The organism is Butyricicoccus pullicaecorum DSM 23266 (genome assembly GCF_900167005.1).
GTDB lineage: Bacteria > Bacillota > Clostridia > Oscillospirales > Butyricicoccaceae > Butyricicoccus > Butyricicoccus pullicaecorum.
In genome coordinates this window covers 572,241-687,583 of the sequence record NZ_FUXW01000001.1, presented here as the reverse complement: position 1 = coordinate 687,583, position 115,343 = coordinate 572,241, and the positions used below count along the sequence as shown (strand labels likewise).

The 115,343-nt window shown below is 54.1% G+C and carries 106 protein-coding genes, 1 tRNA gene and 1 pseudogene (2 of these 108 cut by a window edge); 36 read left to right on the top strand and 72 right to left on the bottom strand.

The genetic code is table 11. The features are described from left to right. From B5D52_RS03450 to B5D52_RS03440, 3 genes are all read left to right on the top strand, one after another. Positions 1 to 265, top strand: partial view of a winged helix-turn-helix domain-containing protein gene (locus tag B5D52_RS03450; RefSeq protein ID WP_016147330.1) — the 3' portion only. Its footprint begins 233 nt before the window's first position; the window shows 265 of its 498 coding nt (coding positions 234-498); the start codon falls outside the window, past its left edge; the stop codon is at positions 263 to 265. Between the two features lie 268 nt (positions 266 to 533). After that, positions 534 to 3,302, top strand: a complete 2,769-nt coding sequence (gene mgtA, locus B5D52_RS03445) for a magnesium-translocating P-type ATPase (protein ID WP_016147331.1) — start codon at positions 534 to 536, stop codon at positions 3,300 to 3,302. 18 nt (positions 3,303 to 3,320) lie between these two features. Continuing rightward, positions 3,321 to 3,467: a hypothetical protein gene (locus tag B5D52_RS03440; protein ID WP_016147332.1), complete on the top strand. Its 147-nt coding sequence runs from the start codon at positions 3,321 to 3,323 to the stop codon at positions 3,465 to 3,467. A 44-nt stretch (positions 3,468 to 3,511) separates the two neighbouring features. On the opposite strand, the gene B5D52_RS03435 is transcribed toward B5D52_RS03440, so the two are convergent. From B5D52_RS03435 to B5D52_RS03355, 17 genes are all read right to left on the bottom strand, one after another. Beyond that, positions 3,512 to 4,456 (bottom strand): ROK family glucokinase, encoded by a 945-nt coding sequence (locus tag B5D52_RS03435; protein ID WP_016147333.1) that lies wholly within the window; start codon positions 4,454 to 4,456, stop codon positions 3,512 to 3,514. Positions 4,457 to 4,563: 107 nt separating this feature from the next. Beyond that, positions 4,564 to 5,634 carry a Gfo/Idh/MocA family protein gene (locus B5D52_RS03430; protein WP_016147334.1) on the bottom strand — a complete coding sequence of 357 codons (1,071 nt, stop codon included), beginning with the start codon at positions 5,632 to 5,634 and terminating at the stop codon, positions 4,564 to 4,566. A gap of 18 nt (positions 5,635 to 5,652) precedes the next feature. Continuing rightward, complete coding sequence (locus B5D52_RS03425; RefSeq protein WP_016147335.1) at positions 5,653 to 6,573, bottom strand: sugar phosphate isomerase/epimerase family protein; 921 nt, start codon at positions 6,571 to 6,573, stop codon at positions 5,653 to 5,655. Positions 6,574 to 6,592: 19 nt separating this feature from the next. Further along, positions 6,593 to 7,555: a flavodoxin family protein gene (locus B5D52_RS03420; RefSeq protein WP_016147336.1), complete on the bottom strand. Its 963-nt coding sequence runs from the start codon at positions 7,553 to 7,555 to the stop codon at positions 6,593 to 6,595. An 18-nt stretch (positions 7,556 to 7,573) separates the two neighbouring features. Further along, positions 7,574 to 7,966: a C-glycoside deglycosidase beta subunit domain-containing protein gene (locus tag B5D52_RS03415; RefSeq protein WP_016147337.1), complete on the bottom strand. Its 393-nt coding sequence runs from the start codon at positions 7,964 to 7,966 to the stop codon at positions 7,574 to 7,576. A 14-nt stretch (positions 7,967 to 7,980) separates the two neighbouring features. Further along, positions 7,981 to 8,988, bottom strand: a complete 1,008-nt coding sequence (locus B5D52_RS03410; protein ID WP_016147338.1) for a sugar phosphate isomerase/epimerase family protein — start codon at positions 8,986 to 8,988, stop codon at positions 7,981 to 7,983. A 71-nt stretch (positions 8,989 to 9,059) separates the two neighbouring features. After that, positions 9,060 to 10,175: a Gfo/Idh/MocA family protein gene (locus B5D52_RS03405; RefSeq protein ID WP_016147339.1), complete on the bottom strand. Its 1,116-nt coding sequence runs from the start codon at positions 10,173 to 10,175 to the stop codon at positions 9,060 to 9,062. A 14-nt stretch (positions 10,176 to 10,189) separates the two neighbouring features. After that, positions 10,190 to 11,563, bottom strand: a complete 1,374-nt coding sequence (locus tag B5D52_RS03400; protein WP_040332515.1) for an MFS transporter — start codon at positions 11,561 to 11,563, stop codon at positions 10,190 to 10,192. A 246-nt stretch (positions 11,564 to 11,809) separates the two neighbouring features. Then, a complete protein-coding gene (locus B5D52_RS03395) occupies positions 11,810 to 14,203 on the bottom strand; it encodes a GH39 family glycosyl hydrolase (RefSeq protein ID WP_016147341.1) in 2,394 nt (797 codons plus the stop codon). 158 nt (positions 14,204 to 14,361) lie between these two features. After that, positions 14,362 to 14,763, bottom strand: a complete 402-nt coding sequence (gene atpC, locus B5D52_RS03390) for an ATP synthase F1 subunit epsilon (RefSeq protein WP_016147342.1) — start codon at positions 14,761 to 14,763, stop codon at positions 14,362 to 14,364. Then, complete coding sequence (gene atpD / locus B5D52_RS03385) at positions 14,763 to 16,160, bottom strand: F0F1 ATP synthase subunit beta (RefSeq protein WP_016147343.1); 1,398 nt, start codon at positions 16,158 to 16,160, stop codon at positions 14,763 to 14,765. Before atpD ends, atpC begins: the two co-directional genes overlap by 1 nt. Positions 16,161 to 16,192: 32 nt before the next feature. Continuing rightward, entirely contained in the window at positions 16,193 to 17,155 is a 963-nt protein-coding gene (gene atpG, locus B5D52_RS03380; RefSeq protein ID WP_016147344.1) for an ATP synthase F1 subunit gamma, read from the bottom strand. Continuing rightward, positions 17,143 to 18,660 carry a F0F1 ATP synthase subunit alpha gene (gene atpA / locus B5D52_RS03375; RefSeq protein ID WP_016147345.1) on the bottom strand — a complete coding sequence of 506 codons (1,518 nt, stop codon included), beginning with the start codon at positions 18,658 to 18,660 and terminating at the stop codon, positions 17,143 to 17,145. Before atpA ends, atpG begins: the two co-directional genes overlap by 13 nt. Further along, entirely contained in the window at positions 18,657 to 19,181 is a 525-nt protein-coding gene (gene atpH / locus B5D52_RS03370) for an ATP synthase F1 subunit delta (protein ID WP_016147346.1), read from the bottom strand. The genes atpA and atpH overlap by 4 nt, the downstream gene beginning before the upstream one ends. After that, complete coding sequence (gene atpF / locus B5D52_RS03365) at positions 19,178 to 19,666, bottom strand: F0F1 ATP synthase subunit B (RefSeq protein WP_016147347.1); 489 nt, start codon at positions 19,664 to 19,666, stop codon at positions 19,178 to 19,180. Before atpF ends, atpH begins: the two co-directional genes overlap by 4 nt. Positions 19,667 to 19,682: 16 nt before the next feature. Beyond that, a complete protein-coding gene (gene atpE, locus B5D52_RS03360) occupies positions 19,683 to 19,898 on the bottom strand; it encodes an ATP synthase F0 subunit C (RefSeq protein ID WP_016147348.1) in 216 nt (71 codons plus the stop codon). A gap of 51 nt (positions 19,899 to 19,949) precedes the next feature. Beyond that, positions 19,950 to 20,636, bottom strand: coding sequence for a F0F1 ATP synthase subunit A (locus B5D52_RS03355; RefSeq protein WP_016147349.1), 687 nt, complete (start codon positions 20,634 to 20,636; stop codon positions 19,950 to 19,952). A 202-nt stretch (positions 20,637 to 20,838) separates the two neighbouring features. Here B5D52_RS03355 and B5D52_RS03350 point away from each other — a divergent pair, with 202 nt between their 5' ends. Continuing rightward, the gene (locus B5D52_RS03350; protein ID WP_016147350.1) at positions 20,839 to 22,467 is read left to right on the top strand and encodes an ATP-binding protein; all 1,629 of its coding nucleotides are present in this window, start codon (positions 20,839 to 20,841) and stop codon (positions 22,465 to 22,467) included. Next, a complete protein-coding gene (locus tag B5D52_RS03345; protein WP_016147351.1) occupies positions 22,452 to 23,126 on the top strand; it encodes a response regulator in 675 nt (224 codons plus the stop codon). The genes B5D52_RS03350 and B5D52_RS03345 overlap by 16 nt, the downstream gene beginning before the upstream one ends. Positions 23,127 to 23,255: 129 nt before the next feature. Here B5D52_RS03345 and B5D52_RS03340 read toward each other — a convergent pair whose 3' ends face one another. Further along, positions 23,256 to 24,188 (bottom strand): LysR family transcriptional regulator, encoded by a 933-nt coding sequence (locus B5D52_RS03340; protein WP_016147352.1) that lies wholly within the window; start codon positions 24,186 to 24,188, stop codon positions 23,256 to 23,258. An 86-nt stretch (positions 24,189 to 24,274) separates the two neighbouring features. Between B5D52_RS03340 and B5D52_RS03335 the strand changes: the two genes are divergently transcribed. Both B5D52_RS03335 and B5D52_RS03330 read left to right on the top strand, forming a co-directional pair. Next, positions 24,275 to 24,820 carry a chromate transporter gene (locus tag B5D52_RS03335; protein WP_016147353.1) on the top strand — a complete coding sequence of 182 codons (546 nt, stop codon included), beginning with the start codon at positions 24,275 to 24,277 and terminating at the stop codon, positions 24,818 to 24,820. Continuing rightward, entirely contained in the window at positions 24,817 to 25,371 is a 555-nt protein-coding gene (locus B5D52_RS03330; RefSeq protein WP_016147354.1) for a chromate transporter, read from the top strand. The genes B5D52_RS03335 and B5D52_RS03330 overlap by 4 nt, the downstream gene beginning before the upstream one ends. Before the next feature lie 135 nt (positions 25,372 to 25,506). Here B5D52_RS03330 and B5D52_RS03325 read toward each other — a convergent pair whose 3' ends face one another. The 3 genes from B5D52_RS03325 to B5D52_RS03315 form a co-directional block, all read right to left on the bottom strand. Further along, positions 25,507 to 28,770, bottom strand: coding sequence for an AAA family ATPase (locus tag B5D52_RS03325; protein ID WP_016147355.1), 3,264 nt, complete (start codon positions 28,768 to 28,770; stop codon positions 25,507 to 25,509). Next, positions 28,767 to 29,888, bottom strand: a complete 1,122-nt coding sequence (locus B5D52_RS03320; RefSeq protein ID WP_016147356.1) for an exonuclease SbcCD subunit D — start codon at positions 29,886 to 29,888, stop codon at positions 28,767 to 28,769. Before B5D52_RS03320 ends, B5D52_RS03325 begins: the two co-directional genes overlap by 4 nt. A 153-nt stretch (positions 29,889 to 30,041) precedes the next feature. Beyond that, entirely contained in the window at positions 30,042 to 31,034 is a 993-nt protein-coding gene (locus B5D52_RS03315) for a LacI family DNA-binding transcriptional regulator (protein ID WP_078689114.1), read from the bottom strand. Positions 31,035 to 31,427: 393 nt separating this feature from the next. Here B5D52_RS03315 and rbsD point away from each other — a divergent pair, with 393 nt between their 5' ends. From rbsD to B5D52_RS03290, 5 genes are read left to right on the top strand one after another with little or no spacing between them, the layout of a single operon-like run. Further along, entirely contained in the window at positions 31,428 to 31,835 is a 408-nt protein-coding gene (gene rbsD / locus B5D52_RS03310) for a D-ribose pyranase (protein ID WP_016147358.1), read from the top strand. A gap of 26 nt (positions 31,836 to 31,861) precedes the next feature. Continuing rightward, a complete protein-coding gene (locus B5D52_RS03305; RefSeq protein ID WP_413814336.1) occupies positions 31,862 to 33,337 on the top strand; it encodes a sugar ABC transporter ATP-binding protein in 1,476 nt (491 codons plus the stop codon). Further along, positions 33,334 to 34,317, top strand: a complete 984-nt coding sequence (locus B5D52_RS03300) for an ABC transporter permease (protein ID WP_016147360.1) — start codon at positions 33,334 to 33,336, stop codon at positions 34,315 to 34,317. The genes B5D52_RS03305 and B5D52_RS03300 overlap by 4 nt, the downstream gene beginning before the upstream one ends. A 16-nt stretch (positions 34,318 to 34,333) precedes the next feature. Beyond that, positions 34,334 to 35,257: a substrate-binding domain-containing protein gene (locus B5D52_RS03295; RefSeq protein ID WP_016147361.1), complete on the top strand. Its 924-nt coding sequence runs from the start codon at positions 34,334 to 34,336 to the stop codon at positions 35,255 to 35,257. A gap of 10 nt (positions 35,258 to 35,267) precedes the next feature. Next, positions 35,268 to 36,155: a ribokinase gene (locus tag B5D52_RS03290; RefSeq protein ID WP_016147362.1), complete on the top strand. Its 888-nt coding sequence runs from the start codon at positions 35,268 to 35,270 to the stop codon at positions 36,153 to 36,155. A gap of 86 nt (positions 36,156 to 36,241) precedes the next feature. On the opposite strand, the gene B5D52_RS03285 is transcribed toward B5D52_RS03290, so the two are convergent. The 3 genes from B5D52_RS03285 to B5D52_RS03270 all read right to left on the bottom strand — a co-directional run bounded on the left by B5D52_RS03285 (position 36,242) and on the right by B5D52_RS03270 (position 42,849). Beyond that, positions 36,242 to 39,595 (bottom strand): hemoblobin-interacting domain-containing protein, encoded by a 3,354-nt coding sequence (locus tag B5D52_RS03285; RefSeq protein ID WP_016147363.1) that lies wholly within the window; start codon positions 39,593 to 39,595, stop codon positions 36,242 to 36,244. Between the two features lie 15 nt (positions 39,596 to 39,610). Continuing rightward, entirely contained in the window at positions 39,611 to 41,311 is a 1,701-nt protein-coding gene (locus tag B5D52_RS03280; protein WP_016147364.1) for an S-layer homology domain-containing protein, read from the bottom strand. Between the two features lie 479 nt (positions 41,312 to 41,790). After that, on the bottom strand, positions 41,791 to 42,849 hold the full coding sequence (locus tag B5D52_RS03270) for a LacI family DNA-binding transcriptional regulator (RefSeq protein WP_016147365.1): 1,059 nt from the start codon (positions 42,847 to 42,849) through the stop codon (positions 41,791 to 41,793). A 381-nt stretch (positions 42,850 to 43,230) separates the two neighbouring features. Here B5D52_RS03270 and B5D52_RS03265 point away from each other — a divergent pair, with 381 nt between their 5' ends. After that, on the top strand, positions 43,231 to 44,256 hold the full coding sequence (locus B5D52_RS03265) for a galactose ABC transporter substrate-binding protein (protein WP_016147366.1): 1,026 nt from the start codon (positions 43,231 to 43,233) through the stop codon (positions 44,254 to 44,256). Positions 44,257 to 44,276: 20 nt separating this feature from the next. On the opposite strand, the gene B5D52_RS16310 is transcribed toward B5D52_RS03265, so the two are convergent. After that, on the bottom strand, positions 44,277 to 44,423 hold the full coding sequence (locus tag B5D52_RS16310) for a hypothetical protein (protein ID WP_155827637.1): 147 nt from the start codon (positions 44,421 to 44,423) through the stop codon (positions 44,277 to 44,279). Between the two features lie 17 nt (positions 44,424 to 44,440). Here B5D52_RS16310 and B5D52_RS03260 point away from each other — a divergent pair, with 17 nt between their 5' ends. Together B5D52_RS03260 and B5D52_RS03255 are read left to right on the top strand one after the other, a co-directional pair. Beyond that, positions 44,441 to 45,949, top strand: a complete 1,509-nt coding sequence (locus tag B5D52_RS03260; RefSeq protein WP_016147367.1) for a sugar ABC transporter ATP-binding protein — start codon at positions 44,441 to 44,443, stop codon at positions 45,947 to 45,949. 18 nt (positions 45,950 to 45,967) lie between these two features. Continuing rightward, positions 45,968 to 46,978 (top strand): ABC transporter permease subunit, encoded by a 1,011-nt coding sequence (locus tag B5D52_RS03255; protein WP_016147368.1) that lies wholly within the window; start codon positions 45,968 to 45,970, stop codon positions 46,976 to 46,978. 508 nt (positions 46,979 to 47,486) lie between these two features. Here the strand turns inward: B5D52_RS03255 and B5D52_RS03250 are convergent. The 26 genes and pseudogenes from B5D52_RS03250 to B5D52_RS03125 form a co-directional block, all read right to left on the bottom strand. Further along, positions 47,487 to 48,530 carry an aldose epimerase family protein gene (locus B5D52_RS03250; protein ID WP_016147369.1) on the bottom strand — a complete coding sequence of 348 codons (1,044 nt, stop codon included), beginning with the start codon at positions 48,528 to 48,530 and terminating at the stop codon, positions 47,487 to 47,489. Then, positions 48,527 to 50,023, bottom strand: a complete 1,497-nt coding sequence (gene galT, locus B5D52_RS03245) for a UDP-glucose--hexose-1-phosphate uridylyltransferase (protein WP_016147370.1) — start codon at positions 50,021 to 50,023, stop codon at positions 48,527 to 48,529. The genes B5D52_RS03250 and galT overlap by 4 nt, the downstream gene beginning before the upstream one ends. 17 nt (positions 50,024 to 50,040) lie before the next feature. After that, positions 50,041 to 51,030 (bottom strand): UDP-glucose 4-epimerase GalE, encoded by a 990-nt coding sequence (galE, locus tag B5D52_RS03240; protein ID WP_016147371.1) that lies wholly within the window; start codon positions 51,028 to 51,030, stop codon positions 50,041 to 50,043. 54 nt (positions 51,031 to 51,084) lie between these two features. After that, positions 51,085 to 52,371 (bottom strand): galactokinase, encoded by a 1,287-nt coding sequence (locus B5D52_RS03235; protein WP_078689112.1) that lies wholly within the window; start codon positions 52,369 to 52,371, stop codon positions 51,085 to 51,087. Between the two features lie 259 nt (positions 52,372 to 52,630). Beyond that, positions 52,631 to 53,068, bottom strand: coding sequence for a cupin domain-containing protein (locus tag B5D52_RS03230; protein ID WP_016147373.1), 438 nt, complete (start codon positions 53,066 to 53,068; stop codon positions 52,631 to 52,633). Between the two features lie 19 nt (positions 53,069 to 53,087). After that, positions 53,088 to 54,278 (bottom strand): ethanolamine utilization protein EutH, encoded by a 1,191-nt coding sequence (locus B5D52_RS03225; RefSeq protein ID WP_016147374.1) that lies wholly within the window; start codon positions 54,276 to 54,278, stop codon positions 53,088 to 53,090. A 38-nt stretch (positions 54,279 to 54,316) separates the two neighbouring features. Then, the gene (locus B5D52_RS03220) at positions 54,317 to 54,856 is read right to left on the bottom strand and encodes a BMC domain-containing protein (RefSeq protein WP_016147375.1); all 540 of its coding nucleotides are present in this window, start codon (positions 54,854 to 54,856) and stop codon (positions 54,317 to 54,319) included. A gap of 3 nt (positions 54,857 to 54,859) precedes the next feature. Further along, positions 54,860 to 56,218, bottom strand: a complete 1,359-nt coding sequence (locus B5D52_RS03215) for a 4Fe-4S dicluster domain-containing protein (RefSeq protein ID WP_016147376.1) — start codon at positions 56,216 to 56,218, stop codon at positions 54,860 to 54,862. 15 nt (positions 56,219 to 56,233) lie between these two features. After that, positions 56,234 to 56,518, bottom strand: coding sequence for a EutN/CcmL family microcompartment protein (locus B5D52_RS03210; RefSeq protein ID WP_016147377.1), 285 nt, complete (start codon positions 56,516 to 56,518; stop codon positions 56,234 to 56,236). An 18-nt stretch (positions 56,519 to 56,536) separates the two neighbouring features. Further along, positions 56,537 to 57,283 carry a hypothetical protein gene (locus B5D52_RS03205; protein WP_016147378.1) on the bottom strand — a complete coding sequence of 249 codons (747 nt, stop codon included), beginning with the start codon at positions 57,281 to 57,283 and terminating at the stop codon, positions 56,537 to 56,539. Positions 57,284 to 57,316: 33 nt separating this feature from the next. Further along, positions 57,317 to 58,138 carry an ethanolamine utilization protein EutJ gene (eutJ, locus tag B5D52_RS03200; RefSeq protein WP_016147379.1) on the bottom strand — a complete coding sequence of 274 codons (822 nt, stop codon included), beginning with the start codon at positions 58,136 to 58,138 and terminating at the stop codon, positions 57,317 to 57,319. 30 nt (positions 58,139 to 58,168) lie between these two features. Continuing rightward, entirely contained in the window at positions 58,169 to 58,780 is a 612-nt protein-coding gene (locus tag B5D52_RS03195; RefSeq protein ID WP_016147380.1) for a phosphate propanoyltransferase, read from the bottom strand. A gap of 12 nt (positions 58,781 to 58,792) precedes the next feature. Further along, entirely contained in the window at positions 58,793 to 59,578 is a 786-nt protein-coding gene (locus B5D52_RS03190) for a hypothetical protein (protein ID WP_016147381.1), read from the bottom strand. A 39-nt stretch (positions 59,579 to 59,617) separates the two neighbouring features. Next, a complete protein-coding gene (locus B5D52_RS03185; protein ID WP_016147382.1) occupies positions 59,618 to 59,905 on the bottom strand; it encodes a BMC domain-containing protein in 288 nt (95 codons plus the stop codon). 22 nt (positions 59,906 to 59,927) lie between these two features. Further along, positions 59,928 to 60,209, bottom strand: a complete 282-nt coding sequence (locus B5D52_RS03180; protein WP_016147383.1) for a BMC domain-containing protein — start codon at positions 60,207 to 60,209, stop codon at positions 59,928 to 59,930. Positions 60,210 to 60,241: 32 nt separating this feature from the next. Further along, positions 60,242 to 61,732, bottom strand: coding sequence for an acetaldehyde dehydrogenase (acetylating) (locus B5D52_RS03175; RefSeq protein WP_016147384.1), 1,491 nt, complete (start codon positions 61,730 to 61,732; stop codon positions 60,242 to 60,244). Positions 61,733 to 62,059: 327 nt separating this feature from the next. Then, positions 62,060 to 62,338, bottom strand: a pseudogene (locus B5D52_RS16815) (BMC domain-containing protein); the annotation flags it as partial. Positions 62,339 to 62,372: 34 nt separating this feature from the next. Beyond that, positions 62,373 to 63,026, bottom strand: coding sequence for an ethanolamine utilization microcompartment protein EutL (eutL, locus tag B5D52_RS03165; protein WP_016147386.1), 654 nt, complete (start codon positions 63,024 to 63,026; stop codon positions 62,373 to 62,375). Positions 63,027 to 63,042: 16 nt separating this feature from the next. Next, on the bottom strand, positions 63,043 to 63,942 hold the full coding sequence (gene eutC, locus B5D52_RS03160; protein WP_016147387.1) for an ethanolamine ammonia-lyase subunit EutC: 900 nt from the start codon (positions 63,940 to 63,942) through the stop codon (positions 63,043 to 63,045). An 18-nt stretch (positions 63,943 to 63,960) separates the two neighbouring features. After that, positions 63,961 to 65,331, bottom strand: a complete 1,371-nt coding sequence (locus tag B5D52_RS03155; protein WP_016147388.1) for an ethanolamine ammonia-lyase subunit EutB — start codon at positions 65,329 to 65,331, stop codon at positions 63,961 to 63,963. Between the two features lie 24 nt (positions 65,332 to 65,355). Next, entirely contained in the window at positions 65,356 to 66,786 is a 1,431-nt protein-coding gene (eutA, locus tag B5D52_RS03150) for an ethanolamine ammonia-lyase reactivating factor EutA (RefSeq protein ID WP_016147389.1), read from the bottom strand. 97 nt (positions 66,787 to 66,883) lie between these two features. Beyond that, on the bottom strand, positions 66,884 to 68,305 hold the full coding sequence (locus B5D52_RS03145; protein ID WP_016147390.1) for a sensor histidine kinase: 1,422 nt from the start codon (positions 68,303 to 68,305) through the stop codon (positions 66,884 to 66,886). Between the two features lie 2 nt (positions 68,306 to 68,307). Beyond that, a complete protein-coding gene (locus B5D52_RS03140) occupies positions 68,308 to 68,889 on the bottom strand; it encodes an ANTAR domain-containing response regulator (protein WP_016147391.1) in 582 nt (193 codons plus the stop codon). Between the two features lie 17 nt (positions 68,890 to 68,906). Beyond that, positions 68,907 to 69,368 (bottom strand): EutP/PduV family microcompartment system protein, encoded by a 462-nt coding sequence (locus B5D52_RS03135; RefSeq protein ID WP_016147392.1) that lies wholly within the window; start codon positions 69,366 to 69,368, stop codon positions 68,907 to 68,909. Positions 69,369 to 69,375: 7 nt separating this feature from the next. Continuing rightward, positions 69,376 to 69,726: an ethanolamine utilization microcompartment protein EutS gene (gene eutS / locus B5D52_RS03130; protein WP_016147393.1), complete on the bottom strand. Its 351-nt coding sequence runs from the start codon at positions 69,724 to 69,726 to the stop codon at positions 69,376 to 69,378. 28 nt (positions 69,727 to 69,754) lie between these two features. Then, positions 69,755 to 70,906, bottom strand: a complete 1,152-nt coding sequence (locus B5D52_RS03125) for a 1-propanol dehydrogenase PduQ (protein ID WP_016147394.1) — start codon at positions 70,904 to 70,906, stop codon at positions 69,755 to 69,757. Between B5D52_RS03125 and B5D52_RS16205 the strand changes: the two genes are divergently transcribed. The 7 genes from B5D52_RS16205 (at position 70,883) to B5D52_RS03095 (ending at position 78,228) form a co-directional block, all read left to right on the top strand. Beyond that, entirely contained in the window at positions 70,883 to 71,230 is a 348-nt protein-coding gene (locus tag B5D52_RS16205; protein ID WP_178139584.1) for a hypothetical protein, read from the top strand. The genes B5D52_RS03125 and B5D52_RS16205 overlap by 24 nt on opposite strands. Before the next feature lie 4 nt (positions 71,231 to 71,234). After that, complete coding sequence (locus B5D52_RS03120) at positions 71,235 to 72,476, top strand: GNAT family N-acetyltransferase (protein ID WP_016147395.1); 1,242 nt, start codon at positions 71,235 to 71,237, stop codon at positions 72,474 to 72,476. A 547-nt stretch (positions 72,477 to 73,023) separates the two neighbouring features. Next, the gene (locus B5D52_RS03115; RefSeq protein WP_016147396.1) at positions 73,024 to 74,595 is read left to right on the top strand and encodes an alpha-glucoside-specific PTS transporter subunit IIBC; all 1,572 of its coding nucleotides are present in this window, start codon (positions 73,024 to 73,026) and stop codon (positions 74,593 to 74,595) included. Positions 74,596 to 74,618: 23 nt separating this feature from the next. After that, positions 74,619 to 75,119 carry a hypothetical protein gene (locus B5D52_RS03110; RefSeq protein ID WP_016147397.1) on the top strand — a complete coding sequence of 167 codons (501 nt, stop codon included), beginning with the start codon at positions 74,619 to 74,621 and terminating at the stop codon, positions 75,117 to 75,119. 54 nt (positions 75,120 to 75,173) lie between these two features. After that, entirely contained in the window at positions 75,174 to 76,508 is a 1,335-nt protein-coding gene (locus tag B5D52_RS03105; RefSeq protein WP_016147398.1) for a 6-phospho-alpha-glucosidase, read from the top strand. A gap of 192 nt (positions 76,509 to 76,700) precedes the next feature. Next, the gene (locus tag B5D52_RS03100; RefSeq protein ID WP_016147399.1) at positions 76,701 to 77,510 is read left to right on the top strand and encodes a MurR/RpiR family transcriptional regulator; all 810 of its coding nucleotides are present in this window, start codon (positions 76,701 to 76,703) and stop codon (positions 77,508 to 77,510) included. Further along, complete coding sequence (locus B5D52_RS03095) at positions 77,461 to 78,228, top strand: MurR/RpiR family transcriptional regulator (protein WP_016147400.1); 768 nt, start codon at positions 77,461 to 77,463, stop codon at positions 78,226 to 78,228. Before B5D52_RS03100 ends, B5D52_RS03095 begins: the two co-directional genes overlap by 50 nt. 47 nt (positions 78,229 to 78,275) lie before the next feature. Here the strand turns inward: B5D52_RS03095 and B5D52_RS03090 are convergent, their stop codons facing one another. The 4 genes from B5D52_RS03090 to B5D52_RS03075 form a co-directional block, all read right to left on the bottom strand. Next, entirely contained in the window at positions 78,276 to 79,112 is an 837-nt protein-coding gene (locus B5D52_RS03090) for an aldo/keto reductase (protein WP_016147401.1), read from the bottom strand. 13 nt (positions 79,113 to 79,125) lie between these two features. Further along, the gene (locus B5D52_RS03085) at positions 79,126 to 79,506 is read right to left on the bottom strand and encodes a VOC family protein (protein ID WP_016147402.1); all 381 of its coding nucleotides are present in this window, start codon (positions 79,504 to 79,506) and stop codon (positions 79,126 to 79,128) included. Positions 79,507 to 79,527: 21 nt separating this feature from the next. Beyond that, a complete protein-coding gene (locus B5D52_RS03080) occupies positions 79,528 to 80,511 on the bottom strand; it encodes an aldo/keto reductase (protein ID WP_016147403.1) in 984 nt (327 codons plus the stop codon). Positions 80,512 to 80,592: 81 nt separating this feature from the next. Then, the gene (locus B5D52_RS03075) at positions 80,593 to 81,609 is read right to left on the bottom strand and encodes a LacI family DNA-binding transcriptional regulator (RefSeq protein WP_016147404.1); all 1,017 of its coding nucleotides are present in this window, start codon (positions 81,607 to 81,609) and stop codon (positions 80,593 to 80,595) included. A 481-nt stretch (positions 81,610 to 82,090) separates the two neighbouring features. On the opposite strand from B5D52_RS03075, the gene chbG reads away from it, so the two are divergent. From chbG to B5D52_RS03060, 3 genes are read left to right on the top strand one after another with little or no spacing between them, the layout of a single operon-like run. Continuing rightward, positions 82,091 to 82,900: a chitin disaccharide deacetylase gene (chbG, locus tag B5D52_RS03070; protein ID WP_016147406.1), complete on the top strand. Its 810-nt coding sequence runs from the start codon at positions 82,091 to 82,093 to the stop codon at positions 82,898 to 82,900. Then, positions 82,897 to 84,315 (top strand): PTS transporter subunit EIIC, encoded by a 1,419-nt coding sequence (locus tag B5D52_RS03065; RefSeq protein ID WP_016147407.1) that lies wholly within the window; start codon positions 82,897 to 82,899, stop codon positions 84,313 to 84,315. The genes chbG and B5D52_RS03065 overlap by 4 nt, the downstream gene beginning before the upstream one ends. 31 nt (positions 84,316 to 84,346) lie before the next feature. Continuing rightward, positions 84,347 to 85,672, top strand: a complete 1,326-nt coding sequence (locus tag B5D52_RS03060; protein ID WP_016147408.1) for a family 4 glycosyl hydrolase — start codon at positions 84,347 to 84,349, stop codon at positions 85,670 to 85,672. Positions 85,673 to 85,732: 60 nt separating this feature from the next. Here the strand turns inward: B5D52_RS03060 and B5D52_RS03055 are convergent, their stop codons facing one another. Next, positions 85,733 to 86,464 (bottom strand): MurR/RpiR family transcriptional regulator, encoded by a 732-nt coding sequence (locus B5D52_RS03055; RefSeq protein WP_016147409.1) that lies wholly within the window; start codon positions 86,462 to 86,464, stop codon positions 85,733 to 85,735. Between the two features lie 242 nt (positions 86,465 to 86,706). On the opposite strand from B5D52_RS03055, the gene B5D52_RS03050 reads away from it, so the two are divergent. From B5D52_RS03050 to B5D52_RS03030, 5 genes are all read left to right on the top strand, one after another. After that, a complete protein-coding gene (locus B5D52_RS03050; protein WP_242825622.1) occupies positions 86,707 to 86,997 on the top strand; it encodes an alpha-helical endospore appendage domain-containing protein in 291 nt (96 codons plus the stop codon). Between the two features lie 126 nt (positions 86,998 to 87,123). Next, the gene (locus B5D52_RS03045; protein WP_016147411.1) at positions 87,124 to 88,317 is read left to right on the top strand and encodes a choice-of-anchor A family protein; all 1,194 of its coding nucleotides are present in this window, start codon (positions 87,124 to 87,126) and stop codon (positions 88,315 to 88,317) included. Positions 88,318 to 88,378: 61 nt separating this feature from the next. Continuing rightward, positions 88,379 to 89,665: a glycosyltransferase gene (locus tag B5D52_RS03040; RefSeq protein WP_016147412.1), complete on the top strand. Its 1,287-nt coding sequence runs from the start codon at positions 88,379 to 88,381 to the stop codon at positions 89,663 to 89,665. A gap of 205 nt (positions 89,666 to 89,870) precedes the next feature. Next, positions 89,871 to 91,040: a PucR family transcriptional regulator gene (locus B5D52_RS03035; RefSeq protein WP_016147413.1), complete on the top strand. Its 1,170-nt coding sequence runs from the start codon at positions 89,871 to 89,873 to the stop codon at positions 91,038 to 91,040. A gap of 92 nt (positions 91,041 to 91,132) precedes the next feature. After that, entirely contained in the window at positions 91,133 to 92,392 is a 1,260-nt protein-coding gene (locus B5D52_RS03030) for a cytosine permease (protein WP_016147414.1), read from the top strand. A 36-nt stretch (positions 92,393 to 92,428) separates the two neighbouring features. Here the strand turns inward: B5D52_RS03030 and B5D52_RS03025 are convergent, their stop codons facing one another. Then, positions 92,429 to 93,466 (bottom strand): aminopeptidase, encoded by a 1,038-nt coding sequence (locus B5D52_RS03025; RefSeq protein WP_016147415.1) that lies wholly within the window; start codon positions 93,464 to 93,466, stop codon positions 92,429 to 92,431. A 123-nt stretch (positions 93,467 to 93,589) separates the two neighbouring features. Here B5D52_RS03025 and B5D52_RS03020 point away from each other — a divergent pair, with 123 nt between their 5' ends. Then, complete coding sequence (locus B5D52_RS03020; protein WP_016147416.1) at positions 93,590 to 94,963, top strand: Sapep family Mn(2+)-dependent dipeptidase; 1,374 nt, start codon at positions 93,590 to 93,592, stop codon at positions 94,961 to 94,963. A gap of 319 nt (positions 94,964 to 95,282) precedes the next feature. On the opposite strand, the gene B5D52_RS03015 is transcribed toward B5D52_RS03020, so the two are convergent. From B5D52_RS03015 to B5D52_RS02970, 9 genes are all read right to left on the bottom strand, one after another. Beyond that, entirely contained in the window at positions 95,283 to 95,954 is a 672-nt protein-coding gene (locus B5D52_RS03015) for a PHP domain-containing protein (RefSeq protein WP_016147417.1), read from the bottom strand. A gap of 24 nt (positions 95,955 to 95,978) precedes the next feature. Further along, entirely contained in the window at positions 95,979 to 96,734 is a 756-nt protein-coding gene (locus B5D52_RS03010; protein ID WP_016147418.1) for an HAD family hydrolase, read from the bottom strand. 17 nt (positions 96,735 to 96,751) lie between these two features. Then, positions 96,752 to 97,708: an endonuclease/exonuclease/phosphatase family protein gene (locus B5D52_RS16035; protein ID WP_178139591.1), complete on the bottom strand. Its 957-nt coding sequence runs from the start codon at positions 97,706 to 97,708 to the stop codon at positions 96,752 to 96,754. 88 nt (positions 97,709 to 97,796) lie between these two features. Beyond that, positions 97,797 to 98,798 (bottom strand): LacI family DNA-binding transcriptional regulator, encoded by a 1,002-nt coding sequence (locus B5D52_RS02995; protein WP_016147420.1) that lies wholly within the window; start codon positions 98,796 to 98,798, stop codon positions 97,797 to 97,799. 13 nt (positions 98,799 to 98,811) lie between these two features. Then, positions 98,812 to 99,249 (bottom strand): hypothetical protein, encoded by a 438-nt coding sequence (locus B5D52_RS02990; RefSeq protein ID WP_016147421.1) that lies wholly within the window; start codon positions 99,247 to 99,249, stop codon positions 98,812 to 98,814. Between the two features lie 49 nt (positions 99,250 to 99,298). After that, on the bottom strand, positions 99,299 to 100,492 hold the full coding sequence (locus tag B5D52_RS02985; protein ID WP_016147422.1) for an ABC transporter substrate-binding protein: 1,194 nt from the start codon (positions 100,490 to 100,492) through the stop codon (positions 99,299 to 99,301). Positions 100,493 to 100,546: 54 nt separating this feature from the next. Further along, the gene (locus B5D52_RS02980; RefSeq protein ID WP_016147423.1) at positions 100,547 to 101,668 is read right to left on the bottom strand and encodes an ABC transporter ATP-binding protein; all 1,122 of its coding nucleotides are present in this window, start codon (positions 101,666 to 101,668) and stop codon (positions 100,547 to 100,549) included. Between the two features lie 56 nt (positions 101,669 to 101,724). Continuing rightward, positions 101,725 to 103,563, bottom strand: coding sequence for an ABC transporter permease (locus B5D52_RS02975; RefSeq protein WP_016147424.1), 1,839 nt, complete (start codon positions 103,561 to 103,563; stop codon positions 101,725 to 101,727). A 33-nt stretch (positions 103,564 to 103,596) separates the two neighbouring features. Beyond that, the gene (locus B5D52_RS02970; protein WP_016147425.1) at positions 103,597 to 104,355 is read right to left on the bottom strand and encodes an HAD family hydrolase; all 759 of its coding nucleotides are present in this window, start codon (positions 104,353 to 104,355) and stop codon (positions 103,597 to 103,599) included. A gap of 246 nt (positions 104,356 to 104,601) precedes the next feature. Here B5D52_RS02970 and B5D52_RS02965 point away from each other — a divergent pair, with 246 nt between their 5' ends. From B5D52_RS02965 to B5D52_RS02950, 4 genes are all read left to right on the top strand, one after another. Further along, the gene (locus B5D52_RS02965) at positions 104,602 to 105,480 is read left to right on the top strand and encodes a PfkB family carbohydrate kinase (protein WP_016147426.1); all 879 of its coding nucleotides are present in this window, start codon (positions 104,602 to 104,604) and stop codon (positions 105,478 to 105,480) included. 96 nt (positions 105,481 to 105,576) lie between these two features. Further along, positions 105,577 to 106,614, top strand: a complete 1,038-nt coding sequence (locus B5D52_RS02960; RefSeq protein ID WP_016147427.1) for a LacI family DNA-binding transcriptional regulator — start codon at positions 105,577 to 105,579, stop codon at positions 106,612 to 106,614. 532 nt (positions 106,615 to 107,146) lie between these two features. Further along, the gene (locus B5D52_RS02955; protein WP_040332518.1) at positions 107,147 to 108,175 is read left to right on the top strand and encodes an inorganic phosphate transporter; all 1,029 of its coding nucleotides are present in this window, start codon (positions 107,147 to 107,149) and stop codon (positions 108,173 to 108,175) included. 16 nt (positions 108,176 to 108,191) lie between these two features. Continuing rightward, complete coding sequence (locus B5D52_RS02950) at positions 108,192 to 108,791, top strand: DUF47 domain-containing protein (protein ID WP_016147430.1); 600 nt, start codon at positions 108,192 to 108,194, stop codon at positions 108,789 to 108,791. A 104-nt stretch (positions 108,792 to 108,895) separates the two neighbouring features. Here the strand turns inward: B5D52_RS02950 and B5D52_RS02945 are convergent, their stop codons facing one another. The 4 genes from B5D52_RS02945 to B5D52_RS02930 form a co-directional block, all read right to left on the bottom strand. Further along, positions 108,896 to 109,849, bottom strand: coding sequence for an alpha/beta hydrolase (locus B5D52_RS02945; protein WP_016147431.1), 954 nt, complete (start codon positions 109,847 to 109,849; stop codon positions 108,896 to 108,898). Between the two features lie 105 nt (positions 109,850 to 109,954). Beyond that, on the bottom strand, positions 109,955 to 110,422 hold the full coding sequence (locus B5D52_RS02940; RefSeq protein ID WP_242825624.1) for a TspO/MBR family protein: 468 nt from the start codon (positions 110,420 to 110,422) through the stop codon (positions 109,955 to 109,957). Positions 110,423 to 110,434: 12 nt separating this feature from the next. Next, on the bottom strand, positions 110,435 to 111,049 hold the full coding sequence (locus tag B5D52_RS02935; RefSeq protein ID WP_016147433.1) for an HdeD family acid-resistance protein: 615 nt from the start codon (positions 111,047 to 111,049) through the stop codon (positions 110,435 to 110,437). Positions 111,050 to 111,253: 204 nt separating this feature from the next. Next, positions 111,254 to 111,904 (bottom strand): Crp/Fnr family transcriptional regulator, encoded by a 651-nt coding sequence (locus tag B5D52_RS02930; protein WP_207637495.1) that lies wholly within the window; start codon positions 111,902 to 111,904, stop codon positions 111,254 to 111,256. A 268-nt stretch (positions 111,905 to 112,172) separates the two neighbouring features. Here B5D52_RS02930 and B5D52_RS02925 point away from each other — a divergent pair, with 268 nt between their 5' ends. Further along, positions 112,173 to 114,791, top strand: a complete 2,619-nt coding sequence (locus tag B5D52_RS02925; RefSeq protein WP_016147435.1) for an S-layer homology domain-containing protein — start codon at positions 112,173 to 112,175, stop codon at positions 114,789 to 114,791. 179 nt (positions 114,792 to 114,970) lie between these two features. On the opposite strand, the gene B5D52_RS02920 is transcribed toward B5D52_RS02925, so the two are convergent. Beyond that, a tRNA-Ser gene (locus tag B5D52_RS02920) sits at positions 114,971 to 115,061 on the bottom strand. Between the two features lie 127 nt (positions 115,062 to 115,188). Further along, positions 115,189 to 115,343 carry the 3' end of a hypothetical protein gene (locus B5D52_RS02915; RefSeq protein ID WP_016147436.1) on the bottom strand. 454 nt of this gene lie beyond the right edge of the window, so the window shows 155 of its 609 coding nt (coding positions 455-609); the start codon falls outside the window, past its right edge; it ends in the stop codon at positions 115,189 to 115,191.

Below are 115,343 nucleotides of genomic sequence, written 5' to 3'. Positions count from 1 at the left end.
GCGCAGCGTCACCCGGGACGGTGTGGACATTCCGCTCACGCCCAAGGAGTTCGACATTCTGTGCTTTCTCGCCCGCAACCGCGGCGAGGTCTTCACCAAGGAGCAGATTTACCAAGCGGTCTGGTCAGGCGATTATCTGCTCGATGACAGCAATATCATGGCGTTTATCCGCAAACTGCGCAAAAAGATCGAGCCCAACCCCGACGCGCCCGAGTACATTCTGACCATCTGGGGCATTGGATACAAGTTTAACGACACATTCTAACACACCGGCTGCTGCCTTCGGGCGGCAGCTTTTTTATTTCTTGCCCAATCGCAAGAATTTCGCAAGGTTTTGGTCATGGGAACTGCGCCGACCCTCCGGTATACTAAACTTACACTGCACAATATGCGAAAAAACAGGAGGTGAAACAGATGGATTCTGACGGGAATCCCCATCGGCAAGCAACCAAAGCCGCAGACAGTCCGCAGAATTGGTCTGTCTCATCCCGCTCGTTACTTGCCTCATTCACAAAAAACAGGAGGTAAGTCCCATGTTTAACCTGCACACCCGCCGGAAGGATTCCGGCACCCCTGCATGTACGCTCCAGCGCGACGCGTATAACCACTGCATCCGGGATGCAGCTGCCAAGCCGGTCAAGGATGTCTTAGACCAGACCGGCACCATGCTGTGCGGTCTGGACGAACAGACCGTCACCGCGCACCGCGCACAGTTCAGCACAAACAAGGTCACCCACCAGAAAAAACAGTCGCTTGCACAGCGCGTGGCCGGTGCCTTCATCAACCCCTTCACCGCAATTCTCTTCTTCCTCGCGCTGGTCTCGGCGGTCACCGACATGCTGTTTCCTGCGCTCTCGCTGTTCGGCAGCACGCCCGAGGACTTCGACTGCCTGACCGTCGTGATCATCCTCACCATGGTCTTTATTTCCGGTGTCCTGCGCTTTGTACAGGAATCGCGCAGCGGCAACGCGGCTGCAAAGCTGCTGTCCATGATCACCACTACCTGCACGGTCGACCGCAAGGGGCATCCCATGCAGGAAATCGGTCTGGACGAGGTCGTGGTCGGTGATATCGTCCACCTGTCAGCTGGCGACATGATCCCGGCTGACCTGCGCATCATCGAGGCAAAAGACCTCTTTATCAGCCAGTCCGGTCTGACCGGCGAGAGCGAACCGGTGGAAAAGACACCGGCTTGCAGCCCGGACACCGACTGCGCCATCACCGAATATCCCAACATCGCTTTTATGGGCAGCAACGTCATTTCGGGCAGCGCATGCGGTATCGTGCTAGCCGTCGGTGACAACACCCTGTTTGGCTCGATGGCCTCAGCAGTCGCCGAGGAAGCGGTCGAGACCAGCTTCACCAAGGGCGTCAACGCGGTTTCCTGGGTGCTCATCCGCTTTATGATGGTCATGGTTCCTCTGGTCTTTCTCATCAACGGTCTGACCAAGGGCGACTGGCTGGGCGCATTCCTGTTCGGCATTTCCATTGCAGTCGGTCTGACCCCGGAAATGCTGCCCATGATCGTAACCACCTGTCTGGCCAAGGGCGCGGTCTCCATGAGCCGACAGAAAACCATCGTCAAAAACCTCAATTCCATCCAGAATTTCGGTGCAATTGACATTCTGTGCACCGATAAGACCGGCACGCTGACCCAGGATCAGGTCGTTCTGGAGTATCACATGGACGTAAACGGTCGAGATGATCTGCGCGTCCTGCGTCACGCCTACCTCAACAGCTACTTCCAGACCGGATACAAAAACCTCATGGATGTTGCCATCATTCGCAAGACCGAGGAATCCGAAGCCGAAGATCCCCGTCTGGTCGATCTGTCCGAGCACTATGTTAAGGTCGACGAGATTCCCTTCGACTTTGCCCGCCGCCGTCTAACCACGGTCGTGGCCGACAAGAGCGGCAAGACCCAGATGGTCACCAAGGGTGCAGTCGAGGAAATGCTGTCCATCTGCTCGTTTGTCGAGTACGACGGTCAGGTGCAGCCGCTCGGCCATGCGCTGCGACAGAAAATTCTTCGTACAGTTGATGAGCTCAACGCTAAGGGTTTCCGCGTGCTGGCCATCGCACAAAAGAGCAATCCGTCCCCGGTCGGCGCGTTCGGCGTCAAGGACGAGTGCGACATGGTGCTGCTTGGCTATCTGGCCTTCCTCGACCCGCCCAAGGAGACCACTGCCGGTGCCATTCAGGCGCTGCGCGAGTACGGCGTGACCACCAAGATTCTGACCGGCGACAACGACAAGGTCACCCGTACCATCTGCGCGCAGGTCGGTCTGAAAGTGCGCAATATGCTGCTCGGTCCCGAAATCGAATCCATGTCCGACGAGGCGCTGGCACGCGTTGCCGAGACGACTGACGTATTCGCCAAGCTGACCCCCGAGCAGAAAGCCCGCGTCGTGCGCGTACTGCGCGAAAGCGGCCACACGGTTGGCTTTATGGGCGACGGCATCAACGACGCAGCGGCCATGAAGGCGGCAGATATCGGCATCTCGGTCGATACTGCGGTGGACATCGCCAAGGAGAGTGCAGACATCATCCTGCTGGAAAAAGACCTTATGGTGCTGGAAAAGGGCATCATTGAAGGCCGAAAGACCTATGCCAACATGATTAAGTACATCAAGATGACCGCATCTTCCAACTTCGGCAACATGTTTTCGGTTCTGGCTGCCTCGGCACTGCTGCCCTTTCTGCCCATGATGAGCATTCATCTGATTCTGCTCAACCTGATCTACGACCTGTCGTGCACAGCGATTCCGTGGGATCACGTGGACGAGGAATATCTCAAGGTACCGCGTAAGTGGGATGCCTCCTCGGTCGGCAGCTTCATGCTGTGGATTGGGCCGACCAGCTCTATCTTTGACTTTACCACTTACATTTTCATGTACTTTGTGTTCTGCCCGCTGTTTGTGTCGCACGGTGTACTGTACAACGATCTTGCAAACCACTTCTCGGGCGCAGAGCTGACCCAAATGCAGATCGCTTACGCCGCGCTGTTCCAGGCTGGTTGGTTTGTCGAGTCCATGTGGAGCCAGACCCTTGTTATCCACATGATCCGCACCCCAAAAATCCCGTTCATCCAGAGCCGCGCGTCGGCACCGCTGACGCTGCTGACCTGCACCGGCATTCTGGTACTGACCGCCATCCCGTTTACGCCGCTCGGCACCATGCTGGGCTTGGCTGCCCTGCCCCTGAGTTATTTTGCCTACCTCATCCCCTGCATTCTGCTCTATATGGTGCTGGCAACCAGCTTGAAAAAGGCCTATGTCCGCCGTTTCGGCGAACTTCTGTAAGAAATGGAGGGTTTTTCCATGAATTTAAATGCACTCTGGCTGCATCTGTTCGGCAGCACGGACTTTCTGGGCATCAATTTTGGATTCTGGGCTGCCATGTCCATTGTCCTGTTCATCGCCATCCTGATGAATGTGGTATTCTGGACGATTGCACTCAAAAAATAAACACAAAAAGCACCGAACGTCGTTTGTTCGGTGCTTTTTCCATCTTATTCCAGCAGCATGCGCACGCCGCCATAGATTCCGGCATTATTGCCCAGCTTTGCTTCTTTAAACTCGGTCTCACGCGAAGCGTGGAAGGCTTTCTGCTTAAAGTTGCGACGGACAGATTCCATGAGAATCTCACCCGCACGCGCCATACCGCCGCCGATGACGAAGGCTTCCGGATTGACCACACATGCGATCATGGCAAGTCCCTTGCCGAGATATGCGCACGCACGCTCGGTCAGCTCCAGTGCGACCTTGTCGTCCTGCTTTGCCGCGTCAAACACGTCCTTGGCCTCGATGTTCTGCACAGAACGTAGGCTGGTCTCGGCCTCCGGGTGTTCGTCTAAGTAGCGCTGGACGCTGCGTGCAACCGCAGTCGCCGAGCTGTACTGCTCGAGACAACCCTGATTGCCGCAGGTGCAAGTCTCGGGCTGGTCGTCCTCGACCGGCAGATGACCGATCTCACCGGCTGCGCCGTTGATACCGGGCAGGATGTGTCCATCGATGATGATGCCGCCGCCAACACCGGTGCCCAAGGTGACCATGACGATGTTCTGGTAGCCTGCGCCGCCGCCCTGCCACATCTCGCCCAGCGCGGCGACATTGGCATCATTTCCGGCTTTGACGCGCAGTCCGGTGAGCACGCTCAGGCGGTGCTCAACATTGAACACGTCCCAGCCCAGATTGACGCACTTAAACACCGTACCGTCCGAGCCAACCGGACCGGGTACGCCCAGTCCGATGCCCTCCACGTCCAGGGTAGAAATCTTCTTTTCTTTCAGTTTATCGTCCACAGCCTGTGCGATATCGTTTAAGATAAATTTTCCGTCGGCCTCGGTGCGGGTCGGAATCTCCCACATCTCGAGCAGCTTGCCGTTGGTCTCAAACAGACCCATTTTAATCGTCGTTCCACCGATATCCACGCCGAATGCGTATGTTTTACTCATCTTTTTCTCTCTTTCCCTCGAAACAGGGAAAAGGGCGCAAGCGCCCTTTTTCTGCCGAGCATATTGTTTCACTTCCCGGAAAAAACGCCCGCTCGGTGTCCCTTTTCTTATTCGAATGCGACCGACTGGCCGGTGCGTGCGGACTCTCTGACCGCTTCCATCAGTGCGAGCACGCGGCGGGTCTCCTCGACCTTGACCAGAAATTCCTCCTCACCGCGATAGGCCTTCTTGTAGTTTTCGAAGTAGTCCTCGTGGCAGGTGGGCACCGTGGGCAGGGGCTCGGTCACGATGGTGCCCTCAGCCGGAGGGCCGAACGAACGGGTGGGGCCTGCTGCGGTCATGGTGCGCTGACCGGATACGTTTTGCAGCAGATGGGTGGTGCGCACGATCTTGCCCTCTGGCTCAAAGCCGTCGACATAGGCGCTGCCCTGATTGCCGCCGATCATCCAATGACGCTCGAACCACTTGTCGTGCATCTTATCGGTCAGATAATAGGTACCCAGCTCGACTTCGGCCATGATGCCATTGTCAAACCGCATCAGGATCTTGAAATAGTCATCGACTTCGAAGTTAATGACGTTGCGCAGGTCAGCGTAAACGCTCTGGATCTTGGCACCCGGCATCATCCACAGAATCTGGTCGAGCAGATGCACACCCCAGTCGTACAGCATGCCGCCGCCCTCTTTTTTGTAGACGTGCCAGTCGTGCATGTTGCCATTGAAACCGTACAGACCGCTCTTGATCGAGTAGACCTTGCCCAGACTGCCCTGATCGAATACCGCCTTCATGGTGCGGAAATCGGGGTCAAGGCGGCGCTGGTGGTGAACGGTGAACTTCACGCCGCATTCTTTGGTGACTGCAAGCATGCCGTCCAGCTCCTCGGTGGTCATGGCAACCGGCTTTTCACAGATGATATCCTTGCCGGCCTTGGCGGCCTGTACCACCAGATCATAATGCTGGTTGTTGTTGGCTGCAATCAGCACAACGTCAACTTCCGGGTCATGCATCAGCTCATCGTTGGACGCATAGCGCTTGATGCCCTCCTGCACGTCTTCCAGCTGCTTGGGATCAATGTCCGAGATACCAACCACGCGGATTCCGTCCATCTTGGTCAGCATTTTTTCATGCTCGTGGCCCATAAAGCCGTGGCCTACGATACCGATTCTGATATCATCCATAAAAAGCACCTATTCCCTTCAAATTACGTAATTTCTCAAATATTTTGTGCTCAGCAGCACCGACTTCTTAACATCCTCCACCGAGCCTTCGAACGCCTTGTCCTCGATCTCGATACAGGTGTAACCCTGATAGCCGATATCGGTCAGGGCAGATACATACTTGCCCCAGTTGACGTCACCCAGACCGGGCAGCTTAGGCGACATGAAGTCGAGCGGATAGCCCATGATGCCAACCTGCTGGAGGCGGTCGGGATAGACCTTGATGTCCTTGTAGTGGACGTGGAAAATCTTGTCCTTAAACTCGTAGAGCGGCTGGATGTAATCGATCATCTGCCAGACAAAGTGCGACGGGTCGTAGTTGAGTCCCAGGTTTGCGCTGGGCAGAATCTCGAAGACCTTGCGCCAGATGGCAGGCGTTGTCATGAGGTTCTGACCGCCCGGCCACTGGTCTGCACCGAACAGCATCGGGCAGTTTTCAATCGCGATCTTCACGCCCTTGGCCTCGGCCAGTGCGATGATCGGTGGCCAAACTTCACGGACGAGCTCCAGATTTTCCTCGACCGTCTTGGTCTGATCGCGACCAATGAAGGTCGTGACCATGTTGACACCCAGTTTAGCCGATGCACAGATCAGCTTTTTGAGGTGTTCGACGGCTGCGGTGCGCTTGTCGAGATCGGCGTCCATGGTGTTCGGATAGTATGCCAGAGAGGAGATCTCGATGCCCTTCTGTGCTGCGTAATCGAGCAGATGCTGTGCGTAGGCATCGTCTTCCAGCACGCGGTCGGCATCAATGTGGCTCACGCCTGCATAGCGGCGCTCTGCCTTGCCTGCCGGCCAGCAGGCAACCTCGACACATTCCAGACCGGCCTGTGCGACCAGATCGATCATCTCTTCATAGCCCATCGTGTCCGCGATGGCGCTTACAAGTCCCAGTTTCATCTGTCCTGTGCTCCTTTCTTTACCAATCCTGCTCGGCATAGCCCTGGTATGCCTTCTTGCGCTCTGCCAGATCAGGAATCTGACCGGGGCCGACTGCCTGGGTCTTGATCTCGGTGGAGTGCTCGAGCTTGCCGTCCCAGTGCAGACGCGAACGCTTCTGCTGTGCCTCGCTGAAGTTTACCTTGAGCTTGCCGTCCTGCATGGAAGCCTCACCCGAAATACCGCAGACCGGGCATTCGATGTGTGCGCCGTCCTCGGAGACGGTCAGCATGTTGCAGTGGCAGACCGGGCACACGCCCTGCTCTTCACCGCGCCAGCGGGTGCGCTCTTCCTCGGTCTCGGCCGCAAGCGCCTCGGCGATGTTCTTGCCCATGGTGCGCATGCGCTCCATCTGGGTGTCGTTGCCCAGTACGTGTTCGCATGCCATCGCGCCGTGATATTCATGCATGTCCACAACGTCGATGCCCATGGACATGGTGAACTCATACATGGTTGGCAGCATGAATGCCAGCCAGTTTTTGGTCATCGCACCGCCAACCGAGATCAGCGCACCAACGCGCTTTTTGAAGCTGCGCGGGTCGGGCAGCTGGTCGGGAGACTTGCCTGCCGCCAGACCTTCCTCGTAAGTTGCCTTGCGGAAAGTGATGTCGTGCGAGGGACCGATTCGGTCACAGACCACCTTGAACTTGCCGGTGGGGCTCAGGACGTAGGTCGGAGAGCCGACGATGACGGCATCGCACTCCATCAGTGCTTCGTCCAGAATGTGGAAGTCGTCCTTAACCGGACAGCCGCCCTTACCGCGGCCGGTGGTCATGCCGACCACGCACGAAATGCAGCCGGTGCACGGCTTGATGTCCAAATCGTCACCGCGCAGGAACTTGACCTGACAGCCTGCCTTCTCGCACTCCATCAGTGCGGTCTTTACCATGACATCGGTGTTACCCATCTTACGGCCAAACGAAATGCCGAGTACTTTTTTCATATCCTTCCAGTTCTCCTCTTATGCAATCACAACGTCGCGTTCTTTGATACCCTCGAGCGGTACCGGGATGTATGCCGTACGGGTGGCAACTGTCAGCTTGACCTTATGCGTGCCCTTGGACAGTCCGCCCTCCTGCAAAACACGGATGTAAAGCGGCTCGCCGTACTCCCACTTGTAGGTCGTGACGGTCTCGGCCTCTTTGAGCGTAAACCAGTCATGCTGATCGACCGAAATGCGGATATCCTCGGCCGGAGCCTCTACGCCGTCGACTGCGACCTTGATGTACTCGATCATGGACATCGGGATACCGCGGTAGTAGGTGATGTTGGTCTGCAGCTCATAGCCCACGACTGCGCCCTGTTCGGTTACGTTGACGCAGGTATTTGCCTTAAATACGTTATTATCAAACATCTTTGTCTTCCTCCTTAGCCCTGAATCTCATCCAGACATTTGTGGATGTACGACAGCTGTGCTGCAACCTGCTCCTTCTCTGCCATCGGATGGCCGGGAAGCGTAAATCGGTTGCCTTCGTACTCGGTTGCGACGTAGCCGTCGTAATCGTGGTCGTGCAGGTACTGGAGCAGACCCTTGTAGTCCATGGAGTACTCGCCGTTCTCGGTCATCTCGAACAGCTTGAAGTGGAAGTGCTTGATGTACGGCATGTACTCGTCGAGTACCGAGAAATCCAGGTTTTCGTAGCCATCACACAGCGGGACAAACATGCGGTCGTGCTCGGACTGGATGGCTTTTTCGAGCTCTGCCGGGTATTGGAAGTTGTTCTCACGCAGCACGCGGTGCAGGTCGGTGCCCTTCTCAAACAGGGTGTCGATGTAGTCAAATACCTGCTCGCTCGTACCGTTCAGGGTCTCATACGCACGGACAACACGCGGGAACTTGCGGCAGAAAATACCGGTATCGATGACCAGACCGACATAGGGAGAATTGACGCGCTTCATCTCCTCGATGAATGCACGGGTCTCCGGGATATCGAACGCCATCGCTGCATGGACTTCCAGGGCGATGGTGACATCATACTCCTTACAGTACGGCAGCAGGGGCTCGATGACCCAGTAAGGTACCATGGAAACCAGACGAATCAGGTGAATGCCCAGACGGTGCGCCTGCTTGATCTCCTTGACCAGCAGATCAACGCATTCCTTGTGGGTCAGCAGTCGGTTCTTGTACAGGTTCATGTTGAGGAACACGTCTGCGATCACCGGCTTGAGGCCGGTCTCGGCCAGCATAGCGTTCCATTCCTGCACGGTCTCCTCGGAAACGTCCGGTGCACCCTTGAGCATCTGATCGGGCAGAATCTCAACGCCTTCCGCACCCTTTTCCTTAACATACTGCATGATCTCACGCAGATTCATGCGGTGGTTCAAATATTCATCCTGCAAGCTGTACAGGCTGACGCAGGTCTTGATCTTAGACATGTATATTCCTCCTCATAAATCCGGCCGGGGACCGACTGCCATTGCAGCGGGCCCCTGCCTCGTTGTAATCCTTAACCGAGCTTGATTTCCTTGCCTGCTGCTGCCGACTTGTAAATCGTATCCAGAATCTGGGTGACGACGAATGCCTGCTCGGGCTTTACCAGCGGCTCCTTGTCTTCGATGATGGCTTCCAGCCACTGCTTGCACTCCTTGACCTCAGGAGAACCGCCGCTGTTGCCCTCGAAGAATGCGATAGCACCGGTATCCGAGATGTGCTCTTCGGTCAGTACGCCGCCGGTGGTCTCGTTGAACACCAGATCGTATCCCTGCTGGCTCATGCCGCCGATCATCTCAGCGCCTGCCTTGGTACCGCACAGGGTAGTTGCTGCCTCGCGGGAGTCCTTGACGTTCAGTGCCCAGGAGGACTCAAGGAAAATGGTTGCGCCGTTCTCCATCTTGATGTAGCCGAATGCGGAGTCCTCAACCTCGTAGGTTTCCGGGTCCCAGGGGCCAAACATGTTGCCCTCGGTTGCTTCGGGCAGGTGACCCAGCTTCTCAAAGACCGAACCGGTGACGGTCGCCGGCTTGTAGTTGTCCATGCACCACAGGGTGATGTCCAGTGCGTGGGTACCGATGTCGATCAGCGGACCGCCGCCCTGCTTGGACTTGTCCGGGAATACGCCCCAGGTCGGAACGGCACGGCGGCGAACTGCATGTGCCTTGGCAAAGTAGATGTCACCCAGCTTGCCCTCCTCGCAGGCACGCTTGAGCATCTGCGCATCGGTGCGGAAACGGTTCTGGTAGCCGATGGTGAACTTCTTGCCCGACTTCTTCCAGGCTGCCATCATCTTCTCAGCATCCTCGGTGGTTGCTGCCATGGGCTTTTCGCACATAACATGCTTGCCGGCCTCAAATGCTGCAACCGTGATCGGGCAGTGCGCAACGTTCGGAGTGCAGACATGAACAACATCGATGCTCTCGTCCTTGAGCAGCTCGTTGTAATCGCTGTATACCTTGGCATCCGGGGTGCCGTACTCCTTGGCTGCCTTTTCCGCACGCTCGAGCTGGATGTCGCAGAACGCGACCATCTCGCACTTGTCTGCCTGCGACTTGAGTGCCGGGAAATGCTTCTGATTTGCAATACCGCCGCAGCCGATGACTGCTACCTGCAATTTACCGTTCTTCATAATAAAAGTCCTCCTTAAACCGTTTCCTGGGTTTGATTATTTTTTGCCTTTAACTTTTCACGAATTTCATCCGCATCCTTGTCGCTCATGTCCCACAGCAGGCAGGCTGCCGCGCCCAGAATGAACAGGATTGCCGGAATCAGATTGACCACGATGTTGATGCCGTTCATCGCTTCTGCGGTCTGCTCGGCGTTTGCGACATAACCGAATGCTGCCAGCAGCAGGACGCCGATCGAACCGCCGATTGCATTGCCGACCTTGGTCGCCAGACCATAGGTTGCATACGCGGTACCGTCGGTGCGGATACCGGTCTTGAGCTCCATGTAGTCGACCGAGTCAGCGACCATGGACAGGGTCATGGGGAAGCCGACGTTGAACAGACCGAAGATCCAGCAGCCGACCAGAACCATGGTGATGTTATCGAAGGGTGCGAAATAGATGACCAGCAGACCGACCGCCTGAATGAGCATGGAACCCATGAGTACGGCACGCTTACCGAAACACTTTGCAAAGAACGGAACAAAGAACGAACCGATGATACCGCCGAGGGATGGGATGGTCATAATGAGCGCGATCATGGTGAACGAGCCCAGGCAGTAGATGACGTAGTAGCTGGTGACCGCGATTCTGCCCATGAAAGCGGTCATCTGAAGCAGCATGATGAGGGTAATGATCATCAGGTACTTGTTGCGTACCAGATTGTTGACCGTATCCTTGAACGAGAAGGCCTGTGTGCCGTGCATGGGCTGCACCTTCTCCTTGGCCGTTGCGAATACGATCAGGAACAGCGGGATGGAAATGATTGCGTAGATCAGCGCGGTCATCATGTAGCCTTGGCCGTTTGCGACCTCCGCGCCCTCACCGGAAAATCTCAGTGCCAGACCGGCGGACAATGCGTTGACGATGACCATGCCGAGGTTCATACCGATGTTGCGCGAGGTGTTGATCTTGTTGCGCTGGTTGGCATCCTCGGTCATAACACCAGACAGTGCTGCATAGGGGATGTTTACCAGAGTGTACAGCATACCGGCGATGATGTAAGTAACTGCCGCCCAGATTGCACCCGCAGCGCTGCCGCCGCCGAACGGATTGGTAAAGGTCAGCACGGCGAAGATCGCCAGGAACGGACAGCCAAACGCGATATAAGGACGGAAACGTCCGAACTTGCTGCGGGTACGCTCTGCGATGGCACCCATCATCGGGTCATTGATCGCGTCCCAAATACGTGCGCCCATCATGATAACCGATACAATCGCGGGTGCCAAACCAACGATATCCGTGTAGTAGATCGTCAGATAGCTGCCCACGAATGTCCACACGAACTGAGACGCCAGATCACCGAAGCCGTAGCAGATCACCGCCAGCTTAGAGGCCATTTTTTTCTCCATCTCTGAACTTCCTTTCAAATGCTTTCTTTCTCTTCGAGCATCCAGTATCGAGATCTCCTTTGGATGTATTCAGTATATCGTCTTTGTGCACAACTCACTTCCTTCTCATTTCCATTTCTTTGCCTTATTTTTACAAATCCAGCAAAACAAAAAGAAGCGTGCAACAAATGGCATTCATTTGTTGCACGCTCCCTGAGAAGGTAAATATTCTGTTTTGTCCCTGCTGCCGCTCTAATCGGGCAAAAATCAGTCAAAATCGCGGTAAATATGAATCAGCATGACCTCATGCGGCTGCAAAACCGTCTCGAATGATAACGTATGTCCCTGTGCCTGCATGCGCTCCATCGACATGCGCGGGAAACAAGCCTGCCGGATATATTGCACATCGGGCGCATCTAACGTCAGTGCATACTGGAATTTGCTCCACTCGGTCAAAATCATGCCCTCTTTGGGACTGACCAGACGCTTTTTGATCACGCAACGATCAAACGGCAGGTCTTGCAGCTGGAATTTGAAGGTCAGCGGGTCGCTGTCCTGGAATAGAGTAGGAATCACCGCCGGGTCGTCGATGTCCTCCCGGCTGACAAAGTAGCTGCAATCGTACCACTTGAAGTTATAGCAAAGAATGTAGTAGTCCTGTTGCTCACGGCGGGTCATCAGATAGCCCTTGCCCTTGTCAATCAGGCTGTCGCCCATGCTGCTCAAAAACTTGAGTGCGTAGTATACCGGCTTGTGAATGAGGTCTTTGGTCAAAAGTCCGCTGCCGCCGTTTGCAATGCGGCTGCCCGTGTCGTAGTAGTTGCTGACCCAGTCGGATGCCATCCACAGCCCCAGCATGTCCACCTCGCCCCACAACTGTTCGATCTTTTCCGTGAGATAGGCCGCACGGAAACAGCTGTCATTGAGATAATCGCGGTTGGACAGCGAGTTATTCCACTCGGAAATATAAATTTTGCAGTCAAGGCCGCTCTGCGCGACCATTTCGCGAAAATATGCGATCTGCTCGCGCTCATTGTCGACGTTGGTGACGCGCCGGCGCATGATGTTGCCATCTTCGATTGCCGTTTCATAGGGAAAGAGAAAGGCAGAGGCGAAATCTGGAATGCAACCATTTTCCTGTACGCGCTGCAAGAAATCCCGGGTATCCGCATCGCGCCAACCGATAATCGCGCCTGGTCCGCCGACCTGAATGTTCTGCGATACCGCCTTGAGCTGCCGGTACAGGTAGCAGAACGCAGTCACGTTATCATACGCATCATCCTGATAACAGTTACTCTCGGGAATGTGGACAGTGTCATAGGCCAGCTCAAAAATCCATTCACTCACAACATCTACACCGTAGCGCTTGACGACATGCTGAATGAAATTAGCGACCATCGCCTCCCATGCGGCACGGGACATAAACTGCACGCTCTCGCTCTCAAAAAAGACCGCCTTGCCCTCTGCCTTGGCTGCCGCGTTGGGACGTACACCCATATCCAAAAATGGAATCAGATGGTGCTCGACCAGAAAATCCAGCACAATGTCCAGTCGATCATATTGATATCCGCCCATGTGCTTGCCATCGGTGATCATCATGGGCACCGAGAAGACATTCCACATACGCACGTACCGAAATCCCAAATGTTCGGCCAGATACAATACATGCTGCTGCATGTTGGACAGCAAAAGCGTATTGCACGACCCGGCATTCATGGTCAAGTTCCACACCTTGCTGTACGACTCTCCCCTGCCGACATCCGCCTGCACCTGCACGACCGCTGCCGCGGGACGCTGGGTATTTTCCAGAATTTCAAATTCCAGTTGGTCTTTGAGCTGCTCTTTGAGGGCGGTTTCCTCTGTATTCTGCTCTTTGAGGCTCTCTTTGCTCTGCTTGCGGTAGTCGGACGGCGTCATCCCGTACATCTCGCGAAAGACACGGTTAAACGCCGACAGGTTAGAAAAACCGCTGTCTACTGCGATCTGCGTCACATTTTTGTCGGTCAATCCAAGCTCCTGCGCGGCGTAGTCCAACCGCACCTGATTGACATAATCGGCAAAATAGATACCGGTCTTCTTGCGAAAGAAGCGCGACAGCGTGGACGTCGAGACAAACATCTCGTCGGCCAGCGCCGACAGGCTGATATTGCTCTGGAAATTGGCACCGACATAGCGCAGAATTTTGTGCAGCCGCAAATCTTCCTGCGAATCATGCAGTCTGGTGCCCTGTAAATAGTATTCGACCAGCTCGTCGAGCAGACGATACAGCAAGCTCTGCTCGATGCAGTTTGTCTTGTGCTTGCGGCTGACCGCGTGATAGACCAGCTGCTGAAAAATAGCCTGCAATTTGAGGTAGGAGCGCTTATGTTCGGCGGCACTGTTGCAGGCAAACACGCTCTCTTCTCCGCCCAACATGGTCGACAGCAGCTGCCAGGAATAATTGACCACGCACACGATCGCCTTTTCCTGCACGCGGATGGCATGCTGTGTGCCCGCATTGATGAGCACCACATCATGCTTTTTCAACAGGTCGTTTCTACCCTGCATTTCCAGCCGAATCTGTCCCTCAATGACAAAGATGAACTCCAATTCCGGGTGAAAATGCCAATTTTCCTCGGCTGCCGTCTTGATTTTGTACTGCATTCCCTCTAAGTAATTCATAGCTTCTCTCTCTTTGCCGCAATCTGTACTTATTGTTATCTTATCACACATGCTGCGCTCAGCTCAACCGCATTTTTTCGTGTGTGTGCTGCTAGATCGGTCTGTACGGCAAAAAAAACGGAGCACAAATTCTGTGCTCCGTCTGAGAAAACAAGTCTTTACTTGACGCGGGTTTTGAGTCGTGCCATAGCGCGTGCCAGTGCGGCTTTGGAGCGGTAATACTCCTGCAAGCTCTGCTTCTGGCGCAAACGCTCCTCGGCGCGTTCCTTGGCGCGGCGTGCGCGTGCCTCGTCGATCTCCTCGGGATGCTCAGCCGTCGCAGCCAGCAAAATGACATACTCGGGCATGATCTCGGCAAAGCCCTGTCCGACCGCCGCACGGTGCCAAACACCATCGATCTGGTACTGCAATTCACCCGGTTCGACCGCGATGACGACCGGTTCATGTCCGGCCTGCACGCCGTACGAGCCGTCAATGCTGGGCAGGACGATGGCCTCGGCCAGTCCGACAAAGAACTGACGTTCCGGGGTCAGGATCTCCAGTTCAAACTGTGCTGCCATCAGACCGCCCCCTGTGCGCGTGCCTTTTCGATGATCTCGTCAATGGTACCGACCATGGAGAACGCAGTCTCGGGATACTTATCCAGCTCACCGCCCAGAATGGCCTCAAAGCTGCGGATGGTCTCGGACAGCGGCACATAACGGCCTTCCAGACCGGTGAACGGCTCGGCGACAAAGAAGGGCTGAGAGAAGAACTGCTGGATGCGGCGGGCACGCTCGACCGTCTTCTTGTCGTCCTCGGACAGCTCTTCCATACCCAGAATGGCAATGATGTCCTGCAATTCCTTGTAGCGCTGGAGCAATTCCTGCGTACCGCGTGCTACCTGATAATGCCGCTTGCCGACTACATCGGGTTCCAGAATACGCGAGGTCGATTCCAGCGGATCAACCGCCGGATAAATGCCCTGCTCGACGATCTTACGGGACAGAACGGTGGTTGCGTCCAGATGGGTGAAGGTGGTTGCCGGTGCCGGGTCGGTCAGGTCGTCCGCCGGGACGTAAACCGCCTGTACCGAGGTGATTGCACCCGACTGGGTGGAGGTGATACGCTCCTGCAGGGCACCGACCTCGTTTGCCAAGGTAGGCTGATAGCCAACCGCCGACGGCATGCGTCCCATCAGTGCCGAAACCTCGGAACCTGCCTGTACATAGCGGAAAATATTGTCGACAAACAGCAGTACATCCTGCTTCTGGCGGTCGCGGAAGTACTCAGCCATGGTCAGGCCGGTCAGCGCGACGCGCATACGTGCTCCGGGCGGCTCGTTCATCTGACCGAAGACCAGTGCAGTCTTGTTCAGAACGCCCGACTCCTTCATCTCACGCCACAGGTCGTTGCCCTCACGGGTACGCTCACCAACGCCGGTGAAAATGGAGTAGCCGCCGTGCTCGGTGGCGATGTTGCGGATGAGCTCCTGAATCAGTACGGTCTTGCCGACACCTGCACCGCCGAACAGGCCAATCTTACCGCCGCGGGCATAGGGTGCCAGCAGGTCGATGACCTTAATACCGGTCTCCAAAATCTGTACAACCGGGCTTTGCTCGGTAAACGGCGGCGGATCGCGATGAATCGACCAGGTTTCCGCACTCTTGACCGCTTCTCCGTTGTCAATCGCGTCGCCCAGCACGTTGAACATACGGCCGAGCACTTCCTCACCGACCGGAACTTCGATCGGCTTGCCGGTCGCGATGACTTCCACACCGCGGCCCAGACCCTCACTGGGCGAGAGCATGATGCAGCGCACGGTGTCGCCGCCGACATGCTGCGCGACCTCCATGACCTGACGGCTGCCGTCCAGCGTCACGGTCAGCGCTTCATTGATTTCCGGGAGCTTGCCGTCATCGAACATGACGTCAACGATTGGGCCAAGCACCTGGACGATGATGCCTTTATGTTGCATAAGGGGATTCCCTCACTTTCTGAAATGAACGATCACGGCAGGACATTGCCTGCGGCGTCAAAATGAATCACGCGCACACAGTTTTCGTGCTTTTTCGGCACCGGTGTCTGCTTTTTCTGCTGCGAACCACCTACGATCTCGGTGATTTCCTGGGTAATGGCCGACTGGCGCACCCGGTTATAGACCAGCGAAAGTGCGCGCAGCATTTCGCGGGCATTCTTGGTCGAGGAGTCCATCGCGGTCATGCGGGCGTTCTGCTCGCTGCAAAAGGACTCGACCAGCGCACCGAACAGGATGCCCTTTGCATAGCCAGGTACCAGCTGACTCAGGACGCTCTTTGCCGACGGGACGTATTCGACCGTCTGGTGATACAGCTCAGGTGTGCGCGGCTTCCACGGGAACGCATCCACGTCGAGCGGCAGCAGCTTGCGCACGGTGGGTTCCAGTCGCACCGAGGATACCATCTCGGTGTAAATGATATATACTTCGTCCAGCTCCCCGCGGGTAAACTGTCCGAGCAAAAATTCACTCATCTCCATGGCACGGTGAGTCGTGGGGTCCTGTACGGTGTACAGAAAGCTCTCGTCATCCTGTTCGATCACGCCGTGCGTGATAAAATAATTGCGTCCAAACTGTCCGACCGGGAACACAATCGCGCCCGGTGTCTGCGCGACCAGCTGCTCGGTGAGTTTAATAATGTTATGGTTATAGGCACCGGCCAGACCCTTATCACCCGTGATGACGACATAGCCGACCTTGCGCTCGGCACCCTTCTTGTGCGGACGCTTGTCGAAGAAGCAGTGCTCGATCTCGGGCGAGTGGTGCAGGATATCCGAAATGGTCTCGGTAATCTTCTGGAAATAGGGCTGCACGTCAGACAGCATCTGTCTGGCGCGGCGCAGCTTGGAAGACGAGATCAAATACATCGCGTTTGTGATTTTGAGCGTCTGTTCTACGCTCTTCATGCGCGTGCGGATCTCTTTTATTGTTGCCATTGCGCGCTCACCTGTTCCTTATATGCCGCAAGCTCGGTGCGGATGACCTCGGCTGCCGCGCCCGACAGCGCACCGGTCTGGGCAATCTCGTCCATCACCTCGGGCTTTGCCGCCGCAAACGCATCGGTGAACTCTTCGGTGAAGGTGCGCACGCGGTCAAGCGGAACGTCGGACAGCAGGCCGCCGGTTGCGATATAGAGAATAACAACCATGCGGTTGACCGGCTTGGGCTGGTACAGCGGCTGCTTTAAAATCTCCATCAGGCGTTTACCGTGATCGAGCGCCTGCTGGGTCGCAGCATCCAGGTCCGAGCTGAACTGGGTGAAGACTTCCAGTTCGCGGAAGCGCGCCAGATCGATACGCAGCGTACCTGCGGTCTTTTTGATGGCCTTGGTCTGTGCGGCACCGCCGACACGGGAAACCGACAGGCCGACATTGACTGCCGGACGCATACCCGAGAAGAACAGGTCGCTTTCCAGATAAATCTGGCCGTCGGTGATGGAAATGACGTTGGTCGGAATATAAGCCGAAACGTCGCCTGCCTGGGTCTCAATGATGGGCAGCGCGGTCATGGAACCACCGCCGTACTCCTTGGTCAGACGGCAGGAACGCTCGAGCAGACGGGAGTGCAGATAGAAAACGTCGCCCGGATATGCCTCACGGCCGGGAGAACGATGCAGCAGCAGCGACAGAGTACGGTAAGCAACCGCGTGCTTGGACAGGTCATCGTACACGATCAGTACGTCCTTGCCCTGACTCATAAAATATTCACCCATCGCGGTGCCCGCGTACGGTGCAATGTACTGAAGCGGTGCCGGGTCACTCGCCGGAGAGGATACGATGATGGTATAATCCATCGCACCGTGCTGTGCCAGCGTGCCGCGCAGCTTGGCGATGGTGGATGCCTTCTGACCGATGGCGACGTAGATGCAGATGACGTCCTGTCCCTTCTGGTTCAAGATGGTGTCCACGGCAATCGCGGTCTTACCGGTCTGGCGGTCACCGATGATCAGCTCACGCTGACCGCGGCCAATCGGCACCATGGCATCGATTGCCAGAATACCGGTCTGAAGCGGTACATTGACCGGCTCACGCGAGATGACGCCCGAGGCTTCGTGCTCGATCGGGCGGGTCTCGGTGGTCTCGATGGGGCCCAGACCGTCAATCGGCGTACCCAGTGCATCGACCGTGCGGCCGATCAGAGCATCACCGACACCGACATCTGCTGCACGGCCGGTGCGGCGAACGACCGAACCTTCGTGCAGGCCGGTCTCGGCGCCGAGCAGGACGATACCCACGCAGTCGCGCTCCAGATTGAGCACGATGCCGCGTGCACCGGTGTCAAACTCGACCAGCTCGCCATATACCGCCTTGTCCAGGCCGTAAACCGTGGCGATACCGTCACCGATTTCCAGCACAACACCGGTCTCGCTGCGCTGGGTTCTTGTATCATAAGACTCGATTTCTTCTTGCAGAATCGAGATAATCTCTTCGGAAGAATTCAATTTCTTTCACCTCTTTGAATGCGTTGCGCCATGCCTGCAATCTGGCCGCGCACACTCTTATCATAGGTCACGCCGTCGATCTCGATGACAAAACCGCCGATGAGGTCGGGGTCAAGCACGACGTGCATCTCCACGCCGCGCAGTTTGTGCTGACGGCACAGCGTGCGGGCGATGGCAGACAGGCGCTGGTCATCGGGAACGCGCACACAGCGCAGTGTGCACACGCTCTCACCCCGCTCGTGCAGCAGAATGTCGTGGTAGGCATCGGCAATCTCGGGCAGCATGGAAAAACGCTTCTTATCGACCAGCAATTTATAGAAATTTCGCAGCATGGGCTGCTCTTTGAGTTCGGGTAAGCGGTCTAAGACCGCATGTTTTTCGCGCAGTCCGATCGACGGGTCGATCATCACCTGCCATAGTTCGCTCTGGGCAGGTATGGCGCGAGCGGATGTGAGAAACACATCCGCTCGGCAGTCGGTGCGGCGAAGCGCGGCGGCGTAGCGATACGCGGTCTCACTCATGACGCATCCTCCATTTCCGACAGGAAGTCATCGACCAGCGCGAACTCGTTGTCCGCGTCCATGCGCTGCTGCGCGACCTTGGAAGCCGCCAAAAGCGACAGACGAGCGATCTCGCGGCGGGTCTGTGCCAGCATGGCACGGCGGTCGGCCTCAATCTGACGCGCGGCCTGCTGCTGCATGCGCTGAATCTCCTCCTGCGCCTGCGCAAGTTTCTGCTCATAGGCTGCCTCGGCGCGGCGCTTGGCATCGGCCACAATGCGGCCTGCCTCGGCTCTCGCCTCACCGATCTGACGCTCATGGTCGGCAAGCAGTACGTCTGCCGCCTGCTTCTGCGCCTTGGCATCGTCCAAATCGGCGTTGATGGCTGCGGCACGCTGGTCAAGCATGGCGGTCACCGGACCGAACAGGAATTTTTTCATCAGCAAAAACAGAATCAGCAGGTCAACGACCGTCCAGATCACATTTGCATTGATATTCAGAAGCACGGTCAGCCGCCTCCAATCAGCTCATGAAGATGAGCAGAATGGCGATCAGGAAGCCGTAAATTGCGGTTGCCTCGGCCAGTGCACAGCCAAGAATCAGGTTCTTGCTGATCTGACCTGCTGCCTCAGGCTGGCGTGCGATTGCCTCCGAAGACTTTGCGGTTGCCAGACCGATACCTACGCCGGCACCCAGACCGGTCAGAACGGCGATGCCTGCTCCAATTGCGATACCCATGATAAAGTTCCTCCTTAGAAATGATGTGTTTACTTACGTTTTTGGATGTGCTCACTCGATGGACTCGGCCAGGAAAAGCGTCGTCAGGAACACGAATACAACTGCCTGAATCATGCCGTCGAATACGTCAAAGTACAGGCTGAACGGGATGGGCAATACCACAGGAATGACCATCTTAATCAGCTCCATAATGACGAAACCGGCGAAGATGTTGCCAAACAGTCGCATACACAGCGACAGCGGTCGAATTCCGATCTCTAAGATATTGAGCGGTGCGACAATCGCGACCGGCTCGGCAAACTTTTTCAGTCCGCCTCCCAGACCGTGCACGCGGAAGCTCGCGCCGTAGATCAGAACCACGCTCATCAGCGCAAGACCGGCTGTCACGTTGAGGTCTTTGGTCGGCGGGGTGACTCCGAACAGACCGGACAGGTTGGCACAGGCCAGATACAGACCGACCGAACCGAGGTACGGTGCGAACGTGCGCCAGTGATGCCCCAGCGAGTCCTTGCAGAAATCGTTGATAAATCCGACCAGCCATTCGGCAATCATCTGCCGCTTGCCGGTTGGCCTGAGCTGCATGCCGCGTGTCAGAAAGATGGCAAGCGCGGTCAGCAGAATGATGATGCCCCAGCTCACTGCCACCGACTGCGGAATCGCGATCCCGCCAAAAATCGGGATCTCAAACGCCGTCTTGTTTTGCAGCTGCGCGACAAGCTCTGCCTTGATATCCTCCAAAAATCCTCACTCCTTCCCTGCTTGTTTTTGAACGTCGCCTATTGTAGACCCCATATTCTGGAAACACAACCTTAAAAAAGTAAAAAAAATAAAAGGGGTCGTTTTGTCGAAAAAGTAAAAATCCAGAGAAGGGAATTGATAACATTGCACAAAGAGTCTATAATGGATGCATCATTGCACGGAGTAGAGGGGGAATGTTCCGATGAAGCCCAATCGCCCGCCGACGCTGCGCCGTCGGGCTATGGTATACAGCATTTTAGGCATCGCGCTGACGCTGGTCATCGCACTGGGCAGCACGCTGGTTTTGACCTTGCAGCGCGAACAGCGCACGCTCGATCAGCGCCTTTTGACCAATGCACAGATCGTCGCAAATATGGACCACACCCGCCGGTGTCTGCTTGGACAGGATACCCCTGAGGTGCTTTCGGCCTTTCTGCAGCGCACGGCCAACGATCTGGCACGGCTGGATGTCATTGCGGTCATCGATCCAAACGGCATCGTGTGCGTGTCCGGCACAGCGGAAAACAGTGTGCCCGAGGATACCCTCACCCATCTGGAGGACGGCGACCGCGTCATCTTAGCCGACGGCAAGGCGCCCGCCGGTATGGAGCGCTGTGCCTACGCTGCCGTCTATGACGTGACCGGTAAACACGTCATCGGCATGGTCGCTGCCGGTGTCTACCTGAGCGAAATTCACAGTCAGGTGTTCATTACGCTCGGTCAGTACCTCATTGTCGCCATCATTGCGCTTGCGGTCGGCATTTACCTCTCGCTGCGCTTCACTCAACACCTCAAAGGCGAGCTGCTCGGTTTTGAACCCAGCGACCTGACCGACCTGTTCTGTCAGCGCATGGACATTCTGGAAGCACTTGAAGAGGGCGTGCTGGCTGTCGACACCAATGGACATATTATCTATATCAATGCCGCGGCGCAGGAAATGCTCCACCTGCAAGGACAAACCTGGCAGGATCGTCCACTTGACGAGCTGTACAACGACACCGGACTGCTCGACGTCATCCGCACCGGCGAGGGCGCGTACAGCGTCAGCGTCGATGTTGGCCGACAGGTACATATTTTGTCCGACCGCATCCCGCTGCGCCGCGGAAACGTCATCGAGGGCGCGGTCGCCATCTTCCGCAACCGCACCGAGGTCACCCGTCTGGCCGAAGATCTGACCGGTGTACGCCACATCGTCGAGGCCATGCGCGCCCACATGCACGACTTTATGAACAAACTGCACGTCATCTTGGGTCTGCTCGAACTGGGCGAAGCCGATAAGGCCGAGGAATATGTGCTGCACATCACCCAGTCCCGTTCTCAGTCCATCGGCTTTATCGCCGAGCGCATTGCCGACCCATCGGTCGCCGCCCTGCTCATCGGCAAGATGAGCCACGCATCCGAGCTCGGCATCCAGCTCAAACTCGACCCGGCCACCAAGGTGCACGCGCTCTGCTCCTACCTAAGTGCCGACCTGTACATCACCATCCTCGGCAACCTGATCGACAACGCATTCGATGCCTTCCGCGACGCGCCGACTTCGCTGTCCCGTGAAGTCACGGTCAGCATCCGTGAGGAAGATCTCGGACTGATTTTGAGCGTAGACGACACCGGCCCGGGCATGAATCCCGAGGTACTGTCCCACATCTTCGAGCGCGGATACTCGACCAAGGGCAAGGAGCGCGGCACCGGCCTGTATCTGGTGCGTGAGGCCATCGAGTCGTGCGGCGGCACCATCCGCGTCGAGTCGGTGCCCATGGTCGGCACGACCTTCGTCGTCACCATCCCCAACCACACCCCGACACTGGAGGAACACACATGTACCAAGTTGTGATCGTTGAAGATGACCCCATGATTTCCATGCTCAACACGCGCTTCACCGAAAAAGACGGTCGATTTCATGTCATTCGTACCTTTGAAGCGGGCAATGCGGCCTGGGAGTATCTGCGCATTCATGCGGTCGATCTGGTCATTTTAGATGTCTACATGCCCCAGATGAGCGGTCTGGAGCTGCTGCACCGCATGCGCGCTGCCGGTGTCAGCGCAGAGGTTATTATGATTACCGCCGCGAACGACTCCGAGACTGTCGAATCGCTGCTGCGGCTGGGTGTTGCCGATTTTCTGGTCAAACCCTTCTCCTATGAGCGCTTCCGGCAGGCGCTTGACAACTTCTGCCGCCGGAAAGAAGCACTGCGCGGCGGCTCGGTCAATCAGCAAAACCTAGATCGTCTGTTTGTCGATGCTGCTGACCCGATTGCAGCACCCAATCTGCCCGCGCCCAAGGGCATGCAGGCAAAAACGCTCGAGCACATTCTGGAATTCCTGTCACACACCGACGAGCAGTACACCTGCGAGCAGATTTCCGAGCACGTCGGCCTGTCTACCGTCACCGTGCGCCGGTACGTCAATTACCTCGTCGAAATCGGTCGGGTGCAGTCGGAAATCAATTACGGCACAGGCGGCCGTCCCAGCATTGTCTATCGCCGGATGTAACGCAAAGCATCCCGGACGCCAATCCCTCTGAGCATGCTCAGGGGGATTTTTGATACCCAAAAATCCCCCCTGCTGTGTCACGCCATGATATAAATACATGGACATGGTATTGAATTTTTTTATGACAGACTAAGTATTAAGTATTGGACTTTCCGCTTCGATCTCTCTACAATAGAAATCGGCCATTGGCTGTGGATAGACCGTTTTTGTCGCACGAATGAGCTGTTTGAGCGCTGTACTGAGCGGATTATACTGATTCCAGATCAGATAAATGTACACGTCATCAAACTCCTGCACCGGAATGGCGCGATATGCGGCGCACTCCGGCAGCGTGCCGTGAAACACCAGCGTCCCTGCTGTCCCGTTTTGCACCAACTGACTGACGATGGCAATTTGGTTGGTGTGTAGCATGATATTGGGTGTTAATTTATTCTGCGCACAGGTTTTGAGTGTGTTTGTGGTCAAAAAAGATTCCTCTGTGGGCATGACCAGCGGTATAGAACACACCTCGCGCAGCGAAATCTGTTCCCGCTCGGCAAACGGGTGATCGGCTGCCACGTACAGGCAAATTCTGGTTCGCGCGAGCAGATAACCGCCAAATGCTGCCGAAACCGGCGTGTTGGTCGAGATCAGCGCCGCGTCCAGCTCTCCATCCAGTATCTTCTGCTGATTGGTCAGGCTGCCGATCTCTACAACGTCAATTTTAATCTGCGGTGACTGTCTGTGCAGCATGTGCATGATAGACGGGAAAAACAGCGTCGCACTGGCCGGCGGCAGACCGATACGGATAATCTGGTTGGATTGTCCCAGAAATTTCATGCGGCTGACAAAATAATCGCTCTGCTGTAACAGAAGATTGGCTTCTTCCAGGAATTTTCTGCCTTCCTCGGTCAGAACCAGTCCCTTATTCTGCCGCAGAAACAGGGTCAAACCGAATTCCTGTTCCAGCTCATGAATAACATGCGTCAAACCCGGCTGCGAAATATGCAGTTCTTCGGCAGCGCGAGTCAGGTTGTTATGCTTGCACACGACCTGAAAATACTTGAGTTGGGATAGTTTCACAGCGGTCAGCCTTCTTTCTGCATCGATTACTTTCTATTATAGCAGACCACAGGCTGTATGCACATAAAAAATAAGGAGGACACAAGATGAAAGATTTATGGAAGCTGTACCGGGTGTTTTTCAGCATCGGGATTTGTACCTTTGGCGGCGGCTACGCCATGCTGTCGCTGCTCCAGCGCGTGATCGTGGAGAAATACCACTGGGCGAGCGAAGAGGAACTGATGGATTATTACGCCATCGGTCAGTGCACCCCCGGTATCATCGCGCTCAACACCTCGACCTTTATCGGCTACAAATACAAAAAATTACCCGGCGCCATCGTAGCGACACTCGGATTTCTCAGTCCCTCGCTCATCATTATCGTGCTCATCGCGGCATTTCTGCAAAATTATGCCTCGTTTCCTCTGGTCAAGCATGCATTTGCCGGGGTTCGGATTTGCGTCTGCGCACTCATTCTCGATGCCGTGCTCAAGCTGGGTAAAAAATCCATCACCGACAAAATCGGCATTGCCATCTTCCTCATTATCGGTGCGCTGGCCGTTTTCACTAACGTGTCCACCATCGCGCTGGTCGTTGTGTCCGGCATTGCAGGTTATGTCATCTACTATGTAAGGGGGCGTAAGCAGGCATGATTTTATTGCAGCTCATGTTCGAATTCTGTAAAACCGGACTGTTTGCCGTGGGCGGCGGTCTGGCGACCCTGCCCTTTCTGTACGAAATGGCCGAAAAAACCGGCTGGTTCACCAATCAGGATATTCTGAACCTGATCGCGATTTCGGAGTCCACTCCGGGTGCAATCGGTATCAATATGTCCACTTATGTCGGTTTTCTGACCTCGGGTGTCCCCGGTGCAATCTGTGCGACGCTCGCGCTGGCCGCGCCCTCGGTCGTCATTATCGTGCTCATCGCCAAGTGCATGGAGCAGTTTAAAAACTCCCCCATCGTCTCGGCCATCTTCCACGGCTTGCGCCCGGCTTCCACCGGTCTGATCGTCGCTGCCGGTCTGAGCGTTGCACAGATGGCATTTTTAAAGAGCGACGCAGGTACAAACATCCTGTCCGCCATCAATCTCCCTGCCATCGGGCTGGCCGTCGTTCTCTTCGTCCTGCTCCGCAAATTCAAACTGCATCCTATCGCCTACATCGGAGCCGCTGCCGTGATTGGCTGCATTTTCCAGCTGTAAGCAAAAAACACACACAAACAAAAACCACCCGATTGGGTGGTTTTTTTGTCCAGAATTGCTCACTGTGTCCGCTTTCGAAGAAGCGAATAAGTAACGAACTGCAACACTTATTCCCTATTCTCTATTACTTCTTCCTTATTCCTCGGTGCGGATAGATACCCGACTGCCGCCGCCCATCTTGTCCTTGGTCACGACCACCTGACGGGTGATTCTGGCTTTCAGTTCGGGTACATGGGAGATAATACCGACCAGGCGCTGCCCGTCCTCGCTCAGATCTTGCAGCGCGGCAAGTGCCTGCTGCAAAGCGTCCTCACTGAGCGTGCCAAAGCCCTCGTCAACAAACATGGTGTCCAGCTTGATGCCGCCCGCCGACTCCTGAATCTCGTCTGAAAGACCGAGTGCAAGCGACAGCGAGGCCATGAATGCCTCGCCGCCCGACAGAGATGCGACATCTCGGCTGGTGCCGTTGTAGTGATCGATGACATTCATGTCCAAACCGCTCTGACTGCGCAGGTTGCCTGCTTCCTGTCTACGCACCAGCTCATACTGTCCATCAGACATCACTCGGAATCGAATATTGGCGCGCTCGACTACCCGGTCAAAGTAAGTCACCTGTGCGTAGGTTTCCAGCATGATCTTTTCCTTGCCGGTCACCTCGCCGTTGGCGGTATTGGCCAGACTGCGCACCATTTTGAGCTTTTCCTCGAGTGCAGACTGATCCTGTCCGATCTGCCGCAGCTGGGCGAGGTTATCCTGATTGACCGCCAATGCCGCGGCAAGTTCCTCATTTTCCGTCTGCAACCGCACCTTTCCCTGCTCGATTTTCTCGTATTCCGCTGTGATTTTTTCGCGGACAATTTCCGGCGCGGACGCAATCTGCCCGGACAACGTCTGAATCTGTCCATCGGTCTTGCTGATTTCCTGCTGCTTTTGTGTCAGTCGGTCCTGTGCCTCAGCCAGCGCGCGCTCGATGGTCTGCTTCTCCTGTTCCATCTGCGCAATCGCACGCTCTGCCGTCTGCGAATCGGGATAGCGCAATCCCTGACGCAGCGCGGCAAGCTGGGCCTGTCGCTCAGCAAGCGCCGTTGTTCTGGATGCCTGCTCGACCTTGCCTGCGCCGATCTCCTGCTCCAACGTGCGGCATGCCTGCTCACGCTGCGGAATCTCAGTCTCAAGCTGCTGTTTTCGCTCGCACTCTACGTGTTTTCTCTTCATGACCTGTCGGCACTGTTCCGCACGCTGATTGACCAGCGCAGTCTGTTCGGTCAGCCGCTCGGACAGCGCTTCCATTGGGCAGCCGTCCAGCAATTTTTCTGCCAGTTCGCGCACACCCTCCTGCGCAGTGTGCAGGCGCTCATTGCCCGACGTGACCTCGTCTCTTCTGTCTTGCAGCTGCTTTTGCAGCGCTTGCTGCCGGGTCTCCTGCGCCTGAATCTGCTCAGTCAATGCATCTCGGCGCTTTGCCGCCTCTTCTGCCTGCCGTACGGCCTGTTTGGCCTCTAAAAGCTCGGTTTCAAGCGTATTTTGTGCCGCGGTCAGGCACTCTTCCAGTGCATCGAATGATTTTCCGTCCAGCAATTCCTGTGACAGAGCTTGCAGCTCCTCCTTGGCACGGTCGACCGTCGCCCGCACAGCGGACGCTGCCGCACTGGCCTCCCGCTCGGCAGTGAGTGCACATTCCGCCTGCTGTTTGGCCTGCTCGAGTTCCTGCTCACTCGGCACTTCATCCGCTAAACTTGCAAGATGTGGGTGCGTGGTCGCACCACACACCGGACACGGCATTCCCTCCGCCAAGTCTTTGGCGAGCAATCCCGCCTGTCCGCTCAAAAATGCACGATTCAGTGCGTCAAACGCATGCTGTTTTTGCTCATAAGTGTCCCGTTTGCATACAAAATTCTGCTGTGCGATGTGCAGTTTGTCCAGCAAAGCGATATAATCCTGGTGTTTGCGGCCAATCTGGTCGAGTTCAGCTTGTCTGCGCTGCAAGTGCTCCAGTGCACCCTGCCCTCTGACCAGCCGTTCCCCGGCATCCTGCACTTCGGCCAGCGCAGTGCGGTCACGCATTAGGCGCTCAGTCAACGCATCCCACGCCTGCTGTGCCTGCGCAAGCTGCTGCTCTGCCTGCTCAGTCTGTTTTTCAAGCGCTTGGCATCCGTTCCACTTTTCCTGCAAGGTGCGCAGGCTGTCCAGCCGCTGGGCAATCTGCTCACGCTCGTGCTCGAGCTGCTGCCACTCGGTCTGCACATTTTTGAGCGCATCTACCTGTTTTTTGAGTGTTTCCAATGTCTGACTGTCGGTTTCCAGCGTCTTTTGCTTGCCTTCCAGCGTCTTTTGATCGGCTTGCAGCGCCTTCTGCTCTCGCGCAAGCTGTTCTGCGCGTGCGTCGATCTCCGCGTAGCGCGGCAGCTGTTCCTGCTCCAACGCAATCTGCTTGCCGAGCGCCTCAGCCTTGGGCATCTCGCCCTGTGCCTGTCGAACGCGTTCACCCAAAGCTTCCAGCTGCTGTGCCCCCTGCATTTTCTGCTCTTTTAGGTGCGCAAGTTCACGATTCCACTGCGCAATCTGCTCGGCTTTTTCGATGAGCGCTTCCAGCTCGCGCAGGCGCTTATCCAAAATGTCCATCTGTTCCTTGCGCCCCTGCTGCTTGTCTGAATCGGACTGGATGATCTGTCCCAGCAGCTCTATGGTCTGGCTCAGACTGCGCTGCTCTGCCCGGACGGCCTCCCACTCGAGCGCCATCGGGTGATCTTCCGCACAGCGCACACTGCGCACGCACTGTTTGACCGCATTTTCTACGTTCCGATACTGGTCTGCCAGCTCTTTTGCGCGCTTGGACAGTAAGCCTTGCAGCTGCTGGTAACGCTCGGTTTGGAAGATATAGCGAAAAATCTCCCGGCGCTTGTCGGTCTTGGCTTGCAGCAATTCGCGGAAATCGCCCTGCGCAATCATAGCAATCTGTGTGAATTGCTCGTAATCCAGTCCCAAAATCGCCTGAATCTCATCGTTTACCTGCTTAATGCGCGTCAGTACCCGACCATCCGGCATGGTCAACTCAACACCGGCATTCTCCTGCGTCATTTTATCCCCACGCAGTGCGCGGCGCTCGTAAGTCGGGTTGCGGCGAATGGTGTACTGCTGGTCGCGGTAGCAAAATACCAATTCCACATAGGTCGGCGTCTTGGGGTCGGCGTACTTGGAACGCAGCATGGTTGCATTGCGGTTGCGTCCGCTGGTCTCGCCGTACAGTGCAAAGGTGATCGCATCAAACAGCGTGGTCTTGCCCGCGCCGGTGTCGCCGGTAATCAGGTACAGACCGTTTTGCCCCAGCTTGTCCAGCTCCAATTCCGATTTTCCCGCATATGGCCCAAATGCCGACATGGTCAGCTTGATCGGTCTCATTGCTCTCCCTCCCAAATCTCCGCGATGAGCTCACGCATGTACGCGCGCTGCTCGTCGTTCATGGACTGTCCGTTCTGCGCCTCATACAGTTCCTCAAACAGGTCGATCGGCTGCGCCAGCGGCGCGCGTGCGCCCAACACCGAAGTCTGACTGCGCGTGCGCGTGTTGTCGTAGGCCATGTGCATGAGGTTGGGATACAGGGCACGCAGGCGGTTCATCGCATTTGGGACATCCTGTTCATCGGTCAGAATGATCTCGCAGTAGTCCTCGCATACCTCCTGCCGTGCCATCAGATCTTCAAACGTTCCACAGAACTGGCAGACATCCCGTTTGGGCTGCAAGGGAATGAGCTGTACGTTCACCGTACCCTTTTCGCCCAAGTCAACCAGCGTGACGCTCTTGTTCTGGTTGCGCTCGGAAATGGAATATTTGAGCGGTGAACCGGCATAGCGGATGCCATCGCCGCCCGCGCGCTGTGCACCGTGCAGATGGCCGAGGGCGACATAGTCAAAGGGAGAAAATACGCTCGCATCCACCGCGTCCAGTCCACCGATGGCCAACTCTTCCGAGCCGCTCAGCGCCGCACCGGTGACAAACTGGTGAACAACCGCCACGTTTCTGCGGTTTGTGTCCAGTTTCAAACTGTCTACCACCGTGCGCATGGCATCGGTATAATCCTCGATCTTGGCATCCGGGAAAAAGGGACGCACATGCACCGGTTTGAGGAATGGGATCAGGTAAAATGCGACCTCTCCCGCCGCGTCATTCAGCACGATGGGCTGTACCTCACCCTGATAGACCGGCGAGACGTGAATGCCGCTGGCCTCCATCAGCTGATTGCCAAATGCGACGCGCTCGGCGGAATCGTGGTTGCCGCTGATGAGAAAGACGTCCAGCTTGCGTTTGGACAGCTGCACCAGAAAGTGATCGAACAGGCTGACTGCTTCCTCAGGCGGAATGGTACGGTCGTACACATCCCCGGCGATCACAACCGCCTGCGGCGTATAGGTATCGATGATGGTCAAAATCTGTGACAGGATATATTTCTGATCGTCCAGCATGGAAAATCCATTCACCCGCTTGCCCAGATGCAGGTCGGCCAGATGCAAAAGACGCATAAAAATCCCTTCTTTCCAGGAAAATTTCCAGCAGAGTGCAGAAAAATTGCGCTCCGCGATTTGTTTCTATCCCTATCATAGCAAATCGCCCGGTCTCCTGTAAAGTCACAGGCGGGTATAAAAAACAGGACAGCATGCTGTCCTGTTTTCATGTCACAAAAGTTTTTTCATACAAGTGGTCTCGCGCTCGATGAGGTGAACCGGGAACACAAACTGCTTGCCCCGCTTTTCCAGTCCTTCTGGGTCGCAGATAATCGAGATGGCCTTGCGCCCCATCTCCTCAATCGGCTGATGAATGGTGGTCAGCTCGGGGGAAATCAGCGAAGACAGATGCACGTCATCAAAACCGATGAGCTGAATCTGCTCGGGCACCGAAATATTGCGCTTGTGCAAAATCTTGTAAATCGAGATCGCAACGATGTCGTTGCAGGCAATGATGCCGTCTACATCGGGATAGGAGCTCAGCAGCTCCTCGGTGACTGCCATTCCGGCGTGAAAATCGTAGTCGCACTCGATGGAATGCTGCTCGATGCCGTTGTCCTCGCAAAAATCGACATATCCCTGATAACGTGCCTGCGCGGTGAACAGCTGCTGCGGTCCCTTGATGCACACGATCTTGCGGCAGCCGCATTTGTGCAGGTGCTCGGCAGCCATCATGCCGCCCTGATAATAATTGCAGTAGATATAGGCGTTGACATCCTTCGTCCGAAACAGGGAGTCCAGGATAACGACCGGAATCTCACACTGGGACAGCTCGTGCTGCAATTCGCTGTTGTTGGACGCGATGATGATGCCGTCCGCGTTGGCCGAAATCAACATCTGAATCGCCGAGCGCTCCCGGTCGAGATCGTGCTCGACATTGCACAACAGGATGCGAAATCCCAGCTCTTTCGCCGCCCGGTCGATCACGTCGGCCATCTGGGTAAAATACGGGTTCTGAATACTCGGGATGATGAATCCGATGGTCTTGCTGGACTTTTTAAACAGCGTGCGCGCCACCTCATTGGGCACAAAATCGGTCTCACTGATCGCCCGCAGTACCTTTTCTCTTTTTTCCTCTGTCACGTTTGCCGTCCCGTTCATCACACGGGACACGGTTGCAGGCGATACGCCCGCAAGCTTAGCCACGTCACGAATGCTGGCCATATCACACCTCGCCATGAAATAACTCTTACACTAGCATTATAGCATCGGAATACAGGCACAACAAGGACAACTTTCTGTACATTTTCACGCAAAAGACCGTTCTCCGCGAAGGCTCTGCCCGGCTCATGCTCCCTCCCGCCTCTCCTGCGCAAAACATCTGGTTTATTGACAGTATCGCTTGGTTTTTTGTTAATTTTTTAACCTTTTTTGTCCGAAATCTCCTTGTCTAAAATTGCCAATAACCACCTTGCCAATCTGGCGGAAACGTAGAAATGTAAATCAACCTGTTGACTTTTTATCGGGTCAAGCGTATGATGAACTCACTTGAAACGGGTTTCAAAGAAACTTTTACGGCGTATTTAAATCTCACAGGGAAAAGGAGAGATCACAAACATGAAAAGAAACGGCATTCTCAACAGCGATGTTTCCCGTGTTCTGTCGTACATGGGTCACACCGACCAAATCGCGATCGGCGACTGCGGCCTGCCCATTCCCGACAGCACCGAGCGCATCGACCTCGCACTCGCATTCGGAGAACCGCCCTTCCTCCGCGTGCTCGAGCTTGTCTTACAGGACATGAAGGTGGAAAAGATCATCCTCGCCGAGGAAATCACCGACCAGAACCCCGACATGCTCGCAAAAATCCAGGCTCTTTTCAAGGGACAGAAGGTTGACGTTGAGTTTGTGCCCCACACTGCGTTCAAGGCAAAGACCGCGGACTGCAAGGCTGTCATCCGCACCGGCGAGACCACGCCCTACGCCAACATCATTTTACAGTCGGGCTGCATTTTTGCCGATTGAAAGAGAGGGATACCATGCATATCGAAATGAAGGGGATCAACAAGGCATTCACCTCCAATCAGGTGCTGAAAAACGCCGGTTTCTTCCTCAAAGATGGCGAAGTTCACGCCCTGATGGGCGAAAACGGTGCAGGTAAATCCACCCTGATGAAGATCCTGACCGGTGTTTACCAATATGACAGCGGCACCATTCTGGTCGACGGCAAGGAGGTTCGCTACAAGAACCCGCAGGAAGCTGAAAAGGCTGGTATCGTGTTCATCTATCAGGAACTCAACGTCCTGTTCGATCTGACGGTTGAGGAAAACCTGTTCATGGGCAAGGAGATTGCCAACAAGTTCGGTGTCTGCGACCGCAAGGCCATGCGCAAGAAGGCACAGGAAATCATGGACAAGATGGGCGTACACATCCCGGTCGGCGCGGTCATGTCCGAGCTGAGTGTCGGTCAGCAGCAGATGGTCGAAATCTGCAAGGCACTGATGGTCGATGCCAAGGTGCTCATCATGGACGAACCGACCGCAGCACTCACCCAGAGCGAGACCGAAGTGCTCTTTGAGGTCATGAAGTCGCTCAAGGCCAAGGGCGTATCCATCGTGTACATCTCGCACCGCATGGAGGAAATCTTTGCACTGTGCGACCGCATCACCATCCTGCGCGACGGTGAGTACATCGACACCCGCTACATCAAAGACATCACGATGGACGATGTCGTTCAAATGATGATCGGCCGCACCATCGGCGAGCGCTTCCCGCAGCGTCACCTGACCATCGGTGGTGAAGTGCTCCGCGTGGAAAACCTGTCTCACAAATCGCTCTTCCACGGCGTTAATTTCTCGGTACACGCCGGTGAGGTACTGGGCGTCAGCGGTCTGATGGGTGCCGGACGCACCGAGATCATGCAGGCCATCTTCGGCAATCTGCCGGTTATGGAAGGTAAAATCTTCATCGACGGTGCCGAGGTCAAGATTCACAACACCCGCGACGCCATTCATGCGGGCATCGGTTTCATCACCGAGGACCGCAAGACCGAAGGACTGCTGCTCGACAAGAGCATCGCGCAGAACATCGAGCTTGCAAACCTCGACCGAGTGTCCAATCGCGGTGTGATCTCGAACGCCAAGCGCAATACACTGGTCAAGCAGGGTATCGAAGAGTTCCGCATCCGCTGCTTCAACGCCGATCAGGAATGCGGCAGCCTCAGCGGCGGCAACCAGCAAAAGGTCGTTATCGCAAAGTGGGTGTACAAGCAGCCCAAAATCCTCATTCTCGACGAGCCCACCCGCGGCGTGGATATCGGTGCAAAGAAAGAGATTTACAACATCATAAACCAGCTCGCGGCGCAGGGTGTGGCCATTATTCTGGTCTCCTCCGAGCTGCCCGAGGTGCTGGGTATGAGCGACCGCATCATGGTCGTATGCGAGGGACGCGTCACGGGCATCGTGAACGCGGCCGAAGCCGATCAGGCAAAGATTATGACATTAGCGACTGGGGGTAACATCGCATGAATCAGAAAAGTAAAAAATTAAACGCCATCGTTGGCGAATATGGCGCGTTTATTGCACTGGCGGCACTTGTGATCATTTTAAGCCTCATCAGCGCCGAGTTCCGTCAACCCAGCAACCTCTTGAACCTGCTCCGTCAGGCATCGTTTAACGGACTGATCGCGGTCGGTATGACCTGCGTCATCCTGTCCGACGGCATCGATCTGTCGGTCGGCTCAACCTTCGCACTCAGCGCGGTCGTCTGTGCCGAGCTGCTCATGGCCGGCTTCCCCGCTTTTGCCGCCATCATCATCGCACTCATCGTCGGCACGCTGCTCGGTGCAATCAGCGGTCTGCTGGTCACCAAGGGCAGATTGCAGCCGTTCATCGCAACCCTCATTACCATGACCGCTTACCGTGGTCTTGCCATGATCATCACCGACGGCAAGCCGATTTCCCGTCTGGCTGCCAACATCAGCAGCGAAAGCGGTGCATTCCTGTTCAAGCTCATCGGTAAGGGCAACATCGCTTCCAGCTTCAACCCCGACCTCAAGATCCCGATTCCGGCGATCATTCTGGTTCTGGTCTTCGCGATCTTCTATTTCATCCTCAATCGCACCTGCTTTGGCCGCCGCATCTACGCAACCGGCAGCAATGAAAAATGTGCAACGCTGGTCGGTGTCAATACCACTCGCGTGCGAATTATGGTATACTCTATTTCGGGATTCCTCGCCGCATTGGCAGGCCTCATCATGATCTCTCGTGTCGACTCCGCACAGCCGACGCTGGGTGACGGCTATGAACTGGATGCAATCGCAGCGGTTGCTCTGGGCGGCACCAGCATGAGCGGCGGCCGCGGTAAGATCATCGGCACGGTTGCCGGTGTCCTGATTATCGCAGTGCTCAACAACGGTCTGAATATTCTGGAAGTCACGTCGTACTATCAGGATGTCATCAAGGCGATCGTCATTCTGGTGGCCGTACTGTCCGACAGCAAGAGATGAGAAGAGGGATTTACCAATGAAAAAATTTATTGCGTTCGTATTAAGTGCACTGACCGTGTTCACCATGAGCGGCTGTATGGTCACCATTGACGGTGAAGGCTCGGGCTCTTCGGCCAGTGAAAAGAGCGGTGCGATCGGTCTTTCGATCTCCACCCAGAACAACCCGTTCTTTGTCACCCTGGCTGAGGGCGCGGAAAAGGCTGCACAGGATCTTGGCGTTTCGCTGACCGTCGTAGACGCAGGCGATGACGTCACCAAGCAGGTCAGCGACATTGAAGACCTGGTTTCCAAGAACATCAGCGTGCTGATCGTCAACCCGGTCGACTCGGATGCAGTTACCGGTGCTGTGCAGGCTGCTATGGATCAGGGCGTCAAGGTCATCTCGGTCGACCGTGCGGTCAACGGCGTTGACATCGACTGCCAGATCGCGTCCGACAACGTCGCCGGCGCTGAACTCGCAACCCAGTACATCGTCGATACCCTGGGCGAGGGCATCGAGGTCGCGGAGCTCCAGGGCACCCCGGGTGCATCGGCTGCCATCGACCGCGGCGAAGGCTTCCACAACATCGCAGATGAAAAGCTGAACGTCGTGGCCAGCCAGACCGCAAACTTCGACCGCACCGAGGGTATGACGGTCATGGAGAACATGCTCCAGTCCAACGGCAACATCAAGGCGGTCTTTGCGGCAAATGATGAGATGGCACTGGGTGCTGTCGAGGCTGTTGCAGGCGCCGGCAAGGACATTCTGGTGGTCGGCTTCGACGCAACCGATGACGCGATCGCTGCCATCAAGGCCGGACGCATGGGCGCTACCATCGCACAGCAGCCCGATCTGATCGGTCAGACCGCTGTCGAGAACGCAGTCAAGCTCATTAACGGCGAGACCATCGAAAAATCCATTCCCGTCGAGGTAACTCTGATTACCAAGGACAACGCATAAGGAGTGTCTTATGAAAGTACTCAACATCGGTTCCATGAACCTCGATCATGTGTACACGGTCGATCATATCGTCGAACCCGGTGAAACCCAGTCCTCCACCCAATTACAGCTGTTTTTGGGTGGAAAGGGTATGAACCAGTCGGTCGCACTGGCAAAAGCTGGTGTGGAAGTCTATCAGGGCGGTATGATCGGTGAGGACGGCAGCGTATTTCTCGACGCCTGCCGAGAGTACGGCATTCATGCCGACTACATCCGCACGGTCGATGCACGCACCGGCCATGCCATCATCCAGATCGACAAAAACGCTCAAAACTGCATTCTGCTCTACGGCGGTGCCAATCAGGCACTGACCGAGGCCTATGTTGATGAAGTCATCAGCCAGTTTGACTCGGGTGATATCCTGCTGCTGCAAAACGAGGTCAATCTGCTGCCCTACATCGTCGACCGCGGTCATGCTCAGGGCATGAAGATCGTACTCAACCCCTCCCCCTTCGACGACAAGCTCAAAGCGGTTGATATGACCAAGATTTCCCTGTTCCTGCTCAATGAGATCGAAGGCTACCAGCTGACCGGCTGCCGCGAGCCCGACGCGATCATTGACAGCATCCGGGAGCGCTTCCCGCACGCAGCCGTCGTGCTGACGCTGGGTTCGGACGGTGCGGTCTACGCCGACCAGTCCTGCAAGCATTTCCAGCCCATCTTCCCGATCAAGGCTGTGGACACCACCGCAGCCGGCGACACCTTTACCGGCTATTTCATCGCCGGTCTTGCACAGGGCATGGAAATCCCCGACATCCTGCGCATGAGCGCAAAGGCTTCTTCCATCGCGGTATCTCGTGCCGGTGCGGTCCCCTCCATTCCCTATCGGAATGAAGTGATCGCATCGCTTGAAGCATAAAATTTCCCCTACTACTCCAAAAAAGACGACTGACCTCGCGGTCAGCCGTCTTTTTTATATTGGGAAGTAATCCTATGATATGTGCGTTAGTTTACGACCTCGATTTTAAGATCAGAGGTCATGCGCAGCGTCAGCGTATCCTTACCGCTGGTCAGAACAATGGTGTTGTCCTTTCCGTCCTGGAACGCTTTGGCACCCAGATAAATCGTTCGTTTTTTCGGATATACATTATATTCGGTGTCATGGTAAACGTCGCTTGCATACTCTGTCGAAGTATACGAGGTCTCGTTGACCTGTACGCCAGTCACCGTGCGCAGCCACTCTGCTACTTTCTCATTGGAGAACGCCTTATAATTCAGCTTATAATATCCGTACTTCTTTTCCACTGTCGGCATCTGCGTATGTGCATCAAATGCTGCCACCGTTGCTGCTACCGTCGAACTTTCTTCTTCCTGTACCAACTCGACCTTCAGACTGCCATTCATACGCAGCTTGATCGTTCCCTTGCCATCGGTCAGAACAATGGTGTTGTCCTTTCCGTCCTGGAACGCTTTGGCACCCAGATAAATCGTTCGTTTTTTCGGATATACATTATATTCGGTGTCATGGTAAACGTCGCTTGCATACTCTGTCGAAGTATACGAGGTCTCGTTGACCTGTACGCCAGTCACCGTGCGCAGCCACTCTGCTACTTTCTCATTGGAGAACGCCTTATAATTCAGCTTATAATATCCGTACTTCTTTTCCACTGTCGGCATCTGCGCACGTGCGTCAAAGTCGTCGCTCGGTGCTTCCTCGGATACCGTAACCGTAAAGGTCAGGGGCTTGAATCCACCGACCTGCGCGATGGTCACCGTGTTCTTTCCGGTCTGGAAGCCGTCCGCGGTCAGCTCCAACAGTCCATCCTGCACCGCAAAACTCTGCTTGCCCGACAGAATATCCCGGTACTGGTACGTCTGGGTACTATCACCGTGCTGCACGGTCACCTTGGTATATGCGCCGATTGCATTCAGATAATCCTGTGCGTCACCGTTTAAGTGAATGCGGTAATGATCGGGCTTTGCCGTATCGGTCACACGCTGTGCACTATCAAATGCCGGCGCTTCCTTGCCCTCAGGCATGGTCTCCTCCCGCGTCATCACGGCATAGCCGCTGGCCGCATCTACCAGCATACGCACTGGTGCATAGCCTTCCAGCGTAATCAGAATCTCGTTCTGTTCCTTGCTGAACGCGCTCGGGCTGAGATAGAGTACGGGCTGGTTTTCCGTTCTGACATTCCAGCAAAACATATTGTCACGCAGGGTGTCCGACTCGGTCTGTTCCAGATATCGGGTTCCGTTGACCGCAATCTGATACTTTTTCAGTCTCCATTTGCCGTTTTCCTCGTTCAGCGTCAGCTGATAGGTTCCTTCCGGTGCAGTGCGCGTACCGCTGACCTTAGAAATACCCAGCGCGGGCAATTCACCGCTCAGTTCCACCTTGGTCGAACGCATGCCGTAATACTTGGCAGTCACCTGAACGGTGTAAGTTCCGTTTTGTGTAAACGCACCCGGCAGAATGCCAATCGTCGTGTTGTCGTTGACCGTGTACCAGTCGTTGCTGGAATCGCCGCCCTGATCCTTGGTCAGCAGCTGGGTCGTCACACCCTTGGGATCGATGATCTCAACCTTTTGCAGGTGCTTCATAAAGTCACCCTGGGTGTTTGTGAGTCGGACAAAGACCGCCTCATCATGTCCAAATGTCGGCTTCTTGGCTTCCAGCTGAACATTCTGTTCCAGATTCTTACCATAAACGATATTAAGGTAGGTTCTGCGGTAGCCATCGGCATCCAGCGTAATGCGCTTGGGACCAAAATCGAAGTCCGCCAGCGAGCGACCATAAACGGTCAGGCGATTGTCGTCGATCTTGTAGTCTCTGCCCTCTTCCAGACGCGGGAACTGATGACCATCGACCATAATCCCCGTGATTGCCTTGAGATAGGTCGAATCGTCGCACGACAGAATCATATCTTCTCCTTCGGGGACGAGCTGGTCAGGTCGTTTCTGTCCCTTTGTGTCGATCAATTCCATGTTCGGTGCCAGTTTACCCAGATAAACGCCGCCCATCTGGGTTTCACCAAGCAGACCGTCTTCCAGCACTTCCTTGATGGCATACGGATTGCCGCCGCTGAGTTTTCCGTGCTTTGCATACTCCTCAAAAGTCAGATACTCGCCGTTTTTCTTGGCACGCTGCACGGCATCCATATAATCCATCCAGTCGTATCCATGCCGTCTGTCTGCATCATACACTGCATCCCACTTATTCTTCATCAGAAAACTCCAGCGTCTGTTGATGCTGTTGCTCTCCGGCGTGCGCAGTCCCAGCTTGCCGAGAATCTGCGCATTGCTCAGCAGGTCTTCATTAAAAATAATGTTTGCCGGCATGACCATGCTGCCTTCACCGCCGCTGCCGCTGCCACCGCCCGTCGCGCGGCTGACTGCGTCAACACGCACCGGCTTGGGCTTGGGCTTTGCTGTAGGCGTTCGGTCTACGGTGTATCCCGGAATGGGCTGTCCCTTTTCCATCTCGAACGTGCACGACATATCCTTAAAACCGGTCGAATGCACGGTCAGGGTATAGGTGCCGAGCTGTGTAAACAGCGCTTCCTTCTCATTATCATTATATAATACAAACAGATTGCCGATCAGATACCAGTCCTTAATGATGGTCAGTGGCTTGGTCGTGCCGTCCGGGTAGCTCAGCTCGGCAGCGTAGGCCGGCATAAGCACGCCATAGGTCATATCGGACACATCAAAAAACGCCTTGGGCTCGGTCGTCCAGACCGGGTCAAGCTGCGGGGTGATAGTCGGCGCCTTGTCGTTTACGACATGAATGGGAATCAGTGCGGTTTCCTTGCCCTCGGCACGAACGCGCACGTAATACCGTCCATTGGAATAAAAATTGGTCTGTCCGAGCGGGATGGTCAGTTTGGCAACCGTATGCTGTCCGTCGTCCGATTTGACACCGATCTCAAACGAGCAGCCCAGCGCAGCATTGACCGTGCGCTTGTTTTCATCGAACGATACCAGCTGCACGCTGCTGCTGTCATCAGTGCGGATGGCATCGACCCATGCCCGGTCGCGCTCGCTCTCGTAGCTGAGCTGGATCTCGACCTGTCCGCTGACCCCGTATCCACCGCCGCCGGTCTCGGAAATCACGGCATCGGGTGCGAAATACGCCGGAATACCGCTGTCCTGCTGGTCACCCGGCAGGGCAAACGTGGTTTTCTCCGGTGTGACACGAATGCTTCCGTTTTTATCGTAATTGGTCAGATGGTAGTCCCAGACGTACAGCGAATCATGACCCATAAGATCAGCCGGCGCGGCCATAGCCGACGTACTGACGACCGACAGGACCAGCGCCATAGATGCCGCTGCACGACCGAATTTTTTGCAATTCATGCGTTTTTCCCCTCCTTACTTCTTCTTTTCGAGCAGCTCAACCGGTACAGTCTGACGACTGCCGTCCGCCTTGCGGGTGACGGTCACCGTATGTGCATCGTTGAGCTTCCAGCCGTTCATCGGCTCCCATTTCACAATCCGTCCGCTGTGGTCAACGTATCGCAGATCACGCTCGGCAATCGCCTGACCATCGATTTCCACCGTGTACTCGGTCACCTTGGTGTTCTCAGCAAAGGTGATCACCACATACTGTGCATACTTGAGGTCGATCAGATTTACCGCGAGTTTGAGGTCGACTTCCGGTTTACCAGACGGATTTTCGGACGGCTTGGACGGGGTGGACGTACCGCTGGCTGTGTCAGACGAACTGCCGGACGCAGAGGAATCCCGTTTCATCGAACGATGTACCGTGCCCGAGCCCGGCTTATCGCTCTTAGGCGTCTCGCCCTCCTCCAGCTTGATATCGCTCACTGCCGCATCCGTGCCGTCGGCACTGATCTTGGCCTTCTGTCCGGCCTTGACCATCTGACCGCCTGCCTTGACGCCGCTGGTACCGCTTGCCGCGGTGACCTCGGTATTGGGCGTTGTCACCGTCACGTCATTTGCATCTGCCTGCACGGTCTTGACCGTACCCTTGCCGCTGATCTCGACCTGTGCACCGTTGACTGCAATCGATTCCACTTGTGCACCGTTTTCGACCGCAATCTGACTGCCTTTGGCCTGCTCATCGACCGTGATCATTCCAACCTTACCGCTTCGGATGGTCACCTTGGCCGGACTGGTCAAACGAATTTCGGCAATGTCACCGTCAACAATCAAATCGCTGGTCGCTTCCACCTGATCGAGCGCGCTGTCCTTTATCTCCAAGCGGGTTGCCGTGTTGGGATTTTTCAGTACAACGCCGCCCTTGATCTTGGTGTCAATCAGATGAATCGAGTCCGCACCACCACCGCGCACGATCAGACGGCCGTCCACGGTCATTTTTTCCAATGTTGCGTCTCCGGTGCCAATGCCGTCGGCCAGCACCAAATCACCGCTCACCGTCATGCCCTGCAAGGTTGCACCCGACGCACGCACGACAAGATTGCCCTGTGCAGCCTGCGTGACCGTCTGCGGTGCATCAATATACATACCGACCAGGTTGCACATGACCTGTGCAAATTCTGCGCGGGTGATACCACTCTGGGGATTCAATTTGCCCTGTGCACCGCCCACATATCCGCCTTCCACCAGCGCCGCGACCGCGCCCTTTGCCCAGTCGGAAACCTGATCGCCGTCGGTAAAGCCGTTCAATGCCGTACTTTTACCGTCTTGCAGCGCAAAGGCGCGGGCAAGCACCGTAAATGCCTGCTCGCGTGTAATTTCACGGTCGGGAAGCAATTTGCCGTCCCCGCCCTGGAAGGTTCCCATCTGCACCGCTTTGGCCAGTTCGGTATGATACCACGCCTGCGGGCTGACATCCTGATACCCGTCTAACTTTGCCTGCTCGGTCGCGCCAAAGGCACGATTCATGATGGCAGCCATCTCTGCACGGGTCAGTTTTCCACTCGGATTGATCTTACCATTCGCGCCCGACAATAAACCATCGTTTACTGCACGTGTCAGCGCCGCTGCCGACCAATCGGTCGGAAAATCCGAGAATTCCGCCGCTGCTGCATGTGCTTGCAGCACCAGCGCTGCGGCAAAGACTGCCGCAATCAAATTCTTCTGCTTCAAAAATCTTCCTCCTTCAAATCTCGAGTTAGTTTCAACTAACCTCCATGGATAGGTTCCCGCTATTTCGCTCAGCAACCCCACTTCGCGTAGTTAGCTTTAACTAACTCTTTTATCTTAATCAGGAGTATAACACCGCTTCCAGATCTTGTCAATTGCATTTTTGTCACATTCTCACCTTTATATGGCTGATATGCGTAAAAATCCGCTGTTTTTGTCACGAAATACTGATCTTTCATTGACACCATATCTAGCATGTACCATCCGAACTGCACATGTGAAATCGTAACCACAATTTCAGTAAAAATCTAAGTAAAACTTTTGTGCACAACACTTGTTTCCGACAGGATTTTCCTTCCATTTCAGGTATAATTATAACATGCGACAAAAATCCCCGTGCGGCTTTCATCGCTGCACGGGGATTGTAAAAACGCATTATCAGGATTTTAATATATACTTTTTGAAATAGCAGGCTTTTATCATCAGTCATCCTGCATCTCGATCATATCATCAGATGCCGAGCCAACCGGAGGTGCAGCCGTGCTCGCACGGACAACCAGCGTCGGCGGAACGATCAATTTCACCGGAATATCTCTCAAATACCCCGTGCTGCTCGACCGCTCGGTCAGCAGATGTACCGCAATGCTGCTCATCTCCTGTACACGGGTGGAAATCGAGGTCAGCGGCGGTTCCATGAGCTCAGACAGCGGCGTGTCATTAAAGGAAATGATCGACACATCCTGCGGAATGGACAGGCCTGCTGCCTTGAGCGCACGTACGGTACCGATTGCATTTTCTTCGTTTGCCGTCAGGAAAGCGGTCGGCAACGGTTTACCCTGACGCAGGTGCTCAGTTACCGCACGCTCTGTGAGTGCTGCATTGGTTGGCACATCGATGAGGAAACTGCTGTCGTAATCATTGCGCGCACTCATAAAGTGAATGAACAGCTGGCGGCGCACCTCGGGTGCGGGCTGTTTCCAGTCATCCAGTTTATCTGCCGGGCCGACAAAGCCAATCTGGCGATGTCCCAGCGAAAACAGGTGATCGAGTGCGTGCTCAATGCCCAAACGGTAGTTAATTACCACCGAATCGCTGCGTGCTTCATCAGGCGAGGAATCCACAAATACCAGCGTATCACTCAGCTGGTGCAGCGCTTCAATCTGCGTTCTGGTAAAAATTCCGATGGCAATGATGCCGTTGAGCGGCAGCGGATAGGGACAGGTAAAACTCTCTCCGTCCCGCAGAAGCGGGATGAGGTCGATCTTCTGCTCCATGCACTCCTGTGCCACGAAATTTTTCAAATACAGATAAAACGGGTCTTCCAGCTGTTCTGCCGGTGTGAGCATCTCAGCCACGCCAAAACGCAGCACCGCGCTCACCTTGCCCTTATTATGCTTCTTATATCCCAACGCGCCGGCGGCTTCCAGGACACGGCGGCGCGTATCTTCGCTGGCTACCATGGTGGGGTCATTATTGAGGATACGCGATATGGTCGCAATAGAAAGATTTGTATAGGCTGCAAGCTCTTTGAGAGTCGCCATCGTCAGCACCGCCTTTTTAATCAATTACACTGTTATCGAATTTTACCAAGTAAATTCTATTACCCATTTTAATCTGAACTACACCCGAAAATCAAGTAAAAATTTGCTCGAAAACACAGGAATTTATCCATCTTTTTGCTGTAACGTCAAATTCATTAGTTATAAATTGTAGGATTCAGCAAATGCCTTGTGCAATTTTCCCAAAGGCACAGATAGGAAATTGTGAGAGGAACTAAAAATTTAGTAAAAACACATTCTACGCTTGCCATCCCGTCTTTCCTAGTGCTACAATGGAAACACAAAGAACAGACCGCCTGAGTAAAGAGACGGACTGCTCGGAGAAAAGAAAGAAGAGTAAAAGTGAAAAGGAGCGAATTTATCATGAAACGATTTTTTGCGCTGATGCTGTCCGCAGCAATGTGTCTTTCCCTCGCAGCTTGCGGTGGAAACCAGGCCGCTGACACCTCCACCTCGGGTGACACCCAGACCGCTGAGTCCACGGGCGAGAAGCTCAAGGTTGGCGTTTGCATCTACAAGTTCGATGACGCATTCATGACCACCTACCGTAACGCCCTGCAGGCTCAGCTGGAGGAAAAGGGTTATGAGGTTACCGTAGTAGACGGCAACAACGACCAGGCTAAGCAGACCGAGCAGATCAACACCTTCATCACCCAGGGCGTTGACGCACTGATCATCAACCCGGTTATGACCTCCGCTGCTGACAGCATCATCGCTTCTGTTAAGCAGGCTGATATCCCGACCGTCATCATCAACCGTGAGCCCACCGCTGACCAGATGGCAGCTTACGAGAAGCTGGTTTACGTCGGCTGTGACGCTGCTCAGTCCGGTACCTTCCAGGGCGAGCTGATCCTCGAGACCGAGAACAAGGGCGACATCAACGGCGACGGCAAGATCTCCTACATCATGATTCAGGGCGACCCCGAGAACATCGATGCCAAGCTGCGTACCGAGTACTCCGTTAAGGCTCTGACCGACGCTGGCATGACCGTTGAGCAGCTCGACCTGCAGCGCGGCGACTGGGACCGCAACAAGGGTCAGGAAATTGCTCAGAACGACCTTGCTAAGTTCGGCGATCAGATCGAAGTCGTATTCTGCAACAATGACGACATGGCAATCGGTGCTCTGCAGGCAATCCAGGCAGCAGGCCGCACTGTAAACGAAGACATCTACCTGGTAGGCGTTGACGCACTGGACGCTGCTCTGAACGAAGTTGTTGCTGGCAACATGACCGGTACCGTTCTGAACGATGCAAACGGCCAGGCTACCCAGGCTGTTGCTTCCATGGAAGACCTCCTCGGCGGCAAGACCTTTGCAGCTGGCGAGCAGTCCATCTACGTTGACTACGTCAAGGTAACCCCCGAGAACGCTCAGGAATACATCAAGTAATGTTCTGAACTTTCTTCTCTTCATAGCAATCCGAACGAGGTGCGTGTGCTTAGCGCACGTACCTCGTTTTCTTTATCCCTTGCTGTTCTAACAAATGCAGCCTTACCGAATAAATAAGCCAGTAAAGCTGTATTTTTTAAAACAGGAATGTTTTGAGGATCTTCCATAGAAAGGGGTCGGCCAAGTGTCGGAATATCGTTTGGAAATGCGGGGCGTGGTAAAAATGTTCCCCGGCGTCAAAGCACTCGATCACGCTCAGCTGAAGCTGCGGCCTGGTACGGTTCATGCGCTGATGGGCGAGAACGGTGCCGGAAAATCCACACTGATGAAATGCATGTTCGGCATTTATCACATGGACGAGGGCGAAGTTTATTATGAGGGGGAAAAGGTGCAGATCAAGGGCCCGCTCGATGCACTGCATCGCGGCATCGCCATGGTGCACCAGGAGCTTCAGCCCATTCCCGAGCGCAGCGTCGGTGAGAACATCTACACCGGTCGCTTCCCGCTCAAGAAGTTCGGCCCGTTTTCGTTCATCGATCATCAAAAGATGTACGAGGACGCAGCCGCTGTACTGAAGGAGGTCCATCTTCCCTACGATCCCAAGACCAAGCTGGGTACGCTGAGTGTTTCTCAGATGCAGCTGGTTGAGATCGCAAAGGCAGTCTCGGCAGACTGCAAGGTGCTCATCCTGGACGAGCCTACTTCCTCGCTGACGGCAGCCGAGGTTGAAGCGCTGTTCACCATCGTAAACGAGCTGCGTGACCGCGGTGTCTCCATCGTCTACATCAGCCATAAGATGGACGAGATCCTGCGCATCTCGGACGAAGTCACCATCATGCGTGACGGTCAGTACATCGGTACCTGGGCAGCAAAGGAACTGACCACCGATATGATCATCACCAAGATGGTTGGTCGAGAGCTCAGCAATCTGTATCCCCACCGCGAAAACCACCCCGGTGAGGTCGTATTCGAAGTCAATGACTTCACTTCCATCAATCCCAAGAGCTTCCGCAACGTTTCCTTCAACGTCCGCAAGGGCGAGATCCTGGGCGTTGCCGGTCTGGTCGGTGCCCAGCGTACCGAGCTGATGGAAGGCCTGTTCGGTCTGCGCTGCCACAGCAAGGGCACGGTCAAGTATAAAGGTAAGGAGCTCAAGATCAATCGGCCTGCCGATGCAATCAAGAGCGGTATCGCACTGCTGACCGAGGATCGACGCGCGACCGGTATCATGGGCGTGCTGTCCATCGCGGATAACGTATCCATCGCTTCGCTCAACAAGTACTTGATCGGCGGCTGCCTGCTGGACGACCAAAAGATCGAAAAGCTGGTACAGGATAACGTTGCCAAGCTGTCCATCAAAACTCCTTCTTCCAAGACACTGATTCAGACGCTGTCCGGCGGTAACCAGCAGAAGGTTCTGATCAGCCGCTGGCTGGCAAATGATCCGGATATCTTCATTCTGGACGAACCCACCCGCGGTATCGACGTCGGTGCAAAATACGAAATCTACTGCATTATCGCCGATCTGGCGAAACAGGGCAAGAGCATCATCCTGATCTCGTCCGAGATGAGTGAGCTGATGGGCATGTCCGACCGCATTATGGTTATGTGTGACGGTCGCTGCACCGGTGTTCTCGATGGCAAGGAAGCCAATCAGGAGAACATCATGGAACTGGCAACCCGTTTTGAGTAAGTAGGAGGAAAAAGAAATATGGCTAATCTCTCTGCACAGAAAGGCAAAATCAACGCCAAAAGCGTCAAGCAATTTGCCTCAAACAACGCGATTATTATTCTGATCGCTCTGCTCGCACTCTTCGTTGGTCTGACCACACAGAACTTCTTCACGGGCAGCAACGGCAAAAACCTGCTCATCAACGTCGCGCCCCGATTCATCATCGCCTGCGGCGTATCTGGATGCCTCATCACCAAGGGTACCGACCTGTCGGCCGGCCGTATGGTTGGTCTGTCCGCCTGCCTGTCTGCTATGCTGCTTCAGGACGTTACCTACACCGCTCGCATGCTGCCCTGGCTGCCTGACATGCCGGTCGCTGTTGCACTGATCATCGTTCTGCTGATCGTTGCTTTCTTCGGCGCGATCAACGGCTGCGTTATCGCATTCCTGAAGGTTCCCCCGTTCATCGCTACCCTGGGTATGCAGACCATCGTTTACGGTCTGTGCTCGGTTATCACCAACAACCAGCCTCTCGGCGGCTTCAAGCAGAGCTACTCTCAGATCGCTTTCGGCAGCCTGGGTCCCATCCCCTACCTGCCCATCATCGCCCTGCTCGTCGGCATTTACATGTGGGTTCTGTTCAACAAGACCCGTCATGGTAAGTACATGTACGCAATCGGCGGTAACGAGAATGCAGCAGAAGTTGCAGGTGTTAACGTTTCTGCCGCTCTGATCCGCATTTACATCCTCGCAGCTGTTCTGTACGGCCTCGGCGGCTTCCTGCTGGGCGCAAAGGCAGGCGGCGCTTCGACCGCAACCGGCTTCGGCTATGAGCTGGAAGCAATCGCAGCTTGTACGATCGGCGGCGTTTCCACCAACGGTGGTGTCGGCCGTGTTTCCGGTGTTCTGATCGGTGTTCTGGTATTTGAGACCCTGAAGATCTGCCTGCAGTTCATGGGTGTCGATCCGGCAATCACCTACATCGTACAGGGCTTCGTTATCATCCTCGCAGTCGCTCTCGACCTGCGCAAGTACCTCGGCAAAAAGTGATTTTGCACTCCCCAATAGATTACCGGCAGCTGGAAAGCAGCTGCCGGTACTTTTTTATGTCCTCTTGTGTCTGCTGCATGCACGCGGCAGATTTTTTCATTTTCCTGACCTTCCGGGCACTTTCAACATCCTGTTTACAGGCAGTCTTTCCCCTGTGATCTGCCCTGTCACAGCCGGCCTGTGAGTCGTTCTGTGCTGCATTTGGTACGCCTGATGTATAAACTTACCCCTACTGGGCAAAGCCCTCTCCTACCCGTTCTCAGGCCGTTTTATCATGCAGATAACGCAGCCATTTTCCTGCTCTCTCTGCCGCTCAGAGAGGCCCCCAGAGCCATCCCAGCGTGTCAGACATATGGGAATACTCTTCCATATTCCAAGCACTCACAGCGCGTCTGTGCGGCCTTTATGGCTGCACAATTTTTGCATAAAAAAGGTACAGCACAGAGCTTTTACACTCTGTGCTGTACCTCATGTGAAGGAAAAAGAAGAGCAGTGATTCTGATTTACCTCAGCGGTCGACAGAATACTGATAAGTTGTGGTGTGATGATAGGTCTGACCGATTCGCAAAACAGGCTGCGGGAAGATCGGGCAGGCAAACGCATTGGGCCAGAACTGGGTTTCCAGACAGAATGCATGTCGGCGGTCATAAGCCGCTCCGTCCTTGCCGGTCGGCAGATGGTCATTTAGGAAGTTTCCGGTATACAGCTGCACACCCGGCATGTCGGATGCGACGGTCAGCGTAATACCGGTCTTGGGCGAGTGTGCCTGCGCAAAGGTACGCATGCCAGCGCCGTCCGGAATGTAGTTGTGGTCGTAACCGCCAGCCAGTACGATCTGTTCAAAATCGCTGTCCCAACCTGCGTCCAGACGCTTGGCCGTGCGCAGGTCAAACGGCGTATTCTCCACAAAAGCTACCTCACCGATCGGTGCGTTGGTCTTGCCCAGCGGCGTATAGCGCTCGGCGCAGACCTGAACGGTCTGATCTCCGACCGAGCCGGAAGCATGTCCGCTCAGGTTGAAGTAGCTGTGACTGGACAGGTTGCAGACGGTATCCTGATCGCTCTCTGCGAAGAATTCCAGCGTCAGCTTACCCGCTTCTAGGCGATAGATCGCGGTCACCCGCATGGTTCCCGGATAGCCTTCTTCCCCGTCCGGACTCAGGTAGCGCAGCTGCAAGCCGTCCGGCAATACAGCAGCCTGCCAGACGCGACGGTCAAAGCCGACCATGCCGCCATGCAGATGGTTGACGCCATTATCGTTGCAGGCCAGCGTGTACGACTTGTCATTGATCTTAATGCGGCCATCCGCAAGGCGATTGGCACAGCGTCCGAGCAGCGCGCCGATGTAGCAATCCTGCGCTTCGTATGCTGCGACCGAATCAAAGCCCAGCACAATATCGGTCGGCTTTCCGTCGCGATCGGGAACGATCAGCGACTGCAAGATACCGCCCAGCGTCAGAATGGATGCCGAACACGCGCCATCGGTCAGCGTGTAGCGGTCAATCATCTGACCGGCTGCGGTGACACCAAACGGTGTACATGTAATTTTCATGCGTTCACGCTTTCCGCAAACCGCAGGAATGCCTTTTTGCCCTCCTCGGTTCGCTTATATACGCCCGCGTGCTCCAGCACCTGTGCAAAGACCAGGCCAACCTCTCTTTGCAGAATGTCGGTGACATTGTCCGCGGTGACCTCATTTTCCTGCATGATGCGCTCTGCCCACTCTGCATGGGATGCAGTCAGCGGGTCGGCGCGCAGGTCTTCGCCCTTGACCATCTTCTCGCCCAGTACAGCCAGCTCATTTTTCAGGCGTGCAGGCAGGACGGCAAGACCCATGACCTCAATCAGGCCGATATTTTCTTTCTTAATGTGGTGCAGCTCGGCGTGCGGATGATACAGACCGAGCGGATGCTCCTCGGTGGTCAGGTTGTTGCGCAGTACCAGATCGATCTCGTAATCGCTGCCGCGGCGGCGTGCAATCGGGGTAATCGTATTGTGCGGTACGCCGTCGGTCTCAGCAAAAATAGTCGCCTCTACATCGGTATAACCGCGCCAAGCGTTCAGAATGCGGTCTGCCAGCTCGACCAGACGGTCGGGATCAGCAGCGGTCAGACGGATGACCGACATCGGCCAGCGCACGATGCCTGCACGGATATCGTCAAAGCCGGTAAAGTGCAGCTCGGTCTCGACCGGTGCCTTGGCCATCGCGAACTCGTATCGTCCGCCCTGGAAGTGGTCATGCGCCAAAATGGAGCCGCCGACGATGGGCAGGTCGGCGTTGGAACCAACGAAATAGTGCGGGAACTGTCCGATGAAGTCGAGCAGCTTGCGGAAGCAGGCGCGGTCGATCTTCATGGGCGTATGTACCGAGTTAAACACGATGCAGTGCTCGTTATAGTAAACGTACGGAGAATACTGCATGTACCACGGGGTCTGATCAATGGTGATCGGAATAATGCGGTGGTTCTGGCGTGCCGGATGGTTGACGCGGCCTGCATAACCGGCATTCTCCGGGCACAGCTGGCACTTGGGATAGCTTGCTGCCGGCAGGTCGCGTGCCGCTGCAATCGCCTTGGGGTCCTTCTCGGGCTTGGACAGGTTAATGGTGATGTCCAGCTCACCGTATGCGGTATCAGCCTTCCACTGCATATCACGCGCGATGCGGTCGCGGCGGATGTAGTTGGTATCCTGGCTGAACTTATAGTACCAGTTGGTTGCCTCGACCGGGTTCTGTGCGTACAGTGCACGGAACTTTGCGATAACCTCGCGCGGCGGCGGAGTCAGGCGGCCCATCAGGCTGGTATCAAACAGATCACGGTAGACGATGGAATCATTTTCCATCACGCCGCGTGCATGTGCGTCGTCCATCAGCTCGTCCAGAACTGCGGGCAGGTCGATCGGTGCATCGTCCAGCACCGGCTCCTCGTAACTGTCCAGCTTCAGTGCTTCGAGCAGTGTATTAACTGCCCAAATATGGTCTTCGGGTGCGATCAGGCCGGTATTCTCGGCATATCGCACCAGCTTGGCCACTGCGGTATCAATCATGTCCGTGTGCCTCCCTCTCAGTCCGCATATCCGTGCGGATGCTTGCTGTGCCAATCCCAAGCGGTCTTGATGATGGTGTTCAGATCATCATATTCCGGCTTCCAGCCCAGTACGGTCTTGGCCTTTTCGCTCGATGCGATCAGCTGTGCCGGGTCGCCTGCGCGGCGTGCCTCTTCCTTGGCCGGAATCGGATGACCGGTCACGCGGCGTGCCTCGTCGATGACTTCCTTAACCGAGAAGCCAACGCCGTTGCCAAGGTTGAATACATTGTTTTCGCCGCCGTTCATCAGGTATTCCAGTGCCAGGATGTGCGCCTGTGCCAGGTCGCAGACATGGATATAGTCACGGATGCAAGTGCCGTCGGGTGTCGGATAGTCATTGCCGAAGATCGAGATTGCTTCACGCTGACCGTTCGGAACCTGCAGGATGAGCGGAATCAGATGGGTTTCCGGGTTGTGTGCCTCACCGATCGTGCCGTCCGGATGTGCGCCGCAGGCGTTAAAGTAGCGCAGTGCAACAAAGCGCAGGCCGTGTGCGACAGACACCCACTTCATCATCTTTTCCATCGACAGCTTGGTCTCACCGTAGCAGTTGGTCGGCTCGGTGCGGTCGGTCTCCAGGATCGGCACGCGCTCGGGCTCACCGTAGGTCGCTGCAGTGGACGAGAATACGATCTTGAGTACATTGTGTGCAACCATGCTCTCGAGCAGGGTCTTGGTACCGCTCAGGTTGTTGTCATAATACTTGAGCGGGTCGCGCATGCTCTCGCCAACCTGCGAGTTTGCTGCGAAGTGGATAACACCGTCGATCTTCTCGCTGTCAAATACATGATCGACAAAAGCGCGGTCACGGATATCACCCTCATAGAAACGTGCCTTTGCAGGAACGGCTGCGCGGAAACCAGTTTCCAGATTGTCGGCAACGACAACGTCATGACCTGCATCAACCAATGCGCGTGCGGTATGCGAACCGATGTAACCAGCACCGCCTAAAACCAAAATAGACATGATAGAAAACCTCCCCTAAAAAAACGATCAAACCAACAAAACCCTATATGTTACTTACGCGATGACGACGCCGCCCTCCAGGCGAATGCCCAGGAAGTGGCAGCAGCCCTCGCCCAGAACAGCTTCCATGCCAGCGCGGAATGCGTCCTTCATGGAAACCGGTACGTAAGCCTGAATGGTGCCTGCAAAACCGCCGCCGTGTACGCGGACAGCGCCCTCGCCGCCCAGCAGATGCTGTGCCAGTGCGATGGTGAGCGGTACAGCCTGCTCCTGCGGACGTGCAGTGCAGAACAGGTTCTGCAGCAGCATTGCAGACGAACGACCGGACTGATCGACCAGCGACAGGAAATACTGGAAGTCATCCTGCTCGAGCGCACGCGCTTCCTTGAGTGCCAGCTGGTTATCCGAGAAGAAGTGCATCGCACGCAGCACTGCACGGTCGCCAGCCTGCTTGCGTACCTCTGCCAGATTGCTCCAGAATTCCTTTTCGTCGACCTCACGCAGTACCTGCTTGCCGAAATATGCCGCAACAGCCTTCATTTCGGACGAAACGGCTGCGTATTCATCGGTCAGGTCGGCATGGTCTGCACCCGAGTCGATGATGCACAGGACATGACCGGACGAGCGCAGGTCATAGTTGATCTTATTGACGATCGGGACGGCGGGATCGTTGAAGTCGATCGAGATGATACCGCCGACTGCACAAGCCAGCTGATCCATCAGGCCGCAGGGCTTGCCAAAGAACTTATTTTCCGCGTACTGGCCGATCTGTGCGATGGCAACCGCGTCGATGGCATCTTCGCAGAACAGATGATTCATAATAATGCCAATCAGCACCTCGTAAGCCGCAGACGAGGACAGACCGGAACCACCCAGAACGGTGGAGTCTACACAGGCATTGAAGCCGCCGATCTGGTAACCCATATCGTGCAGACGGCTTGCGATGCCGCGTACCAGTGCAGCAGACGAGCCGAGCTCATCCTCCTGCGGGGTCAGAACCGACAGGTCAACCTCGATTGCCGGATAGCCTGCCGAGTGGATGACGGCGGTCATCGTGCCGTTTGCGCCGGCACATGCCATCATATCCAGATTAACCGGGCCTGCCAGTACGCAGCCGTGCTGGTGGTCGGTGTGATTGCCGCCCATCTCGGTGCGTCCGGGGCTGGAAAACAGGGATACTTCTCCGTCTGTTCCAAATTTTTCACTGTATGCTTGGATCAAATGCAGCAGTCGCTGACGCTTTTCCTCCAGTTCGGTGCCGTCCAGACCGCACAGAGACTGAAGCCGTGCATTGATTGCTCCGTTTTGCAGATCCTGCTGCAGGGCGATTGGGCTTTTCATAATTCTCGTCTCCTCTTCAACACATGTTCTTCCAATGAATACAACCACTGTTATTTTTATTATATAAACCCTTTACTAAAAAAGCAATATATTTTAGTAAAATATCTCCGGGTATTCTGCCCAACTTTTACTGTGTATTTTTTACTCTCTCGTTTATCTGTATCTTTTCCTGTCTGATTTGCTCATTTTTACGGCAAAAAAAGACCTCCTTGTACAAAAAGTACAAGGAGGTCCATCTTACTTACAAGTCCCCCGGAACTCAGGTCAGCTCCTGCCAGTTTGCAGGATAGACAAAGTACGCATAGCGGGTAAAGGTCGGGGTCTGGAAGTGGATGTGGCTTCCCTTGGGGATATAAATGATATCACCCGGGCCGCCGCGGACAATACGTCCGTCAATCTCAATCTCCAGCTCGCCTTCGATGACCATATCGTACTCATCATAAGTCAGAGTCCACTCAAAGCTCGTGTGGTCAAGCTCCATCACGCCTGCGCCCATACGCGGTGCCTCTTCGAGCGTCACCAGATCCTTCAGCGCAACGCCGTCCTGCTCGAACGGTTCGCACTTGACCGTAGACGTCTTGATGCCGATGATACCGCTCGGGTCGACATGCTTTTCAAACGGAGCCTTTTCCGATTCGACTGCCTCGCGCAGCACGCGCTCGACAATGTCGCGGATTAAGGATTCACTGATATTCATAGTACGTCCAAATCCTTTCTTACTTGTCCGCGCTCTCGATCTTGCTCAGCAGCTTGGGTGCCAGAACGTTCGCCAGAATCAGAGCGGTGATACCAGCAACCAGCTTGCCCAGAATAACCGGGAATACCATCTGCTGCTCAACACCTGCGGTGAAGCCCAGGTGATCGCCGAATACGAATGCAGCGGAAACTGCAAATGCAACGTTCAGGATCTTGCCCTTCGGGTTCATCTCGCCCATGATGTTAAACATTGCGATGTTGTTTGCCAGCGTTGCAACCAGACCAGCAGAACCAGTCTCGTTCATGCCCAGTGCTGCGCCAACCTTATTCAGGACGCCGCCAAAGGTTCTGGTGATCCACTTGACCATCGGGAACGCACCGATCAGTACGATACCGATCTGTCCGCAAACCAGAAGGCCGGAGTCCAGCGGAGAGATACCGGTGACTTCGTCCTTGATGGACATAACGTCGAACAGCGGGAAGTAAATACCGGTGATCTGCTGGAAGACTGCGATTGCAGTCAGCGCGGTGATAACGATGGTAACGCCTGCGCCGAATACGTTAAAGCCAGCGATCATCTTAGCCGGTGCAAACCACAGACCAAGAACGATCAGCGCTGCGATCACGATAACGGGCACGAGGTTGATCAGGATGCGACCAATGTCCATCTTGTACTCGGTCATGTTCATGGCCAGACCGCCGACGATACAGCCGATCGGAATGGTGATCATACCAGCCAGAACGCCTGCGCCCAGGTAGGAGCGGTCTTCCTTCTTGATGATACCCAGTGCAACGGGGATGGTGAATACGATGGTCGGGCCCATCATGGTGCCCAGAATCAGACCTGCAAAGTTACCGATTGCAGGATCTGCTGCCAGCTCCATAGCCAGCGGATAGCCGCCCATATCACATGCGAGCAGCGTGGTTGCGAACATGGAAGCATCCGCGCCGATTGCGGTGTAGAGAGGCTTGAGGATGGGGCCGAGCACGGTCGACAGGACAGGAGCTGCAGCAACAACGCCTGCCATGGACAGTGCCAGCGCACCGATTGCATTAAAACCGTTTTCAAATTCTTCTCCGTAACCGAACTTGTTACCGAGAATCTTATCGACTGCACCGACCAGCATAAAGATCATCATGATCATCATGATGACAGAGTTGATCGAAAGACCGGAAATCCAGGCTTGCAAACTTTCGGTGAATACGCTCATGTGTGTTCCTCCTTCTTTTTTCTGGGACTGCACATCTGTTACAGCAGCGCGTCGAACAGCTTCTTGTCCGGCCGCGGGATGACCGTGGTCTCAACAAGCAATTCTGCATCCTTTCGCGCCGCTTCCACTGCTGCACGTACCGCTCCGACATCGCCGGTCAGGGTTACAAAACCCTTTCCCCCTATTGCGTATCCGGTACGCACCTCAATGAGCGTGATGTTGGCTGCCTTGGCTGCTACATCCGCCGCGATGATTGCCGAAGCAATCGAGTAAAATTCCAGTACGCCGACCGCGCCGCGCACATCGACCTGGTTGGTCATGCTGATCGCCGGGATCAGCTGTTCATGCACGTTGGGAAGCATCAGCGTGTCTACAACGAGCTCACCGCCGCGCTTGATCCCCTCCGCCATCGCCGCACGTACGTCGCCGGTCTCGCCGCCGACAATAATCATGTACTTGCCCGGGCAAACAGTGCTCGAACGCAGCAGATCTACCTGCGCCGCCTTGACCATATAGTCACAGGTCTCAATACCGCGGGCAATGCTGGTCAGCTCGACCATACCAATCGCAGTTGCCACCGTTTACCCCTCCTTCCTGCCGGAAATCCGTGCTCCGGCAGCGCTTACTTCAGTGATTACGCCTGTAATACCGGCGTGTATGTTGGCAGAAAGTGCTCCTTCCGCCGCCTGTGCGATCAAATCGCCCTTGTTTACCGTATCGCCTGCCTTGCAGACCGGCTGCGCCGGCTTGCCGATGTGCTGTGCAAACGGCACGAATACTTCGTCCGGAGACAGTTCGATACAGGTATGCGCGTGCAGACCGCTGTATGCACTCAGTCCCAGCCGTGCGATCAATCGCTCGGTCGGGATGCGGCGCATATCCAGCTCTGGACGCGCCTCGGGCTTCATGTTTCGCTCGGGCTGCAAACCGCGCTCACGCAGCGCACCCTTCATGTACTCGTTGACCTTACGCGGCGACAATCCCATCGGGCAGGCAAACATCTCGCACACGCCGCAGCTGCAGCAGTTTGCCGCATCGCCAAAGGCGCGGAGAAATTCTTCGTTCGACGAAATCATCTGTTCGCGATACAGGTTGCGCATGACCATGTGCGGACGAATCTGGTGTCCGATTTGATAACGCGGGCACAGATCGGTACACATCCGACACTGAATGCACGCCGTCCGCGCCTGTGCGCGAATGCGCTCCATGGGACGGCCTGCACGGGTGATCAGATAATGATCGCGCGGCAGTACGATCAGGTTGCCCGTCGTCTTGGTCACGACTGCATTGCGGATGGCCTCCCGGTCGGACAATACCCGACCCATCATCGGTCCACCGACAATGACTGCATAATCGGTCAAGTGCGGCTTTGCCGCCTCGATACACTGGGTGATTGGGGTACCGATCGGGGTATGGATCATGATCGGCTCCCGTACCTCGCCGACAACCGACAGGTACTTGGACGAAACGCTCTTGCCCTCTGTCATGGCATCGTAGATGCCCAGCAGGGTGCCAACGTTATCCACCACCGCACCCACATCGAGCGGCAATCCGCGTTCGGGTACGGTCTTGCCGGTGACGAACTGCACCATGGTCTGTTCGTCGCCTGCCGGGTAAAATACACCCATCTCGCAAATTTCAATCGCCGCACCGGCCTTGTCGATGGCTGCACGCAGCGCATCGATCTCGGCACGGTACTTCTTCTTGAGCGCAATCACCGTATGTTCGGCCTGCAAATGTCCGGCTACGATCACAGCCGCCGCGACAATGCGGTCGGCGTATGTACGGCAGAGATATTTGTCGGTCTCGATCAGCGGCTCACATTCGGCCGCGTTTACGATAAACCATTCGGCTTTTGCCTTCAGTTTGACATGCGTGGGAAATCCCGCGCCGCCGGCACCGACAATACCTGCCTCCCGGATCGCATCCAGCAGATTCATTGATCCTTCACCACCTTACTCCAATACTTCCGGGTGGAGCTCCTGGTCGTCGACGATGCCGACCACAGTTGCATCGACCGGCACGCTCATATCACCCGCTGCACTGCGCGCCGAGCTGCCGCCAACATAAATGACGGTCTCGCCCACGCCGGCGCCGATGGTATCGGCTGCGATAATCGGCGCTGCTTCCTTTGCACCTGTCAGCAAATTGATGGGTTGGACGACCAGCAGCTTATAGCTTCTGAGTTTTTCATCTTTACGGGTCGACCAGATATTGCCGATCACCTTTGCAACTTTCATGTCAATTCCACCTATTCGTCAGTCTCGTACGATCTCAACACCACGCGCCTGTGCATATTCACGCGCCAGATCGGTGATGATCGCCTTTTGGCATACATATACGGTCGTCATGCCGCGCTTGTACACCGCGTTGACATCGCGCTCGGTTACGATGCGCTTATCAATCCGTGCACAGTCACCCGATGCCGCCGGGGCTGCCGGTGCCGCAGTCGGAACCTGAATCACCTCGACCGGTGCAGGCGGCTTAACTGCCGGTGCGCATTCGCCCGACAGAATCGCCTCTTCCAGGTTACCAAGCGGGCAAATGGTCATACCGGCCTGCTGCAGGAGCGTCAGCTGACCATACAGATGCTGGTAGTAGGCTGCCGGTGCGCTGTCCGCATACTTTAAAAGCTCTACGGTCTCCTGCGGCACGAATACCTTCTTGCCCAGGAGCAGCGCCTTCTGTGCCAATCGGGAAGCCGGTGTCTCACACAGGCCGCCGCTCAGTCGACCCATCAGTTCCAAGTCCAATCCGAACAGAATGACCGCCTCATACGACTCAAGCGCACACTGGTAATCCTGAAGCAGGGCACATTCGGTTTGATAATATTCGGCAAGCCGCGGGCTTTCCAACATCTGATGACACAGCGTACCGTGTTCCTGGGTCAGGATGAGCAGCTTGGGCTTTCCGGAATCCACTTGAGCCGCGACCGGAGCCGATTCCGCTTCGATCTTGGCTGCGACCCGTGCCACAATCTCCTCTACCAACTGGTTAAAATCCACCTCTCTTCCCTCCTTTCTGTATTTTTGATGGGATCAAATCTTACAGTTCATCGCGATGCCTGCCGGCGTTACCAAGAACGGGTCGGCGGGTTTGATCGTGCGGATACCGGTCTGCTTTTCAAAAATCTGCTCGATTCCGGTCAGGCAGCAGGTACCGCCGCACAGATAAATGGTGTCGATCTCATCCCGGTTGATGTACCGTCCCACGATGCTGGCCATTTTTTCCACCACCGGTCGAACAACCGGCAGAATCTCACGATGACGCTTGTAGTCCTGCTTGATCTGTTCAGCCTCAGCAAAAGGAATATGATAATTTCCGGCCAGAACCAGCGTCACATGGGTGCCGCCGGTCGGCTCGTCCTCAATCTGGACGACTTTGCCGTCCTTGAGGATGGCAAGGCCGGTCGTGCCGCCGCCGATGTCCACAACCACACCGTCATCAATCTGATAGATGGAGTTGGCTGCGCTCGGCTCGTCGAGCACGTTTGTGACCTCGAATCCGGCTCCCTCTGCGACATACTGATGGGTACGTGCACTGGATTCGGTTCCGGCCGGCATGGCGATCGCACAGTTCAAAAGCTCCAGTCCGGAAAGCCGGGCTTCCAGCTTCTCCTTAAGCTCACGCACGATGCGCAGCGCACCCGAATAGTCCACCACCACGCCGTCCTTGAGCACCGATGCCGCCTGCTTTTCACAGGCAACCGGGTTGTTCTCTTCGTCCAGCACGACCAGTACAATATATGCCGTACCCAGATCGAGTCCTACCTTGAGCTTGTCGCTCACCGGCTTGAACGTCTGGGTTTCAGAAGCTTTTACGCGCTCCATATACGCGTTTACACGTTCGAGATCCATCATAAGTCTTGCATCCTTTACTGAATTTGGGCGTTATTTAATGATTTTTCCAAGCGTAAATCCGCTCACCAGTGCCGCGTTGGCCTCGTCAAAGTCAATGTGCATCCGGCAGCTGAACTTTTCGCTGACGCGGATGATGACATCACGGAAGGTAACCGGTCGTTCGGTGAACACCTCTACGCTTACGCGCTGCTTGTCGGTAACGCCCATAATGCGCGCAACCTCTGGGGTCAAGTGTACATGATTGTGGGCAATGATTGCGCCTTCTGCAATCTTGATCGAGCCGCAGGGGCCTTCAATCGAAATCGAACCCGAACCTGCGACGTCACCCGACTCACGTACCGGTGCTTTGACACCCAGCTCGACACAGTCGCTCTTGGACAGCTCGACCTGTGTGGCCGGACGGATCGGCCCCAGAATCGCGGTGCGCTCCTTGCGGCCCTTGGGGCCGATCAGCGTCACGCGCTCCTCGGACAAAAACTGTCCGGGCTGCGAAAGCGGACGCTTGGGCGTCAGCTCCGCACCCTTTCCAAACAAAATCTCAAGGTGTTCGCGCGTCAGATGAACGTGACGCGCGGATACCTCAACTTCAACCAGTCCGGCACGAGGGATCGCGTCCAATACGGCCTGAATAATCTGTTCCATACGCAATCCCCCTTACTTTCTGTCCTTATCGTACATACCAGCCAGATACATGCACATCATGATGTGCACGGCGCTCGACATGCGGTTGAGTTCCTCAATGATGTCGGCACGTGTGCACTTTTTGCCCTCCCGAAATGCCTGATTGGCGGCAACTTCGGTCTCACGCACCTGGGTGCGCAGGCGGTTTAACATGGCGTACGCTCTGCCCATGGTGTAATCGGGCAGGATCATCTGCTGGATGTGGAAAAATCGCATGGGATCGTGGGATCGCTCGCGCAACTCGGCGTGGGTCAATCCAATGATGATCTCATTTTTGAACGGTTCCTCCAAAACGTCACAGCGCATCATTTCGCGCAGGACAGTGAGAATATCGCCCAAGTCGCCAATCAGCTTGGGGCTCTCCCCCTGTGCGTGCAGCTCGGCCTGAATCAGAACGATTTCGGCCTGCAGGCTGTCCAGCTTGCCGCGGAACAGGATACGCGGATGATTCTTGGGCACGAGCGTATTGCCAAACAAATGGGTCATATGCTCGGGCTTCTCCATGTAGAACGCCCCGGTTTCATAATCGACAAACTTGGGACGCGGCTCCTGCGGCGCAGCCTGCACGTCCACGGTAGGCATTGGGGGAACCTCGGTTGCCTGCACAACAGGCGGCTGATCCTTGGAAATTTTGATCTTGCGCTGCTGCAAATATTCCCTGGCCGCAGGAGACAGGATCTTTCCATCCGGAATATAATACACCTCAGGCTCGGACGCACGCAGCTCGTCGCGCAGGATCGCTTCTGTGATGACCTTCAAGCGATTCACCCCCTGTCAAGGTCATTGATACCGACTTTCTTACTGATTGTTGAGGGTCGGCAGGATGAATTCGACTTCATTGTGCGGACGCGGAATGACGTGTACCGAGATCAGATCGCCGACCCGCTCTGCTGCCGCTGCGCCAGCGTCGGTTGCTGCCTTAACTGCACCGACATCGCCGCGTACCATAACGGTGACCAGACCGCCGCCTACATGAACCTTACCGATCAAAGTAACGTTTGCTGCCTTGACCATTGCGTCGGCTGCCTCGATCGATCCAACCAAGCCCTTGGTCTCGATCATACCCAATGCTTGTACGACTGCCATAACGTGTTTCTCCTTTCAATTCTTATCCCAGCGTGGGCAGGATGAACTCTACCTCTTCGTGGGGACGCGGAATGACATGTACGGAAATCAGCTCGCCAACGCGCTCAGCTGCTGCTGCGCCAGCGTCGGTCGCTGCCTTAACTGCGCCGACATCGCCGCGTACCATAACGGTAACCAGGCCGCCGCCTACATGAACCTTACCGATCAGGGTAACATTGGCTGCCTTTACCATTGCGTCGGCTGCTTCTACCGAAGCGACGAGACCCTTGGTCTCGATCATACCCAATGCCTGCATCGTTGCCATTGTATATTCCTCCTTAGAATCCTAACGTGTGTTTAGTTTACGGTCTGCAGCCGTGCGATGATGCGAGCGACGATCTCATCGACCATCTTCGGGTCCATCATCTCAGGCGCCGGATTGACCTTGCAGATACCGTCCGAGCAATCGGGCACGTTCTTGCGGATGTCTTCCAGCTCACACTGACCGTACGCAACATAGCGACGGTTGAGCAGATTGAGCGGGCCGACGTTTTCGCTCGTCGCGCTGCCGCCGATTGCACCACAGCCCAGCGTCAGCGAGGGCATCAGACCGGTGCTTGCACCGATGCCGCCCAGTGCGCTCGGGGTGTTGACCATCATACGAGAACACGGGATGCGCTTTGCGAAGTAATCCACGATCTTCTCGTCCTTGGTGTGCATCGAGAACGAATGTCCCTTGCCTTCATAGTGCAGGATGGTGCTGCAGATATCGCATACATCCTTGTAATCGGTACCGGTATAGAACGCCAGGATGGGTCCCAGCTTCTCGTTGGAGTACGGATGACCGCGTCCAACGCCGTCTTCATCGGCAACCAGTACACGTGCACTAGCCGGAACATCCAGACCAGCCAGCTCTGCGATGGTCTGTACGCTGCGGCCAACGATCTCGGGGTTCATGGTGCCGTTTGCACGCAGAATGAACTTGCCGAGCTTTGCGCGTTCCTCAGGATTGAGGAAGTACGCACCCTGCTTCTCCATCTCAGCCTGAATGGCCGGACGCATATCGGCATCACAGATGACCGACTGTTCGGAAGCACAGATCGTGCCGTTATCAAAGGTCTTAGAGTCGATGATGCGCTTGACCGCCAGCGGGATATCGGCAGTGCGCTCGATGTATGCGGGGCCGTTGCCCGGGCCGACGCCGATTGCCGGCGTACCGGACGAGTAAGCGGCACGTACCATCGCCGAACCACCGGTCGCAAGGATCATTGCAACATCGGGGTGTTTCATCAGGTTATCGGTTGCCTGCATGGTCGGAATGGAGATGCAGGATACCAGATTCTCATTTGCACCCGCCTCCGCGATCGCCTGACGGATGACCTTTACGGTCTCCGAGATGCAGCGCAGTGCGCTGGGATGGGGCGAAAATACGATCGCGTTGCCCGACTTAATGGCAATTTCTGCCTTGAACAGTGCGGTCGAGGTGGGGTTGGTCGAGGGGATCAGACCGGCGATGACGCCGACCGGAACTGCGATGACACGGAGCTTCTTCTCCTCGTCGCGCTCGAGCTCGCCGATGGTCTTGAGGTCCTTGATGTACTCGTAAACACCGCGGCTTGCGAATACGTTCTTGATGACCTTATCGTCGACGATACCGAATCCGGTGTCTTCATGCGCCATCTGCGCCAGACGCCGTGCATTGCGTACGCCTGCGTCTGCGATCGACCGCACGATGCGGTCTACCTCGGCCTGCGTCTTTTCCGCAAGCTCCTGCTGTGCCTTCTTGGCCGCACCAACCAGCTCGCGAACTTCCTGCATGGAAAGCAGGTCCTTGTCATAAAGCTGCATATATTATCCCTCCTGTCCGAGCGCCTTGGTGATGCGCTCGATCAGATCTTCCTTCTTTGCGAAGCGAATGTCCCGTCTGGACATGCCGGTCGTTCCCAGTTCGCGTGCCACGATGCGAAGTTTGGCAACCGTCATTTTACCGAGCGCTTCCGGTGTCAGCTCCGACAGATCTATTTTCTCTGCGTGCGCTTCTTCCGGCTGTTCTTCCTTCATTTCCTCGGTGTGGGCTGCCTCTTCGGGTTCGGGTTCCGGTACTTCGGGCTCGGGCTCCGGCTCAGGTGCCGGCGGCTCGGGTTCGGGTTCCGGCTTGGGCTCCGGTCTTCTGTCCAGGATGTGCGCGACATCGGCTGCCGGACGCGGAATGACGTGTACGGAGATGAGTTCTCCGACGCGCTCGGCTGCTGCCGCACCCGCATCGGTCGCGGCCTTGACCGCGCCTACATCACCTTCCACCATCACGGTTACCAGTCCGCCGCCGACATGCGTCTTGCTGATGAGCGTCACACTCGCTGCTTTGACCATCGCGTCGGCCGCCTCGATTGAGGCGACCAGGCCGCGGGTCTCAATCATACCGAGAGCATTCATAATTTTTCCCTCCGTTTCCATGCGGAAATGCTCGTTTCCGCATTACTTTGGGAGATTATTCGACTCTCGGGGTATCTGCAACGAACTCAACCGCTGCTGCAAAGGCCTCACAGGCCGACTTGCAGGCCGACTGACTGCCCGTCAGCAGTGCTCCGCCGAAGTTGGTCTCGGACGGGGGTGCGTACAGAACGCACATCTTAACGTCTGCTGCCTTGAGCGCAGCATCCACGCCATACATTGCCTCAAGCGGCGGTGCGATCAGGTAAGCCAGTGCTTCGCCTTCCTGAATGCCAGCGCCCTCGGACAGGTAAGAACCGGTACGGGAAATGCACTGTGCGTAGTATACGATGCTGTCGTCCTCGTTTGCCGAGATAAAGTGTGCAACGTTCTCTACCATATCAACTGCTGCCTGCAGGCCAGCCTTAACCTCTGCCGGGTTGGGGCCTGCCAGGATGCCGATGAACTCACCGGCCAGCTTGGTGTTTGCGTTTGCTGCGCCGCCGTAGAAGCTCTTTGCATACACGACCTTAACGTCCGCCTTCTTGGTTGCTTCATCCACTGCGGTGTAGCCGACATCATCACAGTCGGTGGTCAGAAGTGCCAGAGACTTCTGGTCGGGTTCCAGATTCAGCTGCTTGGCAAGATCGGGAGAGACGTTCGGAATAATTTTAGATGCCAGAACGGTTGCTCTTACAGGATCTCTTTTCATTTTTATTGCCTCCCTGTTACAGTTTCAAGTCGGTTCCGCTGGCCTTCTTTTCCAGCATGATCTTGATGATCTCCGCAATGTGCGCGCCTGCCTCGGCAGGGATCGTACCGTTTTTATGGATGTTGGAGACGACCGTTCTGCGTGCCTCAGGCATGCCGACCGTTGCCTTGTAAGCAATATATGCCGACATGGACTCGGCGGTAATCAGACCCGGACGTTCACCGATCAGGGTACAGGTAACTTCTGCGCCCAGCAGCTCGGAGATCTCATCCATAACACCGACACGACCGAACTTTACGAAGAACGGGGTGCCTACGTCGATGCGGTAGCTCTGCAGGCCCTGCATGATTGCGGGCAGCAGGTCAGCGACGTTCGCTGCAACTGCCGCAGAGGACAGACCGTCAGCAACATAGATCTGTACGGTGGGGGACTTTTTGCACTTTTCCTTGAGCGTTGCAACTGCCTCGGGGGACAGCTTACGGCCCAGGTCAGGACGGGTCAGATAAACGTCCTTGTTTTCACACTGCGTCTGTACGATGAACAGACCCATCTGCTTTTCTACGAAATCATGATCGACGTCATTGAATACGGCATCCTGTGCGGCCGAGTGTGCGGCACGGAACTGCAGCATGGGATCGGTCTTATAACGAGCACCAGCCTTGCCGATGCCCAGACGGCAGGGAGCGTTTGCCTTGAGCTCTGCGTACTCCTCACCGTGCTCGGGATTCTTTACCAGATACTGGGTACGGATGTTAACCTCGGTTACATCCGGGATGCAGCCGTCTTCTACAACCGGTGCGCTGCCTGCGCAGCATGCCGCCTGAGCAGCAGACGCAGCCGTCTCAGCCGCAGCACCCGAAATATTCATTTCTGCAAGCACCTGTTCGATGATCGCTTTTAAATCCTTCTGATCCATTCAGTCTGCGCCTCCTTCTTACTTTGTCATAAAGACCGAAGCGTCGCCCGCCTTGGGTGTCAGCTTGCCGTTCTCCGAGAAGCCCATCTTCTCCAGCCACTGATCAAATTCCTTGATCGGGCGCAGTCCAAAGACTTCGCGCAGTGCAGCTGCTTCGTGATAGCCGGTGCACTGGTACATCAGCATGCAGTCATCACCCTGCGGTACACCCATGATATAGTTGCAGCCCGCAGCAACCAGCAGCGTTGCCAGGTTCTCGATATCGTTCTGGTCAGCCTTCATGTGGTTGGTGTAGCATGCGTCACAGCCCATCGGGATACCGGTCAGCTTGCCCATGAAGTGGTCTTCCAGGCCTGCACGAATGACCTGCTTGGAATCGTACAGGTACTCGGGGCCGATGAAGCCGACAACCGTGTTGACAAGGAACGGATTGTAGCGCTTTGCAAAACCGTAGCAGCGTGCTTCCATGGTAACCTGGTCCCAGCCGTTATGTGCTTCAGACGACAGCTCGGAGCCTTGGCCGGTCTCGAAGTACATGACGTTCGGGCCGGTGGAGGTGCCCTTGTGGAGCATCATGTCGCGGCCTTCGTCCAGCATCTGAGCGGTCAGGCCGAAGGCCTCGTTGCCCTTCTGGGAACCTGCGATGGACTGGAACATCAGGTCGATCGGTGCATTAAACTTATCAGCCGCCTCGGTCTGGGTGGTAACGTGAGCCAGCACGCAGATCTGAGTCGGAACTTCCCACTTATTCTTGAATTCATCGAACATCTTGAGGATACGCGCAACGCTCTCAACCGAGTCGTCAACGGGGTTCAGGCCGATAACTGCGTCGCCGCAGCCAAGGGACAGACCTTCCATAACCGATGCGATGATACCCTTGGGATCGTCGGTGGTGTGGTTGGGCTGCAGACGGGACGAGAACGTACCCGGCAGACCGATGGTCGTATTACAATGAGCGGATACGCGCATTTTCTTGGCCGCATAGATCAGATCAAGGTTGCTCATGAGCTTACAAACAGCTGCAACGATCTCACTGGTCAGACCACGCGATGCACGGCGGATCATCTCACCGTCGGTGCGCTCGTCGAGCAGCCATTCACGGAACTCTGCGACAGTCATGTTCTTGAACTGTGCGAAGATGGTCTCGTTGACCGCATCCTGAATGATACGGGTGACTTCGTCTTCTTCGTAGGGAACCGCCGGATTGTTGCGGATCTCATTGAGCGTGATATGAGACAGGACGACCTTGGCTGCAACGCGCTCCTGCGCATCCTCTGCAGCAATGCCTGCCAGCTTGTCGCCCGATTTTTCTTCGTTGGCCTTTGCCATGACCTCTCTGAGCGACTTAAACTCGTAAGTATGGCCAAAAAGCTTGGTTTTCAGTATCACATTCACTCACCTCTCGTTAGTTTTTCAAGAATTGAAGATCAATGTCTTGATTACAACAGGCACCACGTGCCCGTTCGCAAGTGGTTCTCCGATATCGATATAGTCGCCGCTCAGCGTGCGGATGCCGTCGATACAGATGACATCCTTTTTGTGTTCGAGTTTGACCCGAATCGCGTTGCCCAGCACTTTACCGATATCATTTTCGATCACCAGGACTAAGGGAAATGGGGATTCGATCGCCTCCTTCGCGCCTTTGATTACCGCTTCCGCCAGCATCTGAATGTCCGCAAAGCTGGTGCGCCCGCGTCCTGTGAATGCAATGGCGATCTGCTCGGTCCTGCCCTCGGGCCGGTAGAGCGGCATCTGATTGATGATGGAAGCCGACAGCGTTTCCAGCACCGCTTCGTCTTCCTCCGATACTTTCAAAATGGGCACATTCTTGATTGGCAGCCGGTCGGCTGCGTAGGTGATCGTACTGCCGCTCACCTCGGTCGTATGCGTGCCCGCACCTACGACCGTCGCACGGATGGTTTCGGCAGCCTGATACAGCTCAATCTGCCCAAACGCCGGGTGGCTGCGTATGGCTCGTCCAAGCAATACGCCGATGTCCCCATAACGGAATACATCCTCCGTTGTGGGATTGTAAATATAATCAGCCACGCCTCCGGAGAAGGTCACGCCCTGCACAGGCGGCTCCGAAGGGATGGACGTGCCATCATTGGTATACAGTCCGCGGTGTTCCGCATCCTGCGGTTTGAGGAACAGCGCCTGTGCCAGTTGATCGGCCATGAACTCGCACACACGGGTCAGCGTCGGGATGTCTGCCTGCTGTCCTACCTGAATGTCGATGCCATGTTTTTTGGCCAGCGCCTGAATTTTTGAGAAAATATACGAAATCTTACCGTTTTTAACTTGAATCAGTCGTCCGCCGATGTCCAGACAGCTTACGCCTTTCAAAATTCCCTTTTGATAGAGGGCGATATTGGAAGTACCGCCGCCAACGTCGATATTGGCGACCGTCTTGCGCTCCTCCTCGGAAATCCGATCGGCGCCCGCGCCGCGTGCCGACAGCACACTCTCAAGATCGGGGCCTGCGGTGGCAACGACGAAGTCACCTGCCAGGTCGGACAACGCTTCGAGCACCTGATTGGCGTTCTGCTTGCGGGCGGTCTCACCGGTGATGATGACCGCGCCGGTCTTGAGATCATGCGGTGTCATGCCCGCTGCCTTGTACTCTTCCCAGACGATCTTCTTGACCGCTTCCGCGTCAATCTCGGTCGCGGACAACAGCGGCGTAAAGTAGATATTGCTTCGATAGACGACCTCTTTCTGCACAATCGAGACGCGCGGCACCGCATAGCTTCCGGCCAGGTTCTCGACCACCAGCCGGCTGAATACCAACTGTGTCGTGGATGTGCCGATATCGATGCCCACGCTCTTAACAATCTCCTGCATGACGTCACCTGCCTTTTGGAAAAATAAAAACAGTCCGAAGCGCAGGAAAATCCTGCGGCATCCGGACTGCGTCGTTCGGTTCTGTTTCCGGCCGGTATTACGTCACACCGGTCAGGTCGATCAGTTGTGTTTGAAAGTCAAAGGTCACGGTCGTACCGCTCTCATCCGACTGGATGGACAGACGGCCATGCAGCTTATCTTTGACCAAGGTCTGCACAATGCTCAGACCCAGACGGTCATTGCGTGCAGCGCCTACATCAAATCCACATCCGTCGTCAACGACGGTAATGGTGGAATACAGGTCACCGTGCGTTACCTGAATGCGAATCGAGCCGTTTTCCCGGTTCAAAAACGCGTACTTCAGAGAATTCTGAAGCAATTCATTGGTAATCAGGGCAACCGATGTTGCAACTTCGGAGTCGACCAAAAAGTCGTCTCCCTCGACTGCAATATGCAGCTTGAGATATTGCGGTGCAAAATAGCGCACCGCGTTATTTTTAATATTGACCAGCACCTCGCCCAGCATGACCTGATCGACGCCGCTGCGTGCGAGCAGCTCATGGGTGGCGGCGATGGACAAAATGCGGTTCATGCTCTCGCTGAGCACCTCGCGCGTGGACTCATTTTCCGTCCGGCGCGTCTGCAAGCGGAGCAGACTGGCGATGGTCTGTAAGTTATTTTTAACTCGATGATGAATTTCCTTAATCGCAACCGATTTTAAAATCAGCTGCTTTTCCTGCTCACGCTGAGAAGTGATATCCCGGATAATAATACCAAAATCGACCTCTTCCGAGCGGATTTGAATGCGCTTGATGGACAAAGCGTGCGAACCGACCAGGGTTTCTACCGAAGTATAACCGTCCGAGTCCTCGCCCTCAGCCGGGTCGTCGATGAGTCGTACATTCTCGTAGCGCTGTCCGAGGATATCGCCCACATAACCCAGCCGCTCATACAGCTCACGGGCCAGTGAGTTGCGGAATGTGACCATTCCTTCCTTATCCACGATCAAAAGCGCCTCGTCGATGCACTCCGGCAGCCAACTGTTCTCACCCGAGACGTGCAGCAGCATGTCGGCCATGCGCTGAAAGCTCTGTTCGGACAGATGCAAACGGTCACGCACCGCGCCGGTCTCATCTCGTTTTTCCTGAATCAGCACACCGATCACGCGGTCACCGTTTTTGATCGGCTCGACCGACTGAATGACTCGTGTGCGCTCCTGGGTGATCGCCTTGACCTGCTTGGTCGCCACACCCAGCATAAACGTCCGGGCAACAGCCGGTTCGTTCTCCGGTTTGGCCAGCAGACCGACGACCGTGAGTTTGTACGAAGACGGCGCGTCCTCGGGTTTGGCCTCGGCCACCACGATCGCGTCACCGTCCCGTGTCGGACAGTCAATGAAAATATCCGCATCCTCCAGATTGGCCAACGGCTGGAGCATACCCGACATGCCCGCGATCATGGCGATTTCCTGATCGGTCAAATCGGTATATTGCTTACACAGCGAAGTAATCTGATCCATGCTTATCCTCCGGCCTGCAAAATGATCTCGGCAACCCGACGCATGGACAGGTTTTTGGTTAAGCTGAGTTTTCGGATGAAATCGTAAGCTTCCTGCTCGCACAAGCCGTTGCGCTCCATGATCTTGCCCTTGGCTTTCTCAATGATGCTGCGGCTTTCCAGACGTTCTTCTACTTTTGCAATGTCCTTTTGCAGTTTCTGCATCTCGCGGCTGCGTGCAACTGCCAGCTCAATGCACGGAATGATCGACTTTTCATCAATCGGCTTGACCAGATATCCGCTCACGCCGATCTCTTTTGCACTGTCGATAAATTCCCGTTCACTGTACGCGGTCAGAAGCACGATGGTCGCGCCGATCTGCTCCTGCTGCAAAATACGAGCGGCGGAAAGGCCGTCGAGCAAGGGCATCTTGATGTCCATCAGCACCAGATCGGGCTTGATCTTCTTGCACATCTCGATGGCATCAAAGCCGTCGGTCGCCTCTCCGAGTACGCTGTATCCTCTTTCTTCCAAAAATTCTTTCAAATCCATCCGTGTGATTGGCTCGTCATCGGCAATCACAATCCGGAGCGCGGGGTTTGCCATGTCTTCCTCCCTAGGGTTTATGTTTGGTCTTTGGGACGCTCAGGATAGCCCAGCAGCTCGACCAGTTCGTCAAATCCTTCCCCGGTCACGCTGCTTGTCACAAAAACCTTTCTGGCACCTGCCATTTTCAGATATTTTTTTGCTTTTTCAATCTGCTCTGGTGTTGCAATATCGCTCTTGGTCACGATTCCGACCGTGGGCTTTGCAAACATGCTGTTATACGCTGGCGGGAACATCGTACCGTTTTCGGTCGCGTCCTGCACCAGCACGATGAGTTCGGCATCGACCGAAGTCACCATGAGTGCGCCGCGCATAGAGCGCCGTTCGAGATACTCGCCCGGCGTATCAATCATGCACTGATTGACAATCTGCACGGTCTGCGTCTTGTGATAATGTAAGTCCTGATGGCTCAAATACTGGCACAAGGTGGTTTTTCCTGCTGCCGAACGGCCGATCAGAATGATTCTTTTTTCTTCCATAATTGCCTCAGGTCTTGGTAATCGGTGCCGAAGCAAAGCCCATCTTATCGCACAGGACGGACATAACGTCGTGCAGCGATGCCTCGACCGCCGCGACATCGCCGGTAATAACCAGCGAGCCGTTAAAGCGATCGACAAAGCCGATGGAAACGTCGGCCGCCTTGCTTGCAACGTCGGCTGCGATCATGGCAGCCTCACTCGGGGTGATGGTAAAAATACCAATCGCGCCCTCGCCGTCGATCAGTCCCAGCTTTTCATACAGCTGTGTGACCGGGCTTGCGATCACATGCGCCAGGGTGACCTGTTTACCGGGCACAAATTCCTGTATGATGCGGGTTTTTTCGTCTAACTCTACCATTTTGATTCCTCTCTCACCGCATCAATTGTTATGACAGGCCCTTCCGATTGCTCTTGGAATATGCCTGACGGTACAGTTCTATGATATCTTCCTTGGTGCACGGCTTGGGATTGGTTGCAGTGCAGCGATCAGCGAGCGCTGCGTCTGCCATAGTATCCAGAGCCGCCTCAAAGTCCTCTGCCGAGACACCGGCATCCTTGATGCACTGCGGAACACCCATGCGCTGCTGCAAGCGGCGTACCATGTGGATGAGGTTGAGTGCACTCTGACGCATGCTGGTCGCGCCCATGCCGATGAGCGATGCAAGCTCAGCGTAGCGCGTTGCGACCGGGGTCAGCGTGGTCTCACAGCCTGCGTTAAAGCTCATAACAACGGGCAGCAGGATGGCGTTTGCGCGTCCATGCGGAATATGGAACTGTGCGCCCATCGCATGCGCCATACTGTGGCACAGGCCAAGTCCGGCATTGGAAAAGGCTGCGCCTGCAAGGCAGGATGCATTGTGCATGCCCTGTCTTGCCTCCCGGTTATCGGGTTCCTTGTAAGCGAGTAACAGATAATGGTCAACCAGCTTGACCGACTTTTCGGCCAGTGCATCGGTGAATGCGTTGGCTTCGGTGCAGACAAATGCTTCAATTGCATGGGTCAGCACGTCCAGACCAGTATCGGCTGTGACCTTGGGCGGTACGCTGCACGTCAGCTCGGCGTCGAGTACCGCATAGTCGGGTAATAACGTATCGTCAATCAGTGGATATTTGATGCCGCGGGCACGGTCGGTGATGACCGCAAATTTACTGACCTCGCTGCCCGTTCCACTCGTGGTCGGCACGGCGACAAAGGGACAGTCACGCAGATCGATCTGTTTGGCCGCAAAATAGACGATAGCCTTGGCCGCATCGATGGGCGATCCGCCGCCCAGTGCGATGACGGTATCGGGCTGAAACTCCAAGATTTTGGCGACACCCGCCGTGACCGTTTCGATGTCCGGATCGGGAGTGACGTCGGAGAAGATCTCCCACTTGGCGCCCTCGGCTTTGATCTTGTCGGTCAGATAACTGACGCGACCGCTTTCGTGCATGAACTTGTCCGTGACAATGAACACGCGTCGCCTCTGCTCTAACATTTTATCGAAAGACTTGCTTCCGATGAAGATTTTGGTATGCAAATCGAATTTATCCAACACACACCGCCTCCTACAAAATGCGGGCTTTGGTTCAAAAGCGCAAAAAGGCGCCTTGAACCCCTAAAATTTTTCCAGAAGTCAAGACGCTACATCGCACCTATTCTGATGTTGGAATGCCGCATGCTGCCTCGCCGTGGCTCCACCATTTGCCTATATCATACCCTTTTTATTCGCCGCCGTCAATGGCAAAAACAAATCTTTTTCAGCATTTTGACAGATAACACCAAAATGCTACTTGACTTTTTATGCGAAACATCCATAATAAAAGCAGCTGGTGCGCGTATCAGCCGTTCCAGCCGGCTGATATACTCAGCAAAGGAGTGAAAAAATGGATATCAGATTCGTACTTCCGCAGGAGGTCGAGCAGCTGAAACGGAATGTTTTGACCGCATTTCCGTCCAAAACGCCGCCCGCGCTTCTGGAAGCGATGGAACTCGAGCTGTATCATCCAAACGAGGGACGCTACCTCGGCTGTTTCGACGACAACGGAACACTTATTGGCTCCATTCTGATGATGGATTTCACCCTCAACGTCAGAGGCGTGATGATGCCCATGGGTGCGGCGGCCTATGTCTCCACCAATTTTCTGCACAAAAAGGAACATATCGCCCGCGACCTGCTCTGTGTCCTCATGCACTATTATTGCAAGCTGGGCACAGCAGTCGGCTGTCTTCACCCGTTCAACCCCGCCTTTTATCGAAAAATGGGCTACGGACACTGTATGGAGGCTTATTTTTATTCTCCCCGTGTCTCAGCCATCCGCTCATTCGGGCACAAACAGGATCTGTGCTACGCAGAACCCGCCGACAAACAGGCTGTGCTCGACTACTACCGCGCGTATGCGGCGCGTACCAACGGCGCGACCGTCCATGACTTCATGGATCCGCACCGTATTTTTGATATGCCCTATGTTGTCCTGTGCCGTAAGGAGGGACGCATTACCGGCTATCTGACCTTTGAATTCGTCCCGGTCGACCACTATACCGACATGTATCACGACCTGTGCGTGCGCGAAATGATCTATGATGATCTGGACACGCTCGAACAGTTCATGACCTTCCTGGCAAGTCAGGTCGATCAGATCGAACGGGTACGCATCTACTCGCCCGACCCCGCGCTGCACCTGATGTTTACCAATCCGGACAGCGGCGAGAACCGGGCGCATGACGGCTGCATCCACGAAATCGGCCGGCGAACCATGGGCAACATGATTCGTCTGTTCGATGTTGCACAGTATTTCGCCGTTCAGACCCACACCTGTGCGCCGGTCTCCCGACCTTTCGTGCTGGGTGTCTCGATCAGCGACAGTTTTCTCCCGCACAACGCACGCACCTACCTGCTGCACATCCAGGATCAAACGGTCACCCTGCTCCCCGAATCATCCGACGTCCAACCGGATACCCTGCTGATCGCCGACATTTCGGACTTCTCGTCGTTCGTCATCGGCGCGGTCTCGCTGTCCGAGCTCCTGCGTCTGGGACGGGTGCAGCTCAGTGACCCAAGCTTTGCACGGGATGTGCAGAACGCGATTGGATGGGACGAAAAGCCGTGCAACTACACCTATTTTTAATCGCATAATCTCATATTGGCAAAACGCATTTCAAGGTAACGTCAGTTCATTTGACGTTACCTTTTTTGTTGTCACCGCATTTGTGAATGTGTGAATTTTTACAAATTCACTGAGGCGTGACCGCGCACACACAGCGCTTATTTGGCCGCAAATTTGATTTAATTCCCGCCGAAAACCCGTTATTTCTTTAACATTTTCCGTTCTTTCGTGAGATTACCCTGTTTTTACAGTCAGGTGATCTCTTTTTTTGTTTCATATTGCCGTGCTTCGCTTTCCTTTTTCTTCCCACCTAGCTTTTACCGCACAATCAAAACCATTTTCCGCAAAATACTTCTGAATCTCCCTCTTTTACAGTCTCTGCGGAATCTCTTTTGCGGCACAATTCAGCTCGTGAAAATTCACATAAAATGTGAAAATATATCAATTAGGCGACGCTCTCCCATCCTCTTCCAAATGCATTGCAAAGGCGGAAGAAAGCTGATATTCTATGTTCAACAGCTCAGGTGGCCACCTGGATTGGATAAGAGAAAGGGCGTGAACTCCTGGTATGATGCAAAAAATTCAAAAGTTTGGCGGTGCAATGTTTACTCCTGTATTGCTGTTTGCATTCGCGGGTATTGTGATCGGTGTCGGCACCTTATTCACAACCGAAGCAATCATGGGTGACCTTGCTTCCCCGGACAGCCTGTTCTATCAGTGCTGGAACGTAGTCCTTCAGGGTGGTTGGACTGTGTTCAATCAGCTGCCGCTGCTGTTCGCTGTCGCTCTGCCGATCGGTATGGCAAAGAAACAGAACGCACGCTGCTGCATGGAAGCGCTGGTTCTGTACCTCACCTTCCATTACTTCCTCAGCACCATGCTTTCCCAGTGGGGATCGGTATTCGGTGTTGACTTCAGTGCCGAGGTTGGCGGCACGAGCGGTTTGGCGATGATCGCAAACATCAAGACCCTGGATATGGGTATGCTTGGTGCACTTGCGATCTCGGGCATCGTCATTTACCTGCACAACCGTTTCTTCGATACCGAGCTGCCTGACTGGCTGGGTTCGTTCAACGGTTCCACCTTCGTATTTATGATCGGTTTCTTCGTGATGATTCCGGTCGCACTGCTCGCAGCGTTTATCTGGCCCAAGATTCAGCTTGGCATGTTCGCTTTCCAGGGCTTCGTCAAGTCGACCGGCGCACTGGGCATCTGGGTCTTCGTATTCCTCGAGCGTGCACTCATTCCCTTCGGTCTGCACCACATTCTGTACTCTCCGTTCTACTACGACAACGCAGTTGTCCCGGGCGGTCTGTACTCTTACTGGGCAAACAAGCTGCCCGAAATCGCAGCTTCCACCGAGTCGCTGCGTTCGCTGGTTCCGCAGGCAGGCTTTACTGCAACCGGCTTCTCCAAGGTATTCGGCTGCCCCGGTATCGCGCTGGCATTCTATAAGACCGCACGTCCGGAGAAGAAAAAGCAGGTTCTGGCTCTGCTGCTTCCCATGACGCTGACCGCAATCCTGTGCGGCGTCACCGAGCCGATCGAATTCACCTTCCTGTTTATCGCACCTCCGCTCTTCGTTGTACATGCACTGCTGGCAGCAACCCTGTCCACTGTTATGTACCTCGCAGGCATCGTCGGTATCCACTCGGGCGGCGCAATCGAGATGGCGTCCCTCAACTGGATTCCGCTCATGGCAAACCACTGGAAGCAGTACCTGCTCATGCTGGTTATCGGCCTGTGCGGCACGCTGGTATGGTTCCTGGTCTTCCGCTTCCTCATCGTCAAGTTCAACTTCAAGACTCCCGGTCGTGAAGATGACGAGGGCGTTAAGTTCTACTCCAAGCAGGAATACCGCGACAAGCAGGCTGCTGAAAAGGGCGGCGCCGCTGCTAACAGCAAGCAGGAACTGGCTGCTAAGATCCTCGAAGGTCTGGGCGGCAAGGATAACATCGTAGACGTGACCAACTGCGCGACCCGTCTGCGTGTCAATGTCAAGGACATCAGCATCGTTCAGCCCGATACATACTTCAAGTCCATCGGCGCACACGGTGCAATGGTCAAGGGCAAATCGGTTCAGGTCATCGTCGGTCTGTCGGTTCCCAAGGTTCGCGCTCAGGTAGAAGAATTGCTGTAACAATCTGAGAAAGGGAGATCAAAATGGTGAAATTGCTTCCGTCCGCAGTGCAGGACGATAAACTCAATCGCTGGTTTACGATCTTGAAAATAGTCTTGTTCTGCATGCCCTTCCTGTATCTCGGCTACGTCGGGATCGGTACGGGCGGTGCAAGTCTGGATTCGCAGGGCGTTTTGTCCGGCAATCCGACCATGGCGATCTCCTTCCTCTCGGCGATGATCCAGCCCTATGCCGGTTGGATCCTGATTCTCAGCCAGCGCCGTCTGGGTGATGGCCGCGCTCCCTACGCGATGGTCAACCTTGCTTTCCTGTTCCTCGCGGAACTGCTGATGATGAGCACGGTCGGCGTGATCGGTTTCGCCCTCATCCTCTGGCGCTGCAAAAAGCACACCGGTTTCGGCCCCATGGCCGCGTTCCGAAAGATTCAGACCAGACGCCTGTTCGCCGAGGTCGGCGGCAGTGTCGTCGTCCTGCTTCTCGCAGGCATCTGCTTCTTCGCTTCGATGCAGGTCGGCGTAATTTAAGCTAACAAATCAACCCATATTTTACTAATGTACATAGTACAGGAGGAACGACTTATGTCTAACAAGAAGTATGCAGTAACAGTCGCTGGCGGCGGCTCCACCTTTACCCCTGGCATCGCTCTGATGCTGCTCGAGGAGCGCGACCGCTTCCCGATCCGCAAGATCATGTTCTACGATAACGATGCAGAGCGTCAGGAGACCGTTGCAAAGGCTTGCGAGATTTACCTCAAGGAAAATGCTCCGGACATCGAGTTCGGCTACACCACCGATCCCGAGACCGCTTTCACCGATATCGACTTCGTTCTGGCTCACATCCGCGTTGGTAAGTACGCAATGCGTGAGAAGGACGAAAAGATTCCGCTCAAGTACGGCGTTGTTGGTCAGGAGACCTGCGGCCCCGGCGGTATCGCTTACGGTATGCGCTCCATTGGCGGCGTTCTGGAAATTCTGGACTACATGGAGAAGTACAGCCCCAATGCATGGATGCTCAACTACTCCAACCCGGCTGCAATCGTTGCTGAGGCAACCCGCCGCCTGCGTCCGAACTCTAAGATTCTGAACATCTGCGACATGCCCATCGACCTCGAAGAGAAGATGGCAAACATGGTCGGTCTGAAGAGCCGCAAGGAGATGAAGGTCGGCTACTACGGCCTCAACCACTTCGGCTGGTGGCACAAGATCTACGACAAGGACGGCAACGATCTGATGCCTGCCATCAAGGAGCACATGGCTGCAAACGGTTTTGCTGACGCACTGAGCAACACCAACCAGCACGTCGACCAGAGCTGGATCGAGACCTTCCAGAAGGCACGCGACGTATACGCAGTCGATCCGTCCACCATCCCGAACACCTACCTCAAGTACTACCTGTTCCCCGACTACGTTGTTGAGCACTCCAACCCGGAGTACACCCGTGCAAACGAGGTTATGGACGGCCGTGAAAAGCATGTCTTCGGCATGTGCCGCGATATCATCGCAAAGGGCACTGCAAAGGGCTGCGGCTTCGAGGCTGACGCACACGCAACCTACATCGTTGACCTGGCATGTGCAATCGCTGAGAACACCGGCGAGCGCTTCCTGCTGATCGTTCCCAACGAGGGCGCAGTTGAGAACTTCGACCGCACCGCAATGGTTGAGATTCCCTGCATCGTTGGCTCGAACGGCTACGAGCGCATCTGCCAGGGTGCTATCCCGCAGTTCCAGAAGGGTCTGATGGAGCAGCAGGTCAGCGTTGAGAAGCTGGCGGTTGAGGCTTGGATTGAAGGCAGCTACCAGAAGCTGTGGCAGGCACTGACGCTGTCCAAGACCGTTCCGAGCGCACGTGTTGCAAAGCTCATCCTGGACGATCTGATCGAGGCAAACAAGGGTTACTGGCCCGAACTGAAGTAAAAGTCCCCTCCAATGCAGGCTTAGCCTGAATTGTTCGATGCACCATAAAGCTGGCTTTATGGTGCATCTTTTTTTACCGCATGCACGCTATGGACAGCTCCTGCAAAATCCTTTATACTGAAAGTATCCAAATCTCACGCAAGCTGCCGTAATCCGCACGGTATCCATCCCACAAAGGAGATTTTTCCGCGTATGAAACTGGATGAACGATTCAACACCTATCGTCATCAACTGGGCGAAACCGATATGCTCATCTGGAACTATATCCAGAAACACCGCGCGACCTGCTCCAGTCTGTCCATCGAACAGCTAGGTGCAAAGTGCAATGTCTCACGCACAACCATCCTGCGTTTTGCCAAAAAACTGGGCTATCACGGCTATCGTGACCTGCGCGTGTGTCTGGAAATGGAAAGCGAACAGGAACAGCTGCCGCCCGACCCCATTTCACAGACCTGCACCATCTACAAGCAGGCGATTGATGAAATCAGCACCGCCGACTATACCCAGCTGCTCCGGCTGATCGACGAATCGGAAAACCTCTATATTTGCAGCTCGGGCATGGTGCAGGATGCCGTCGCAAACGAAATGCGCCGCATGTTCCTGTCGGCCGACAAGTGGTTCTATCCCATCAACGGCCCGAGTGAGGGCTCGGTCATGCTGGAAAACCTGACCCGCCGAGATCTGGTCGTCATGCTGTCGCTGTCCGGCGAGTCCCGCACCATCGTAGAACTGGCACACGCGGTCAAGGTGCGCAACGTCCCGCTCGTATCCATCACCCAGCTGCGCGACAACACCCTTGCCCAGATTTCCGATATCCAGCTCTACATCACCACCATATCCATCCAGCAGCAGAAGCTGCAGCGTCCCTACCTGCCGACGACCTCCTTCTTTATCCTGATTGAGCTGCTGTATCTGAAATATCTGGAGTATCTGAGGAAAAAGGAGAAAGAGCATGACCCTTCACGAGCTGATCGAGCAGAATTACCACAAGCTGAGCGATAACGACTTGCACATCTGGCAATACATCAGTGCAAACGAGGCCGCATGTCAGGATATGAGTATCGACGATCTGGCCGAAGCCTGCCATATCTCGCACACGACCATTATCCGCTTTGCGCGCAAGCTCGGTCTGAAAGGCTTTGGCGAGCTCAAATTTATTCTGCGCTGGCAAAACCAGCAGGCACCCGCCGGCTTCCAGCCTGCCGAGATTGAGCAGGTCGCGCAGGACTATCAACAGACGCTCGAGTACATTCGCACGGTCGACCTAAACGACCTGTTTCACGTGCTTGAGCATGCGCGCACGATCTACGTCTTTGGTTCGGGCAGCATCCAGCAGCTCGCAGCCTACGATCTGCGCCGTGTATTCTTTATCACCAAATGGCTCATGCGCACCATTGATGGCTCGGACGAAATGCTGCAAGTGCTTCCGCGTATCGAGGAAGGCGACGTCATCATCTTTATCTCCCTATCGGGTAATAACGAATTCATCAATCAGGTTGCCGAACAGCTCAAGCGCATGGGTCGCACGGTCATTTCGATCTGCCGCATCCAGAGTAACCGCTTGATCTATTTCAGTGACTTCAATATCCCCTTCTTTACCCATCAGGTCAATACCGGACTCAAATCCGATTACTGGTCGATGCGTCAAATCTTCCTCATCAACGAATTTCTCCTGCTGCGCTATCTGCAATACCTCAACGAGCAGGGACGGCATCTGTAAACACAAAAAGACCGATTCAGAGAATCGGTCTTTTTTCATGCTTCTGTTTAGAATGTAATCTCGTCACTGTCCTTGTACGAACCACCGCAGGTCGTGATCGCATCCATGCGCTGCATCATCTGTGCATCCAGCGTGAAATCCAGCTTCAGATTATCCCGAATGCGCTCGGCATTGACGCTCTTGACCAGCGGTGTGACACCGTGCTGCATGGCATACCGCGTGCACAGCTGGGCAACGCTCACGCCGAGTTCCCGGCTGATCTGCTCGATCTCCGGGCACTGGAACACCTTGCCATTGGCCAGCGTGCTGTAGCCCTGTACGGCAATGTCATGCTGTGCGCAGAAGGTACGAATCTCGGTTTGCAGGCAGCTCGGGTGGAATTCCACCTGATTGACCACCGGCATGATCTCTGCCTGTTCCATCAGCTCTTCCAGATGATGCACTTTAAAATTGCTGACCGCCAGACTGCGCACCTTACCGGCTTTGAATAAGTCCTCCATCGCCTTCCACGACGCTGCATTCATCTCGATGTAATTGTCATGGTACTTATGCGGACGCGGCCAGTGTAGCATATACATATCCAGGTAGTCGACCTGCAAGTCGGCACAAGTCTGCGCAAACGCCTCCATGGTCTCATCATAACCGCGCACGTCGTTCCACAGCTTACCTACGATAAACAGTTCTTCACGTGCAGCGCCTGCCGCCTGAATGCCCTGTCCGACCTCTTTTTCATTGCCGTAAACCGCTGCGCAGTCAATCAGACGGTAACCGCTCTCGATGGCATCGCGCACAGCTGCAATCGTAATCTCACTCGTCGGTGCCTTCCAAGTGCCGTAGCCAACACTCGGCATCATTACACCGTTATTCAGCTTGATCTGTTCCATATCGTTCTCCTACTCACAAAATCTGACAAAATTCAATTTTCTCGGCGTTCGGGCCTGCAATGATGAAGTAGCGAATGCCATTGTCCCAAAATGCATGGGACTCGATCCCGTTCGAGATGATGTCCATCCCGTTTTCCTGTGCCCAGGTGTAGCACGCCTCAATGTCGGTCACGTCGATCGCGATGTGATCGATTGCGCCCGCCGTCCGTGCCGGCTGCTGCTGGTAGATTTCCATCTGTAAATTGCCCAGCTCGGTGAAAATCACTGAACCGCTCGCGGTCGATGTGCGATAAACGGTCACAAATCCCAGCTTCTCATAAAACGCCTCTGTGCCTGCCGGGTCATCGGTCGGAATGCCAATGTGCTGCAAGCCCGTGCAATACTTCGCAATCATGTTCTTCTTCCTCCTTACTGTTTATCGATGTGCAAACGGATGGATGATCTCTTCAATGCGCTGCATCTGCTCGTCTGTGATCTCCCAGGTCGTGCAGTGTACATTCTTTTCGAGCTGTGCATAGCTGGAAGCGCCGCCGATGATCGAAGTCACTTCGGGTTTCTGGCGCAGCCAGTTGAGTGCCAGCTCATTGAGCGGTCTGCCCATCTCTTCGGCCAGCGTCCGCAGCTGCCGTGCGCATGCGGCATACGCCTCAAACTGTTCGCCCGACAGCTTCGGATTCTCATTGCGGATATCGCGCGCCGAGAATTTCTGTCCATCCAGAAAACGACCGGCAAGCAGTCCCTGGAACAACGGACTATACGGCAAAAATGCCTGACCATTCTTTTTGACATTGGGCAGCACCTCGTCCTCGGTGCGATAAGGCAGCGGAATGCCGTGATAGGATGCTGTGTTTCGCTCGAGCATGTTATAGAGGCTCTGCTGGCAGTCGACCGACACCATGGTCATCATCTTGTCAACGTCTTCCTGTGCAAAGTTGCTCAGTCCCACATATCGAATCTTGCCCTGCTCTTTTAATCGGATGAGTGCCTCAGCGGTCTCTTCAAGCGGTACGTTCGGATCGGGCCAATGCATCTGGTAGATATCAATGTAGTCGGTCTGCAACCGGCGCAGACTGTCTTCGCACTCACGAATCAGGCTGTCACGCGACAGGTTATTGGTGGTCTGATGCGCTTCATTCCACAGCAGGCCGCCCTTGGACGCAATCAGTACCTTCTCACGTCTGCCGTCCTGCTTGAGCGCCTTGCCCAGAATCTGCTCGGACACACCCCAGCCGTATACCGGTGCGACATCAAAGAAGTTGATGCCGAAATCCATGGCCGCGTGAACAATCGCAATCGAATTTTCTTCCGCGCTGCTGTCCCAGTCTCCGCCAAAGTTCCAGCAGCCAATACCAATGCACGAAATCTTCTCCTGAATTTTTTCGACCGACTTGTAAATCATGTCTCTCTTCCTTTCTATTTTTGTAAATGTATGAACAAACGCTCGTGTGTAACCGGTTACATATCCGGGTAAAAAAATGGATTATCCATCCATTTTTTCGCTGCCCTTAAGAATGAGCCGGTGCGGAATCATGCAGATTTGCCGCTGTTTGTCCGGGTTTTGCATGCGTTCAAGCAGTACTTGCATAGCTAACCGTCCCATCTGTACGGTGTCGCGCGCCACGCAGCTGAATCCATAGTTTAAGATATCCAATTCCGGGATGTGGTCAATGCCGATGACCGCGATATCTCGTCCGATCTGCAGGCCCTTCTCGGTGACTGCCTTCAAAAATCCCAGCGATGTCAGGTTATTGCTGGTCAGGACAGCCTGCGGACAGTCATCCGATTCCAGCATGCGCTTTGCGGCTGCATACGCCCCTTCGATGGTGAAATCGCCCTGGTAAATATGCTGTTCGGACACCGGGTAGCCGCCGTCCTGCGCGGCCTGCAAAAAGCCTTCATAACGCTCCCGCGCAATTTTCAGGCGCAAATCTCCGGTAATCATGCCCAGCGTTCGGTTTCCCGCCGCAATCAACGCTTCCGCTGCGCAGTATCCACTCTGGTAGTTCTCAAAGAAGACCCCGTCCCATTTGGAACCGGGAAAATCACGATCCACCACCACGGTCGGCACGTTCAGTCGTTCCAGATAGCTATACAGCCGTCGATTGACCGCCGCGTCCGAATCCTGCGCCGGTGTGATGAGCAAACCGCGCACGCGCTGCTGCTCCAAAGCCAGAATGGCACGCTCTTCCTTGTCGCTGTTGTTGTCGCTGTCAAAGTAAAACGAGGTAAAATCGGTCTGGTCGATCACTTCACCGATGCCGTGCAGCAATTCTCCAAAAAATGTATTGGCGATCTCGGGTACGATGACGCCGATCGTATTGGTCTCGCGCCGGGACAGATTGACCGCCGAAGCCGACGGGCTGTAATGGTACTGATCGATCACCGCCTGCACGCGCTCACGTGTCTTTTCATTGACATAGCCGGTGCGATTGATAACGCGCGAAACAGTCGCCTTGGAAACGCCTGCAATCTCGGCAATATCCTGTATTGTAACCATATAACACTCCCCTTTTTCCGGGTTGCTCGATGTGTAACCGCTTTCCTATCGTTGTCTGCATTATATCATTTTCCGCTTTTATTGTCAATCTCATTTTTCTATTTTTTACGTTTTTACCATGAAACTTGTCATTTCTTATGCAATTTACACCATTTTATAAACATGTAACCGGTATCCTCTTTTACTCTAACATCTTGCAGAATGATTCCATATCCATAAGGAATATGATGGAAACCGCATCTTTCCTATCACAATCCCCCTTTGTTTCCAGAAATCTCCATTTTTCATGCTCTATCATTCTGTTTTTCGCCGCATTCTGTCTCAAAATGTCGTTTTTCACAAATCAGCAGAATGAGATTTATCCAATTTTCATAGACACAAAAAACATCTTTTTGTAAATTGTTACCAAAGCCTCTCGGCCTATTTACACTGCAAATGGCAATGTCTATACTAAGGTCAGTCCAAACAAAGGGGAGAGAATATGAAACATCTGATCTTGAATGCGGATGACTTTGGTTACTCCTACGGAGTCAACTATGGCATTATCGAGAGTCATCTGCGCGGCGTGCTCACCTCGACCACGCTCATGGCCGGAATGCCCGGATTCGATCACGCGGTCTCTCTGGCCAAGGCGCATCCTTCCTTGGGTGTAGGCGTGCACCTGACCTTGACCTGTGGCCGTCCGGTACTGACCGACCACAAAACCCTCACCGAACCCAACGGTGATTTCCATTCCCAGGCTTACTATCACAATGAAGAACAGCCGTTAGACAAAGATGAAGTCTACCGTGAATGGAAGGCACAGATTGAAAAGGTGCTTGCAGCCGGCATCGAGCCGACCCATCTGGATTCTCACCACCATGTACATACGTTCCGCGGTCTGGAGGACGTTTTTGTCCGTCTGGCACGCGAGTATGACCTGCCGGTACGAAATTCCAGACGCGACTGCACCGACAATCACGTGCAGGGTGTTCCGTGTCCGAACTATCTCGTCGATTTCATCGAGGGTTCGGGTGCACATTTCCACACGCCGCTGACCGAGTATGCACCGGCGATCGAGTCCAACATGCACCGCATCCTGCTCAAGGCGTTCAAGACGCTGGACTGCGTTGAGATCATGTGCCATCCGGCCTATCTGGATACCGCCGTCATGCTGCACTCTTCGTTCAACCTGCACCGCATGTGTGAGGTCGATCTGCTCATCAGCCCGGCCACCAAGGCATTTATCGAACAGTTAGAAGACGTTTCCCTGGCAAATTATAAAACATTTTATCAGGAGGTACGCAAATGAAAGCGGCACTGAACAGTTTTAAGAAAAAATTAGCACAACTCGGCCGATCTATGCTCGTTCCGGTTACTGCCATGCCGGTTGCCGGTATCCTGTCCCGTATCGCTTCCCCGGATATGCTCAATATCCCGCTGCTCAAGTCGGCCGGTGATATCGTATTCGGCAACATGGACATTCTCTTTGCACTCGGTGCCGTTGTTGCCTTCGCCAAGGCGAAGGACAAGGTATCGCCCATGGTTGCGAGCTTGCTGTCCATCCTGGTACTCAAGTCCACGCTGGCTGCGCTCGACGAGACCATCAGCATGGGCATCTTCGCTGGTATCATCGTCGGCTGCTTCACCGCATGGATCTTCAACCACAGTAAGGATTGGAAGACCCCAAAAATCTTCGACTTCTTTACCGGTGAAAAGTTCGTTATCACCCTCGCTCCCATCGCAACCGTTGGTCTCGGCTATGTGCTGAGCTTTATCTGGCCGCCCATTCAGATGGTACTCGACGGCTTCGCAATCGGTATTGCCAAGCTCGGCGCTGTCGGTGTCTTTATCTTCGGTTTCCTCAACCGTCTGCTCATCCCGGTCGGTCTGCATCACGTCTTTAACTCTTACATCTACTTTAACCTCGGCTCTTACACCCAGGCAGACGGCACGGTCGTTACCGGTGAGATGACCCGCTTCCTCGCAGGCGATCCCACTGCCGGCCTGTTCCTGTCCATGTTCTTCGTCGTTATGATGTTCGGTCTGCCCGGTGCCGCACTGGCTATGTACAAGTGCGCAAAGAAGCGCAAGAGCGAAGTCAAGGGTCTGATGACCTCCTCGGCCATCACCTCTTTTGTCACCGGTATCACCGAGCCCCTCGAGTTCTCCTTCATGTTCGTTGCACCTCAGCTGTACTTTGTTCACGCACTGTACACCGGTCTGGCAGGCGCTGTCTGCTACCTGCTCGGCATCCGCATCGGCTTCTCCTCGGGCGGTAACATCATCGACCTCGTACTCAACTGGGGTCTGGGCAGCAATGTCATCCTGATTATCCCGGTTGGCATCGCATTCTTCGCACTCTACTACTTCACCTTCCGCTTCCTGATCGTCAAGTACAACCTCAAGACCCTGGGCCGTGAGGATGACTTCATCGATTCCGAAGAAATCACCGAGGAAGAAAAGAATGCAACCCTGTCCAACAAGAACTACGCTTACATTGCGAAGAAGATCGTCGAAAACCTGGGCGGTGCTGCCAACATCGAAAATATTGGCCACTGCATGACCCGTCTGCGTGTCGAAACCAAGGACGCTTCGCTGATGAATCTGGAGAAGATCAAGCAGATGGGCGTCAAGGGCGTTATCACCCTGTCCGATACCAGCGTACAGATCATCATTGGTTCGGAAGTTCAGCAGGTTATGGCTGAAATCGAGCAGATCATCTAAACCGTTTTCCACGACTCAGGAGGCCTTTCCCATGAAGAAAAATAAATTTGTCGTCGTCGGCGCCGGTTCTTCCTACACCCCCGCCATCGTCGCCGTCCTGCTCTCGCGCAAGGACGACCTCAAGCTCAGCGAAGTCGTTCTGTACGATATCGACGCAGCCCGTGTTGCACGCACCGGTCAGTTCTGCGAGTTATACGCCCGTGAGCATGCGCAGGACGTACCGGTCTCGTACACCACAGACATCGAAACCGCATTCCGCGGCGCTGATTTCCTGTTTGTTCAGATTCGTCCGGGCTGCAACCAGCAGCGCGAGAAGGACGAAAAAATCCCGCTGAGCCATGGCATTCTCGGTCAGGAAACCTGCGGTCTGGGCGGCTTCTCCTTCGCACTGCGCTGCATCCCGGCAATTCTGGACATCGTAGGCAAGGCACAAGAGATTTGCCCGAACGCATGGATTCTCAATTACAGCAACCCCGAGGCTATGATCTCCGAGGCAATCTACCGCACCTACCCCAACGCCAAGGCACTGTGCATCTGCGATATGCCCATCTCACAGGAGGAGACCATCGCAGACTTCCTGGGTATCCCGCATAAGGATCTGACCTTCAAGTACTTTGGCCTCAACCACTTCGGCTGGTTCACCAACATCTACGACAAGGACGGTAACGACCTGCTCCCCGCCCTGCGCGAGCGCGTACTGTCCGAGACGGTCAGCCTGGTCAACGCAGAGGCCGAAGAAAAGCACGACAACTACTGGGGCGAGATGTACCAGCATGTGATCGAGGGCTTCCAGGCATACCCCGAGTTCCTCCCGCTCGTCTACATCTCTTACTACTACTTCCACAACGAGATCGTCTCGCACATGGACCCCAACTACACCCGTGCAAACTATGTACTCGATGTGCGTGAAAAGGTCGTCTTCGACGACTGCGAGCGCTGCATCGCAGCCGGTACTACCAAGGACAGCTCGCTGCATACCGGTGTACATGGCAACTACATCGTTGATATTGCAAACGCAATCATCAACAACACCCATGAACGCTTTATCATTAACACCATGAACCACGGCGCAATCGGAAACTTTAACCACGACGCTGTGGTCGAGGTTCCCTGCTACGTCAGCGCTGGCGGCATCGAGCCGGTTTCGGTCGGCTACATCCCCCAGTTCCACAAGTCCCTCATGGAAGCACAGAAGGGCTACGAGAAACTGGCCGTCGAAGCTGCGCTGACCGGTTCCTATCAGAAGGCACTTCAGGCCGTCCTGCTCAACCGTACTGTCCCCTCCTACGCTGTGGGCAAGGCCGTCCTCGATGAGCTGATGGAGGCAAATAAGGATTACTGGCCTGAACTGAAGTAATTTCGCACTCCGTCAAAAGAAAACAGCCGCAGAAATGCGGCTGTTTTTTCATACACAGATTTAAATTTGATGATTGTAGATCGCAAAGATCTCCTCAAAGGCTAAAATGCAGTAGCCGAAGAAGTAATTGGCCTGCAGGTTTTCCGGGTCAAAAGGATGGCTGTCTTTGATGATGAACACCGTGTCACAGATGCGGCTGAGCTCGCTGCGCGCATTGCCTGTAAAGACGACCGTTGGAATCTGTGCCTTCTTGCACTTTTTGGCCACCTCTACACCGGCGATCGAATTGCCCGACTTGGAGATAATGACCATCGCGTCCAGTTGGTCACGGAAGTTGCGCACAATGGTGTCTGCGCCCAAGTATTCTTTGCGGATTACAATACACGCGTTGCCCAGCAGCTTTTTCTCCAGATATTCGGCAAGCAGCGCCGAGTGTCCCTCGGCTTGAATGCAAATAAATCCCCTGCGTGCCAAAATACGGAAAAAGATCTCCAGCTTCTGCATGTCATAGATAAAATGAATCTGTTCGCGCAATTCTTCCGGCAGGGTATTGGATGCCTGGTTCATTTCATTGCGAAATGAGTATACCATCTCACGAAAGCCTTCAAATCCCAGCTTTTTCGCCAGACGCATGACAGTCGCCGTCGAAGTGTACCCCTTCTGCGCGACACCGCGAATACCAATCTTAATCGCTTCATCTGTATTCTCTACAAGATACTGCATCACGCTTTTTTCTGTCTGCGACAGCTTTACATCCTTTTGCAGTCTTGCAACGACAGTTTGGTCGATCATAATAACCTCTTTTCCCCGATCATGCACTGAACATTAGGTAGCATTCAATCGGTCTGAAATGGTGTTATCATATTATATCATAGTTATTCTCAAAATTTAAGTGCCGTATTGGAACATTGCATCCTTCCTGTCTCCGTCCTAAAATTTGACACCGATTGTCACCAATCGCCCGAAATCTACATAGGATACTGCGAGCGCACGCTCAAAATCAAATTTCAAAAGGAATGTGAGTAATCATGGGCATGCCCGTTATTACCCCCAGTATCACCACCAGATCGCAGACGATCACCGATATCATTGAGTCGGTCGCACTGGAAGAAACCGCACTGTCCCATATTCTGAACGCAGAAGGCGAGAAGATTCAGAAAATGGTCGCGATGGACGACGTCACCCCCGAGATGCTGCTGGCCACCAACAAGTCGGTCGAATCCATGGTCAATGCGGTATCCCGACTGGAAATGATCCTCCAGTCCAAGCTGTCCACCTTTGATGGCTGTATGTGCCCGGCCGCAGACTCGACCACACAGCCGTAAAACCTTCACATTGCGGGCGGAGCTTCTTGTCGAAGTTCCGCCTTTTTTGTGGAACAACACCCCTTCATAGGACATAACATGAACTGTATGCCGCGCGGCATCATAACTTTTATGGAGGATAAAAATATGGCAATCAATTTCGGCTCGGCCGGCGAATATAATGTATTCGTATTCGGCAACTTGAGCCTGAGCAACACCGATGCAGAAGGCCGGGTTGCAGTCGGCGGAAACGCGACCTTGAGCAACTACGGCGTCGGCGCAAGCATTCTGCCTCTGCCCTCGTCCGGTTCGGACGCATCGCTTGTTGTCAACGGTGACCTCGATGTATCCGCAGGCTCCAATGCATGCGGTAATACCATCGTGAGTCCCAGCAGCACGGTGATCAATTACACCATGGGCAATCCCAACGGTTCCCTTCTCACCGCAACCCCGATCGACTTTGCAGAAGCCGAGCGATACTTAAAGTGCGCTTCTATTTTCTGGAGCGGACTGGTGCCCAACGGAACGGGTACGGTCGTCTTCGGACAGCTCAATCTGACCGGTATCGACGAGACGCTCAACATCTTCCGCTTTGACAGCACCAACATCTACGGCACCGGTCTGGCACTCAACCAGCTCAACGGCATCAACATTATCGCGCCGGCAGACTCCACCATCCTCATTACCGTGGATGGCTCGAACATTCTGTACGGCAGCTACCAAATTTTCCGCAACGGCATCGCCGCTTCGCGTGCAGACGCATGTAAAATCCTGTGGAACCATCCCGATGCACTGACCTGGTCGAACAGCACCACCGCTATTTACGGCTCGGTACTGGCGCCCTTCGCTGCCGCAACCACGACGTTTAGTCAGATCAACGGCAACATCATCTTTGAATCCTTTACCGGCAATGCGGAAAGCCACAACGAACTGTTTACCGGCGAACTGCCTGAGCCAACCGTGTGTCTGTTGACGGACTCCACGACCACCAGCTCCACCACTTCGACGACTTCTACTACGATGACTACCACGACAACGTCCACAACCACCGCTACGACTTCCACCACGACAACCACCACCGCAGCCATCAACCCCAGAATCCAGGCCGTCTCCGATCTGTTTGAATCCATCGCCTTGCAGCAGGCCGCTCTGTCTCACATTCTCAATGCAGAAGGCGAGAAACTGCAAAAAGTGCTGTCCTTTGACGACATTGCACCGCAGACCATCCTGCTGACCAATAAATCGGTGGAATCCATGGTCAATACCATTGCCAATCTGGAAACCATCCTGAAATCCAAGCTTGACCTGTTCAGTGACTGCATCTGCGGTGACGGTAACTAAATAAGATTTGGCGCAGTGGGGTCTTCCTGCTGCGCCAAACATTCAGAAAGCGAGTGTAATTATGAAAGTTGCCATTTTGACCATGTTTTCCGGCCTGTCGACCACCTATTCTCTGGTCAATGTTGTGGCGGATCAAATCAAAGTGCTGCTCGATGCCAATGTTTCGGTCAAAGTTCTGGTCTGTGAGACCTGTCCCGACAGCGAACGCACCGGTATTTTCTCCGACGCGCGTCTGGAATGGGTCAAAATCACAAACACACTGAACGGTCAGCCAATCGTATGGCATGATTATTCGGGTGCTTCAGGTACGGTGCACGAGACTTTTTTTGCGGAAGCTGATGCAATCGCAAAGGATTTCGCTGCACACTTGCAGGACGTGGATGTCTGCATCCTGCACGATATTCTCTATCAGGGCTGGCATCTGGTGCACAACATCGCCATTCGCAAGGCACAAAAACAGCTCCCGCATGTGCGGTTTCTATCCTTCACCCACTCCCTGCCGGTCAACCGTCCGCAAGAGATGGAATATCCCTTTTCTGCACGTTTTACCGACATGCCACGCACCAAATTCATCTATCCCACCTATTCCGGCATTTCTGCGCTGGCCAAACAGTATGACGTTCCCGAGGGAAAATGCGCAGTGGTGTACAACACCCTCCCACTCGTCCCATCCATGAGCGCACCCGTGCAGGCGGTAGCCGATGCCATCGACCTCATGCACGCCGATGTGCTGGCCGTCTATCCGGCAAGACTGACCACCGGAAAGAAATTCGAGAAAGTCGCAGCACTGGCCGGTGCGATCAAACATGCGACCGAAAAGAATACCAAGGTGATTTTCTGCGATTTTCCGAGTGCGGATATCTCCAGCAAGGTCTATCAAACCATCATCCGCACCGAAGGCAAAAAATATGGTCTGTCCGACGCGGATATGCTCTTTACCTCCGAGATCGGATATCCCGACGGTTTTCCCCGTCAAAGTGTTTTCGAACTGTTCACCCTATCCAACCTCTTTATCTGTCCCTCTTACTCGGAATCCTTCGGGCTCACCGTACTCGAAGCCGCCAGCCGCGGAAACTCTCTGGTCTTAAATGAAGCTGTCCCCGCGCTCAAAGAGCTAGGCGACAAGCTGGGTGCTTATTTCATGCGATGGGATGCACGCAACTTCGGGTTTGATACCCACGAAAAATACGCACCGTCGGAAAAAGACTACTACGAGGAGCACAGCCGCAGGATCGTTAACCTCATGCGGGAAGACCGCAGCCTAAACGCAAAAACCCTCGTCCGCAGTCAGTACAGCGATGCGTGGATCCGCAAAAATCAGCTGATGCCTCTGCTCAACATCGAATAACTGGTCTTTCTCTGCAAACATAAACCAAGCCCTCTGGGATCAGGCAAGCGTCCGTTCCCTGAGGGCTTTTTTATATGCTTCCTCTGCGGAAGAAAGAATTTTCTCTGCAAATCCTACACCATCACTTGACAGCTTTGCCACATGTCTTACAATAGAAAGAAAAAGGCAACAGGAGGCCAGCGCTGGGCTGGGTGATGGAACATTTATGAACGTATCGCTGCACTATATCTTGGAAAATCCCCTTTTTGAACACGCGCAGCTGCTGGCTGGTGCAGATGGCTGCTTCCGTACCGTCGAGCGCGTATCGGTTTTTGACAGTCCGTTCGGTATGGATGTCATTGAACAGGGTATCATCGCTCCGGGTGACTTCTTCGTCACCGGTCTGCTGCAATTCAGCGCGGATTCTGACGCACTTTTTGAGGTGTTCCGCGTTCTGATTGCCGGTCAGTGCAGCGGTGTCTGCCTCATTGCACAGCAGCCTGTACTCATTAACGACCGTATCCGTGCACTGTGCGATCAAAACCACTTTCCAATCGTTTATCTGTCCGATGACATCGCTTATGCACAGATCATGGACACCATCAACCGCTATATCGCGATTGAAAATCTGAACCTCATCAACCAGCTTCGTCTGGACAAGATCTGCAACGATCAAACCACCGCTTCCGAGCGCATTCATCTGCTCGAAAGCATGAACCGGCAAATCGGCAGTCAGATCATGGCGGTCTGCTTTCTCGGCCGCCTGCAATCGCAGCTCGCCGGTTTTGAGTGGAACACGCTCTGGCTCAGCCGTGCGGGCGACATTTACATTGACGAGCACCAGAGCCGCATTATTTTGCTCAGTGCCGATGACGCACACGCGCTCCGCGTGCATCTGGATGTCACCCGAAACACGATTGCACAGTATTTTGAACAGACCGTGCTTGGCATCAGCCGCAGTTATCCCCGTCACTGGGTGGCAAAAGCCGTACAAGAGGCGCGCATTGCACTGGACATGGCCTGCGCAGAAGGCGTAAGCGAGCAGTCCTATGATCCGCTTTCTATCACACAGCTGCTCTTTCCGCTGCGCAACTCGCGCGAAGCACAGGATTTCTGCGCCGCTTTTACCCATGCGCTGCGCGCGGGTACTTCCCCCGAAGGATGCCGTGAGCTGTGGAACACCCTGCAAGTCTTCGTGCACTGCACAGGTGATTTCAAAAAATCGGCTCAAATGCTGCGTCAGCACGAAAACACTGTGCGCTACCGCATCAACCGCGTGAAAACGCTGCTGAACATGGAGCATGACCCCATTCGTTTCTACGAAGCCGTCGGCGCAGCCGTCCACCTGCATCAGATTTTACGCCGTGACCCAGAGTTTGAAGATCTCCTAAAATAAAACATCATTTTTTGTAATTTTTATAAAGCACCGCGTGAGATTTTCTTGTAGTATTGTTTTAATGAAAAAAATCAAAGGGGTGCTTTTCTCTCGTGAAGACAACAGACAAGACCGAAAGCGTTGTGCTCCAACCGGTACCGATGGAAGAACGCAAATCCTGGCTTGATGTCGCACTCATCCAGGCCGGTATTCTGATCTGCGTACCCAGCCTGATGCTGGGCGGTATGCTGGCACAGGCCATGCCGATCGGACAGGCCATTCTCTCCGGCGTGATCGGCTATCTGATCACCGCACTGCTGATGGTTGCAGTCGGTATTATCGGCAGCGATCTGGGAGTTCCGACCTGCGTCGTCGCCTCGGGCAGCTTTGGCCAGCAGGGTTCCTCCAAGCTCATCAGTGCCCTGTTCATGATCTCCATGATCGGCTGGTTTGCCGTACAGAACGGTGTATGCGGCTCGGCATTCTCCAACCTGCTCAGTCAGGCCTTTGGCTTTGAGCTCCCGGTTGCCGTCTCCACCATTCTCTGGGGCGTCATCATGCTCATCACGGCGGTCTACGGCATCAACGCGCTGGACAAACTCAACAAGTTCGCCATTCCTGCCCTGGTCGTCGTCACCTGCATCGGCTGTGTGATGGCAATTTCCCGTTTTGGCACGGCAGCACTGTCCGAGCCCATTGCACAGACCATGTCCTTTGCCGACGGTGTGGTTTTAACCGTCAGCTTTATGGCAACCGGTGCACTCAACGCGCCCGATTTCACCCGCTATCAGCGTACGCGCCGTGACACCTTCCTGTCCTCGGTCATCGGCGTCATGCCCGCTGGCATCGCCATGCTGGTTCTGGGTGCAGTCATGACCCGAATCGCAAATCAGTATGATATCTCGCTGGTGTTCTGCGACATTGGTCTGCCCGTTCTGGGTATGGTTGTGCTCATTCTGGCAACTTGGACGACCAATACCACCAACGCTTACAGTGCCGGTCTGAACGCTGTCATGGTCTTTGGTCTGGCGGAAAACAAGCGCTCGGCTGCGACGGTTGTACTCGGTGTCATCGGTACGGCACTGGCTGCCATCGGCATTGCCGGATATTTCGAGGCTTTCCTGTATCTGCTGGGCGACATGTTCATGCCCATCGTTGGCATCTTCCTGATCGAGTACTGGGTGCTGGCGCACGGCTCGGTCAAGTTCTATCAGCCGCGCGACGGCTGGCATCTCAACGGCTTTATCGCCCTGATCCTCGGCTTTGCTTCCACGCGCCTGCCGTTCGGCGTCTCCTTCGTCAATGGCATGGTGGTCGCTGCCATCGTCTATCTGGTGCTGGAATCGATCCTGCGCCGCAAGCAGGTAAACTAAACAAAAAAGGATCGCAAATGCGATCCTTTTTCCAACTCAGCGATTGGGCAGCGGCGGAACCAGCGCGGCAAGCGCCTCCTCCACGATTTTGCCCTCGTCCATGATCTGTACGCCATCCAGCCAGACCGACGAATTCAGGCAGATACCGTCGCAATGCGACTTGGCGTCCTGTCCGTGCGGCGGTGCATCAAACGGGCTGACATAGCCGATTCCCCATTCGGTAGAACCCCAAATACGCTCGTCCTCGACAATGTTTCCGGTCAGGATTGCACCCGGATTGAAGCCGTACGCAATATGTGCCAGCTTGAACATGCCCGGGTCTTCAAAGCTTTCCAGATGCTTGCGGAACACAGCAGCGTCCTCACCGCCAGTTACTTCGGTAATAACACTGTTCTCAATGGTCAGGCAGATGGGCGCGTCAGGAATGCGACCAAACGGCGGCGTCACCGAACCGTCAAACACAATCTTGCCCTGAATGGTGCCAAAGCGCGGTACGACGTTAATCTGACCGGTCAGCATGTGGATGCCCGGCTTGGAAGCGTCGCCGCAGTCACAAGCGGTATAATGCTTGGGCTCAATTTCGAACGATACGTCACAGCCTGCCGGTGTGGTGACACGCATGTGCTTTGCGTTCTTGGTGCGCTCGGTCACAGCCAGCATAAAGTCGCGCAGCTGTGCGGTCTCAACCTGTCCGATCGTGCGGATCATCAGTGCCTCATTGAAATCTACCAGACACATATAGCGCAGCTTCTTGTTCTGTGCCTCGGCGCGCTCGAATGGGGTCGAATACAGCAGCCACTGGTGATTGAACTCGATCCACACATCGGCGTACAGCAGCATACCGCTGAGGGCATCGAGTGCCAAATCAGGATCGGCTGCCTTGCCCACGCCGCGCGGGGTCGGCATCTGTACCTTGAGCGGATGTGCACCGACTGCATGGGCACTCTCATATACCGCCTGCACGACGGCTGCATCCGAATCGTCGTCGGCTGTGATGACCACGGTCTCACCGGGCTGAACGGCAAAAATCTCGCGGATCAGCTTGTCCGCAGCATTCTGTAACAAAGGATTCATGGAAAATCACCGCTTTCTATCTTATTCTTGTTCATTATACTGGATTCCCGCGCGGTGTTCTTTGGAGTGAATCCAAAAATCAACAAAGGAAATTGAAAAGATTTCAAAAAAAGGAGTCAACCTATGGAACGTTTTGTAGACCAGCATCTGTCGGAAATGATCACACAGTTATCGAACCTCGTGTCGCTTGAAAGTGTATACGATCCGCAAGACACCCAGCATCCGCCGTTTGGCAAAGGGGTTTCGGATGCACTCCAGGCGGTTCTCGAGTTGGGTCGTTCGTTCGATATGCAAGTGCGCAATGTGGACGGCTACGCCGGTGAGATCACGGTCGGCACTGGTTCGCGCATGATCGGCATTCTGTGTCACATCGACGTCGTTCCCGCCGGTGCAGGCTGGAACACCGAACCTTTTGCGCTGACCGAACGCGATGGACGGTTGTACGGCCGCGGTTCGTCCGACGACAAGGGACCGCTGATCAGTGCACTCTATGCCATGCGCTATTTGCAGCAAAGCGGCCAGATTCCGGACGACTGCTGTCTGCGTCTGATCGTGGGTGCCAACGAGGAGGAATCTTGGCAGTGCATCCGGCACTATCTGGCACACACCACCGACCTGCCGTCGGTCTCCATCGTCCCGGACGGCAATTTCCCGCTGATTTTCTGTGAAAAAGGCTTGCTGGATTTCGACCTGCACAGCGAATTTGTTCCCAACCATCGCGCACCCATTCAGCTGGCCGCATTGTCTGGCGGTACTTCGCGCAATATGATCCCGGATGCCGCGCAGTGTATGCTTCTATGCGCTGATGAGGCGACCGCGACAGACTGCCAGACCAAACTTGACGGCGTTGAGGTTGTGCGCGACGGCTTACAGCTGACCGTCTGCGCACAGGGAAAAAGCGCGCACTGCATGACACCGGAAAAGGGTATCTCTGCAATTACGCGCTTGATGGAAGCACTGTGCACCCTCAAAACAGATTTTTCTCACGCCGAGCTCGCGCAGGCCATGGTGCAGGCTGGCGACTATACCGGCTCCAAGCTGGGATTGGACATGCAGGATGAAGTATCCGGTGCTTTGACGCTCAATCTGGGTGTGATTTCCATGGATGCGTCCGGTGCCGTCCACATTCAAGCCGACATCCGTTATCCGGCATCGGCAAGTCAGGAAACCGTGCAAAAACAGGTGCGCAGCGCGCTGACCGGCTTCGGATATACCGAAGTCGATCACCTGCCGCCCGTCTATTTCGAGTCCAACGACCCGCTCGTGCGCACGCTGCTGGATGCCTACCAGCAGGTCACCGGTGATCGGGACAGCCAGCCGCTCGCCATCGGCGGTGCAACCTACGCCCGTGCACTGCCCTGCGCGGTTGCGTTCGGCCCGCTCTTCCCCTGGGAGGAAGAACTCGCACACGAGCCGAATGAGTTCTTATCCATCGACAGCCTGCGCAGCATGACGCAAATTTACATCTGTGCCCTGCGCAAGCTCATGGAGATGTGACAATTTCATAGATATAAGAAACAGCCGCTTGACGCGGCTGTTTTCTTTTATCTATTATCTCGCACGCTCTGTTTATGTTCGCATACTTTTCTAAATCTAATGATACGACTAAATAGGATTTTCATTCCGATTCTATCACAAGAAAGGAACATCAAAAAAGCGTTCAAGCCATAGGCTCGAACGCTTTTTTGCATATTCCCGGATGGATGGTATGCCCGCGGACACCGTTTTTCCGCAAAACCAAATATCCCAAATTATGGTGTGCCTTTTGCTCGGCAGGGCATACCAATCCGGTGTGAAGAGAAGAGAGAAAAGTTTGTCAGGGTTTTATGAGTGAATATTTTCCCGATCTGAGCAGCTGGGCGAAGGCAAAGCTGTCCTCGGGCAGCGTATCGGACAAAATACCGCCTTTTGCCTCATCGCCCGGTCTATGACAGTCCGACCCCGATGTCATAATCAATCGGTTGGCCTGCGCATATTCTAGTGCTAAATCATTTCTGCTATCATGTCGCGGGTTCAGGTTCAACACTTCTATTCCGTCCAGCCACGCGGCCGGTGCCGGACTACATTTTTTCCGGAACGGATGCGCCTGCACAAGCAATGCACCGTCTGCACGATAGGCCGGTACAAAACGTTCCAATCCACCCCGCATGACGGCATCAGGATCGGCGAGCAGTGCATGGTGAAAACCATACAGCAGATAATCATTGTCCGATTCATCAAAGCGAAGCTCCGCACCCTCATATACCCGGATGCCATAGCGTTCAGCTTCACGTTTCAGCCGTCGATATCCAAGCAGAAAATCTTCGGTCTTGCTGCCCGGTGTGGTCAGGTCGATTTCTGCATAGTCAAAACATTCGCGGTTGTAATGGTCGGTCACGCAGATCGCCGCATAGCCCGCTGCGGCATAAGCTTTTATAATCGCCTGTGCACCCAGCCATCCGCAATGACTGATATAAGTCGTGTGCAGGTGCGTCTCTATCTTGTACAATGTCGATCACCTCCGGAATTTTGCTTACAGGGCATCATCACGTGCGGCAAGCACATCAAGCAGCTCAGGGATGGATGTGATCCGTGCATCCGGCTGCCAATATGGGTCGGTTGATATGTCCTTCTGCGCGGTCAGTGCCGAGCCGATCTGCACGGCAAGCCCAAAGCCAGCCCGCTTTGCGCCCATGATATCACGTGAGCGGGTATCGCCCACATAAACGCAGTTTTCCGGCTTGCTCTGCATCTGCCGCAAGGAAATCTGAAAAATTCCCGGATGCGGTTTGCGATAGCCAGTCACACTCGACAACGTAACATCCTGAAAATAATCGCGAATACCATAATGCTCAAGCACATTAAAAACCGAATACAATGATGCCGTGTTGGAAATCACGCCTAATTTATATCCCCGTGTCTTGAGCGCTTCCAGGGTTTCCCGAACGCCTGGACGCAGCTCACGGTGATAATAGGTCACTTCCCAGAAATCTGCCAGTTCCTCGGCAATTTCTCCCACTTTTTCATCCGACAGTCCCAGACTGGCCAGATAATACATCGGCCAAATTTCCTCCGGTTTTTTTTCCAGCGCTGCGCCTTCGCTCCACGCTTTATATCGACTGACCCCCTGCTGAACCTGTTCCCAGAACACCGACTGTCCGCATGATACGGTCAGTCCATGTTGTTCCAACAGATCGAGCAAGCCACGTGCGGCCCGCTCGGCCGTTTCCTCGTTGTACCAGATATCTTCCAGCGTGCCGCCCATGTCAAATTGTACCGTGTCCAGCATGTGATCCCTCCTTTTTTCTAAATATACAGCTTGGCCCAAACGACATTGTGGTCGCTCAATTGCTGTCCAGAAAATCGTTTGAGTGCTTCCCCTTCCCGCGTGAACGTCCAATCGTCTGCACGGGTAGATGCAACCCGACTGTCTGCGAGCTGCACCCCGCGGTACAAAATCCAATCCAGCTGCAATTCTAATGTCCGACCATCGGGCAGCGGCTTGCGCCGCGTCATTGCACTGGCCGGCTGCCATGCATAACCGGCAATACGCGCCGCGTCAAACAGCGGCTCCCGCTCGGTCATCTCTTTCAGATGGCTGCGGTAAATTTCCGGATCGTCCGCAAGCAGCCGAATCATATCGGTGTCCCGTCCGTCAAAGGTGTTTGTATTGAGATCGCCGCCAATGATGACGGGCAGGCCGTCAAATACCTGGGCGGCATGCTTGAGGACCGCCTGCATCTGCTCCCGCCGTCCGATACCGTCCGTCCGGTTTTCCAGATGTACCGATACTGCGCCGATCTCACGATCTCCTAAGTCCAGTCGTGCAAAAACCGCACACCGGCCACCGATCCGGGTCTGCCGGTCGAAATACCAATTATATGCCTCGGGTAAGCGCAGCACCTCCGACCACACAATCGGCCAGCGGGACAGCAACGCATTGCCATGGAATCCTTTCTCCTCAGCTCCGGCGCTGAGCTCGACGAATTCCAATCCAAATACCGCGTGCATGCCCAGCCGCTCAGCCAGCACTCTGGTGGTATTTCCACCGCCCGACCGGATACATCCGTCATCGAGTTCATTGGCAAAAATCAGATCGACCGGTCGGCAATCCGGACAGTCCAGCAAAAAATCCGCGCATGCATCTGCGTATGTGCCGCGTTCCAGATTAAATACCGCCGCATACAGCATCCGATCAGGCGTTGGATGGTAAGCTGGCCCGTCAATATGTTCTGTGTGTGTGAACTGGGATATCTCTGACATAATCTGCGCCTGCGATTGCTGCGCAAGCCTTTTTCCCAGTGCAATTCTCTTTTGAAATTCCAATTTTTCCATGTACATTTTCCGCCTTTCAGCGCACCGAACGCGCCCGGCAAGTGCCACGAATCATCAACTCTGGTTTGAGCACATCCACCGTCTGTTCGGTACTGCCCCCAATCTGTGCCAGCAGCCGCAAAACTGCCGTATGGCCAATACGACCTTTATGCTGCGAGACCGTGGTCAGGTTGATGCGCGGCAGATCGGCATACGAAATGTTATCAAACCCCATCAATGACAGCTGATCGGGAATTGCAATTCCGCACTCATCCGCCGCCTGCAAAACCCTCAGGGCAATCCGGTCAGAGTAAGCAAAAATCGCATCGGGCAGATCTTTTTCGCGCAGAAGATGTTCGATCATACGATCGGTCTGCTGAGCACTATTACACTCGACCAATTCCTGTGCTTTCGTATCGGCTGTCTCCTCCATCGCTTTGCGAAATCCCCGCACGCGATATTGCCGCGTCAATGAATCGGTATGTCCACCCAAAAACAGGATATTGCGATGCCCTAAACACAACAGATACCGTGTCGCCTCATACGCGCCGCGCTTATTGTCGACTACGACATAGCTGCATGTGTCACTATGATTATTGCCCAGATAAATATGCGGGACACTTTGCAGCATCTGCTCTAGCTGCCGTGCTGAAGTGACCGAAACCGGAGCCAAGATCACACCATCTACCTGTTGAGACAGCAAGCCGTCCAAGGCTTCAGATTCTCGCACCGGATCACGCAGCGAACTGCATACCAGTACACGATAGCCGTTTTCCCTGGCGGTCTCCTCGACCGCCAGGGCGACACCGGCAAAATAATCATTTGAAATATCCGGTACCAAAAGTCCAATCGTTCGCGTTTCCCGTCTGACCAGTCCGCGTGCCGCAATATTGGGTATATATCCCAGTTCCTTGCACGCCGCGTTGACCTGTGCCTTAGTCTGCGCACTGATCTCCGGACGATCATTGAGTGCACGGGATACTGTAGAAAAGCTGACACCCGCGCGGGCGGCAACGTCCTTGAGTGTCACCCGTTTCATGCCATCGCCCTCCTTATCCCCACATGTTCGTCTGCTTGCGGCGGCTGAGTCTGTGATAAATGCTCCAGCTGATCAGATTGCCGAGCACCGCAGGCCCCAATCCATAAAGCGACACCAGATAAATCATGTTCACACGCGCGGCGGAATCAAGTGCCAGTGCGGCAACGTAAAACATCATAACCAGAACGGCAAGTCCGGCAAAGCTGTACGGTACGATGCGCTTATCCCGCAGGAAAAACAGCAGGCAGCAGCACAGGGTCCCTACAAGGGCAATCAGAACAATTTGTACCGCAGTCAGAATGGTTTGGTTTTGAATGGGTAAAGATTGCAGCGGGACAGTCAGCAGCGCATAGGCTAAGCCAAAGATCACCGCAAACAGCAGCGCACCGAAGAAATAGGACAGGATGCGCGGGCTCTTGCGCTTACCTTCCTTTGTGAAAAACAGACTCATTTTGTGTCTCCTCCCTTGCAGTGATCTTGTCCGTCCCTCTGCTTACTTTTTATCCAAGCAGTGTCCAGAAATCACGGACAACGTTGATATTGTCGTAAATTGCAACCGGATCGAACGCCGAGACATTCAGCTCCTCGTACGGAGTCGAGCCTTCTGCGGGTTCAATATCGTCGCGAACCGGCCAGCCGCCCAAGGTATTAAAGGGTTCATAGCCGCTCAAATCGCCGTCGGTGCCGCCCAACATGAAGCGAATGAGCAGCTTGGCAGCGTTCGGATGCTCGCAGCCTTCTACAACGTACAGAGTGTTGATAGCCGGGATACCAGTCGTCGGATACAGGTTGATGGGTGCCAGGCACCAGTCGTTATCGATATTCTTGCGCAGCTTGGACGATGCACAGAAGCCGATCGGCGGATTGGTCTGTCCCTTGGTACCGACTGCCTCGGCAATCTCATCCGAAGACGAGGTGAAAATCGGTTCATTATCGTGCAGGCGTTTGAGGAACTCATAGCCAGCATTCTCACAGCCCTCACTCAGGGTCAGTTCTTCGCCCGTCAGTTCCTTATATGCCACTGCCAGCTGATCGGGTACATCTCCCGTGCAGAAACCAGTGATCCAGGAACCCCAGGATACGTTGTCGAGCGGGTTCTGCATCATAATGCGTCCCTTCCATTCGGGCTGTGTGATCTCCCAGATATTACTGATGGGGGCACCGTCCGGGTAAGCTTCCGAATTATAGAACAGCTGGGTCAGTTCAATGTACAGCGGGACCTGCGTCTCGGTATACACCGGATCGATATGCGCTGCAATTTCGGTCGGCAAGTAGTTGTAGAAGACCTTGTTCTGTACGTACTCATTCCACAGCGAACCATCCTGATCCTTGATATGCACGACATCTGCGGTGTGCTGTCCGGCCTCGTGTTCACGGGTCACCTTCTCAAGCAGCTCATTGGTAGAGATATCGAAGGATTCACACTCGATTCCCGGATACTTAGCTTCGAATGCCTCGGCAATCTTAGTGCAGCGCGAGGAAATCGAGTAGAAGGTGACCTTGCCCTCCTGCTTGGCCAGCTCATAGAGCTCTTCTTCGGTCTGATCCATGTTGAAGATATCGGCATTGGCCTCCCATTCGGTCTCACCGTTCTCATTGACCTCTGCCGTCTCGGTCTTGCCGCCGCACGCGGTCAGAGACAAGGTCATAACGGCTGCTAACGCTGCGGAAATCCATCGTTTATGCTGCAACATTGATTTTTCCTCCTTTTTTCTGCGTATCAGGTTATATGGTTTCTAAATTATGACTCAACGGGAATACTTGACCAGTCTTTCACTCTGTTTGTCAAAGACGTTGATCTTCTTGGTATCCAGTGCGACATAGACGGTCTGGTCGGGGTTGTAATGAGTGATGCCCAGCGCCTTGATGACCATCGTTGTATCATCCTTCTTGACCGTAATCAGGGTCTCGGAACCTGCCGGCATGGAGGTGTAAATATGTGCCTCAATATCCGAGGGTGACAGCCGTGCGGTATTGATGCACAGCTGCTCAGGACGAATACCCAGGACCACCGCACCGCTTCCGCTCGTCGGTGCATCCTCTGTCATGTCCTCACGCGAGAAGGTCATGTCACCCAGCGGGCCATGCACGCGCATGCCCTTTGTGTCGTATTCCGCCTGCGCCTGTACAAAGTTAATACGCGGATTGCCGATGAAATCCGCAACATACAGATTGCACGGGTTGTTATACAGCTCGAGTGGCGGCGCGATCTGGACAATGACGCCCTCGCGGAAAATCGCGATCTTGGTCGACATGGTCAGTGCCTCGGTCTGGTCATGCGTAACGTAGATCATAGTCGTGCCGGTCTCGGTGTGCAGACGTTTGAGCTCGCTGCGCATGTCTACACGAAGCTTGGCATCCAGGTTGGACAGCGGCTCATCGAGCAGCAGCAGGTGAGGTTCAGAGGCAATCGCACGGGCGATGGCGACGCGCTGCTGCTGACCACCGGACAGTTCAGAGGGATAGCGGTCGATGTACTGCGCAATCTGCATACGCTTCAGTGCCGACTGTACACGCTTTTCCTGCTCTTCCTTCGACAGCTTCTGAATTTTCAGGCCAAACGAGATGTTCTCACGCACGGTCATGTGCGGCCAGAGTGCGTAGGACTGGAATACCAGATTCAGTCCGCGTTCGCTCGGCGGTGCGAAATGTGCCTCGGCAGCGTTGACGATCTCCTTGCCGTCAATGTGAATGGTACCGCCCTGCGGCTTTTCCAAGCCGGAAACAACACGCAGCGTAGTTGTTTTGCCGCAGCCGGACGGGCCGAGCAATGTCATGAAATCGCCGTCTTCGATCGTCAGGTTAACGTCCTTCAAAATATGGTTTTTACCGTAATATTTATCAATATGCCGCAGTTCAATCTTGCTCATAATCGTTACACTCCCTCATTTCTATTTCTGCCTGTCATTGTACTTGTGTCCGGTCATCAGCCGCCCATGCTCTTTGCCAGGTCAGCATCACCGAAGATGTTCGCAATCGCGTAAACCAAAAATACGATGGAGAACATAACAATCGCGACGCAATCCGATGCCTGAGGCGAGTTGCCGTTGGCGTACTGGAATGCCAGATACGGTAGCGTTGTGGTCTTGGGGGTCATAATCAGGATAATTAGGTCGAGTTCCTTCATGATCGATACGAAGATCAGCATGAAGCCCGAAATGAAACCGCCCTTGGACAGCGGGAATACGATGCGTGCAAAGCGTTTGAAGAAGCCTGCGCCCACGATGGAAGCTGCCTCTTCCAGCTCGCCGCTGATCTGGAGCATGTTGCTCGTACCGGCACGCGATGCAAACGGCAGGTGCTTGATAACCGAAGTCAGCGAAATCAGAGCGAATGTACCATACAGCGACGGAATAATGGTCACACCAAAGATGGTCTGGGGCGTGGAGAACATCGAGAGGAAGATACCGCCGAATGCGACCGACGGAATCAGGTACGGGATGAATACCAGCTGTTCTACGATTTTGCCGTGCAGCTTTCCGCGACCCTTTGCACAGATATAGCCTAGAATCTGGCCGAAGATCGTACCGAGAATACCGGTAACGAAGGTAAGCTTGATCGAGTTAAGCAGTGCGTTGATAAAGTCATCATTCTTAAAGATACCAGGCAGACCTTCCATAATGGTCGGATCCGGGTCACCAATCCAATAGTGCAGGGTGAAGTTGGACAGTGCATAGCTGCCTTCACGGAGCATAAAGGACTCCAGAATGAGCAGCAGAATAGGCATCATAATACCGACGATAAAGAACAGAATGAGTACGATCGTAATAATGGGCTTATGCATACCCAAACGGATTTCGGTCGAGCGTCCGCCCTTGCCGCCGATGGTTGCGTAGGATTTACGCGAACCGATCAACTTCTGGTTCATAAAGACCGAAATCGATGCGATACAAATGAGGATAAGTGCCATTGCAAACGCGGTTTCGGTGTTCTGTGACTTGTTATTCATATAGAGCTGGCTGGACAGGGTCACAAAGTTGACCGGATTGCCCAAGTAATTGATAACACCAAAGGTACCAATCGCCTTGGAGAATGTCAGGATGACTGCCGACAACATGGCAGGCAGTACGAGCGGGAAAGTGATCTTGCGCAGGATCATCATTTTGCCTGCGCCCTGAATCTCGCCCATCTCCTCAAGTTCGGAGTTGATCGAATTGAGCGCTGCCGAAACCAGCAGATATGCGTATGCGTAATAGTGCAGCGAAAGCACCAAAATGATAGCGACCGGGCCGTATGCCAGCCATTCCGGAACGTTAACACCCAAGCTGGTCAAAAATCCAGGTGCGCCACCGATACGTTCGGTCTTGAACATGGTCAGCCACGCCTGCGACTTACACCAGGAAGGAATCATGTACGGGATAATAACTGCAAGCGAGAAAAACTTTTTAAACGGCAGGTCGGTGCGAACCATAAGCCATGCAAGCACCGAACCGAGCGTAATCGCCAGAACCGAAACGCAAACACCGATCAGCAGCGAATTGAGTAGCGGCTGGAGCAGCAGCTTACCTGTCAACTCGCTGGCCAGCAGGCGGTGCCAATAGTAAAGAGTGAATTCGCCGGTCGTGCCGCCTGCCGAGCGTGCATCACGCTGCGCCAGTACAAAGGTGGTTGAGATCATGTCCAGCAGCGGCAGCACAATCAGATAGGTCAAAAGGGCAATCGCGATCAGTACAATAACGTTGTACGGATTGGTCACAACCTCCAAAATCTGATTCTTGATCCGTTTGGATTTTGAATAGCTTTGAATCTCCGCATTTGTTCTCATCAATATCCTCCCCTTTCCTGACCGATCCACATGTTAGGTCAAGTGATATCTTTTTTTGTGATCGTCCTGCAAAATAGGAATGATTTCCATCAAATTCTGAATCCGCACATCGGGCTCGAATCCTGCGTCCCGAAATGCCTGATCCTTATGATAGGTGCGCGGATTATCAATCTGGATCATCAGCGGCCACTCAGCCCATCGGGCACCGCGCACATCGCGTGAGATCGTGTCCCCTACATAGCATGCAGCCTGTCTGTCAACTCCAGCTTCTTTTAGTGCCAGATCAAAGATTTCCCGACGCGGCTTACGGATACCGCATTCACTGCTAAGCGTGAGCGTCTGAAAGTATTCTGCAATCCCGTATTCTTCCAGAATACGCGGCACAAACGTCCGACTCATAATGTTAGAAATGACTCCGAGCTGATAACCCTGTGCTTGAAGCGTCTCCAGCATTTCATGCAAACCTTTACGCGGCGTAATCTGTTTGCGACAGCGGTCAAACAGAAAACTCAGCTGCTCACTGATGGGTTCTAATCCCGGTACACCTGGCAGCATATACTCTGTCCAAATCTGCTCTCCCGGCAGTTCTACCAGATGTTCTTCTACATATTTTTTGTACTTTTTAGCGCCGCAGTCTATCTTTTGCAGTAAATCATGCGGTGTTCCCGCCTCTATGCCATGTTCTTCCAGAAGCTCATGCACCAGACTAGCATATCGGACATCTTGTTCCGGTGTGGCATCCTGGACGTGAATTGTTCCGCCGATATCAAAAAATACCGCCTGAATCTTCACAACTACCCTCCTTTTTGCTTTTCCGCTTTCCGTAAACGTTTCCAACATCTTTAATCAAATCTTATCACTAGGTTGTTTTCCTGTCAACGAGTTTTTACATTTCCTACGTTTTGTTCGATTTAGTTCTTTCTTTTTTGTGCGAATCATACAATAGATTTTCTTTCCTCACCCTGCTATACTTGGTTTTATCGTAATATGATTTACGAAAACGATTTCGTAATGCATTTTCGAAAGGATGGAAGCACTATGAAGTATGATCTTATGTTTATTGGTCCCGCAACACGCGACATCAACATCGATTACACCGGCCAAGTTGTCGAGGAAATCGGTGGCGCAGTCTATTTTTGCACTTACGCCGCGCGTTCTGCCGGTGCAAACGTGTACGCTTCTGTCAAGATCAGTCCCAACGATCCCGATATCCTAGATGCTTTTGATTTGGACACCGACCACATCGCGCTGCTCCCCTCACGAAAGACTACGCTTATGCGCAATACCTACTTTACAGCCGATCGGGAACGCAGAAAAGCCGAATGTCTAGCACAATCCGATTCCATTCCGCTGTCTGATATTCCCACAATCGACTGCAAGCTCTATCACCTAGCAGGACTGCTCTACGGCGATTTTCCGTTGGAACTGCTGGACGGACTGAAAAAACGCGGTATGCTTTCAGCTGATATTCAGGGATTTTTACGCCATAACGAGGATGGCCAGATGAATTTTCACGACTGGAAGGTTAAAAAAGAGCATTTGTCCGACTTTGATTTCCTCAAAACCGACGCAGCTGAAGCTGAGATCCTGACCGGCACCGATGACCGACGCAAAGCCGCCCAGATCCTACACGACTGGGGTGCAAAGGAAATCCTGATCTCTCACAACCAGGAAATGCTGGTCTATGACGGTACCCACTTCTACACCTGTCCAGTCAAAGCGCGCAATCTTTCCGGCCGTACCGGTCGCGGCGACACCGTATTCGGTGCATATCTAGCACAACGTGTTCAAAATATCCCTATCCCCGATGCCCTGCTCTTCGCCACTGCTGCAGTGTCCCTCAAAATGGAATCTCCCGGCCCACTCCGTGCTTCCACCGCAGAAGTCTGCGCATATCGCGATACATTTTTCAAATAATCGTTCTTTCCCGATTTCTTCTCCCAAAAAACTTGTATTTTTCCGCGTTTTTCAGTATCATAATGTTAAGAAAAATTTGATAGGAGGATTCGGGAGATGAAACGTGTCACCATCAAAGACATCGCACGCATCGCAGGAGTATCCTACGCAACCATTTCCCGCGCACTCAGCGGTTCCAGCGAGGTCAGCGAACAGACCCGCAAACGAATTCTGGAAATCTGCAAACAGGAGGGCTACCGTACCAACGCACTTGCACGCAGCCTGACCTGCAGCAAAACCAACGTCATCGGTTTGGTTGTTCCGGACATCACTAACCCATTTTATGCAGAACTTGCGCTCGAAATCGAAACATTTGCACGGCAAATGCATTATAACGTTATGCTGTGTAATAGCATCCACTACGAAAATAACATCGGGGAACTTATGGACTTCCTGATCAGTCATCAGGTCGACGGCATCATTCTAGGCAGCTCACGCAACGAGGCGCGTGCCTGCCTGCACGAATACCACAAGACCATCCCTTCGGTGCTTCTGGGGGCATCCATCTCTGATGAAGATGAATATTGTGTCAACGCCGTCAGTGTGGATAATCGCGCCGGCGGGCGCATGGCTGCTGAATATCTGCTCGAGCTAGGTCATCGGGATATCACCTATCTTGGTTTCCGCCCGTCCAGTATTACCCACCAGCTGCGCTATCACGGTTTCCTTCGTGCAATGGAACAGCGCGGTTTGACCCTCAACGTGATAGAAAACCCAGAAAACAGTTCTTCACTTCAGGCCGGTTATCAACTGGGCAAGCAGCTTTTTGCACAAGGGCTGACCTGTACTGCGATTTTCGCTGCAACCGATTCGCTCGCACTCGGCGTCATTCAGGCAGCAGATGAATTTAATATCCGCATCCCGGAAGACGTTTCACTGCTTGGCTTTGACAATATCAGCTATGCAGCGCTACCCAAAATCACATTGTCCACCATCGATCAGCGCAAATCTGCTCTGGCCGAATCCGCAGTGCGTCTGCTCGTCTCACTGATTGAGCAACCATCCAACGACGGATACGCACACCACATGATTCGTCCCGCGCTGATCGAGCGTCATTCCTGTGCTGCACTACAGCTTACTAAACCTACACCCTAAAATGCATTAAAAAAAGCCGGACATTTGTCCGGCTTTTTTCTGTTCATAATCATTGCATCTTCATTCTCGGTCACCTTTCACAATCCCCGTATCCTTTTGATTCATCCTCACAGTTTGCTTATCTATTCTCCACAAATATACAATCTCTCGATTGTATATTTCGTACACGTTTACGATTGCGTTTTTCTTCAATTTATCGTATGATATTACTCAGAAAAAATAAGATATTGAAAGGTTGACTGACATGAAAAAGAATTTTTCCAACTTCCTGACCAAGATGGCAATGTTTGAGCTTGGCTGCGATCCCGGCCTGTCCAAGATGTTCGCGCACAACGACCGTCGCTCCAAGTAATTTAAAAGCGCTCTTTATCCTGTATAGAGCGCTTTTTCTTGTCTTTCGCAAAAAATTCGATTGACATTGCACATGCAATCGACTATACTAAAAGAAAAACCTGGTTGTACATTTCATCCAGGTATTTTTTATTCCCTTTATCGTAAACGTTTTCGTTCTTTTCCATCATCGTAAAGGGAGATGAAATCCTTGCATGCAATTTTCTGGATATTGACCTTATTGGTCTTCTGTTTCACTTACGTAAACGGTTTTCGTGACGGCTGCAATGTCGTAGCGACACTGATCGCCAGCCGCTCCATGAAACCAGCTCCTGCCCTGCTCTTTGCGTCCATTGTCGAACTATTCTCACCTTTCACCGTTCTAATCATTGGCTCAAGTGTGTCCGGTACCATCCAGAAACTCATCGATCCGGCGGCTTACACCGCATCCCACGCGCAGACCATCGGACTATTGTTTTTGTCCTCCGGTCTGATCGCCGCTATTATCTGGAACCTGAGCACGTGGTTCTTCGCCATTCCGTCCTCATCCTCCCACGCACTCATCGGTGGCGTTGTCGGCGCTGGTATCATGGCTTTCGGCTGGCAGTCTGTGTCATGGGGATACTTTTGGACGCGCGTGGTCCTGATGATCTTTCTAACTCCACTGCTCAGCTTTGCAGTCGGCTGGCTCGTGATGAAAGCGCTGCTACGTCTTGGCCGCAGCATGTCCTCCCGAGCCGCCCCGTTTTTCCGCTATGCACAATACGTAAACATGGTTTTTCTGGCCTTCAATCACTCATTCAATGATTCTCAGAAGTCAACTGGTATTCTTATGATCCTGATTGGTATTTGCTTCGGTGCATCACCTGAACAGATTCCCCTCTGGGCAATTGGCAGCGCTGCTTTTGCATTGGCACTCGGCATCCTGACCGGCGGCCTCAAGATCATCAAAACCGTAGGCACCGGTATCTATCGCGTGCGCCCCATCCATTCATTCACCTCACAGTTATCTTCCGGACTGGTTATCTTGGGCGCATCGGTTATTGGCGCACCGGTCAGTGCCAGTCAGATCGTCAGCTCATCCATTATCGGTGTAGGTGCTGCTGAACGCTATAAAGGTGTCAAATGGAACGTTGCAGGTAAAATTCTCATTTCCTGGATCATTACCGTCCCCATCGCAGGCGCCATCGGCGCTGTGCTACTGGCTGTCCTACGGCTGATCTTTTTATAAGTTGGGAGGCTCTACGATGTTACACAAAAAACCAAAAACCAATTTCTATACACTGCTCATCGAACAAGCCGAATGTACGGTCAGCGGTGTCAAGCTGCTGTGCGCATACTGCAATCATCCTGAGGAGGCCTGCGGTGATCAAATCAAGGAACTCGAGATGCTGGGTGACCGTAAGCGCAGCCGTCTGATCGCGGCAATTAACGACTCCTTTATCACCCCCATTGATCGTGAAGATTTGTTCCGCCTGTCCGGTACCATCGATGACGTACTGGACTATGCCTGGTATGCGGTCAAGGAGTTGCGCATCTATCACATTAACCCCGATCCTGCAATTGGTGATATGGCAAATCTATTGCTGCAAATGGCCCAAAGTCTGCTTGACTGTCTGCGTATGCTGGAACACAATCCTGCGCAGTGCAATGAGCACGCTGTCCAGATCAAAAAAATGGAAAACCGCCTCAATGCACGCTTTCATCAAGCAATGAACGATCTGTTTGAGCAGGACGATATCCGCACCATTCTCAAATATCGTGAGGTCTATGCACACTTCAACCACGCATCGGATAAAGGCGACCATGCAGCCGACCTGTTATTGGATATTCTGGTGAAACGCTAAATATGTAAGCAATAAACTGAACCCGAAGGAAATCCCTTCGGGTTCTATTTTTATACACCAACGGTTTTATGAAGGAGCGTCAAATACTGTTTTATACATCTGGCTTATGCCAGCTGTCTCAAAAATTCCGCCATCGCGTTCATCGCCTCTCCTGCACTCTTGAGCGGAAACATCTGGAATACATGCCACATATCCGGCCAGCTTTGCAGAACGCTTGGAACACCTGCTGCGATCAATGCTCTATGCAGTCGCTCGGAGTCAGAATAAAGAATCTCTCGTTCTCCGACTTGAATCAGAACCGGCGGCAATCCGGACAGCTCTGCAAACAAGGGAGAAAACTGCGGCTGACTGTAATCTGCATTCGGTGCATACGCACTGCGTACCGCCTGGATATAGCTTCCGGTCAGCATCGGGTCTAATGCTTCCCGCTGGATGTAAGAGTCCCCGCTCGCGGTCATATCCGTCCAGGGTGAAAAGAGAATGAGCCGACTGGGTAAAAAGCGTTGCTCTGCCTTGAGTGTAAGCGTCAACTCCAGCGCAAGATTTCCACCTGCGGAATCTCCGACGACAATCACATCTTTGGCGCCCCAGCCCTGATGCATGAGGTATTCCCAAGCTTCAAGTGCATCTTCCAGCGCGGCAGGGTATGGCGCTTCGGGTGCCAGTCGATACTGAAATGCTAAAACTTCATAGCCGGTCACGCTGGCCATCTTCGCCGCCAGCACTCTGGCATAGCCCAGATTGCCGCTCGTGTATCCGCCGCCATGGCAATAGAGAATCACTTTGCTCTTGTCATGCCCGCGTTCTGGACGCACCCAAGCCATAGGCATCTCGCCCAGAACAAATGGTTCCCAGCTAAAGCCAATGAGAGGCGATACCAGCCGTCCCAAGACTTCCTGACTTTTTCTCTGACGGTTCAGACTTTCTGCGTCCATCTCATCGGGAGACGCTGCACTGTGGATTGTTTTCAGCGCGGCCATCATGGCCTCGGTCATTTTTTGACTCAGCAGCTCGGCTTTGTCCTGCCGGTTTTTTGCTGTATTCATTTTGGAATTCATATAGAATCCACCTTTCCTGTACGATTGTATTGTTTTATTCTGACGAATTATAGGACGAAATGCGGTTGGCATCAGCGCAAACCTAACTTTTCCCAAACTGCTGTCTTATGGATTGAGCTGACAGATCACCCAGTTGAGATATCCTGCAAAGCCAACCCAGATCAGATAGGGTATCTGCATTCTGGCCGCCAAGCGGCTGATCGGATGGAAGGCGAGAATCATCAGAAAAATGAAGATCCATAGGACGATCAGGCAGGCCAGTGCTGCGGAATACGCGCCAAATCCAAAGAACAACAAGCTCCATGAAAAGTTCAGCACGAGCTGCATGGACCAAAGGAACACTGCCGTCTCAAACCCTTCTCCTCTTCTCCTGACAACATCGGCAAGTCCTAATCCCATCAAGATGTAAAGCACAGTCCAGACGATTGGGAAAACGTATCCCGGCGGTGTGAGCGATGACTTTTCCAGTAAAGGATATATGGTTTCAATGCCCGGTGCGGCGAAATAGCCAGCCAAAGCGCCCACGCCCAAGGTCAACAAGGGGAACAGGAGATATCCAAGCTTTTTCATCATAAACCTCCTAGGCTATGCATGTACTCGTGTTGACCATACGCCAAGCAGCAGTACAATTGCGGCTGTCATCAGATAAATGCCCCACACTGTAGCGAGTGCAAACCAGCTGAAAATCGGATTAACACACATAAACAAACTCAAGAGCACATTCAAACTTCCGCCCAGTGCAGTCCATCCGCGTCCCGGTGTTTTGGGTGCTTCCGACAATGCTGCTGCAAGCTGACTCAGTCCAATTGATGCCGTGAGCACGCCTACCAAAAAGGAACTGGCCATAATCATCTGCAATACGCCTGCCGTGCTCATAAGGGCTCCGGTCAGGAGGATACCCGATGCGATCAGCAGCAGGATTCCATTTGCCAATGCCCAGCTATTGCGCAGCTCCTTTGGCAAGCGGAAATAGAGGATACTCTGCGATAACCCATACAGGAACAAACCTACGGTGATCAAAAATGCAAGTCCTGTGCCTGCTGCCACGGGGAAAATGAAGATTGCCAAGCCTAAAACTGCCAGAATCAGCGCAACTGCCAGCACGCTTTTTTGTGCAGTGCGGTCTGCGCCTTTTTCTTCTTCCACTGGCTCATACGCTGCATCGAATATCGTATACGACGAATTATTTTTCTGTTTCATTTTATCCTCCTACACAATTCCTGTGTGCCCATTCGGTATGATTACAAGTGCGCTTTTACTTTCTACCAGCGCGTTCTCTACTTGTTTCTATTATACCATTCGCCGCGTTTTTAAACGGTTGTCCAGACAACGGAACATAAAAAATGTGCTCTGGAGACTGCATGTTGTTCTCCAGAGCACATCTATATAGAAGGGTAAATTTCTTTATTGATTGGGGTCGGGTTCCTCTTCGGTAATCGGCATCTCAATTAAGAGCTCAAATTTACTTTTTTCAAATTTTAAAAGTCCTTCATCTCGCATTTTACACAGTTCATTGGACATCGCGCTGCGGTCTACAAACAGAAAATCAGCCAAATCCTGTCGATTCAGCGGAATGGCAAAGGTTCTCTTCCCTGCTTTATGGAACTGACCGGACAGGTAATCTTGCAGACGGTCTCTCATCGAACGACGGATGCTGTCCTCCAGCTTTCGGGTCAGGCGATGCGCCTGCTGCGCGACCGCGACCGTCAGGTTTTGCAGAAAGCGAATCTGTACCGGTGCTGTGAGTACATTCTTCCGCAGCAGCTGACTGACATTCAAAAACAAAATCTCGGTCTCGGCTGTGGTTTCCGCTGAGATATGCAGGCGGTATTCTCCGACAGCGTTGAGTAAGCCGATCGGCTCCCCTTCGCCCAGGTTCTCCATCAGGTTGCTGTTTCCATTTGCATCTATATGGAATAAGTGCAGGTTTCCCGACAGGATGATGCCCACCTGGGTCATCGCGTCGCCGTCCCGCATCACTAGAGTACGCTTGGGATAGACGCTGCGGTGCGATCCCATCGTTTCCAGTGCTTCCATAATTTCGTCATCTTCCATATTGCGAAACAGCAGCCCTTTTTTCAAAATTTCCAGCATTTTCTCCTGCTCTATCACGTTCTGATCGGTCCTTTCCAATCGTTCTTCTGACAAAACCACTATAATCAAAGCGGCTGTATTTGTCAATGAACTCCACCGTCTCCGAAGTCTCATTTTTTCAAACACGTTGTCTGGACAACCGATTTTCTGCTCCAATTCCTCCATAATGAACGTATCAAGCAAACGACTTCACCGTTCTGCACCTATCACTTGTGAGGAGGAACTCTACATGAAATTCTGGAAAATCCTGCTTGTCGCACTGTGCAGTACCGCTGGAATCAGTGCCGCAAGTGCCGTGGAATCCGACCAAGTCCCCATCAATTCTGATACCTTTCCCGATTCGGCTTTTCTAGATTGGGTCGAGCAGCAGGACGCGGACGAAGACGGCTTTTTGTCTGAATCCGAACGAGACGCTGTCACCAACATGGATCTGCGCAAGCAGGGTATCCAGGATTTGACCGGTCTGGAATGGTTTCAATCTCTGGAAAAGTTAAATTGCAGCGAAAACGACCTAGTAGAGCTGGAAATCATAGATTTTCCCGCACTGCAATCGCTGACCTGCAATGAAAATCCCAGACTGGAAACCCTGACGCTCAGCGATGTCCCGGAACTCGAGCACCTCTATTGCTTTCACTCCAACCTGTCCGAGCTGGACTTGCACGACGTACCAAACCTGACCTATCTGGCTTGGGGCGGCAGTCCGCTGGAAGAGCTAGATCTGAGTGAAAATCCCAATCTTCACACCCTGCATGTTCTGGGCGGAAATCTGACCCACGCCGATCTGTCCCACAACGAAAATCTGGACACATTGCTGTGGAATCACACCTTGATTGAAACGCTGGACTTATCGCATCAAACCAATCTTACCTACCTCAACTGCACAGACAATCAGCTGACTTCTCTCGATCTCAGCAACAACCCCAAGCTGGAAACCATTTATGCCGGAAAAAACAAACTGCTTGCAATCAGAATTCCTGACGACATCAATCCTTTCTGCGATCTGACCGAACAGCGTCCCACTGCATTCGATTTGCCCGCAGGTGAAAACAGTTTTCTTCTGAGTGATCTCGTTCCCTGGATGGACGCCGATCAGGTAAGCCAGCTCAACGGCGCTGTGCTGGAAGACAACCGCATACAGCTGGACAACCCCAATCAGACCATCACATATCACTATACCGACGGAGCCGCTGAACTGGATGCTGCGGTGACCGTCACGGGAGAGAATGACTGGCAGGTTCCGCTGCACATTGACAGCTGGACTTACGGAGAACCGGCTGCACAGCCGCAGGCCCAGCCTGCATTCGGCACTGCTGAATTCTTCTACGCACCTTCCCCTGATGGCCCGTTCCAGCCAGAAGTCCCCGTTCATGCAGGCACCTGGTATGTTCAGTCAATCGTAGAGGAAACCCCTCAATATGCAGGGCTGGAATCGGTCGCTTCCTTTGAGATTTATCCCGCTCGTCCGGAATACCTCGCCCCAAACATGAAATCGGCAACTTATGGCGACTATCTGGCCGATGTATCGCTTGAATCTCAGTTTTTCTGGGAAAATGACAGTCTGCGCGTGGGAAATGTCGGTGAACAAACCCATCTGGCATTCTACGTCCCAAGTGACCTAATCGACTACCAAATGGTAGAGCACATTCCTGTCGTTGTAAACGTATCCCCCTATGACGGCACGCGTCTTCCCATTCCTCAGGTTTCCAGCCGTGCAGAAGCGGAAAGCATCGTCATCAAGCATGGCGATTGGATTCTGCAACCGGGAACCGACTATACCACCGCACTAGTGTCTCAGGAAAACAACGTCCAATTCACCATTGAATTTCAGGGCAATTACACCGGGACTGTGACCCAAACCTTTCCCGACTCCACCACCAGCGGTGGCAGCGGCAGCACCAACACCGGTAACAGCAGCAGTGGTAACACTGGCAGCAGCGGAAGCAACGCGAGTACGACCTTTGTGATCTCCGCACAGGCCACGTCAGGCGGTACGATCAGCCCTGACGGTAAAATCCAAGTGAAGCGCGGCGCTACCCCGCAATTCACCATGCGTGCACAGGAAGGTTATCGACTGCGCGCCGTCCTGATTGACGGAAAGTCGATCGGCGCACAGGAAACCTACCGTTTTGATCCCATATCCAAAAACCACACCATATCTGCTGAATTTGTCCCTGTACGTACACTGCCCACGCCAGACCAAAGCGGTGTATCCGATGTCTTGGATACACAAGCGCACGGTGCTTACGTGTCCGGCTATCCCGGCAATCAGTTTGGCCCCGAGGATGCCTTGACTCGTGCACAGGCCGCTCAGCTCTTCTATTCTCTCTTGAAAAATCAGGACATTTCGACGACAACCCATTTTATCGATGTGCCGAGTGATGCCTGGTACGCCAAATCTGTCAACACCTTAGCTTCTATGGGAATCATTTCCGGTATCGGTGACGACAAATTCCTGCCCGACCGACCGATCACTCGCGCAGAGTTTGTCACGATGGCCACGAAGTTTACACAGCCTTCCTTCAGACAAGGACTCGCCTTTCCCGATGTCACCCCCGACGATTGGTTTTATGAGAGCGTCATGTGCGCCGCAGATTACGGTTGGATCTCTGGATACCCCGACGGAACCTTTGGTCCCAATCTTCTCGTGACCCGCGCACAGGCAACCGTCATCTTAAACCGCATGCTGGGTCGCTCCGCTGATCGGGACTTCATCGCCCATCACGCCGAACTCAAAACCTTTTTGGATGTGCCGGCATCTCACTGGGCCTACTACGACATCTGTGAGGCTGCAAACGCACACACTTATGAACATAGCAACCAGATGGAGCGGTGGGAAGCATTGCTTTAAAAGTCCCTCACTGTTGCAGCCTGCAATTCTCCCGTGACTGATACCCGAATCGTAAATATAAAAAAGGGACTGACCCGCAAGTCAGTCCCTTTTGCAGCTTATCGTCAAGGTGTGAGGTTCCAAGCACCCCAGTCAAACAAAAGAAAAAGCACTGAAACGAGATGTTTCAGTGCTTTCAATGGCGGAGAGTCAGGGATTTGAACCCTGGGTACGGGATTACCGCACACACGATTTCCAATCGTGCGCCTTCGACCACTCAGCCAACTCTCCATCTGTATTTTGTTGTTTTTGCTTTGTCGTTTCGTTCGTATCTCTCAGCGACGATATTTATTATAGCGCATACATCCCCTTTCGTCAACACTTTTTTTCATTTTTTTGAAAAATTTTTTTAGCATCTTCAAAGCCCGATTTTTGCGGCCAAAAACAGCATCGGAATGCGCAAAATCGCGCCGCAGCAAGCCAATAAAGTGCAGAGTGCAATCGCGCTGCGAAAGCGTGCCAGCGCATACCAATATCCTTTGCGATTGTTCGGCGCATCCTGCCCTGCCAGAA

What these genes read in the sequence shown, in the direction of transcription:
- mgtA (WP_016147331.1), top strand. Translation starts at nt 534, where the DNA reads ATGTTTAACCTGCACACCCGCCGGAAGGATTCCGGCACCCCTGCATGT.
- B5D52_RS03440 (WP_016147332.1), top strand. Translation starts at nt 3,321, where the DNA reads ATGAATTTAAATGCACTCTGGCTGCATCTGTTCGGCAGCACGGACTTT.
- B5D52_RS03435 (WP_016147333.1), bottom strand. Translation starts at nt 4,456, where the DNA reads ATGAGTAAAACATACGCATTCGGCGTGGATATCGGTGGAACGACGATT.
- B5D52_RS03430 (WP_016147334.1), bottom strand. Translation starts at nt 5,634, where the DNA reads ATGGATGATATCAGAATCGGTATCGTAGGCCACGGCTTTATGGGCCAC.
- B5D52_RS03425 (WP_016147335.1), bottom strand. Translation starts at nt 6,573, where the DNA reads ATGAAACTGGGACTTGTAAGCGCCATCGCGGACACGATGGGCTATGAA.
- B5D52_RS03420 (WP_016147336.1), bottom strand. Translation starts at nt 7,555, where the DNA reads ATGAAAAAAGTACTCGGCATTTCGTTTGGCCGTAAGATGGGTAACACC.
- B5D52_RS03415 (WP_016147337.1), bottom strand. Translation starts at nt 7,966, where the DNA reads ATGTTTGATAATAACGTATTTAAGGCAAATACCTGCGTCAACGTAACC.
- B5D52_RS03410 (WP_016147338.1), bottom strand. Translation starts at nt 8,988, where the DNA reads ATGTCTAAGATCAAGACCTGCGTCAGCCTGTACAGCTTGCAGGATGAA.
- B5D52_RS03405 (WP_016147339.1), bottom strand. Translation starts at nt 10,175, where the DNA reads ATGAAGAACGGTAAATTGCAGGTAGCAGTCATCGGCTGCGGCGGTATT.
- B5D52_RS03400 (WP_040332515.1), bottom strand. Translation starts at nt 11,563, where the DNA reads ATGGAGAAAAAAATGGCCTCTAAGCTGGCGGTGATCTGCTACGGCTTC.
- B5D52_RS03395 (WP_016147341.1), bottom strand. Translation starts at nt 14,203, where the DNA reads ATGAATTACTTAGAGGGAATGCAGTACAAAATCAAGACGGCAGCCGAG.
- atpC (WP_016147342.1), bottom strand. Translation starts at nt 14,763, where the DNA reads ATGGCAGCACAGTTTGAACTGGAGATCCTGACCCCGGAACGTCAGTTC.
- atpD (WP_016147343.1), bottom strand. Translation starts at nt 16,160, where the DNA reads ATGCAACATAAAGGCATCATCGTCCAGGTGCTTGGCCCAATCGTTGAC.
- atpG (WP_016147344.1), bottom strand. Translation starts at nt 17,155, where the DNA reads ATGGCAACAATAAAAGAGATCCGCACGCGCATGAAGAGCGTAGAACAG.
- atpH (WP_016147346.1), bottom strand. Translation starts at nt 19,181, where the DNA reads ATGAGTGAGACCGCGTATCGCTACGCCGCCGCGCTTCGCCGCACCGAC.
- atpE (WP_016147348.1), bottom strand. Translation starts at nt 19,898, where the DNA reads ATGGGTATCGCAATTGGAGCAGGCATCGCCGTTCTGACCGGTCTGGGT.
- B5D52_RS03350 (WP_016147350.1), top strand. Translation starts at nt 20,839, where the DNA reads ATGAAGCCCAATCGCCCGCCGACGCTGCGCCGTCGGGCTATGGTATAC.
- B5D52_RS03345 (WP_016147351.1), top strand. Translation starts at nt 22,452, where the DNA reads ATGTACCAAGTTGTGATCGTTGAAGATGACCCCATGATTTCCATGCTC.
- B5D52_RS03335 (WP_016147353.1), top strand. Translation starts at nt 24,275, where the DNA reads ATGAAAGATTTATGGAAGCTGTACCGGGTGTTTTTCAGCATCGGGATT.
- B5D52_RS03330 (WP_016147354.1), top strand. Translation starts at nt 24,817, where the DNA reads ATGATTTTATTGCAGCTCATGTTCGAATTCTGTAAAACCGGACTGTTT.
- B5D52_RS03325 (WP_016147355.1), bottom strand. Translation starts at nt 28,770, where the DNA reads ATGAGACCGATCAAGCTGACCATGTCGGCATTTGGGCCATATGCGGGA.
- B5D52_RS03320 (WP_016147356.1), bottom strand. Translation starts at nt 29,888, where the DNA reads ATGCGTCTTTTGCATCTGGCCGACCTGCATCTGGGCAAGCGGGTGAAT.
- B5D52_RS03315 (WP_078689114.1), bottom strand. Translation starts at nt 31,034, where the DNA reads ATGGCCAGCATTCGTGACGTGGCTAAGCTTGCGGGCGTATCGCCTGCA.
- rbsD (WP_016147358.1), top strand. Translation starts at nt 31,428, where the DNA reads ATGAAAAGAAACGGCATTCTCAACAGCGATGTTTCCCGTGTTCTGTCG.
- B5D52_RS03305 (WP_413814336.1), top strand. Translation starts at nt 31,862, where the DNA reads ATGAAGGGGATCAACAAGGCATTCACCTCCAATCAGGTGCTGAAAAAC.
- B5D52_RS03300 (WP_016147360.1), top strand. Translation starts at nt 33,334, where the DNA reads ATGAATCAGAAAAGTAAAAAATTAAACGCCATCGTTGGCGAATATGGC.
- B5D52_RS03295 (WP_016147361.1), top strand. Translation starts at nt 34,334, where the DNA reads ATGAAAAAATTTATTGCGTTCGTATTAAGTGCACTGACCGTGTTCACC.
- B5D52_RS03290 (WP_016147362.1), top strand. Translation starts at nt 35,268, where the DNA reads ATGAAAGTACTCAACATCGGTTCCATGAACCTCGATCATGTGTACACG.
- B5D52_RS03285 (WP_016147363.1), bottom strand. Translation starts at nt 39,595, where the DNA reads ATGAATTGCAAAAAATTCGGTCGTGCAGCGGCATCTATGGCGCTGGTC.
- B5D52_RS03270 (WP_016147365.1), bottom strand. Translation starts at nt 42,849, where the DNA reads ATGGCGACTCTCAAAGAGCTTGCAGCCTATACAAATCTTTCTATTGCG.
- B5D52_RS03265 (WP_016147366.1), top strand. Translation starts at nt 43,231, where the DNA reads ATGAAACGATTTTTTGCGCTGATGCTGTCCGCAGCAATGTGTCTTTCC.
- B5D52_RS16310 (WP_155827637.1), bottom strand. Translation starts at nt 44,423, where the DNA reads ATGGAAGATCCTCAAAACATTCCTGTTTTAAAAAATACAGCTTTACTG.
- B5D52_RS03255 (WP_016147368.1), top strand. Translation starts at nt 45,968, where the DNA reads ATGGCTAATCTCTCTGCACAGAAAGGCAAAATCAACGCCAAAAGCGTC.
- B5D52_RS03250 (WP_016147369.1), bottom strand. Translation starts at nt 48,530, where the DNA reads ATGAAAATTACATGTACACCGTTTGGTGTCACCGCAGCCGGTCAGATG.
- galT (WP_016147370.1), bottom strand. Translation starts at nt 50,023, where the DNA reads ATGATTGATACCGCAGTGGCCAAGCTGGTGCGATATGCCGAGAATACC.
- galE (WP_016147371.1), bottom strand. Translation starts at nt 51,030, where the DNA reads ATGTCTATTTTGGTTTTAGGCGGTGCTGGTTACATCGGTTCGCATACC.
- B5D52_RS03235 (WP_078689112.1), bottom strand. Translation starts at nt 52,371, where the DNA reads ATGAAAAGCCCAATCGCCCTGCAGCAGGATCTGCAAAACGGAGCAATC.
- B5D52_RS03230 (WP_016147373.1), bottom strand. Translation starts at nt 53,068, where the DNA reads ATGAATATCAGTGAATCCTTAATCCGCGACATTGTCGAGCGCGTGCTG.
- B5D52_RS03225 (WP_016147374.1), bottom strand. Translation starts at nt 54,278, where the DNA reads ATGAGCGTATTCACCGAAAGTTTGCAAGCCTGGATTTCCGGTCTTTCG.
- B5D52_RS03215 (WP_016147376.1), bottom strand. Translation starts at nt 56,218, where the DNA reads ATGAATCTGCTGGATGCGATCCGGGAGGCAGGTATTGTCGGTGCCGGC.
- B5D52_RS03210 (WP_016147377.1), bottom strand. Translation starts at nt 56,518, where the DNA reads ATGAAAGTTGCAAAGGTGATCGGCAATATCTGGTCGACCCGTAAAGAT.
- eutJ (WP_016147379.1), bottom strand. Translation starts at nt 58,138, where the DNA reads ATGATGGATCTCGAACGTGTAAACGCGTATATGGAGCGCGTAAAAGCT.
- B5D52_RS03195 (WP_016147380.1), bottom strand. Translation starts at nt 58,780, where the DNA reads ATGGAACAGATTATTCAGGCCGTATTGGACGCGATCCCTCGTGCCGGA.
- B5D52_RS03185 (WP_016147382.1), bottom strand. Translation starts at nt 59,905, where the DNA reads ATGGCAGTCGTACAAGCATTGGGTATGATCGAGACCAAGGGCTTGGTT.
- B5D52_RS03180 (WP_016147383.1), bottom strand. Translation starts at nt 60,209, where the DNA reads ATGGCAACGATGCAGGCATTGGGTATGATCGAGACCAAGGGTCTCGTC.
- B5D52_RS03175 (WP_016147384.1), bottom strand. Translation starts at nt 61,732, where the DNA reads ATGCAGCTTTATGACAAGGACCTGCTTTCCATGCAGGAAGTTCGCGAG.
- eutL (WP_016147386.1), bottom strand. Translation starts at nt 63,026, where the DNA reads ATGAAAAGAGATCCTGTAAGAGCAACCGTTCTGGCATCTAAAATTATT.
- eutC (WP_016147387.1), bottom strand. Translation starts at nt 63,942, where the DNA reads ATGGATCAGAAGGATTTAAAAGCGATCATCGAACAGGTGCTTGCAGAA.
- eutA (WP_016147389.1), bottom strand. Translation starts at nt 66,786, where the DNA reads ATGCAGGAGATTGTTAAGAGCGTGGGCATCGATATCGGCACATCCACG.
- B5D52_RS03145 (WP_016147390.1), bottom strand. Translation starts at nt 68,305, where the DNA reads ATGGATCAGATTACTTCGCTGTGTAAGCAATATACCGATTTGACCGAT.
- B5D52_RS03140 (WP_016147391.1), bottom strand. Translation starts at nt 68,889, where the DNA reads ATGGCAAACCCCGCGCTCCGGATTGTGATTGCCGATGACGAGCCAATC.
- B5D52_RS03135 (WP_016147392.1), bottom strand. Translation starts at nt 69,368, where the DNA reads ATGGAAGAAAAAAGAATCATTCTGATCGGCCGTTCGGCAGCAGGAAAA.
- eutS (WP_016147393.1), bottom strand. Translation starts at nt 69,726, where the DNA reads ATGGTAGAGTTAGACGAAAAAACCCGCATCATACAGGAATTTGTGCCC.
- B5D52_RS16205 (WP_178139584.1), top strand. Translation starts at nt 70,883, where the DNA reads ATGCAAATCGAATTTATCCAACACACACCGCCTCCTACAAAATGCGGG.
- B5D52_RS03120 (WP_016147395.1), top strand. Translation starts at nt 71,235, where the DNA reads ATGGATATCAGATTCGTACTTCCGCAGGAGGTCGAGCAGCTGAAACGG.
- B5D52_RS03115 (WP_016147396.1), top strand. Translation starts at nt 73,024, where the DNA reads ATGATGCAAAAAATTCAAAAGTTTGGCGGTGCAATGTTTACTCCTGTA.
- B5D52_RS03110 (WP_016147397.1), top strand. Translation starts at nt 74,619, where the DNA reads ATGGTGAAATTGCTTCCGTCCGCAGTGCAGGACGATAAACTCAATCGC.
- B5D52_RS03105 (WP_016147398.1), top strand. Translation starts at nt 75,174, where the DNA reads ATGTCTAACAAGAAGTATGCAGTAACAGTCGCTGGCGGCGGCTCCACC.
- B5D52_RS03100 (WP_016147399.1), top strand. Translation starts at nt 76,701, where the DNA reads ATGAAACTGGATGAACGATTCAACACCTATCGTCATCAACTGGGCGAA.
- B5D52_RS03095 (WP_016147400.1), top strand. Translation starts at nt 77,461, where the DNA reads ATGACCCTTCACGAGCTGATCGAGCAGAATTACCACAAGCTGAGCGAT.
- B5D52_RS03090 (WP_016147401.1), bottom strand. Translation starts at nt 79,112, where the DNA reads ATGGAACAGATCAAGCTGAATAACGGTGTAATGATGCCGAGTGTTGGC.
- B5D52_RS03085 (WP_016147402.1), bottom strand. Translation starts at nt 79,506, where the DNA reads ATGATTGCGAAGTATTGCACGGGCTTGCAGCACATTGGCATTCCGACC.
- B5D52_RS03080 (WP_016147403.1), bottom strand. Translation starts at nt 80,511, where the DNA reads ATGATTTACAAGTCGGTCGAAAAAATTCAGGAGAAGATTTCGTGCATT.
- B5D52_RS03075 (WP_016147404.1), bottom strand. Translation starts at nt 81,609, where the DNA reads ATGGTTACAATACAGGATATTGCCGAGATTGCAGGCGTTTCCAAGGCG.
- chbG (WP_016147406.1), top strand. Translation starts at nt 82,091, where the DNA reads ATGAAACATCTGATCTTGAATGCGGATGACTTTGGTTACTCCTACGGA.
- B5D52_RS03065 (WP_016147407.1), top strand. Translation starts at nt 82,897, where the DNA reads ATGAAAGCGGCACTGAACAGTTTTAAGAAAAAATTAGCACAACTCGGC.
- B5D52_RS03060 (WP_016147408.1), top strand. Translation starts at nt 84,347, where the DNA reads ATGAAGAAAAATAAATTTGTCGTCGTCGGCGCCGGTTCTTCCTACACC.
- B5D52_RS03055 (WP_016147409.1), bottom strand. Translation starts at nt 86,464, where the DNA reads ATGATCGACCAAACTGTCGTTGCAAGACTGCAAAAGGATGTAAAGCTG.
- B5D52_RS03050 (WP_242825622.1), top strand. Translation starts at nt 86,707, where the DNA reads ATGCCCGTTATTACCCCCAGTATCACCACCAGATCGCAGACGATCACC.
- B5D52_RS03045 (WP_016147411.1), top strand. Translation starts at nt 87,124, where the DNA reads ATGGCAATCAATTTCGGCTCGGCCGGCGAATATAATGTATTCGTATTC.
- B5D52_RS03040 (WP_016147412.1), top strand. Translation starts at nt 88,379, where the DNA reads ATGAAAGTTGCCATTTTGACCATGTTTTCCGGCCTGTCGACCACCTAT.
- B5D52_RS03035 (WP_016147413.1), top strand. Translation starts at nt 89,871, where the DNA reads ATGAACGTATCGCTGCACTATATCTTGGAAAATCCCCTTTTTGAACAC.
- B5D52_RS03025 (WP_016147415.1), bottom strand. Translation starts at nt 93,466, where the DNA reads ATGAATCCTTTGTTACAGAATGCTGCGGACAAGCTGATCCGCGAGATT.
- B5D52_RS03020 (WP_016147416.1), top strand. Translation starts at nt 93,590, where the DNA reads ATGGAACGTTTTGTAGACCAGCATCTGTCGGAAATGATCACACAGTTA.
- B5D52_RS03010 (WP_016147418.1), bottom strand. Translation starts at nt 96,734, where the DNA reads ATGCTGGACACGGTACAATTTGACATGGGCGGCACGCTGGAAGATATC.
- B5D52_RS16035 (WP_178139591.1), bottom strand. Translation starts at nt 97,708, where the DNA reads ATGTCAGAGATATCCCAGTTCACACACACAGAACATATTGACGGGCCA.
- B5D52_RS02995 (WP_016147420.1), bottom strand. Translation starts at nt 98,798, where the DNA reads ATGAAACGGGTGACACTCAAGGACGTTGCCGCCCGCGCGGGTGTCAGC.
- B5D52_RS02990 (WP_016147421.1), bottom strand. Translation starts at nt 99,249, where the DNA reads ATGAGTCTGTTTTTCACAAAGGAAGGTAAGCGCAAGAGCCCGCGCATC.
- B5D52_RS02985 (WP_016147422.1), bottom strand. Translation starts at nt 100,492, where the DNA reads ATGTTGCAGCATAAACGATGGATTTCCGCAGCGTTAGCAGCCGTTATG.
- B5D52_RS02980 (WP_016147423.1), bottom strand. Translation starts at nt 101,668, where the DNA reads ATGAGCAAGATTGAACTGCGGCATATTGATAAATATTACGGTAAAAAC.
- B5D52_RS02975 (WP_016147424.1), bottom strand. Translation starts at nt 103,563, where the DNA reads ATGAGAACAAATGCGGAGATTCAAAGCTATTCAAAATCCAAACGGATC.
- B5D52_RS02965 (WP_016147426.1), top strand. Translation starts at nt 104,602, where the DNA reads ATGAAGTATGATCTTATGTTTATTGGTCCCGCAACACGCGACATCAAC.
- B5D52_RS02960 (WP_016147427.1), top strand. Translation starts at nt 105,577, where the DNA reads ATGAAACGTGTCACCATCAAAGACATCGCACGCATCGCAGGAGTATCC.
- B5D52_RS02955 (WP_040332518.1), top strand. Translation starts at nt 107,147, where the DNA reads ATGAAATCCTTGCATGCAATTTTCTGGATATTGACCTTATTGGTCTTC.
- B5D52_RS02950 (WP_016147430.1), top strand. Translation starts at nt 108,192, where the DNA reads ATGTTACACAAAAAACCAAAAACCAATTTCTATACACTGCTCATCGAA.
- B5D52_RS02945 (WP_016147431.1), bottom strand. Translation starts at nt 109,849, where the DNA reads ATGAATTCCAAAATGAATACAGCAAAAAACCGGCAGGACAAAGCCGAG.
- B5D52_RS02940 (WP_242825624.1), bottom strand. Translation starts at nt 110,422, where the DNA reads ATGATGAAAAAGCTTGGATATCTCCTGTTCCCCTTGTTGACCTTGGGC.
- B5D52_RS02935 (WP_016147433.1), bottom strand. Translation starts at nt 111,049, where the DNA reads ATGAAACAGAAAAATAATTCGTCGTATACGATATTCGATGCAGCGTAT.
- B5D52_RS02930 (WP_207637495.1), bottom strand. Translation starts at nt 111,904, where the DNA reads ATGGAAGATGACGAAATTATGGAAGCACTGGAAACGATGGGATCGCAC.
- B5D52_RS02925 (WP_016147435.1), top strand. Translation starts at nt 112,173, where the DNA reads ATGAAATTCTGGAAAATCCTGCTTGTCGCACTGTGCAGTACCGCTGGA.